The sequence below is a fragment of the Novosphingobium malaysiense genome (assembly GCF_000802225.1).
Classification (GTDB): Bacteria; Pseudomonadota; Alphaproteobacteria; order Sphingomonadales; family Sphingomonadaceae; genus Novosphingobium; species Novosphingobium malaysiense.
The window spans coordinates 565,132-680,474 of sequence record NZ_JTDI01000003.1; the positions used below are offsets into that span (position 1 = coordinate 565,132).

Genomic DNA, 115,343 nt, shown 5'->3' on the forward strand with positions numbered 1-115,343 from the left:
TGTCGAGAAACAGGGCCAGCACGGCGTGACGATCGCGTGCGAGCATGTCTGCATAGGCGCCGCGTACCGCGCCGACCAGCAGACGGTCCTTCACCGGCCGGCCATTGACGAAAAGGTACTGGTGATCGGCAACGCCGCGGTTGAATGTCGGCAGACCCGCCACGCCGGTTAGGCGCGCCGAGCCTCGCTCCGCCTCGATGACGACTCCGTCCTCGGCCAGTTCGCGCGCGACGAGTCGGGCCACGCGCGCTGCCAGTTCCTCGCGCGGCTGCACGGCAATGACCCGGCGGCCATCGTGTTCGAGAACGAAACCCAAGTCCGGCCGCGCCATGGCGAGGCGCCGAACCACGTCCTGACAGGCGGCATATTCGGACCGTGGTGTGCGCAGGAACTTGCGACGGGCGGGGACCTTGCCGAAGAGCTGTTCCACCCGGATCCGGGTCCCCGGCGGCAGTGCCGCTGGGCCGTCGGCTATCACCTCGCCATGGTCTACGGTCCGCTTCCATCCTTCGCTGGCGTCGTGCCTACGGCTTTCGATGGTCAGCCTCGCGACCGATCCGATCGAAGGGAGCGCCTCGCCGCGAAAGCCGAGCGTTGCCACCTGCTCGATATGCTCGTCCGGCAACTTGGAGGTGGCGTGCCGCTCCAGCGCCAGCGCGATCTCGTCGGCGGTCATGCCGCATCCGTCGTCGGTCACCTCGATCAGGTCGAGCCCGCCCGAAGCGATACGAATGCTGATCTGCGTCGCCCCGGCGTCGATGGCATTCTCGACGAGTTCCTTGAGAGCCGATGCCGGGCGCTCGACCACTTCACCCGCAGCAATGCGGTTGACGAGATGTTCCGGAAGGCGGCGAATTGTCGGCATCGAGATCCTGTTGTCTCCATTCCCGGCGGAATGGTCTGGCGCGGGGGCGGCCCGCACCGGCATGTTTGCGGTCCTGGCGGTGACGCGAAGGACTCTAGCGATGAAACGGCACCGATTCGAGACGGATGCCTGCAGAAACCCACCAGAAATCGACACAAAATTTTGGCGTTTCGCGAATCGATGGGCTAAGGGGGCCCTTTCCTTGCCAACCTGCCTGTCGACGAGTCCGAGTTTCATCGGACAAGAGACTGGAAAAACAACGGATTTTAGATGGCCGGCCCCTTTTCGCGATTCTTCAAACTCGGCTCCCAGAACATGGCGATCGACCTCGGGACCGCCAATACACTTGTCTACGTTCAGGATCGGGGCATCGTGCTCAACGAACCGTCCGTCGTGGCCATCGAGACGCTGAACGGCATCAAGAAGGTCAAGGCCGTGGGCGATGACGCCAAGATGATGATGGGCAAGACGCCCGACAACATCGAGGCGATTCGACCGCTGCGTGACGGTGTGATCGCCGACATCGAAATCGCGGAAGAAATGATCAAGCACTTCATCCGCAAGGTGCATGGTAAGAAGAACCTGTTCCGCTATCCGGAAATCGTGATCTGCGTGCCTTCGGGTTCCACGTCGGTCGAGCGCCGCGCCATCCGCGACGCCGCCAGCAATGCCGGCGCGAGCCAGGTCTATCTCATTCTCGAACCGATGGCCGCCGCGATCGGTGCCGATATGCCGGTGACCGAACCGGTCGGCTCGATGGTCGTCGACATCGGCGGCGGCACCACCGAGGTTGCCGTCCTTTCGCTGCGCGGCCTTGCCTACACCACGTCCGTACGTGTCGGCGGCGACAAGATGGACGAGGCCATCGTCTCGTACGTTCGCCGTCACCACAACCTGCTGATCGGCGACGCCACCGCTGAGCGGATCAAGAAGGATTACGGCATTGCCGTGGTGCCGGAAGATGGCGTGGGCGAAATCATCCACATCAAGGGGCGCGACCTCGTGAACGGCGTGCCCAAGGAAATCACGATCAATCAGGCGAACGTGGCCGAAGCGCTGGCCGAACCCATCGGCGCGATCATCGAGGGTGTGCGCATCGCGCTCGAAAACACCGCTCCGGAACTGGCCGCCGACATCGTCGACCAGGGCATAGTGCTGACCGGCGGCGGCGCGCTGATCCAGGGGCTCGACGATTACTTGCGCGAGGAAACCGGCCTGCCCGTCAGCGTGGCAGAGGATCCGCTGTCCTGCGTGGCGCTCGGAACCGGCCGGGCGATGGAGGATCCGATCTATCGCGGCGTGCTGATGTCCGCCTGATACAGGTCGCCAAGGGGCGGCGCCGGCCTCCAGGAGGAGCGCCGCCAGGAAGACAGGAGTGCATGGCGCATGGCTCCGCCTGCTAATAGGCGCTCCGGCTTTTCCCGCAGAGCGCAATATTCGACGTTCCTGAGTTACACTGCCGGCGTGGTGGGCGTCGTGGTGGGACTCGGCCTCGTCGTGACCTCGCTGGCGCGTCCGGAAGCCTTCGCCGGCGTGCGCAGCGTAGCCACCGACGCCACCGAGCCGGTGGGACAGGCTACAGCTGCCGGCCGCAGCTACGGCAGAGACGTCTTCGCCAGCGTCGCCGGCTTCTTCACGTCGGGTCGCGAACACGCCCGCCTCAAGCGTGAACTGGCCGAAGCCAAGGTGCGCCTTGTCGAGGCGCAGGCCATCGAAGCCGAAAACCGGCGGTTGAAGCGCCTTCTCGCTCTCAAGGATGCGGAACCCGACGCCGTCGCCTTTGCCCGCCTCACGCGCTCGACCAGTGCCAGTTCGCGCCGCTTCGCCATTGTCGATGCGGGACGGGACGAAGGCGTGACCAAGGGCATGCCGGTGCGCTCGGCGACCGGGCTGGTCGGCCGTATTCTGGAAGTCGGCGCCACCAGTGCGCGCGTACTGCTGATCACCGACACCGAGAGCCTCGTGCCTGTACGTCGGGCCACCGACGGCGTGCCTGCCTTCGCCCAAGGACACGGTGACGGCACGATCCGCGTGAGGCTGATCAATCTCGGCATCAATCCGCTCAAGAAGGGCGACGTGATGGTCTCCTCCGGCTCGGGCGGGCTCTACCGCCCCGGCACGCCGATGGCGGTCGTGACGGAGATCCTGCGCGACGGAGCGATCGCGCGGGTGCTGAGCAACCCGTCGAACACCGATTTCGTCATGGTCGAACCGGTCTGGGGGCCCAGCGAGCCGCCTCCGTCCGCCAAACCGGACGACGACGAGGGCGACTGATCATGCCCATTACCCGCAGCGACCCCCCGGTCAGGCGGCGTATCAACCGCGCCCCTTCCCCGCTGCTTGCGCATAGTCTGCCGTGGCTGACAATCCTTCTCGGATCGCTGGTTCCGGGCTGGCTGCTGATCGCCTCCGCGCCCGTCCTGCCGCCTGTCGGCTTTCTGCTGTTTATCGCATGGCGCCAGCTTCGCCCCGGGCTTCTGCCGATCTGGTCGGGGCTGCCGCTCGGGCTATTCGACGACCTTTACTCTGGCCAGCCTTTCGGGTCGGCCGTGCTGTTGTGGTCGCTCGCCGCAATCGTGCTCGAATTCGTAGAGGCGCGAGTGCCGTGGCGAAATTTTCTCACCGAATGGCTCCTAGCGATCGGGCTCATCGTAACCTATATCGTGTTGTGTCTGGGCCTTAACAATCTGGCTGGTGCCGGTGCCCCCTTGCGAATAATTTTGCCGCAGATCGTGATATCAATTCTTTCCTACCCCCTCGTCGGCCGTTTCGTTGCAGTCGTGGACCGAATCCGGCTCACGCCCATCGTGGTTTTGCGATGAAGATAAATTTCCGGCGTTTTTTTCCGCAGCGCCACACGACCACGGGGACGCTCCGCAACAGTTTCGACCGGCGGACCATGGTCGTCGGCACCGTCCAGGGTGGCATTGGCATCCTGCTGGCCTCTCGCATGGGCTATCTCGCAGTCTTCGAGAACGAGAAGTACAAGCTCGAGGCGGAGAGCAACCGCGTCAATCTTTCCCTGATCCCGCCGCGTCGCGGCTGGATCCTCGATCGCCATGGCACGCCCCTCGCTTCCAACCGGGCGGATTTTCGCGTCGACATCATTCCCGACCGGATGACCGATCCCGAGCGCACGATAAACCGGCTCGGGCGGCTGCTGTCGCTGTCCCCGATCGAGATGCAGGACCTGCACGACAAACTGGACAAGGCGCGCGGCTTTGCCCCCGTTGAGGTGTCTTCCGGACTCGACTGGGAGCGGTTTGCCGCGGTCAGCGTGCGTCTGCCCGACCTTCCCGGCGTGGTGACGCAGCGCGGCTTCTCGCGGCATTATCCGGCGGGCCCCTGCGTCGGTCACCTGCTGGGCTATGTCGGCACGGCATCGGCCGAAGACTATGAGAAGGATCGCGATCCGTTGCTCATCACGCCGGGCTACAAGGTCGGCAAGGACGGGCTCGAGAAGGTCTTCGAGCAACAGTTGCGCGGCAAGCCTGGCGCGCGGCGTGTCGAGGTAACCGCGTCGGGCCGCATCGTTCGTGACCTCAATACCCGCGAGGACGTGCAGGGCCAGACGGTCAAGCTCACCATCGACGCGGGATTGCAGGAATATGCTGCACGCCGTCTGGGACCGGAATCGGGTGCGGTCGTGGTGATGGACTGCCGCACCGGCGACGTCCTCACCATGGCCTCGATGCCCAGCTTCGATCCCAACAGCTTTTCCGATGGCATCGGCCGTCTCGAGTGGAAGATGCTTTCCGACGACGACCATGTGCCCTTGCGCAACAAGGTCCTGCGCGGGCTCTATCCGCCGGGATCCACGGTCAAGCCGATGGTGGCGCTATCCTTTCTGGAATCCGGGCTCGATCCGGACGAATCGGTCGTCTGCACCGGCGGCCTGCGCGTGGGCAACCGCGTGTTCCACTGCTGGAACCGGCGCGGTCACGGCCGCGTCAACATGGCCAAGGGCATCTACCAGAGCTGCGACGTCTACTTCTATTACTTCGCGCAGAAAGTGGGCATGGACGCGATCGCGGCCATGGCACGCCGGCTCGGACTGGGGCAGGAATTCGATCTGCCGGTGGTCGGGCAATCCTACGGGACTGTCCCCGATCCGGCCTGGAAGCTCAAGAAGTACGGGCGCGAGTGGCAGACTTTCGACACCGTCAATGCCACCATCGGCCAGGGGTACTTCCTGGTGAACCCGCTTCAGCAGGCGGTCATGGCATCGCGCATTGCCAGCGGGCATCGCCTGTTGCCCAGCCTGCAATTTTCCGACAGGCCCGGGGGCGCTCCGTCGCTCGGGATACCCCAGGAGCATCTCGACTACGTGCATCAGGCCATGTCCGACGTGGTCAACGGCCCGGGCACGGCCCACCGCGCGGCCCTGCCGATTCCGGACGTGCTGCTGGCCGGCAAGACCGGCACTGCGCAAGTGGTCAGCCTCAATGTCAGCAGCGGCAAGGGCGGTCTGTGGAAATACCGCGATCACGGCCACTTCATATGCTTCGCGCCGTTCAACAACCCGCGCTATGCCTGTGCCGTGGTCATCGAGCACGGCGGCGGGTCGAGCGCGGCCTACCCCGTTGCGCGTGACGTGATGACCTATCTGTGGGACAAGCAGAAGGCGATGGACGTACTGCTCGAGATGGAGAAGCAGTGGGGCGGCACACCCAGCGAACGCCTCGATGCGCGCTACCGCGCCTATGCGGCGCAGTATGGCGTGAACGTGCCCGCCGTCTCGCCCGAGGAAGCAAAGGAAAAGGTGCGCGAGGCGGAAGACACCCAGGACGAGGTGCAACCGATCGTGAGCGAAGCCGCCTCGCCCGCGCCCGAACCAGTGGCCAATGCGTCCACGACGCCCTCGCCTGCGGCAACGCCGGACAGCGGCAGCGCCGGAGCCACGCCTGAATGAGCCGGTCCGTCGTTCCCGACGTCGTTGCGCGTCAGCCATGGCAGATGCTGATTCCCCTGTTCGGGCTGGTGGCCCTGGGCGGTGCCGTGCTCTACTCGGCGGCCGGGGGGCATCTGCAGCCCTATGCGCTCAGTCACGTGGTCCGGTTCCTGGTGTTTCTGGTCATGGCCATCGTGATTTCGCGCATGAGCCGCAATCTTTTCCGCATGGCCGCCTATCCGATCTACGGCGGGATCGTCGCCCTGCTGGTGCTTGTGGAGGCGATCGGTGCGGTCGGGGGCGGCAGCCAGCGTTGGCTGAACCTCGGGTTCATGACGCTGCAGCCTTCCGAGCTGATGAAGCCGGCGATCGTCCTGGTCCTCGCCAAGTTCTACGAATCGCTGCCACCGCCGATGACAGCCAGCTTGCGCGGGTTGATACCTGCGGGCGTCCTGATCGGCATTCCCGCAGGGCTCGTCGTCCTGCAGCCCGACCTCGGTACGGCACTGGCGATCTGTTTCGGTGGAGCGGTCACGATGTTCCTTGCCGGACTGCCACTAGCCTGGTTCCTCTCAGCGGGAGGCGCGGCCATAATTGCCGCGCCGATCGCGTTCTTCACGCTCTTGCATGGCTACCAGCGCAACCGCGTGCTGACCTTTCTCAATCCCGAAAGCGATCCGCTGGGTACCGGCTACCACATAACACAGTCCAAGATCGCGATTGGATCGGGCGGAATCTTCGGCAAGGGGTTCGGCAACGGCACCCAGAGCCACCTGCAGTACCTGCCAGAGGCGCATACCGACTTCGTCTTTGCCACCATGGCAGAGGAGTGGGGCTTTCTGGGCGGGCTATTCGTGCTTTTCGTGTTCGGCGTGCTGATGGCGTGGGGCCTGCGCGTCTCCCGGCGTGCGCCGGACCGCTTCTCCAGCCTCCTCGCAGCCGGCATGACGGCGACGATTTTCTTCTACGTGGCGATCAACCTGATGATGGTCATGGGACTGGCTCCGGTCGTGGGCATTCCCCTTCCCTTCATGAGCCACGGCGGCACCTCGATGCTTACCAACATGATCTGCCTGGGCTCGATCATGGCGGTAAACCGCTGGAATCAGAGGCCGAGCACGTTCTCCTGAATTTCCGGCAAGTTTCCCCTTTTAATGCCGGAAACATGCGTTATAGGAGCCCCTCCGCCGCCGAATCGGCGCAAGGCCGAACGGCCTTCCGGCAAGGCAGCGTGGACGCATAGCTCAGTTGGTAGAGCAGCTGACTCTTAATCAGCGGGTCCTAGGTTCGAGCCCTAGTGCGTCCACCAAGCCTTCCCTCCGCGGTAATCGTGGGGACGCATAGCTCAGTTGGTAGAGCAGCTGACTCTTAATCAGCGGGTCCTAGGTTCGAGCCCTAGTGCGTCCACCACTTCCCCATCCTCGACCAGCGGCATTTCCGGGTCACGGCGCCGTCCCGCTCGCTTCCGGCTGCGGCGCTTCCGTGGCGCCCAGGCGGGCATCGATTTCCTCTTCGGTCTGGCTGATCTTGGTCTGCGCCGCCTCGTAGCGCTCGTCGAACGTGGGCTCGCGCTTGCACGCGGCCAGCAACGTCGCCAGCGCCACGGCGACCACGACGGCCCGCGTTCCCATCAGTAGTCCTTCTTGATCTGCACGTTGACGCTGTTGACGCCCGAACCGCCGGCCTGGCTCAGCACCGAAAGCCACTTGGTGATGCTGACCTCGAGCTGCGTTGCAGTGAACCCCCGGGCGTCGGTGATCAGTTCGACGTAGATGTCGTCGGTCAGGTACTGGCCCGCCGCGAGCGACGTGCCGCGACCGGTGGTCTCGTCCGCGCCCAGAATGCGCAGGCGATCGATGCCGGCCGCCGAGCGAAGCTTGCCCAGCGGATTCAGGCCGCCTCCCGATCCGCGCAGGGAATTGAGCGAACTGGCCAGTTGCACGGCCTGGATTGCAGACAGGTTGGCGATCGAACTGCCGAAGAGAATACGTGACAGCACTTCATCGTCCGGCAGAGCCGGCGAGGAGCTGAAATCGATCTGCGGGTTCTCCGCTCTGCCCGAGACGTTCACGCTCACGTCCACGTCGTCGATTGAATCCGTGGCGGTAATCGCGACGGTGGGATTGATCGGCTGCGCGCCAGTAAAGGAGATCAGGCCTTCTTCGAGGTCGAACGACCTGCCGGCAAACCCCAAGGTTCCGCGCACGAGTTCCACCTGCCCGGTGAGGCTCGGCGCCGCGCTCGTGCCGCCAAGATGGAACCGCGCGCTCCATTCGGATTCCAGCCCCATTCCCGACACGTAAAGCTTTTCGGGCGCGCGCAGGTTGAGGTCGAGCCGGATTTTCGCAAAGGCACTGGACAGCGGCGGGGCCGGCTCGTTGCCGGTCACGCGTGTGGGGCCCTTGCGTTCCTTGAAGCGCACGCCCGTCAGGTGCGGCACCTGCGCCGCGCCTTCGCGCACGATCTGGTAGCGGGTTTCCGGCAGCCTGAGGTCGCCGCTCAGCTGCGCCGTCTCGCCTGCAGCCTTGGTCAGATTCAGGGTACCGGTGGCGGTTGCCGACAAACCGTCGCTCTTTGCCAGGCGCGCATCGTCGAGCTTGACCGTGATGTCCATCGGATAGCCGGCGTCTGCTGCCAGGCTGACCTTGCCGTTGGCGCTGACGGTGCCGCCACCTGCCTTCGCGGTGAGCGAATCCAGGCTCAGCGCATTGCCGCCGAACGTGCCGGACAGGTTCATGTCGGTAAGTTTGGTGCCGTAGGTCTGGTTCTCGTAGGTCAGGTTCTGTCCCTTGACGACGCCGTTGAGGCACGGGTTCGAGACACGGCAGGAGAAGTCGGCCGCAAGACCCATCGATCCCGTCAGGGTCTGGCCGGCCAGACCCGCGAAGGAGAACAGCGTATCGGCCGGACCGTTGTAGCGGATACCACCACCGAGCGGCGCTTCCAGCAGGCGGGTTGTCCAGGCACCGCCTCCGGGTGGCAATGGCCGCAAGCTGGCCACCAGCCGGCCGATCACCGATCCGCGCCGCCGGATCACCGCCCGCGCTTCGCCCCCGTCAGGCAGCAGCTTGCCGACGAAGTTGACGTCCACCGGCTGGCTGACGGTGGCCGCGCTGGTGCGGGTGAAATCGTCGAAGGTCAGGCGGGCATCCGCGCGCGGGAAAGCGGACGGGTTCTTCTGCTCGAAATCGAGGCTGCCGTTGGCCTTGCCGCCGATGCCGTATCCCGGCACGAAGGCATTGATGAGCGCCATGTCGACGCTTTCGAGGCGGCTCTGCAGCTTGATGCCGGGGCCATAGTTTCCGGCCAGCTTCACGGTGCCGCCGCCGACGGAGATGGCTGTCGGCAGGAGCTCGTATCCTGTGTCTCCGGGAATGATCCGCGCCGGACTGAGAGTCTTGATCGTCTGGCCACGGACCCTGCCGTTCAAGGCCACGCGCCAGACCTTCGGCGTCAGGTCGGCGTTGATGCCAAGCCGGAACGGTACCCCGCTCGCTCCTTCGATCACGGCCTTGGCCTTGCCGCGCCCATCGCGATAGTCGACTTGCACCCGGCCGGCCGCAAGATCGAACGAGCCGAGATGGGTGTCGGAAAGCTGGGCATCCGCAACGACCAGCGGTTGGTCATAGAGCACCGCGCGACCATCGATGATGGCAGCGCCGATCGAGAGATTGGCGGGCCCATCGAACACTGCATTCTTGGCGCGCAGGTTGAAATCCACCGCCTGGTATTGGCCTTGGGCATCGAGCTTGAGGATACCGCCTACGCCGTTCCCGTTTGCGGTGAGTTCGCCCGCGAAGGGACCGGCGGGCGTCTGCACGAGATTGCCTTCGAAATCGACGCCGGAAAGGTTGGCGCTGTTGATCTGCAGCGAGGTCCTCGCGCCCGTGCCCAACGTGACGTCGGCCTTGAGCGGCCCATAGTCGGTATCGCCGGTGGCAACGAGATTGTAGCCGCCCCGTGCTCCAGTCACCCGCGCATCGAGGTTGGCAAGTCCGATGCCCAGATCCAGGCGCTCCGCAGTGAGATGCGCATTCGGATCTGAAATCGTCCCGGTCACGCGTACCCCGATGGCCCCGTAACGGTCCGAAGTGCCGTCCGCAGCCAGTGCGATTCGACCATCGGGCGACCAGCTTCCCCGCCCGTCGACAACGCGCAGGTCCGGTGCCGTCAGTTGCAGGCCTGAGAAATGGACCACTCCGTCCGATCCGTAACGGATATTCGAGGAGGCAGCGAAATTGCCGCCCAGATAGCTTTTCAGGCTGTCGTTGAGCAGCTTTGTCGATTGCGCCTTTACACTGCCCTGAAGCGCGAAGCCTTGGCTATCGCTGCGCAAGTCCATGTCGGTGCTGATATTGAAGATGCCGACGCTGGAAACACGGTAGTTGTCGATCCGGCCGTCGATCGCGCCGGTGTAGAAACCCCGGCTCATGTCTGCGACGAGCGTGACGCCCGCGTTTATCCGGTCCGACTTCAGCCGCATGTTGTCCGATAGAAGCCGCGAACCGTCGACGGCGATATCGCCATTGAGCGTGACGTTCGCCAGCGTTCCGCCGGCGACACTGTCGAGGCCGGTAATGCGGTCGACCCTTGCCGAGACAGGTATGAGGATCTGGGCGGAATTGACCTTGGCAGCGCCGCTGGCGGCAAGGTTGACCAGCCCCATGCCGTTCATCACCAGTCGGTTGGCATTGAGCCGGTAGTCCACGGACGGCGTCGTGAAGGCGCCGTCTAGCGCGAGATGCGCGCGCAGCCCCGAGCCGCTGAGATTGTCTGCCAGCGCAGAGGGCTTGAGAAGCACGAATTCGAGTTCGAAATCCTCGAAGCTGTTGTCGGACAGATCGACCAGACCGCTGGGCGTCAGGTTGAACGCGTCACTCGACACCATGCCGGAAACCATCGCGCGACGCTGGTCGAGGGCCGCAGTGACGTCGAAGTTCGTGACCGGTCCCAGCAGATTGGCGGTGGGCCCGCTGACCAGCCGGGCGATGCGGGTCGGTCCCTTGATGGCGAAGGTCCCGTCCCGGGCCTTGAGGTCCAGCCTCGCCAGTTCGTTCTGCCCGAGATCGGCGTTGAGGACACCGTTCCAGGCCGTCCAGTCGCCCTTGCCCTTGATCGTCAGATCGAGCGGCTGAGTGAATCCGGCCAGCGAAGCAATGACACCGCGCGTGGGAGCGTGAAGATCGAGATCGATATCCAGCCGGTTTTTCTCCGGCACGGCGTCGAGCGAGAGGTCGAACCGGTCGCCGCCTTCCGCGCCCTTGACGGCAAGCGTGCCGCCCTTGGCCTCCACCTGAGCCCGGCCGTCGGCGATGTGGGCGCTGCCATCGATGGTGACGACGCGCAGATTGCCGGTGACGGGAGGCTCCACGATGAAGCGGTCGATGCGCAGCGTGCCCACGTCGATATCGAGATCGGGCAGCAACGGTCCCTCACTCGGCGGCGTTTCCTTGAAAACCGGAGACCGGCGCAGGATCATCCGCTGTGCCGTCGCGCTGCGCACGTCCACGTGGTTGTTGAGATAGGCAAACGGCCGCCAGTCGATGTGGATCTCGGGCGAGAACAGGAATTCGCCCTTGGTGTCCCGCACAGAAAGGTCGTGCAGGGTCATCTCCCCGTACAGCGAGCCCTCTATCCGCCCCACGGATATCCGCATGCCGTTTTCGAACTTCAGCCCGGCGATCTGGTTGGCGACGAAGCGATGCCCCGGACCGGTATCGATGCCGATTATTACGGCGAGGACGAGGGCGACAAGGCCGAGGAAGACGAGCAGGACCGTCTTGAGTATACGCTTGCGAACGCGCTGCCACAGCGACGGCTTGGCCTCGCTCTCGTCGACGACTTGGGCTTCTGCGCCGGATTCGATGTCCGCCTCCTCAGCCATCAGAAAGCCTGCCCGATGGAGACATAGACATTGATGCGCGCTTCGCCGGGCTGCCGGTTGATCGGCGTTGCGACGTCGAGGCGGATCGGGCCGAAGTTCGTATAGAAGCGTCCCCCAAGGCCGACGCCATACCGCAGGTCGGAGAACTGCGGCATGGTTTCCCGATAGGCCTGCCCGGCATCGACGAAGGCGACCACGCCGTAGTTGCCGAAACGATAGCGCGCTTCCACGGACGCCTCGTTCAGGCTGCGGCCGCCGATCGGCTTGCCGTCAGGTGCCTGTTCGCCGAGGCCCTGGTACGCATAGCCGCGGACCGAACCGCCGCCACCGGCATAGAGCCGCCGCGAAGGCGCGATGTCGTAAAGACCGACCCCCTGGATGGTGCCAAGTCTCACGCGACCGGCCAACACCAGGCTGTCGCTGACGGAAAAATAGGTTGAGCCGTCGATCCGGGCGCGAACGTAAGGGTTGAATCCCTTGTTCACCGTTGCTTCCGGCTGCACGAGCGCAGTCAGGCGATAGCCCTCCGTGGGGTTCAGCAGATCGTCGGTGGTGTCGAATCCCAGCTGACCGTTTACGCCGGCGATGTAGTAGGTGCGCCGCTTGCGGTCGCCGGTTTCGGCATTGTAGTCGGTTTCGGCCGTGGCGAGCAGTTCCACCCCGTAGGCGTAGGTATATCGCTTTTGCCAGATCGGCGTCGAATCGCGGCTGATGCGGGCGGCAAGGCGGCCGGTATAGGCGCTGTAGGCATCGTAGTTGTTGTGGAAGGCCTCCGCCTTCACTTCGAAGGTGCGGTCGCGCTTGCCCGCGTTGGACCGGCGGAACGTGACGCCCGCCCCCTGTTGCTGCGTACCGGCGATGGCATGGCCGATCAGCGCACCTTCGGGGGGGAACAGGTTGCGGTGGGTCCAGGACGCTTCTGCGGTGAACCCCTCGCCCGCGGCATAGCCGAGGGACCCTGCAATGGTACGAGGCGGTCCGGCTTCCTGGTGGACGTGCAGAGTCACGTATTCGCTGTCGTTCCCTGCCGGTTCCCCGGTTTGCACCGGCTCGACCGAGACGGCCTTGAAAAGATTCGTGGCGACCAGCGCCTTGCGCAGGTCGTCGACCTTGCGGCTGTCGTAGAGTTCCCCGCGCTTGAAGCGGGAGAGGACGCGGATGTGCTCGGCATTGAAAGCGAGATCGCCGTCCGTGGTAAATCCGTCGAAGCGACCGCGCGGCCCTGTCTTGACCGGCAGGGTATAGACGCCATCGCCGGTATCGCGATCGAGGAGGATGTCGCGATCCCCGACTTCGGCGAAGGGATAGCCGTTCTCCGGAAGCGCCACGGCAATCTGCGCTTCCGCTCCCTGAACGCGCTCGGCGATGATCGGTTGTCCCACTTCCAGCGCCAGGTTATCCTTGATCAGGTCGGGGGGCTCGGTGGGATCTGCATCGATGACAATGTCGGAAAAGACATAACGCTTGCCCGGCGTCACCGACAGCCTCGCGGTCAGTTCCTTGTTGCTTTCATCACGGGAGGGAACAATGCGTCCCCTTATCTCCGGCGAGAACCAACCCTCGGATTCGAGGATCGTCTGCAGCAACTGCTGATCCTCGTTCAGCCGCGCGCGGATCATGGCCGCATTCGCCGCCTTGCCATCGCCCTTCTTGAGGGCGGAGAGCGAATTGAATTCGCCCTTCATGTCGGTGTCCGATTCCTTGTCCGCCGTCGCGAGACCTTCGACATCGACCTTGTAGGCGACCTCCACCTGTTCCTGGTCCGCGGCGTCCTTCGCAAACTCCACAGGCGTAACTTCGAACTGATCGAGCGGCGGTAGCGGTGCGACGAGCTCAGTATCGCGCACCGGCGCATCGCCGATTTCCTCGGTGGCGTCTTCGTCGGATAGCGCGGGCGTGGCGAGCGGGGGAGCCTGGCCTTCCGAAGGCTCGGCGTCTGATTGCTGTTCGGCCAGCCTGCGCTCGAACGCCTCGATGGTTTCCAGGGGCTTGTCCAGTTCGGGATCGTCCTCGGCGTCCAGCGGCGGAACGAGAGTCTCGAACTCGTTGTCCGGTATCACCGGTTCGACTTCTGGCAATGTCACGTCCGAAGGAGGCTGAGGCGGTCGCACGTCGTCGCCCGCGTCCGGGACCTGTTCACCCATCGCGGGCTGCTGTGCACGAGTATCGCCGGTATCCTGCGCAGAGGCAGGTGCGCTCGTTAGTGCCAGCGCCATAGAAATTGCAAGAAGTCCTCCCCCGCACCACAGATTCGGGGAACAAGTCCGCGGGTGATTCATTAGCCAGACCATGAGCAACGCGACGAATCACCCCTTCTACTTCGACTGCGGGACACAGAAAGCTTCCCCAGCTTTGCTATCGCATTGCAACAAAGAATGTTCCCGCGCAGACTTGATCGCATGACGAAAAACGATCCCCAGGCTTCCGATCTTCCTCCCGGTGCCACGGCGACCACGCCCTGGTCCATGCCGAAAGCCGCTTGGTACAAGGTGTTCAAACGCGTCTGGGTTATGACGGGTTTTCACGAACTCGGGCTACTTTCGGCAGGTCTCGCGTTCTATACATTCCTAGCCATTACGCCCCTGATCGCCAGCACGGTGATGATCTACGGCCTGGTGGGCAACGTTCATACCGTTAGCAAGCAGATGGAAAAACTGGCGCAAGTGCTGCCGCCCGATGCCGCCCATGTGCTCGAAACGCAGTTGATGCAGATCGTGTCGACCAGTTCCAGCGTCACCGGCATTGCCCTGGCAATCGCCCTGTTGTTCGCCATATTCGGCGGGATGCGTGCCGCGAGCGGGATGATCAGTGCCCTCAACATCATCAATGACGAGCGAGAGACGCGCAGCATTGTCGCCCTCTACGCGCGGGCCGCATCCCTGACGCTCGCGGCGATTCTCATCGCGCTGACCGGTGTCCTGGCCGGCGGTGTGTTCGCGTGGCTCCAGACGCAGACAAGTGTCTATCTGGGGGGAGCAACACAGACATTGTTCAAGCTCCTGACCTGGATCGCCGCGATCGCCCTTGGCAGCGCCGGGTTTGCCATCATCATGCGCTATGGCCCCGACCGACGCCCCGCCAAATGGCGTTGGCTGACGCCGGGGTCGGTGGTGGCCACGCTGCTATGGATCGTCATCTCGTTCGGGTTCTCGCTCTATGTCGCGTACATCAGCGACTACAACGCGATGTACGGGTCGTTGTCGGCAATCGTCGTGTTCCTGATGTGGTTGTTTCTCTCGGCCTATGGCGTCCTGGTCGGCGCCTTGCTCAATGCGGAGATAGAAAGGCAGACCTACTGCGACACGACGGCAGGTCCTGCGCGGCCGCCGGGTGAGCGTGGCGCGGTTCTGGCAGACGTGGTCGATGATGCCGTGCCCTCGCTTCGCGACCTGCAAAAACGAAAGGCGCGGCGCGCCGACGTCGAACGCAAACATGCCACGCCGGACTGACCTCAGCGCTTGTGTACGATCTCCAGAGGTTGCCGAAGGGAATCGAGCCTGATCAACAGGTCGGCGCGCTGGGGCATCTCTGACAGTATATGGCGCGTCAGCCGCTCGTAATGGGCAATGAAGCGGGCAACTGCCGCCGCATCCATTATCCGCGCGCCAGGATCTGCAAGCGCCGCGAGATCGCGTTCCTGTTCCAGCCGCCAGTCGTGGACAACCTCGAAACCCGGAGCGGCCAGCAGCACCAGTCGGTCCATGCGCGCAAACAGCTCCTGGTATGGCCCGGCCAGAGCGTCGTTGACGTAGGCGCGCCAGATGCCCTCGCTATCCTCGCGCGCCTCCAGGGAATTGACGGGCAGCAGCAGGTCTTCCGGAGGCTGGGGCTGCGCACCGACGCACCACCCCTCGAACAGCAGCACTTCGCAACCGGCCGGGGCACGGCCCCACAGGTCCATGGAGACGCGGTCGTCCCTGCCCTTGTCGAAACGCGGCAGACGAGCGCCCTTGCCTTGCCGCAATGCGTCGATCACGGACAGGCCAAGGGCGATGTCGTGCGTGCCCGGGACGCCGCGCGTGGCAAGCAATGGGTGTACCTCGCGGGCCAATGCCTGCCGGTCCGCATGGGTGAGATAGAGATCGTCGATGGAAAGCGCAGCTGCCCGCAAACCTTCACCCGTGCAGGCATCCAGAACGCCGCTGGCCAGCGTGGTCTTTCCCGAGCCCTGCGCCCCGCACAGTCCCATGACCACCGGTCGGTGCGAGCACGCGTCCAGCGCCGCTTTCATTTGCGCCGTGACGGCTTCGACAACGCGAGGATGGGCCGCGCTCATGGCGCGAAGCAGGCGGCCTGGCCGTGTACCTTGCCGTGAGCGTCGGTCAGTTCCCAGACGACTGCCGGCCCGATCCGGAAGCGGCGCCCCTTCGCACTGATGCGGATACCCGCATAGTCGTCGATGAAGCCATTCTCCCGCACCCGGTCGAGCAGTTCCTGGCGTTCCTCGCGCAAGGGTGCCTCGGCCGAGAGCCGCGAAGGCATGCGGGTAAACATTTCGACGTCGACTTCGAAGGCTGCAAGCGCGGCGGCGTTTCCGAAGAAGAAGATCGGATCCGCCTCCGTCCCGTGCGCGACGATGGCCTGCGGAGCGGCCCAGAGCGCAGCGACCGGGTCCTCGGAGGCCGAGACCAGCGGACGTCCGAGGAGCCGGAAATGGCTTTCGGCGATCAGACGGATGCGGGCCGCCCTTTCGGGCGTGCGATAGATATCCGGAACCGGCGCTGTCACGCCACCTCGACCGCAGAGGGAACCGGCTCGGCGGCCCGCTCTGCAGAGCGTACCGAGCGCAGCACGAAGCCGGTATAGAACTCGGTCAGGGCTTCGAGCGAATAGTCCGCCATGGCATCGAGCGGCGATCCGTCCTCGTGGCGATACCAGTCGGCCCCGGTATTGAGCATGCGCATGATGGTCGAGATCATCAGGTAACTGTCGATACCGGCATGGAACAGGCCCTCGCGCACACCCTGCTCCAGCACGTCGCGCCACGCATCGAAGGTTTCCTTGCGCGCCTTGATCAGGTCGAGGAAATCGGGGTTGCGCCGAAACACCTTGCGCTCGTTGAAGATGACCGCATAGGCCTCGATCCGTTCGGCCAGCGCGGCCAGCTCCTCGCGGATGAGAGTGACGAACTTGGTCTCTGCATCGTGACCGGATCCCGCGATGCGCAGGGCCCTTTCGCGCTGGTCCAGCACCGCGTCGCGGACGACTTCGGCAAGCATTTCCTCCTTCGTCGCGAAGTGATGGTAGAGGCTGCCCGAGAGGATGTTCACGTCATCGGCGATCTGGCGCACGGTCGTCGCTTCGAAGCCGTGTTCGGCGAAGCGCCGTGCCGCTGCGTCGAGGATTACCTGGCGGCGATCCGCATTCCTCCTGCGCACGCCTGTCTGCCGTTCCGCCACCTGAGAACCTTCCTCCGTTGTGTTCCAGTATCCGCCCTAGCAAGCGCGCGCCGGCAATGCGAGCCGGATGAGATACGATTTACAAAGGCTCAAAACGCCTTAGACAAGGGACAAAACACGTGGGAAGGGAAGCGGGATGAAGCGCAAGTTCGGGTCGGTCATGGCAGCCACGGCGCTGGTTCTGGCCAGCACGCTCAGTGGATGCACGGCCCAGGCCGACGGCAACGGGGGATCGGGTGTCGATGTCGGGGGCGACGCGGACTGGACGGCCGTGGGCGGCGGCTTCGATGAAACCAGTTATTCTCGCCTCGACCAGATCGGCACCGGCAATATCGACAAATTGGGGCTGGCCTGGTCGCTCGATCTTCCGGGTGAAGTCACGCTCGAAGCCACACCGCTCGAAGTGGACGGTACGCTCTATTTCACCGGCAGCTATGCCAAGGCCTACGCGGTCGATGCAAAGACCGGGAAGATCCTGTGGACCTACGATCCGGAGACGTGGAAGCACGATCCGATGGCCATGCATTTCTCGTTCGGCGCCAACCGCGGCATGGCCTACGAGGACGGCAAGGTCTTCGCGGCCTCGCTCGATGGCCGCGTCTTCGCGTTAGATGCCAAGACAGGCAAGGAATTGTGGGTTTCGGAATCGATCCCCGAAGGCGCTCTCAACATCTCCACCGGCGCGCCGCGGGTGATGAACGGCAAGGTCATCATCGGCAACGGCGGCGCCGACTTCGGGGCACGCGGCTTCGTGACCGCCTTCGATTCCAATACCGGCAAGCTGCTCTGGCGCTTCTACACCACGCCCGGCACCGACGAGGACAACGCGGGCAAGCCGGCAATGGAGCTGGCCGCCAAGACCTGGGGGCCAGACCACCTCAAGGCCGGCGGCGGCGGCGGCACTGTCTGGAACGGCATGACCTACGATCCGGAACTCAACCGGATCTACATCGGCGTCGGCAATGCCGGCCCCTACGATCCCGACATCCGCGACCCCGGCAGCAAGGGCGACAACCTCTTCACCACCTCGATCGTGGCGCTGGACGCCGATACCGGCAAATACATCTGGCACTACCAGGAAAACCAACGCGATTCCTGGGACTACAAGTCCACGCCCAATATCCAGATGGCGACGCTGACGATAGACGGAAAGCCGCGCAAGGTGCTGATGCACGCACCTACCAACGGGTTCTTCTACGTGCTCGACCGCCAGACCGGAAAGCTGGTGAACGAGCCGGGCAAGACCACGCTCATCACCTGGGCCAAAGGCATCGACATGAAGACCGGCCGTCCGGTCGAAGAGCCTAATATCCGTTACGAAACGGGGCTCACCAAGATGTGGCCCGGCACTATCGGCGGGCATAACTGGCAGGCGATGAGCTACAGCCCGAAGACCGGGCTCGTTTACATTCCGCAGCAGCAGATCGGCGCCCGCTTCTCACGCAAGGGTGGCTCGGAAAATGCCTTCAACGTCATGGGCCTGATGTTGGAGCCGATCACCGAAAAACCGGGTGACGGCCACGGCTATCTCGTGGCGTGGGATCCGGTGGCGCAAAAGGAAGTCTGGCGCGTCAAGCACAAGGGCCTGTGGAACGGCGGTACCCTTGCGACGGCCGGCGGGCTCGTATTCCAGGGCACGGCGACGGGCCATTTCAAGGCCTACGATGCGAAGAGCGGCAAGGAACTCTGGAGTTTCAACGCCGGGCTTGGCATCGTCGGTGCTCCGATGAGCTACAGCGTCGACGGCAAACAGTACGTTTCCGTGCTGGTCGGTTACGGCGGCACGACGGCAGCCTACGGCCACTTCATGGACATGGGTTACAAGTACGGCGTTCAACCCCGCCGCTTGCTGACTTTCGCCATCGGCGGCGACAAGTCGCTACCGCCCTCCCCGCCGCCGGACTTCACCGTCCATGCTCTCGATGATCCCGCGCTCACGCTTAACGAGGACGATGTCCTCGCCGGCCGGGCGCTCTCGGTCCAGTGTGCCGCTTGCCACGGCGTCGGCCTGCAGGCGACCGGAACCCCCGGCCCCGACTTGCGGGAATCGGCCATTGCCCTGGACCTCGACAACTTCAAAGCCTTGCTGCAATCGGGAGCCCTGATGTCGCGCGGGATGCCGAGGTTCGAGAACCTGACGGATGACCAGATTCGCCAGCTGCACGCCTATATCCGCGCGAAGGCACGCGAAGCGCTGGGCAAGCGGGAGAAGGACGATACGGCCCCTTCGGCCAAGCTTTGAAATCGTTCATCGTGCCAGCGATCAGCCCGCAACGCGGTTGAAGAGAACGCCAGTCCCAGCCTAGCTAACGCAGCATGAATTTGGGTCCGGTCGCCCTGCGCCGCGCCCCGAGAGAGGAAGGACCGAAAAATGAGTGATGTTCTGGGCTACAAGGGCAAGCGCGTTATCGTCAGCGGCTGCTTCTCGGGCATGGGCGAAGCCACGGCCAAGATGCTCGTGGACCTCGGTGCCGAAGTGCACGGCTTCGACTTCAAGGAAAGCGCGGTGCCGATGGCGTCCTTCACCCAGATCGACCTGCGCGATCCGGCGACGATCGAAGCGGCCGTGGCCAAGGTTGGCGGCAAGGTCGATGCGCTGTTCAACTGCGCCGGCCTTCCCGGCGGTGGCGGCTTCCCGCCGATGGACGTGATGAAGGTCAACTTCCTCGGCACCCGTCACCTTACCGAGCAGGTCGTTCCGCTGATGGGCGACAAGGGCGCGATCGTCTCGATCGCATCGACCGGCGGCCTCGGCTGGAGCCGCCGCATTCCCACCCACATGCAGCTCATGATGACCAAGGGCTTCCAGGGCGGCCTTGAATGGTGCGAAGCCAACATGGATCAGGTCTCGGAAGGCTATGCCTTCTCGAAGGAAGCCGTGATCTTGTGGACCCAGTTCATGGGCGCCCAGCTGATCAAGAAGGGCATTCGCATCAACTGCTCGCTGCCGTCGCCGACGCAGACGCCGATGATGAAGACCTTCCACGAGACCTCGGGCAAGGAAGTGGTCGATGCCGCTGCCGAACCGCTTGGCCGCTACACCACGCCGGAAGAACAGGCCGGTCCTCTGGTGCTGATCAACTCGGACCTCGCCAGCGTCGTCAACGGCATCGTCATGCCGGTCGATGGCGGCTTCATGGGCGGTCTTGCCACCGGCCAGGTCGACATCAGCAAGATGATGGGCGGCCAGAAGCAAGGCGCCTGAGCCTCGCTTTGCAAGACGGGAAAGGGCCGGATCTGCGGATCTGGCCCTTCGCTTTTCCACACGCGGACAGACAATGGTTGCGTTACGATGTGATTATCCCATATGGATTTCACATTTTGATGTGAGCGAGTCATCCCTATGTCCAGCAATGTGATCGAAAAAGTCCGCCAGCTCGTATCCGAGGGTGGCATGAGCAAAGCCGGCCTCGCCCGCGCTGCAGGACTGCACGCCAACACCCTGCGCGACTGCACCGAGCCGGACTGGAACCCGACGGCCGAAACGCTCGGCAAGCTCGAGCGCGTGCTGTTCTCGAACGACGACCGCGAGGTGCTCGTCCCGATCGAGGAAATTATCGACGAGGCCCGCAACGGCCGCATGTTCATCCTGGTCGATGACGAGGACCGCGAGAACGAAGGCGACCTTGTCATTCCCGCGCAGATGGCCACGCCGGCCGCCGTCAACTTCATGGCGACCCATGGCCGCGGCCTGATTTGCCTCACACTGACCGGCGAGCGGGTCGACCAACTTGGTCTCAACCTGATGAGCCAGCACAACGGCACGCGGCACGAGACTGCCTTCACGACCTCGATCGAGGCACGCGAAGGCGTAACCACAGGCATTTCCGCCGCCGACCGCGCCCGCACGATCTCGGTGGCCATCGACGGCAGCAAGTCGAAGGACGACATCGTCACGCCCGGCCACGTCTTCCCGCTGCGCGCGCGCGACGGCGGCGTGCTGGTCCGCGCCGGACACACCGAAGCCGCAGTGGACATCTCGCGCCTTGCCGGGCTCAATCCCTCGGGCGTGATCTGCGAGATCATGCGCGACGACGGCACGATGGCACGCATGGACGACCTGATCAGCTTCGCGCGCATGCATGACCTGAAGATCGGCACCATCCGCGACCTCATCGCCTATCGCCGCAAGAACGACCGCATGGTCGAGAAAAAGGCGGAACTCAGTTTCGTGAGCCGCTACGGGGGCCGATGGACAGCATGCACCTACTTCAACCGTGCGACCGGCGATGAGACGATGGCGCTTATCAAGGGGCGCGTCGATCCCGCAAAGCCGACGCTGGTACGCATGCACACCCTCTCGATCTTCTCCGACATTCTCGGCGAGGAACAGGGCGACCGGGCGGACCTGCTACAGCAGGCCATGGAGATCATCGCCAAGGAAGGCTCCGGTGCGATTGTCTTGATCAACCGGCCTATGGGACGGCTGATGTCGCGCACGATCGATATCAAGCAGCAATACCAGGACGGCGGAGCGCCCGACCTGGAAGAACTGCGCGATTACGGCGTGGGTGCTCAGATCCTGGCCGAGCTGGGCATTCACGACATGATCCTGCTCACCAACACCCATCACTCGCTCGTGGCGCTGGAAGGCTATGGCCTCAATATCGTGGGCGAGCGCAGGATTGCCGCGGTCGAGGGAGCGAACTGAGATGGCCCGTTTCCTGATTGTCGAAGCCCGATTCTACGACCACCTCAACGACATGCTTGTCAGCGGGGCCAAGGCCGCCCTTACGGGTGCCGGTCACAAGGTGGATGTCCTGACTGTCCCGGGCGCGCTGGAAATCCCCGGCGCGATCTCGCTGGCAGATGCCTCGGGCGAGTACGACGGCTACGTCGCCATCGGCGTCGTCATCCGCGGCGAGACCTACCACTTCGAAATCGTCGCCGGTGAGAGTGCCCGTGGGATCATGGCGCTGACCATGGACGGCATTGCCATCGGCAACGGCATCCTTACCGTGGAGAACGAGGATCAGGCGCTCGTGCGCGCCGATCCGGCGCAGAAGGACAAAGGCGGCGAAGCGGCCAAGGCGGCCATCGCCCTGCTTGAACTGAAGGAAAGATTTGGTGGCTGACATTTCTGGAGATCATCCGGCCCTTTCAGGCATTCCGCTGGTACTGGGCGGCAACGTTTTCGGCTGGACGATCGACAGGGATGGAAGTTTCGCCGTGCTCGATGCCTTCTACGAGGCAGGCGGACGCATGATCGATACGGCCGAGGGCTATTCAAGCTGGGTGCCGGGCAACAAGGGCGGCGAATCCGAATCCATCATCGGCGAGTGGCTGGAAACCCGCGGCGTACGTGCCGACATGCGGATCGGGACCAAGACCGGCCAGGGTGGGCCTCCGGGCGCGCTCAAGCCCGAAGCGGTGGCCGCGGCGCTCGAAGGTTCTCTCGACCGTCTGCGGACCGATTACGTCGACCTCTATTACGCGCACCGTGACGATCTGACGACGCCGCTCGACGAGGTCGTGAGCGCTTTTGACGATGCCTATCGCGCCGGCAAGGCGCGGGAATTGGGCGCGTCGAACTACACCGCGGAGCGGCTAGGCGAAGTGATTGCCATGGCCGACCGCATGCAGGCTCGCGGCTTCACGGTGATGCAGCCGCTCTACAACCTCGTCGACCGGCTGGATTACGAAGGTCCGCTGCAGGACCTGTGCGTGGCCAGCGGCGTGGCCGTTCTGCCCTATTACGGGCTCGCATCCGGGTTCCTCACCGGCAAATATCGCAGCGAGGCCGACTGGGCCGATTCGAGCCGTGCACATGCTCTGAACAATGCCGTCGCAAATGGTGGCTGCGCTGTGCTCGAGGCGCTGCGAGACGTGGCGCGGGAACTCGATGCGGCCTGTGCACAGGTCGCGCTAGCATGGCTGGTAAACCAGCCCGGCATCGCTGCACCGCTTGCCAGCGCCACCACCCCATCGCAGGTGGCGGATCTCGCGGGCGCCACGCGACTGCAGTTGACTGCCGAGCAGAGTGCTCTCCTCGACAGTGCTAAGTGAATAAGCGTATCTACTTAGGTATCATTACTGTTTTGAAATGTGCGGATACGCGCGGAAATCGAATTTCAATTCTTTGTCGTCACTACGCCCTTGCAAATTGTTCATATATTGGACAGTTGTGATAAATCGATTTCATTTGATCTGAGATCATTTAATCGAGTGTCTTCCGCACCGGGGCAACACGGATGTTTGCTCCATAGCGGATATTATTCGTGGCTTCCAAGAGCCTTGGGATCGGTCGCAAATCTGGCACGGGAACTTGTTCAGCCGCGCCTTTTGGAGAACATGCGTGGACAAGATCGCTATTGCGAAGTCGCTGGCGAATGACCTCGAAAAGCACCTTTGCACGCTAGAGACGATCGGTGCCCTTGTCGCCGCGGCTCACCTCGACGCCGCTGTCGCGTCCTTGCGCCAGACGTTCGACATCCCCGTCGATAAATCCGAACCGGAATAACCTCACCGAGACGACTGCCCCGACCGCTGTCAATACTCGTAAATGTTGGTGGGCATACAGGGCGACAACTTCCGCCTGATTGAACAGTAATCAGGTGTGCCGTCCGTTCTTGCTCCCGACGGTCTAGTAATTGCAGCAGGATTGTCTTTCGCACAATTTTGCGCACTGGCGTGGGTGGGCCCGGACGATGAACAATACGGACCATTCGGTAAGAAACAGGGCGAAGGCTGTCCGGCTGATCGGAGTGGCGAACGAACTTCTTGCCATGGCCCGTGAACTGGAGATCGGAGAGCCCTTGGCGCCCTGCCCCAGTGAAGTCGGTGCATCGCAAGGCGCTGTCTCGCATGCCGGCAGGAGCTCGGTCATGCGGGACCACCCGATGTGGTGCGAACTGGCGCGTCAGACATACGATGATCGTCGGCGCCGGACCAAGATCTTCCAGTCGGAGGATCTGTTCGGAGAGCCCGGATGGGATATCCTGCTAGACCTTTTCATTGCCGCGAAGGAGCGCCGCCGGGTTTCGGTAACGAGTGCCTGCATCGGCGCGGCCGTCCCGTCGACCACGGCCCTGCGCTGGATCGCCGTATTGGAGCGGCACCATCTGCTGGTCCGTGAAGCCGACCCCGGCGATGCCCGGCGTGTCTACGTCAAGCTGAGCACGCGCGGCTATGACGCCATGCTCGAATATTTCGCCTCCGCCTCCCGGTCTGTCGTGCTGGTGGACGATGTGCCCCCGCATGTTGCAGCAGCCCGATAGATTGGCTGCGACCTACCGCGCCCCCGATGTAGCAGGTGGGCTCGTCGCCGGGAGGTGCGCGGGTGGCCGATATTCCCCGGTATCGGTCACCCGCAAGACATCAGAGGAAAGCCTTTACCTTATCGAGCACCATGTCGGCATGTTCCTTCCGGCAGATCAGCAGGTCGGGCATGTAGACGTCTTCCTGATTGTAGACGAGCGGGCTGCCATCGATGCGCGAGGCATGCAGTCCCCAGCCCAGCGCCACGGCGGCGGGTGCCATACTGTCCCACTCGTACTGTCCGCCCGAGTGTAGATAGATGTCCGCCTCGCCGCGCAGGATCGCCATGGCCTTGGCGCCGGCCGATCCCATGGGGACCAGTTCGCCGCCGATCGCTTCGCATACGCCCGTCGCCTCCTTGGCCGGGCGGGTGCGGCTGACGACCATGCGCAGCTTTTCGGGTGCAGCCGGAATTTCTCCCGGCTGATCTGATCGCAGCACCACGTCGAGCCCGGGCAGCGCCACGGCGCCGAGAGACGGCGCGCCGTTCACCGCCATGCCGACGTGGACGGCCCAGTCGGAGCGCTCTTCGCCGTACTCGCGCGTACCGTCCACAGGGTCGACGATCCAGACGCGTTCCTTGGCGAGACGCTCCGGATTGTCCTTCTCTTCCTCGGAAAGAAGCCCATCGTCGGGCCGCTGCTGGCGCAGGGCATGGACGAGGAACTGGTTCGCGGTCTGGTCCCCGGCCTTGCCCAGGGACTTGCCTTCAAACATGCCCGAGGCGCGGACCTGGAGCAGGATCTTGCCGGCCTGGTCCGCGAGATGGGCTGCGAGATCTCCATCCGACATGCTCATCAAGCGTCTCCCAGCAGGGTGTCGACGATGAGATTGGCCGCTTCTTCCGGCGACAGCTTGGTCGTGTCGATCCGGATCTCCGGGCTGCGCGGCGCTTCATAGGGGCTGTCGATGCCGGTGAAGTTCTTCAGTTCGCCCGCACGCGCCTTTTTGTAGAGGCCCTTGACGTCGCGCGCCTCGGCCACCTTCAGCGGCGTGTCGATGAACACCTCGAAGAACTCGCCTTCGGGCAGCATCGAGCGAACCATTTCACGGTCGGCCTGGAACGGCGAGATGAAGGCGGTGATCACGATCAGGCCTGCATCCGCCATCAGCTTCGAGACTTCGCCGACGCGGCGGATGTTCTCGATGCGATCGGCTTCCGTGAAGCCCAGGTCCTTGTTGAGGCCGTGGCGCACGTTGTCGCCATCGAGCAGGAAGGTGTGCCGGTTCATCCGGTGCAGCTTCTTCTCTACGAGGTTGGCGATGGTCGACTTGCCCGAGCCCGAAAGCCCGGTGAACCACAGTACGGCCGGCTGCTGGTTCTTGAGCGCGGCGTGCTGCTTGCGGCCGATGTCCAGCGCCTGCCAGTGGACGTTCTGAGACCGGCGCAGCGAGAAGTTGAGCATGCCCGCCGCCACAGTGGCATTGGTCATCTTGTCGATCAGGATAAACCCGCCCAGCGCGCGGTTTTCAACATAGGGCTCGAACACGACCTGCTTGTCCGTAGTGATCTCGGCCACGCCGATGGCATTGAGTTCCAGCGTCTTGGCCGCCAGCTCGTCCATCGTGTTGACGTTGATCTCGTACTTCGGCTCGGCCACCGTCGCCGACACCATCTGCGTGCCGAGCTTGAGCCAATAGGCACGTCCCGGCACCATGGCTTCATCGGCCATCCACACCAGCGTCGCTTCGAACTGGTCGGCAGTCTGCGGCGGGTTGTCCGCAACCGAGATCACCGAACCGCGCGAGCAGTCGATTTCATCATCGAAGCAGATGGTAACGGACTGGCCGGCACCGGCCTCCTCGAGCTCGCCATCGAACGTGACGATCTTGCTGACCGTGCTGGTCTTGCCCGAGGGCAGCACGCGCACCTTGTCGCCCGGCCTCACTTCGCCGGTGGCGATGAGCCCTGAAAAACCGCGGAAGTCGAGATTGGGACGGTTCACCCACTGCACCGGCATGCGGAACGGCTTTTCGGCATCGACCGAGCTGAGCACTTCCACCGTCTCGAGGTGATCGACCAGCGTCGGCCCCTCGTACCAGGGCGTGTTCTCCGAATGCTTGGTGATGTTGTCGCCCTTGAAACCGGAAATCGGCATCGCCGTGAAGCTCTCGATCCCGATCGAGTTCGCGAACTCGGTGTAATCGGCAACGATCTTGTCGAAGACGTCCTGCTGGTAGTCGACCAGGTCCATCTTGTTCACGGCGAGGACGATGTTCTTCACGCCCAAAAGGTGGCAGATGTAGCTGTGACGGCGCGTCTGGACGAGCACGCCCTTGCGCGCGTCGATCAGGATCACCGCGAGATCGGCGGTCGAGGCGCCGGTCACCATGTTGCGGGTATACTGCTCGTGGCCCGGGCAGTCGGCGACGATGAATTTACGCTTCTCGGTGTTGAAGAAGCGATAGGCCACGTCGATGGTGATGCCCTGCTCGCGCTCGGCGGCGAGGCCGTCGACCAGCAGCGCGAAGTCGATTTCCTGACCCTGCGTGCCGACTTTCTTGGAATCGGCGCTGAGCGCGTCGAGCTGGTCTTCGAAGATCATCTTCGAATCGTAGAGCAGACGGCCGATCAGCGTGGACTTGCCGTCATCGACACTGCCGCAGGTGATGAAGCGCAGCATCGTCTTGTGTTCGTGCTGCTTCAGGTATTCGTCGATATCCTCGGAAATGAGGCTGTCGACGACGTACTTCGGTTCGGTGGTTTCGGTATCGGCCATCAGAAGTACCCCTGCTGCTTCTTGACTTCCATCCCGGCGCCGCCGGAATCCTTGTCGATTGCGCGGCCCTGCCGCTCGGAGGTGGTGGTGAGCAGGGTTTCCTGGATCACCTCGGGGAGTGTCTTGGCGGTGCTTTCGACCGCGCCGGTCAGCGGGTAGCAGCCCAGCGTACGGAAGCGGACCGAACGCATGACCGGCTTTTCGCCTTCCTTGAGCGGGAAGCGATCGTCATCGACCATGACCAGCATGCCGTCGCGCTCCACGGTAGGGCGCTCCTCGGCGAAGTAGAGCGGCACGATCGGAATGTCGTTGAGGTGGATGTATTGCCACACGTCGAGCTCGGTCCAGTTCGAGATCGGGAAGACGCGGATCGATTCACCCTTGGCCTTCTTGGCGTTGTAGATGTTCCACAGCTCGGGACGCTGGTTCTTCGGGTCCCAGCCATGCGACTGGGTGCGGAACGAGAAGATGCGCTCCTTGGCGCGGCTCTTTTCCTCGTCGCGGCGCGCGCCCCCGAATGCGGCATCGAAACCGTACTTGTCGAGCGCCTGCTTCAGGCCTTCGGTCTTCCACATGTCGGTGTGAAGCGAGCCGTGGTCGAACGGGTTGATCCCTTTCTCCTGCGCTTCCGGGTTGTGGTAAACGAGCAGGTCCATGCCCGACATCTCGGCCATCTTGTCGCGCAGTTCGTACATCGCCTGGAACTTCCACGTGGTATCGACGTGGAGCAGCGGAAACGGCGGCGGCGAAGGATAGAATGCCTTGCGGGCAAGGTGCAGCATGACGGCGCTGTCCTTGCCGACCGAGTAGAGCATCACCGGCCGTTCGGCCTCGGCTACGACTTCCCGGATGATGTGGATGCTTTCAGCTTCCAGCCTCTCGAGGTGCGTCAGGGTTTTCATGGAACATCCCTTGTTGGTTGGTCCCTTTTCGGGTCGCGAATCTTCATTGCAGGGATGACTTTCGGAAAAACCTCCCATATGGGAGGGTCATGGCTTTGACGAGTGGAGACGAGACCGATCTGCTGCTGCCGCTCTTCCGCGGATTGTCCGGGGATGAGCGGTTTTCGACGTTTCTCGAGAGGGTTAGGCGCCGTACCGAATCCGAATACGTTGGGCTTATTCAGCGCGTGGGCGTCGGTCCGCACGCCGAAGTGAACGAATTTCACGCCGGAATCGACCTGCGAACCCAGGCGCAGGAAAGCGATGCGCTCGACGCCCATGCCCTCGATCGCTTCCACTACGACAGCCTGCGGCCGGGCCGGGTCTATGCCATTTCCGAATTCTTCGACCACGATCCCGTCTACCGCGCAGATCGCCAGCGGCGCATGCAACGCCTCGGCATCGCCGACGAGCGGGTCGTGCGCATCCCCGACATCGACGACGTCAGCACCTGGCTCGTCATGGCCCGTGCGCGTCCCTGCACGGCGGCCGACAGTGCCTTGCTTTCGAACCTGACCCCCTATCTCGAACAGGCGCTGCGTGCGCACGTCGAACTGGAGCGCAATCGCATCCGCGCCAGCGTCAGCGTACAGGGTCTTGCCCGATCGGCCACGGCCTGGATGGTGATGGACCGCGAGGCGCGATTGCTCTCGATCGATCCGAGGCTGGAGACATGGATGCAGGGAACGCTCGGCTACAGTCCCCGCATCGGCGAACGTTTGCGTGATCTCGGTGTGCAGACCGAGCGCGATCTCATGGCCGCCGCCGCCCACTTCGCCGGCGACGAACCGGGACCGCCCCGCCCTCTCCTGCTCAACGAACACCCGCGCCTCGAAGCCCTGCTCTCCGCGACGACCGAGATGCCGCGCCGTTCGATGCTGGTGCTTTGTCGCCTGCCGAATGCCCGCACGTCGGAAAGCGTGGATCGCTTGGCGCGTCTTTTCGACCTGCCCAAGCGCGAAGCCGAACTGGCAGTCGCGCTCAACGAAGGCCTGTCCATCGCCGAGGCGGCCGAGCGCATGGGCCTGACACTGGAAACCGCGCGCAATTATTCAAAGCGGCTCTACGCCAAGCTGGGGGTACGCGGCCAAGCGGAACTGGTGCGGCTCGTGAGCGACAGCGTGGCGGTGATGGCTTAGATTTCCTCGATGATGCAGACTTCATTCAGCCGAGGTCGTCGATACCGGGAACAGATTTAGCCCCCTTCCCCCAGCAGCTTCTCACATTCGGCAATTTCCGAGCGCAGCCACATGGTCTCGCTCAGGTTCTTGCCGCCGCAGTCCTTCAGCAGCGCCTCGTTCGCGGCCTTGCGCACCTTGAGCGCGGGCACGTTGCCCGGCTCGGCGCCCAGCGCGATATCGATGAGGTGGATGGCCTCGAGCGGCTTGCTCGCATCGAGCTTGGCTTGCGCCCGTTCGGCGAGCTTGTCGGCGCCGCCCGCCAGTTCGGCCAGGTCTGCATTCACGCTGGAGCGCGGCACGCCGTAGAGGGCGGTGGTGCCGTCCTCGTAATGCAGCCAGCCGGCATATTCGCGCCAGATCGACTTGACCGCCCAGCTTGCCTTGCCGTGGAACTCACCGATTTCCAGCCCCTCGGGCCAGGCGAATTCGCGCATCAGGGTGTGGACGTCCTTGCCGGCGTTCATGCCCTCGAGCGTGTAATCGCGCACGTAGCTGACCGCCGCGTGCATCTTGTCGAGATCGGCCTTGATGCGATGCTTGCCGACGATGGCATCGCCGTGCCCGGTGACGACGATCTCGGCGCCCAGGTCGCGGATCGTCTCCAGCGACTTGAGGAAATTGCGCACCAGACGCGGCTTGTCTCCGCGCAGGGTGTTGAGGAACGGCATCGACAGCCAGACCGGGCCGAACACGTTGCCGGTAAAGGCCACCTTCTCCTTCGGCATCCACACCGTCAGCGCGTCGACCGTCTCGCCTTCGGGCGTCGAGATGATCTCGAAGGTGCGTCCACCCAGATCCAGCGTCAGCTTGCGATCGACGAGGATGTCCGGCTTTACGTCCGGCGGCGGCTTGGGCGTGCCGCCGCGCTTGAGCGTCGAGCCCCAGAGCTTCCCGCTGCGCGGCCCGAAGAAGGGCTGCAGCCGCATCATGTCATCCAGCGCTTCGTTGAAGCCGGGCCCGCCGATGACCTGCGTGCCCTCCTCGACGAAATCAGGCACCGCGCCGTAGTGATCGGCGTGGCTCTGCGTGAGGACGATGAACGCCAGCGGGCCGGTGCGATGCGGTGCCAGCAGGCGCTTGGTGCGCTCGGCATTGTCCATGAAGCCGGTGTTGATCATCACGTCGCCTTCGCTCGTGGTCACGAGATAGGCGTTGGAGATGTCGTTGGCCTGGAAGATAAAGTCCGTGATCGCGATGGCTTCGGTCTGTTCGTCGCCCGAGTGCACGAGGCCGGCCAGCTTTGGACCGTCGTCTTTCGCCGGCGCTTCCTTGGTTTCCGCCATGGTCAGTCCTCCATCTCGATCATGACCTTGGCCGAAGACGGCGTAGCCGCGATTTCGAGGCCTTTCATCACGTCTCTGAACGGCAGCTTGTGGCTGATCATGGCCGCGATCTTGTCCTTGAGGCGCGGCATGGCGGCGATCACCTCGGGCATTTCGGTGGGATAGCCGACAGCCGTGGTGATCGTCATTTCGCTCGTCAGCATGCGGCCGACCGGGAATTCGAGCGGCTTCATGTAGGCCGCGGTGATAACCATGCGGGCATGGAACTTGGCCATCATGATCACGTCGGTCAGGATGTTCGGTGCGCCCGCCGCATCGATATAGGCATCGGTGCCGACGCCGACGCGGCCGTAGCTCGGCACTTCGCCATGCAGCTTCGCCAGTTCGGCGCGCAGATCCACCTTGGTGGGGTCAAGCGCGGCCTGCACGCCGAGCGCACGGGCCCGTTCGAGGCGTTCTTCCGAGAGGTCGAGCGCGACGACATCGGTAATCCCGCGATCGATCAGCCACAGCAGCATGCCGAGGCCGATTGGGCCGCAACCGAAGACCACGACCTTGTCGCCTGGCTTGACCTCGGCGCGATTGACGCCGTGCATCGCGACGGCGAGCGGTTCGCACATCGCAGCGACGTCGTAGGAAATGCCCTCGGGGATCGGCAGGATGGAATCGCCCAGGCGGGCCTCGCGCACCAGCAGTTCCTGCGTGAAGGCCCCTTCCGGACCGCCCGAACCGATGTTGCTTGGCGTCATCATCGGATTGACGATGACCGGAGAGCCGACGGAAATGCCCTCGACCTCGGCGCCGACTTCCATGACCTCGCCAGCACCTTCATGGCCCAGTGCGGTCTCGACGCCCGGCGGAATGCCGCCCATCTTGATGTAGGACAGGTCCGATCCGCAGATGCCGACCGACTTCATCTTGACCACGACATCCTTCGGCCCTGCCGCCGGACGCTGGTAGGCATCGAGCCGGACATCGCCGGCACCGTGAATCTTGAGCAGTTCCATCGCTTTTCTCCTCGCCCCGTTTATGTCGTGATTACGGGCGGACCATGTAGCCGCCGTCGATCGTGACCGTTTCGCCGGTCATGAAAGAACTGGCGTCAGAGCACAGGTAGGCGCCGATGCCCTCGAAGTCCTCGGGGCGGCCGCAGCGCTGCATCGGAATGGTCGGCGCGAAGTGGCCGGCGACCGCCTCGGCCTGCGCGCCCTCGCCCATCATCGGCGTGATGATCAGGCCCGGCGCCACCACGTTCGCGCGAATCCCCAGCGGCGCCAGTTCGATGGCGAGGCAGCGGATGGTGGCCGCGACCGCGCACTTGGAAGCTGCATATTCCATCTTGCCCGGCAGGCCCTGGAACAGCGAGAGCGAACCGCAGGCGACCAGGCTGCCGCCCTTTTCGCCTGCCTCTGCACGCTCCTTCATCAACCGCGCGCCTTCGCGCAGGGTGAAGAAAGCGCCGTGCAGCGCGGTCTTCTGGAAATCGTACCAATGCTCGGTCGGCATATCGAAGACCGAGTTGTAGCGCGGCGAAGCGCCCGAGTTGGCGAAGACGCAGTCGACCCGGCCGAAGTCTTCCATCACCTTCTTGTAGCCCTCGGCGATGTTCTCTTCCTCGGAAACGTCGACCTGGTAGGCGATCACCTTGCCCGCGCCTGCGGCTTCCAGTTCGGCCCTGGCCTTCGCGCTCTTTTCCGCATTGCGCGCCCAGATTGCCACGTCGCCGCCCATCTTGGCCGTGCCCATGGCAAAGCCGAAACCGATGCCGCCGTTGCCGCCGGTCACCACCGTTACCTTGCCCGTGCAGTCGAAAAGGCCATTGGCCATCGTCGTATCTCCTCGATCCCGAAACATGCGCCATGTCCGGCGCGGTTTATGGTCATGAGGTTTCGGCGGCGGCGGGTTGCCTAGCAAGAGGAGCGGGAATAGAAATCGGGCCCTAATGTGCCATCAGGGACATAAATCCGGCCAAGTGCCAATCACGGGAGCCGCCCCTTGCCAGTCATCGACGCGCAGCAGCCGACGATAACCGTCGATGCCGAACTCAAGGCGCCGGGAATCGTCGCCCAGATCGTCCGCTTCGCCATTCCCGAACCGACGGCCACCCACCACGAGGTATCCGATTTCTACCATGTGAACATGTGCCTGACTCCACGCCCTCTCCATTCACGCGGAGGCTTTCGCAACCGCTGGGGCCCGCACCGGCTCGAGCGTCTCGGCGACATTTTCATGCTGCCTCCCGGCGAGGAGCTTTATGTCCGGGGTGGCAGCGGCCGGCAGGCCTCACTGATCTGCACGATCGATCCGGGCCTGGTTCACGAAGTGGTGGGACGTGATCTCGAATGGGACGACCAGCACCTTGCCGCCACGCTGGATATTTCCAGCGCGCAGGTCCGCGCCCTCCTCTTTCGCATCACGGCCGAAATTCGACATCCCGGACTGGCCGCCGGCAAGATGCTTGAACTGCTCGGAGCGGAACTCGCCATCGAACTCGGCCGCTACTGCTACGAAGTGGCGGAACGCCCGGTTACCGGCGGGCTGGCCGGATGGCGGCTGCGGCTGATCGACGAGCGGCTGGAAGAAAGCCTTGAAGCCCCCACGCTCAAGGAACTGGCGGACCTGTGTTCGCTATCGGTACGCCAGCTTACGCGCGGGTTTCGCGTCAGCCGTGCCTGTTCGATCGGCGACTACATGGAACAACGGCGAATGGAAGCCGCCAAGCGACTGTTAATGGAGGGCGAACGCGTCAAGTCCATTGCCTTTGCCATGGGATTCGCGTCGCCTTCCAGCTTCACGTTCGCGTTCCGGCGGGCCGTGGGCACAAGCCCCAGCTCGTTCCGACAACGCCAGCTCCGCGTCCTCGACTAGCCGGTGTCAGGGGCCGGGAATTGACCTGATTTCGACAATACGGCCTGAAATATCAGGACAGGTGCATTGCCAATGCACCGTTCGGCAGCCTTATCTCATGACCAACGCGGCGCTGCCGATGGAGCCCGCCACCACAACGCAACGGGAAGAGGATACGCAAGCTCATGGCCGAACAACTGGTCGCCGATGCCTTCATCGAACAGGCGATGAAGGCCACCGGTCTCGATACCTTCGACAGCGACAGCTACCGCGAGGGCCTCACCGTCTTCGTCGACGATTTCAACCGCGGGATCGCGCAAGGTATCTATACCGAGGCGGGAATTGCGCGAGCGGGGGCCGACTGCGTCACCTACCTCGGCAACCGGCTGCGCGTGGCCGACTATCTGCGGAAGAACCCGGAGCTCACCCAGCGCAAGATCGAGCGTCCCGTCTTCGTCTTCGGCATCCCGCGCACCGGCACGACGCTGCTCTCCAATCTGTTGGCAGCCGATCCGGCCCGCCGTTCGCCGCTTGAATGGGAAATCGACGAACCTATCCCGCCCGCCCCTGCCGGAATGCTGAAAACCGACCCGCGCGCCCTCGCCAAGCTGGCACAGCACAAGGCCATGCTCGAGGCGCATCCCGAAATGGGAAAGATCTACCGTTCCTCGCCGATCTATCCGCACGAGTGCGTCTGGTTCCTAGCGCACGACTTCAAGACCCTGATGATCGAATCAAAGGGCAAGCTTCCGGGATACAAGGACTTCATCTTCTCGGCGGACATGACCTCTGCCTACTCCTACCACCGCAAGTTCCTTCAGGCGTTGCAGCACCACAACGGCGGCATCTGGAACCTGAAGATGCCCAGCCACGCACTGCACCTTGAATACCTTATCAAGGAATATCCCGATGCCCGGCTGGTCTGGACGCATCGCGATCCGTTCACCGCGACCGGTTCGCTGTGCTCGATCATTTCGATGAGCCACCGCATGTTTCTTGGCGCACCCGATACGGAGTGGCTTGCCGAGGACTATCCATGGCAGGCGCAGCAGCATGCCGAACGGATCATGGATTTCCGCGACAAGTACGGGGAAGACCGCATCATCGACGTCCACTACGACCGTCTCGTGAACAATCCCGTCGACGAAATGAAGCAGCTCTATGCCTCGCTCGGCGACGAGTGGACTGCCGAAGCCGAAGCGGGCATCCAGCAGTGGGTGGACGAGAACCCGCAGGGCAAGTTCGGCAAGCACGAATACAAGCTGGACCAGTACGGTCTGACCAAGGCGGATCTGGAACCGCTCTTCGAGCGCTATCTCTCGCGCTACGACGTCGCGCGCGAAGGCTGACATAAAACGGGGGCAAGGCCGCCGGCGCCTGTTCCCAATTCACTCGGGAGAGACCCATGCTCGAAGGCATGCACTACCAGAACGCCTATGTCTGCGACGACCTGGAAGCCGCGATCGCGCTGTTCCGCGGGCGCGGGATGACAAAGGAACCGATCGTCATTCCCGTCGACCAGACAGTCCAGACCCCGGAAGGTCCGAAACGGCAGAAGAGCCGCATCTGCTTCATCTGGATCGGCGATCTGCAATACGAGCTTATCGAGAACGAGATCGACGAAGTGGGCATCTACGGCAACTGTTTGTCGAACGGTGGCCCGCTGCGCTTCCACCACATCTGCTTTCGCATCGACGACTGGGACGATTTCCGCGCCCGGGTCGATGATCAGGAATTCCCGATCGCCATGGAACGCGACCTGACCGGCGAGGACCCCAACGGCCTCAAGTTCCTCTATCTCGATGCCCGCAAGGTCTTCGGGCACTACCTCGAATATACCTGGATGCCCGAGGCCATGTGGCAACAGATCCGGGCGATGTGAGGCCCCATCTCTGGTCGAAAATAAAAAAGGCCTGTCAGCCCTACCCCAGGACTGACAGGCCGGTTTCAGGCACTGTGGCCATGTGACCGTGCACAGCTCCTGGTGCGACCCGAGAGAGCTCACGGCATGCAGAAACGGCGCCGGAGGGAGGAGAGTACAGCGCGCGTTTCGATGCGATGCCGGTTAGATAGGTTCTTGGGTCATTCCAGACGAGTCACGCACTCACGGGACAGATTTCAGGCCTGTGCGTGCAGAGTGGCACACACGCCGCCGCGGCAAAGTTGCCGTCTGATCAAACTAAATAAAAAATCGGCACTACCGGCATGATGTAATCGGAGTATGATCCTTGGCTTGTTGAAGGGGAGCTGGATCGAGTCTTGTCGGTTTCGACGTTTTCTCTCAAGCCTGTCCGGCTGGGTCACGATGACACGCGAGATCGAATTCGCGCCGTGTTTCGCAGGACTTTGTCATGCCGGCCATAATCGATAAGATATTGAGGAGTGAAAGCCTTTCGGATCTTCTTGCGCTGATGCCGAAGTATTACGAGCGCAACGGCTTCACGGCCTGCTTCTACTTTTCGGTCTCTCCGCGACCGCAGGGTCATGCGCCGGCTGCGGTCATGAGCCCGCTGCACCATGGCGTGAGTCGAGAGCTCGTAGACGCCTATCTGTCCGCCGATTTCCAGCGTCTCGATATCGTGCCGCGAACCGCGATGGCGCTTGGCGTGCCGGTGCGCTGGAAGGAAGCCTGGGCATCGGTGGACATCACGCCGGAGGAACGCGAATTCCTCGAATTCATGCGCAGTCTCGAGATCGGAGACGGCTTCACCCTGCCCTGTTTCGGACCCAACGGCCGCGACGGCTACGTCAGCATAGGCAAGATGACGGCCGACGCGCGGACGGACAGGGATTCCCTGCGCGAAATGCATGTCGCTTCGCAGGCCGCGCATTTGCGCATATGCGAGTTTAAGGCCGCCAGTCAGTTTGAAGACAAGCCGCTTTCGGGGCGCGAGCGTGAAGTCCTGGACTGGGTCGCCAGGGGAAAGAGCAACAGCGTGATCGCTGAAATTCTTGGGATTTCAGTCGGCACGGTGGATACCTACCTGCGCCGCATTTACGAAAAGCTCGACGTCTCCGATCGGACTTCGGCCGCCGTCCGCGGGATCGGCATGGGCCTGATCGCCGCCTGAGGCGCGGCTTCAGGCCATTTCATTCCTTGCCAGTTGATCGCCCACATCCGCGTAAAGGGTCGTGCGCTGCTTCAATCGGCGCCCGACACTCCCGGCGGCCTGCCGCAATTCGTCGACGCCCACTTCCTGCCCGTGCAAGGCCCCGGCCGCGCGGCTGATGCTCTCGTTCATCAGCACCCCGCCAAGGTCGTTGGCGCCTGCCGCGAGTACCGCCGCCGCGCCATCCATGCCGAGCTTCACCCACGAGCACTGGATTGAATCGATGGCACCGTTGAGCGCCAGACGCGCCACCGCGTGCATCAGCACCGCCTCGCGCCAGGTCGGGCCCTTGCGGCTTTGCCCGCGCCGGTAGAACGGCGCTTCCATGTGGACCAACGGCAGCGGCACGAACTCGGTGATGCCGCCGGTATCGAGCTGCAGGTTGCGCAGCGCCAGCAGGTGCCGCGCCCAGTGCTCGGTGCCTTCGAGGTGGCCGAACATGATCGTCGAGGTGGTGGGCAGCCCGACGCGGTGCGCGCTACCCACGACATCGAGCCATTCCTGCGTCGTCAGCTTGTCCGGGCAGATCTGCGCGCGGATATCGTCGCACAGGATCTCCGCCGCCGTGCCCGGCAGCGAGCCCAGCCCGGCATCGCGCAGCCTTGCGAGATAGTCGGACACCGGCATGTCGAGCGTGCGCGCGCCCTGGCTCACTTCCAGCGGCGAAAAGGCATGGACGTGCAGGTCCGGGCATTCGTCCTTCACTGCACGCAGGATCGAAAGATAGGTTTCGCCGGTATAGCTCGGGTGGATACCGCCCTGCAGGCACACTTCGGTTGCCCCGCGCGCTACGGCTTCACGAGCGCGCGCCGCGATCTCATCGAGATCGAGATTGTAGGGCTTGTCGCGGAAGCCCGCCTTGATGCTGGTCTTCGAAAAGGCGCAGAACGAGCAGGCGTGGGTGCAGATGTTGGTGTAGTTGATGTTGCGGTTGACGACGTAGGTAACATCGTCGCCGCTGACCTCTGCGCGCAAGGCATCCGCTGCTTCCACAACCGCCTGCGCCGCCGCACCCCGCGTGGCGAAGAGCGAGACGATCTCCTCTTCGCTCAGCGATACACCGTCGCCAGCGCGGTCGAGCATGCGATGGATGCGCGAGGCGACCGGCCCCTCGTAGCGGCGCCCGAGCGGCGTGCGGACGGACCCCGGCGCGCCATCGGCCACGCCCGGACACCAGCGGCTGTCGCGGCCCAGCCCTTCGGCGTCGGCCAGCTTGAGCACGGCCGGGCGGATCTCCGGATCGAGCCATTCGCTGCCGGCACCGCCGATGTAGCGCGGATAGATGGTGAGCCGCTCGACCAGCGGCAGGCCGGCGCGGGCGCAGACGGCCTCAAGCTGTTCGACTTCGGGCCAAGGCGCTTCCGGGTTCACATGATCGAGCGTGACGGGAGAAATCCCGCCCCAATCATCGATCCCGGCATCGATGAGTTCGGCAAGCCGCTCGTCGTTGAGATTGGGCGGCGCCTGCACTGAGACTTCACCGGGCAGGATGATCCGGGCCGCGGCAATGGTGCGCAGGAAGTCGGCTTCGCTCGCTTCCGCCGCGCCGGACATTTTGGTTCCGGGCTTGGGGCAGAAGTTCTGGACGATCACTTCCTGAAGATGGCCGTGCCGCTCATGCAAATCGCGCAACGCGAGCAGCGCCTCGATGCGCTCCTCGGGTGCTTCGCCGATGCCGATCAGCACGCCGCTGGTGGTCGGCACGCGGGCGCGGCCCGCGGCATCGAGCGATGCGAGGCGAACCGCCGGAACCTTGTCGGGCGAACCGTGATGGCACATGCCCTTTTCGAGCAGCCGCTCCGACGTGCTTTCGAGCATCAGCCCCACCGATGCCGCGACCGGGCGCAGCATGCGATAGTCCTCTTCGTCGAGGATGCCCGCGTTCACGTGCGGCAGCAGGCCGGTTTCCTTCAGCACCAGTTCGGCGCAGTGGCGCACGTAGTCGATCGTGCGCGCAAAGCCGTGATCCGCCAGCCACTCGCGCGCGGCAGCATAACGGCGTTCGGGCGCATCGCCGAGCGTGAACAGGGCTTCCTTGCAGCCCGCCGCCGCACCCGCGCGGGCAACGTCCAGCACTTCCGGCTCGGACATGTACGGCGCTTCGAGCCGCGAGGGAGTCGTGGCGAAGGTGCAGTAGTGACACACATCGGTGCATAGCCGCGTGAGGGGAATGAAAACCTTGGGCGAATAGGTCATCCGCGCCGGCGTGCCTCGTCCGAAACGCCCGTCGCGCCGCGCGCGGGCTTCGGCAAGCAGGTCTTCAACTGGTGTAGATAAGATTCGAGTAATCAATGCGCCGTCGTCGCGAGCCATGGTCATCCTGTTTCGATACGGGCTGCCGACAGTGCTACGCGCGCAAGCCGCTCCCGAACCTCGGCATCGCACATGACTGTTCCCGTAATCGTGACCGAAAGGCCGCCGGCGCGCAACCCCTCGGCATCGGCGGCATCGGCCTCGTCGATGATCAGGTGATCGAGCAAATCGCCGTAGTGATCGGCAATCGCCCGGTTCGATACGGGCTGCCCGAGCTCACCCAGCAGCTTCGCAAGCGGACCTTTCAGGGCCGTGCCGCCTACCAGCGGGGATACCGCAACGAGCGGCACCTTGCGCGCTTCCAGCGCCTCGCGGATGCCATCGACGGCAAGGATCGGATCGACGCTGAGGTACGGATTCGAGGGACATATGACGATAGCCCCAAGGTCCTCACGCGCCAACGCCGCAGCGAATGCCGGTGACGGCATCGCGCTAGGGACGCCATCGAACCGGATGCCCGTCGCTACCGGACGGCACTGTTCGGCGACGAAATAGCGCTGGAAGTCCAGCCAGCCCTCCTGCGTGCGGACCTGCGTACGAACGGGCGCATCGCTCATCGGAACTATCGCATGCGCGATCCCGAGCGATCGGGTCAGCCGCGTGGTGACGTCGGACAGGCTCTCCCCCGCGCGCAAGCGCCAGGAACGAGCAAGGTGTATGCCCAGATCGCGGTCGCCGAGATTGAACCAGTCCGCCTCTCCCAGTGCCTTGAGCATGGCCATGGCCTGCCACGTCTCGTCCTTCACACCCCATCCGCGCTCGGTGTCGTTGAGCCCGGCAAGCGCATAGGTCACGGAGTCGATGTCCGGGCAGATTGTCAGGTCGAGATGCTCGAAGTCGTCGCCCGTGTTGACGATAATGGTCAAGTCCTCCGGCGGCAGGACAGCGGCGAGACCTGCTGCCAGTTTTGCCCCGCCGACGCCGCCCGAAAGGGCCAGAACGTGCTTTCCACTCATCGAAACATATCCTGTTCCACCGGGCGCAATCCGCTCACCGCGCCTGCCCCGTCTTCGTCGCCAACCCAGCGCTCGGCCCCGCGCACCAGAGCGACCGGGGTGCCTTCCGCGCCCTCGCCCATCGCCAGCGCCCCCATTGCGGCGATCGAATCCGCCACGGCAATCACGGTGGCCTGCAAGGTCCGTCCGTAGAGGTCCTGCGCCTTTCCGCGCCTGTCCTCGAGAACGGTTAATCCTGCGCATCCAATCGCCGCGCCGACCGTGCCGATCCGCCAGGCCCGGCCCATCGAATCCGCGATCACAACACCGATTCTTGCCCCGCTTGCCGACTGAAGGCCCGACCGGATCGTGCGAGCGGACGCATCGGGATCCAGCGGCCATAGCAGCACAGTCCCTTCGTCACCGCCGGCAATGTTCGAGGCATCGATCCCGGCATTGGCGAGCACATGCCCGGTACGGTGCCGGGCGATTATCGCAGCCGGCATGGCGCGCAGGATCTCGGCGCTTTCATCGAGGATTGCCTGCGCCATGGCGGGCTCGCGCTCGGTACGCGCGGCCAGATCATGCGCTGCATCGCCGGGCGTGATCGCGCCCAGGTTGACCGCCCTGCCCTCGACCTTCGAGACGATCTTCTGCGCGATCACGCAGATATCGCCGTCGCGTAAGCCATCGCCTTCCTCGGCAAGCCTTCTGCAAATCGCTTGCACAATCGACATTCCGGGGGCGAACATGGGCAATCCGGCAAGCGGCCGCACGGTGATCGCGGGGGTGCTGTTCATTCAGGGCCCTTCTTTCGGCGGATGTGCCGCCGGTCTCCTCACGGGGACTTCCTCTAAGGCGACCGCAATGCCAACGACAACCGTAACGAAAAAGAATTCGCAGGAGAGAAGATCAAATGGCATCGATAGCGGTCATCGGCGGAACCGGCGCGCTGGGCAAGGGCATTGCCCGCCGTCTCGTAAAGGCCGGCCACGACGTGACGATCGGCTCACGTTCGGCGGAAAAGGCGCAGGCCACGGCCGAGGAGCTGGGCGCCGCCGGATATGCGGCCAATGCCGACGCGGCCAGCGACAAGGATGTGGTGATCGTGACCGTTCCCCATTCCTCGCAGGGCGATACGCTGGCGCTTATCAGGGACAAGGTGGGCGATGCTATTGTGGTCGATACGACCGTGCCGCTCGTCCCGCCCAAGGTCATGCGCGTGCAACTCCCCGCCGAAGGCAGTGCGGCGATGCAGGCCCGCGCGCATCTGGGGCCTGATGTGAAGCTGGTCACGGCGTTCCACAATGTCTCGGCCCATCACCTCGACAGCGATCATGCTATCGAGTGCGACGTACTGGTATTCAGTGACGACATCGAAGCGCGCAAGGCGGTGGTCGACCTTTGCCCTGGCATGGGACTGCGAGGGCTTTCCGGCGGCTCGCTCGGCAATTCGGCAGCGGCCGAGGCACTGACGTCGATCCTCATCTACATGAACAAGACCTACAAGGCCGACGGCGCCGGCATCCGGTTCACCAACCTGACGGAAGCACCCGCCATTCCATGAGCGGCGCGCCGACCATCTGGGCCCTGATCCCGATCAAGGCTAGCGGTCAGGGCAAGTCCCGCCTTGCCGACAAACTGTCCGAGCCGGAGCGGGACGCGCTCGTCGATGCGATGTTGCACCATGTCGTGAACGCTGCCGGTAAGGCTACAAAGCTGGCACGCACGATACTTGTCGGCCCCTCGCGTCATGGATTGGATGCGGACATCCCGCTGATCGGCGATCGTGGCTACGGTCTGAACGACGCGCTCGAAAACGCGCTGGGCGAGATCGCATGCGCTAAGGAGCGGCCCGACCGGTTGATCGTGATTGCTGCAGACTTGCCCTGTGTGACCTCGCTCGATCTCGATCTGTTGGCCGAAGCCCCGGCAAAAGCGGTAGCCATTGCTCCGGACAGGCATGGAACGGGTACGAACGCCCTGTCCCTGCCCTTGCCCGAGGCGGCAGGCTTTCGCTTCTACTACGGCACCGACAGCGCGGCGCATCACCGCGAAGAAGCGGAAAGACTGGGCCTGAACGTGGAGACGATCCTCAGCGCGGGGCTGGAGAAAGATATAGACGAGCCTTCCGATCTGGTTGATGCTGGACAGGTGTATACAATCGAACGCTAGCAGCCCATGCTGCAAACGAAGCCGAAAACGGCACGAAACGGTGGAGAGAGCATTTGCAGGCAAGCGATATCGACCTGACGGGCCAGGTGGCCTTCGTGACCGGCGGTGGTGGCGGCATCGGTCGCGCGACCGCGCTGTGCATGGCCGACATGGGGGCAGACATCGCCATTATCGAGGCGATCCCCGAGCGCTGCGATCAGGTGAAAGAGATGGTTGAGGCGCGCGGGCGCAAGGCCCTGTGCATTCCCGGCAATGTGATGGACGTGGAAGTCCTGCAGAATGCCGTCGCAACCGCAGCGGACACATTCGGTCGGCTCGACATTCTCGTGAACAACGCAGGCGGAGTGACCCGTCGCAACTTCCTCGATCTCAAGGAAAAGAACTGGCGCCGCCACATCGACATCAACCTCGTCAGCAATATCGTCGCGACGCAAGCCGCGGTGCCGGTGATGATCGAGGGTGGCCGCGGCGGCTCGATCATCAATGTGACGAGCATCGAGGGGTCACGCGCCGCGCCAGGTTACGCCGTCTATGCAGCGTGCAAGGCGGGCATCAACAACATGACCCGCACGCTGGCACTCGAATTCGGCGAATACGGTATCCGCGTGAACACGATCGCTCCCGACTACACCGTCACCCCCGGCACACGCGGGCAATGGACGGGCCCGGTCGACGAAAGCACGTGGTACCAGCCTACCGAAGCGCAGATCGATTCCGTGCGCCGCCGCATCCCCGCCGGCCGTGCCGGGATCGACGAGGAATGCGGCCGTGTCGCCGTGTTCCTCGCCTCCCCGATGGCCAGCTATGTCAACGGCACGATTATTCCGGTCGATGGCGGCTCCTGGGCTTCCAGCGGCTGGGTGCGCGATCGCAATGAAACCTGGATCCTTCCCCCCGAAGTGATCGACTGACTTCCCCCGGATCAAGACAGAGCAGAACCATGACTTTCACACTCAGTACCAGCCTGCCCTTCGACCATGTCCATCAGGCCGAAGAATTCGTCTCCATGCAGGCGCTCCACGAGATCGCCCGCGCCGTCGAGGACGCCGGTTTCTACGCCGGTTCGGTAACCGATCACCCGGTCCCTTCCGCGCGCTGGCTCGATAACGGCGGCCACTACGCGCAGGATCCTTTCGTGATGCTCTCGATGCTGGGTGCGGTAACGACGAAGCTGCGGCTGCAGACCAACATCATCGTCCTGCCCTATCGCAACCCGTTCATCACCGCGCGTGCCGTCTCCTCGCTCGACCACTTCACCAATGGCCGCGTGATCCTGGGCATGGGCGCGGGCTACCTGAAGGCCGAGTACAAGGCGCTGGGCGTCGACTTCGATACGCGCAACGACCTGATGGACGAATACATCAAGGCAATGAAGCTGGCCTGGACCGGCGAGGACTTCACCTTCGAAGGCACCGGCTACACCGCGCTCGGCAACCGGGTGCGCCCGACCCCGGCACAGAAGCCCCATCCGCCGCTGCTGGTCGGCGGCAATTCCAAGCGGGCGCTGCGCCGAACGGTGGAACTGGGCGATGCTTGGCACCCCTTCTTCGTGCCCAAGATGATCACCGACACGGCCCGCACCGCCAGCATGGAGGACGACGAGGACGTGAAGGGCGCGATTGCCTACATGCAGGATCACTGCGCCAAGGTCGGCCGCGAAGTCCCCCCCAAGGTGATCGCATCCTCGACCTACTCGGTGAAGAAGGGCTGGAGCGCACAGGAAGCGCTGGATCACTTCGCGCATCTCAAGTCGATCGGCATCGATGCTTCCGGGGCGACGGTCTATGCCGATACCCGGGCCGAATACTGCGACCTCGCCCGCCAGTTCGGTGAAGAGGTGATCTCCAAGATCGACTTCTGACCCGCTGAAAGTCTTGGGAGGGGGCTGCCACATGAACGAACCCGCTACTGCGCGCGAGGAATGGCGCAGGTATTGGCCCACTGTCCTCGCCGCAATGGTCGGGATGTCGTTCTACACGGTCATCACCTATTCGCTGAGCACCTTCATCGGGCCGCTGGAGGCGGAATTCGGGTGGAGCCGCACGGCCCTGTCTTCCGGGCTGACGGTTTTTGCCGGCATCTCCATGCTCGGCGGCCCTTTCGTGGGCATGGCGCTGGACCGGTTCGGCACGCGCAAACTGGCGATAACCGGCATGGTGCTGGCCGGACTCGCCTTCGCCTCCTTCAGCTTCCTCAATGGATCGATGACGCAGTGGATCGCGCTCTACGTGGTCTACGGCGTCTTCGCGCTCGCCATCAAATCGACGGTCTGGAGCGCAGGCATTTCCAGCATCTTCACCCACGCGCGCAGCCTTGCGCTTGCCGTGGTGCTGAGCGGATCGGCCATCGGACAGACACTCGCGCCGCTCGCTGCCAACGCCCTGATCAAGAGCTTCGGCTGGCGAGAGGCCTATATCTGGCTTGGCCTCGGCTGGGCCGGGCTGGCGCTCATTCTGCTCATTCCGTTCTACTACGACGCTCATGCCCGCAAGGCCCGGCAGGCAAGCAATGCCGCGGCAAGGCCGGCTATTGTCCTGCCGGGCCTCACCATCAAGGAAGCGACACGCGACAGCCGCGTCATCCGCATCGCCGTTGCCAACCTGCTGATGTCGATGGTCGGTTCCGGTGTGTCGGTCCACCTCGTGCGGATCGTATCCGAAAGCGGAATTTCGATGGACTCTGCGGTCGAGATCGCCGCGACGGCTGGCCTGGCCGGCCTGGTCGGCAAGCTCGGCGTGGGCTGGCTGCTGGACAGGGTGCAGGGCAGCCTTATTCCGTTCACCGGCTTTGCCATCGGCGCCTTCGGGCATTTTTTGCTGATCGGGCTGATTGGAGGCCCGACGCCGCTGCTGATCGGCGCCATGTGCATAGGCTTTGCTTCCGGTGCCGGGCTTCAGATTTCAACCTATCTCATTTCGCGGTATGCGGGCTTGCGGAATTTCGGGGCGATTTTCGGCACCATCAGTTCGATGATGATGGCCGGCACCGCGGTCGGCCCGTTGTTCGCCGGGGCCGTGCATGACGTGACCGGCAGCTACGACGCACTCGAAATGATCGCCGCGCCGGTCATGCTGCTGTGCGCGATGCTTTTCGTGGGTCTGGGCCCCTATCCGAAGTTCGCGCGCGCCGAAAACGACTAAAGGACCAACCGTCAAACCGGGGCCAGCGGCGGAGACACGTGGCGGCCCCGCCATTGGGGAGAGAGCATGACCGACAGAACGGCACCGGTGCCGGGATCCGCCGCGGGCGAATGGCGCGCCAACTGGGGCCTCGCCCTGTCGAGCTTCCTCGGCATGTCGGTCATCGCGGTGCCGGCGGTGACGCTGGGCATCTATATGGAGCCGCTGGAGAACGCCTTCGGTTGGACGCGGGCGGAAATCTCGCTCGGCATGACCGTCTTCGCGCTCATCACGACTCCCCTCGCCCCTTTTGCCGGGGCGCTCGCCGACCGCTTCGGCTCGCGCCGCCTGGTGCTTCCCGGACTGGTGCTCAACGGCCTCGCGTTCGCCGCTTTCTCGCTGATGACCGGCTGGTTCGCGCTCTACATCGCCTGTTGGGTCGCCTACTCGTTCTCGCAGCTGTTGATCCGCACGACCGTGTGGAACCGCGCGCTTTCTGCGAGCTTCCACGTCAGTCGCGGTCTTGCGCTGGCCGTTGTCATGCTCGGCCTGTCCTTCACCCAGACCGCCGCCCCCGTACTCACCCAGAAGCTCATCGCGGCGTTCGACTGGCGCACGGCCTTCGCCGCCATCGGCATCGGCTGGCCCGGCATTGCCTTTCTCGCCGCGCTGTTTCTTTTCCGCGAGCGCAGGTACGCGTCGAAGGCAGCCGATGGCGCGGGGGCGGACGAAAAGCCTGCCGAATTCGGCCTGACCTTCAGCGAGGCCATCCGCAGCGTGCCCGTCTGGCGCATCATTCTGGCGATGACGCTCTACAGCCTAGTGATGAGCGGCCTTTCGATGCACCTCTTCCCGTTCCTGACCGATTCCGGAGTCGCCCGCTCGTCCGCAGCAGGGATCATTGCCTTGATCGGCGTTTCTGCGCTGGCCGGACAGATCGTCACGGGCTTCCTCGCCGACCGCACATCGAGCGCGCTCTTGCCCTTCGGCTGCTTCGTGCTTCAGTCGCTGGCGCTGATCGTGTTGCTGCAAGCCACCGGTTCTCAGGGCGGCCTGACGCTCGGCGTCGTTCTGGCCGGGCTGAGCAGCAGCGCCTGTGTGACCATCGGGACCTACCTCATCACCCGCTATGCCGGCGTGCGGCACTTCGGCAAGGTCTACGGCATCGCCTCGAGCGGCATGGGCCTCGGCTCGGGCATCGGGCCGATCCTCGCCGGTCACATTCGCGATGCGAACGGCAGCTATGGCCTGTTCCTCATGATCGGCCTTGCCCTTTCCCTGATCGCCACCCTGCTGGTGACGCGACTAGGCCCCTACCCGGTCTTTCTCCCGCCCGCCGACACACCCGAGGAAACCTAGGTCGTCTTCATGCGAACCACGCCAGACAGGCTCGCCATCGAATTCATCTGCGTGCTCGGCATGCCGCCAACGGAGTTCGTGCGTCTCACCGCGGACCTCGGCGTTTCCGCCATCAGCCTCGCCCCGCAACCGATCACCGCCAATCCGCATGGCTACCCGGTATGGAACCTGCTGGAAGACAAGGCTCTCGTACGCGAGACCAAGGCCGCCCTCGCGGACACAGGCGTCCGCATCGCTCTTGGCGAAGGCTTCCTCGTTCGCGACGACATGGACCTGACCACGTTCGCGCCCATGCTCAATCTCTTCGCTGACCTGGGCGCGCCTGTGGTCAATGCCGTGAGCATGGCCGCGTCGCCGGAGACTTTCGGTACCTTCGCCAGGATGGCGGGAGAACGCGGTCTGCGCGCGACGGTGGAATTCCTGCCGCTGATGCCGCCCGCCTCGTTCGCCGAGGCGCTCGCCTACGTCGACGCCTGTGGTGCCGACAAAGCACAAGTGCTGGTCGATGCCATGCACTTCTTCCGGGGCGGCAGCACCCTTACGGAGCTTGCCGCAGCCGATCCGGCGAAGATCGGCCATGTCCAGATCTGTGACGTGCCGATGCCGCCCAGGACTGCCGACTATGGCCTGGAAGCGCGCGAGGAGCGTCTTGCGCCCGGCACGGGCGATCTGCCGCTGGCAGACTTCATTAAGGCGCTTCCCCCGGAAATAACGATTGGTCTGGAAGTCCCCGAAACGGCAAAGGCCCACGCGGGCATCGGACCCGCCGATCGCCTTGCGTCGGTTGTCAGCGCAGCTCGAAAGCTGCTGGCAGAGAGCTAAAGCGCAGCTTCCATGGCCGCATGGAACGCCTTGACCGCTTCGGCCTCATCTCCGTTCCAAACAGCACCGCTTACGGCGAGGAAGTCCGCGCCCGCCTTCACCAGCTCCGCGCAGTTATCCGGCGTGATGCCGCCGATGGCAACGCAGGGGATCTCGAACAGCGCCTGCCACCATTCGAGCAGGTCGAGCCCGGCGGTGTACTTCACTTCCTTGGTCGTCGTCGGGAAGAAGGCGCCGAACGCCACATAGTCAGCCCCGGCCTCGCCCGCATCCATGGCAAGGTGGCGGCTGTTGTGACAGGTCACGCCGATCTGCGCATCGCGGCCCAGCGCCTTGCGCGCTTCCTCCACAGTGCCGTCTTCCTGACCCAGGTGTACGCCATCCGCACCGAGGCGCTTGGCCAGACTGATCGAATCGTTGACGATGAAGGCGACCTCACGCTCGGCGCAAATGACCTGCAGCGGCTCGGCCAGACGTGCCGCTTGGTGCTGGTCCATGTCCTTGACGCGAAACTGGAAGGCCGCAACCGGCCCGGCGTCCAGCGCGCGGGCAAGCCGCTGCGGAAAGTCGCCGCCCACGTCGAGCGGAGAAATCAGGTAGAGCGCAGTCGGTTCGCGCGCTATTTCGGTATCGGCGGTCTCATCGGTCATGGCCGCGCTTTAGTGCGCAATCGGGCCGGTTGGAAGCGCCTCTGTCGCGCCAGGCATTCCGGAGCCGTTCAAGCGCGACCGGGTAAGGAAGGGACATGAAAATTCGCGCATCACTTGCCATTCTCGTCGTGGCCGGTCTTGCCGGCTGCACGGTCATCCCGGCCGAAACGGCTCCGACTGCTCCTCCGCCCCCTTCATCAACACCGCCGCCCAAAGCGCCGCCTCCGCCAGTATCGAACGCCCCACTGACCTTTGCAGCGCTCAACGAGACGGTGTCGGTCGACGGCCTGCAGGTCACCCCGAAGGAACTGCTGGAAGACAGCCGCTGTCCGATGAATGCCCGCTGCATCTGGGCCGGACAGGTCCGCCTGCGGATCAGCGTCCACGGCGGACTGCGGCGCAAGTCGATGGAGATCACGTCGGGCAAACCGTTACAGGTCGCCGACGGCACGCTGGAACTTGTCGAAGTGCGCCCGGACAAGGTCACGACACGGAACGACGGCGCCATCGAGTCTGATAGCTACCGTTTCGGGTTCCGGTTCATGGGCGGGTTTTAGCGGAACGAAGGTATGTTCGCCGGGGCTCGGACCCTGTAAACTTCATTCAAATGCAAATGTCGCACACTCGCCAATAGTTGCGAATGTAATTTTCCGGTCGTAACGATAAGCATGTGATCTCACGGCAACTTGTGAGCACTTGGGGAGGAATTATGAAGCGCGCATTGATCGCCTTGTTTCTCGCGTGCACGGCCCAATCGGCTTCAGCCCAGGACCTCTTATCTCAGGAAATCGTCGTGACTGCGATGCGAGTCGAGCAGGACGACTACCAACGCGACATGCCTGCTGTAGGTCTACGAAGAACAGCCGATTTTCTGGTTCAGGAAGTCATAATTCGTGGCGACACGCGAGACCCCAAGCAGCGGAGCGCCGAAATTCGCCAAATGCTCCAAAAGGCCGTGCAAATGGCCCCGAAGCATGGAGTGCAGCTTGCATTCGGGGACTACATATTGACGCCTTTGACAATGCAGAACCTCGACGATGTAACGCTGACCAATGACAACAGGCCGGACAGTCAAAGGTTGGCGTTTCTGATCAAGGCGCCCCTTGGAGGAGCCGAATCCGGCGCCACTGCGCAAAAGCGGATAGAAGACTACATCGAAGCTGTCCCGGAGGTCGGCCGAGCACAGATGGATGAATCCGGCGATCCTTCCTTGTCCATAGTCGGTCCGGATCAATATCGTACGCAGATCGCGGATAAAGTGATGGAAGACGCCCGCGCTCTGGCCGCCAGGATGGGAACCGATTACGCGGTAACGATTGAAGGTCTGAACATGCCCGTGCTTTGGACGCGCGCCGGCTCGTCAGAGGTCATGCTGTACATCCCGTACAAACTGGTCGTGCTGCCAAGGCCCTGATCGTTGCGCTACGGGCAGACGTTCATCTAAACTCCAAGTTCTGCAAGGCAAGCCTCCACCGCAGAGCGATAGCCCCCGCCGAACAGGCGCAAATGCACCAGCCACGGCCATAAGCGGTAAAGCGGCTGCCGTTCCTGCCACCCTGGTTCGAGGTCCAGCATCTCAAAGAACCATCCGGGCGGATGATCGAAAAGCGTCAGCATCGCAAGGTCGACTTCGCGATGGCCATAGTAGCAGGCCGGGTCGATCAATCCGGAAATCGCGTCGCCATACGCCAGAATGTTTCCACCCCACAAATCACCATGGAGCAAGGATGGTGCGGGACTGGCTGGCAATCTCTCCGACACCGTCCGGCTCAACACCTCGATCCGCCGGGCCAGTGCTGCGGGCAGAAGCGGTAGATGGCAAAGCAGGCGCCGTTCGGCCCAGAATTCCGGCCAGTCGTCATGCGGAGTGTTGACGATCTGCACATCGCCGAAGGCATAATCCTCCGGCCAGCCATAGGTCTCGCCGGGCGTGCCATGAAGTCGATCCAGGACATGGGCGAGGTCTGGCCAAGCTGATGCCAGGCGGCCGCCCGTTGCCACGTACTCAATCACCATCAGGTCGGGTTCTATGGCCAGTACTTCGGGCGCGGGTGCACTGGAGGCGCGGATGGCTAGCAACATTGCGGCTTCCGCCCGCGCCCGACTGCTTTGCTTGGCGACCACGGCCGTGCCGTCCATCAAGGTCACTCGATAGACCGTCGAGAGATCACCGCCATGCAAGCGCGATAACGTCGATATCGGTTGTCCGAACAAGGCTGCAATTCTGGTTTCGATGGCCATGAAAGCTCCCGTGCAGCCGAAACAGAATGACTTGAAGGCGACTTGCCACACCGACGCCTGACAGCCGTCCGAAGCCTCGCCGAATTTTCTTCACCGGCAACGAAACCTAGTTTCTGACGGCACAGCGATGACGCCAAGATTGACATGCGGCGATGATCGTGTGCTCGCTGTCCGCAACGCTGCAGGCGACCGCACGGTCGCACATAAAGACCGGCGGGAGAGGACATACCTATTCTCAAGACCAAATCCTATTGTCGCCTGTGCCAAGGCTTCTGCGGCATGGATGTGACGCTCGACGACCACGGCCGCGTCACGCAAGTTCGAGGCGACCACGCCAATCCGGCTACGCAGGGCTATGCCTGCATCAAGGGCCTGGACGCACCCGCAGGCATGTATGGCCCGCACCGCATCCTGAGGCCGCGCAAGAAAGTCGGCGACACCTACATCGAGATCCCCCTCGAGCAGGCCCTCGACGAGATTGCGGCCAAGATCGGTACGATTATTGACGAGGACGGCGCCCGAAGCATGGCCTTCATGCGCGGAACGGGGACATTCGGTTCGACGATCGCAGTGTTCATGTTTCCCGGGCTGGCCGACGCGCTTGGCAGCCCGCGCTTTTCCACGATGACCATCGACCAGTCGGCCAAATGGGTCCGCGATGACCGTTTCGGAACATGGAAGGCTGGAAAACACGCTTTCTCCCAGTCCGATGTCTGGCTCTTTGCCGGCGCCAATCCGCTCGTCTCGGTCTATTCGTGGCACACACCGGTCCAGAACCCGACCAAGAAGATGAAGGAAGCCCGCGAGCGGGGCATGAAGATCATCGTGGTCGATCCGCGCGCGACCGAGTTGACGCAATACGCCGACGTGCATCTGCAACTCTATCCCGGCGAGGATGCCGCCGTTGCCGCCGGAATGATCCATCTCGTCCTGGCCAATGGGTGGGAAGACAAGGCATTCAGCGAACAGCACCTGCGCAATTTCGACCGGTTGCGAGACGCCGTGGCGCCCTTCACGCCGGACATGGTTGCCGCACGGGCCGGGATCGACGTGAAGGATCTTGGAAAGGCAGCCCGGATATTTGCCAACGAGGCAAAGCGCGGCAGTGTCACAACCGGAACCGGCACGAGCATGTCGCGCTTTCCGAACCTTACCGAGCATCTCTACGAGGCACTGGGGGCGATTTGCGGGCGGTACAACCGCGAGGGCGACATCCTGCCGAACCCGGGCGTCATCAACGCCAAGAAACCACCCAGAGCCGAAGCAATCGATCCGAAACGCGGTTTCGAGAAGACCCCACCGACGCGTGTACGCGGTGCGGCACAGCTCATGGGGGAATCGGCGACGCCGACGCTGGCCGAAGAGATTCTAACGCCGGGCAAAGGACGCATCCGCGGTCTGATGATCTCGGGCGCCAATCCCGCCAGCGCCATTCCCGACAGCGAAAAGGTCGTCGAAGCCTTTCGCGCGCTCGATCTGCTGGTTGCCATCGAGCCGTTCGAGAACGAGACGACAGCCTTGGCCCACTACGTGCTGCCACCTCGCATCCTCTACGAACACATCGACTTCACCTTCGCGCTTGAGATGGTCAATCTCGACTATCCCTATGCGCAATTCACAGAGGCGGTCGCGGCGCCGCCCGAAGACTCGGAGCTTGCCGACGAAGGCTACATCTCGTGGGCAATTGCCAAGAGGCTCGGCAAGGCGATCACCTTCTTCGGCACCGAACTGGAAACGGATCAGGCGCCGACAGACGAAGACTATCTGCGCATCCTGTCGGCGAACGCGCGCGTCCCCTTCGACCAGCTTCGTAGTGAGGCGGTTGGCGGGAAGGTTTATGAAGACCTGCCTGACGTGATCGTACGTGGCCCCGGCGAGAATGCGGGCCGACTGGACGTCATGCCGGAAGATGTCGCCAGCGAACTCGAAGGCTTCCTCAATAGTGCCCCCGAAGCGGCCCATGTCCGCTCTGGCGAATTCCCGTTGCGCCTTATCGCGCGCCGCGTGCGCGAGGTCTCGAATACATCGTGCCGAACTTTCCCAACGGCGCGCAAGCGCATGCCGTTCAACCCGCTATTCCTCCATCCTGATGACCTGCACCAGAGCGGGCTCGACGCGGATACAGAGTGCTGGGTGGTATCCCGCCACGGCAGAATACCGTCGGTCGTGCGCGCGGACAAAACGCTCAAGCCCGGAACTGTCAGCATGGCGCATGGCTTCGGCTGGGTTGCCGGAGAGGACACGGAGTTCCGCGACCGAGGCTCCTCCGTATCTCTCCTCGTCAGCCTGGATGAGGACACCGAAGCGCTGCAGGCCATGCCGCGCATGTCGGGCATTCCGGTCCGGATAGAAGCGCGATAGCACCTACATAGACGAAAAGGCGGCGCCCGCAGGGGCACCGCCTTTTCGTCTTGAACAAGAGGTCGGGAAGATCAGGCCGTTGCGGCAGCCGCAACCTTCTGGGTCGACCCCTTGTAGATATCGTCGATCGCCTCGCCAAGCGCAGCATTGAATTCCGCGTCGCTCATCGGCGCGCGCAGGTCTTCCAGCAGCGCGCGGCTGAAGCTGGCGATAATGCCCTTGTTCTTCGCCAGTTCGGCGCAGGCCTCGGGGCGCTTGTACCCGCCCGAGAGCGCCACGACGCGCAGCACCTTCGGGTGCGAGACGAGCGGATCGAACGTGCCCGGCACCACCGGAAGCGAAAGCTTGAGCATCACGCGCTGGCCTTCGGGCAGCGCATCGAGGTTCTTGAGGATTTCCGCGAGCAGGATCTTGTCGCACTCGGCGCGGGTTTCGCTCTTGATGTTCACCTCGGGCTCGATGATCGGCATCATGCCGTGGCCGAGCACCTGCTGGCCGATCTCGAACTGCTGCTTGACGACGGCGGCGATGCCTTCGGCATTGGCAGAGTGGATCACCGAGCGTTCCTTGGTGCCGAACACACCGAGCGCCTTCGAACGCTCCAGCAGGGCGTCGAGCGTCGGCATCGGCTTCATGAGCTGCACGCCATTGGCTTCGTCTTCGAGGCCCTTGTCGATCTTGATGAAGGGTACGACGCCCTTGCTGATCAACGCCGTCGGGGTCGGCACGCCGTCGACCTTGCCGTCCATGGTGCGCTCGAACAGGATCGCACCGATGACCTTGTCGCCGGTGAAGGCCGGGGAGGAAATGATGCGGCTGCGCATCTCGTGGATCAGGCCGAACATTTCTTCTTCGGTCGACCAGGCATCGTCTTCGATGCCGTAACCCTTGAGCGCCTTCGGCGTGGAACCGCCGCTCTGGTCGAGAGCCGCGATAAAGCCGTTACCTTCGGCCATCTTCGCCGCCATATCCGTGTACTGCATCTTGCTCCTCCTGAACGTCGAAAAACTTTGTGTCATCGTTACCGCTGGTCCGTGTATTTCGCAACTGCGGTAAAGGCTATGCCGCCCCTCTGGTCATGCCGAACTTGCCGACAACGCGGGCTTGCGTTTCTGACGAAAAAGGGCGGAAAGCCGCCGTCGCACCGGTTCATCGAACCACTTTACCGCGCACCATGACAGGACCAGGGCCGTCCCGATATAAAGCACTGCACTGAAAAACGCCGGCACGCCGAGATCGTCCTTAAGCCATTTGAACGGGTCGATCAGCGCCCAGTGCACGGCATAGAGCGCGAATGACACGTCCCCCAGGAACCGGGCCGCGGGCACGAGTATCGCCGGAACCTCGAAACGCGATCCCAGTACCAGCAGGATCGGCCACAGCAGCAGGATACAGGCAAGATCATACTGGCCCACCTCGGGGGTCTTGACCGGAATGCTGATGCCAAGCCCAAAGCCCACGAAAAGACCAAGCAGGTAGGCGGCCACGAGGAGAAGCAGCCCCCCTATCCAGCCCGCCGGCCGGTCGTGGGGTTGCGGCAGGCGGGCAATCATCGTCCCCAGCGAGAAAGAAAACATTGTCCGGGCGAGCGCGGTCGGCCATTCCCCCCGCAGCGCACCGATGTTGGCATTATGGCGTTCGAGAATAACCGGGACGAGCAGCCAGGCGCTGAGCAGGCAAATCACGAGCAGGCCCCATTGCGGCAGCCGGAACATGACCGTTACCATCAGCAGGCTGGCAATCAGTTCGAAGAACAGTGTCCAAGCCGGCAGGTTGATCGGAAACAGCGCCTGCGTGACCGGCGACGGAAGCATCAGCAGGTTGGTGGGCAGGCTGTACAATATCTTCTGTGCGGCCCCGGCATTCCATCCCCCGCCCGCCAGCTTGCCCAGCGCCGTGATCGTGCACAGGACCATGCCCAGCAGGAACAGGGGATAGAGCCGGATCGCGCGCTGCCGCATGAAGGCGATCGTGCCGTAACTCCGTTCCTTCCAGCGCACGTAGTAGGCCTGCCACAGCACGAAGCCCGACAGCGCGAAGAAGAAATCGACGGCGATGTAGCCGTGCGGCGCCCGGATGAAGTCGAAGTGAAAAAGGGCAACCGCGAGCGCGGCAATCCCGCGCATCCCGTCGAGCGTGACATAGCGACCGGACACCGCCGGCGCAGACGTAGTAACGCCCGCGCCGTGCGTGGCTGTCCCGGTTTCGCTCATGCCCTTGATCCTTCTCGCCCGGCGGCGCGCAGATCGGGCCGCTTAGACGAGAAGCGCCGCCACGCCCGGAAGTTCCTTGCCTTCCATCCATTCGAGGAAGGCGCCGCCGGCCGTGGAGATGTAGGTGAAGTCCTTGGCCACACCGGCATGGTTGAGCGCCGCCACGGTATCGCCGCCGCCGGCAACCGACGTGAGCGTGCCCTCTATGGTGAGCGCGGCAGCCGTCTTCGCGAGCGCTACGGTAGCCGCGTCAAAAGGCGCCATTTCGAAGGCGCCGAGCGGACCGTTCCACACCAGTGTGCGGCAGGTCTTGAGCACATCGCCCAGCGCTTCGGCTGCGGCCGGGCCAGCATCGAGGATCATCTCGTCGGCCGCGACTTCATGCACGTTGCAGGTCCGCAGCGACGGCGGATTGGCCGCAAATTCCTTGGAGACCACCACGTCGTAGGGCAGGTGCACGGTGCAACCAGAACTGTCAGCCGCAGCGAGGATCTCGTTGGCCGTGCCGGTCAGGTCGTGCTCGCACAGCGACTTGCCGACATCCACGCCCTTCGCGGCAAGGAAGGTGTTGGCCATGCCGCCGCCGATGATCAGGTGATCGACCTGCGTCACCAGGTGCTTGAGCACGTCGAGCTTTGAGGAAACCTTGGCGCCGCCGACGACGGCCGCCACCGGCTTCACCGGATTGCCCAGCGCCTTGTCGAGCGCCTCGAGTTCGGCCTGCATGGAGCGCCCCGCATAGGCCGGCAGGGCCTTGGCCAGCCCGTCGGTCGTTGCATGGGCGCGGTGGGCGGCAGAGAAGGCGTCGTTGACGTAGAAATCGCCATTGGCGGCAATCGCCTTGATCAGGTCGGGGTCGTTCTTTTCCTCGCCCTTCCAGAACCGCGTGTTCTCGAGAATGGCGACGTCGCCGGGACGCAGGATACCGACCGACTGCTCAACAACAGGACCGGCAATCTCGGGAACGAACATCACTTCCTTGCCGAGAACCTTCTCGACTGCGCCGACCACCATGGACAGCGACATCGTCGAGACCCGTTCGCCATTGGGACGGCCGAAGTGGGCCAGCAGCAGGACCTTGGCGCCCTTTTCGCACAAGTCATTGATGGTGGGGACAGCCGCACGGATGCGGGTGTCGTCGGTGACTGCACCGTCCTGCATCGGCAGGTTGAGGTCGACGCGCACCAGCGCCACCTTGCCAGTCACATCACCCAGATCATCAAGGGTCTTGAACGTGCTCATCTCTCGATCCTCACTTCGTCACCGACGGCAATCTCGCCATCGTCCAGCACCCGGCCGAGAACGCCACCCCGCCAATCGGGAACGAGCGCGGTCATCAGGCCGGGTTTGATTTCATCCATGCGGCTGCACGGATCGCATTCCATGGTTACTTCGATACGACAGGATGGGCCGATCGCGACGACGGCACCCGGTGCGCGTGGCAAGCGCACGCCTGCAACGCACAGGTTGGCGCGCCGCAGGAACCACGGGAGAGCCTCGTCATCGGCAATGTCCAGTTCGCGCAGCGCAGCCTGCCAGCTTTCGGCCTCGATCAGCGAGACCTGCCGGCGTGGCGGCTTCGCGGCCCCCTGACGCACGACGCCGCGAAAGTCCCCCTGGACTCCCGCGGCGGCAGTGACGGCGACGGATTGCAGCTCCTCCATTTCAGCGCGCGATTCCGATCGCCGCGCGATGCCCTGGAGTGTGCCCGTCGCCGAGTTCACTTTCAGAGGAACTTCGCCATCGCGCCCGCAGTGTCGATCATGCGGTTGGAGAAGCCCCACTCGTTGTCGTACCAGGAGACGACACGGACGAATTTGCCTTCCATGACAGCCGTTTCGAGGCTGTCGACAGTCGAGCTCGCCGGGTAGTGGTTGAAGTCCGAGGAGACCAGCGGCTCTTCGGTGTAGGCCAGAACGCCCTTCATGGCGCCTTCCGAGGCAGCCTTGAGCGCGGCGTTGATCTCTTCCTTGGTCGTGTCGCGCTTCGGCACGAAGCACAGATCGACCAGGCTGACGTTCGGGGTCGGCACGCGAACCGACGAACCGTCCAGCTTGCCCTTCAGTTCGGGCAGGACGAGACCGACCGCGCGGGCGGCGCCGGTGGTGGTCGGGATCATGTTGGCGGCACCGGCACGGGCGCGGCGCAGGTCCTTGTGAATCTGGTCGAGCATGCGCTGGTCGTTGGTGTACGAGTGGATCGTGGTCATGAAGCCACGCTCGATGCCGACGGTGTCGTTGCAGACCTTGGCGATCGGCGCGAGGCAGTTGGTGGTGCACGACGCGTTCGAAACGACGATCTGGTCGGCAGTCAGCGAGTCATGGTTCACGCCGAAGACGACGGTGTTGTCGACGCCGGTGGCCGGGGCCGAGATCAGCACGCGCTTGGCGCCGGCGGCCAGATGCGGCTCGGACGCTTCCTTGGACTGGAAGAAACCGGTGCACTCGAGCACGATGTCGATGCCCAGATCCTTGTGCGGCAGCTTGCCCGGATCACGCTCGGCGGTGACGATGATGTCCTTGCCGTTGACCGTCATCTTGCCTTCGCCGGCCTCGACGGTGCCCGGGAAACGGCCGTGGGTGCTGTCGTAGGAGAAGAGAAGCGCGTTCGACTTGGTGTCGGCAAGGTCGTTGATCGAAACCAGTTCGAGACCGCAGTCGGGGCGTTCGAGAATGGCGCGAGCGACAAGCCGCCCGATACGTCCGAAACCGTTGATCGCAACCTTGGTCGCCATAAAATCTCCTCCTTAGGCGCTTAGCTTGTCCAAAATCTTGGGCACAATTACTTCGGTAGTAAAGCCGAAGCGGGCAAAAAGGTCTTTCGCCGGAGCCGATGCCCCAAAACGATCCAGACCGATATTCAAACCGCCATTGCGGCTGAGTGCAGTGTAGCGTTCCCAGCCCATCGTCGCACCAGCCTCGATCGAGACGCGCAGGATAGACGGATCGTGCGGCAGTACTTCGTGCCTGTAGGCCTCGTCCTGCGCCTCGAACAGCTCCATGCAGGGCATGGAAACGACGTCAGCACCGATGCCCTGCCCTTCCAGTTCTTCGCGAACCTTGCAGGCCAGTTCGACTTCCGAACCAGTGGCGATGAGGATGACCTTGCGATCTGCCTCGGCGCTACGCAGCACATAGGCGCCGCGGGCCGAGAGCATGTCGCCCGACTTGCGAAGCTGGGGCAAGTTCTGGCGCGTCAGCGCGAGAACCGAAGGGGTCTCCGACGATTCCAGCGCCAGGTTCCAGCACTCGGCCGTCTCGACCGCATCGGCCGGGCGGAACACGTTGAGGTTCGGGATCAGGCGCAGGCTCATGACCTGCTCGACAGGCTGGTGGGTCGGACCGTCTTCGCCAAGACCGATCGAATCGTGCGTCATGACATAGATCGAACGCGTCTGCTGCAGCGCGGCCATGCGGATCGCGTTGCGGCAATAGTCCGAGAAGATCAGGAACGTGCCGCCGTAGGGGATTACGCCGCCGTGCAGCGCCATGCCGTTCATCGCGGCGGCCATGCCGAATTCGCGGATGCCGTAATAGACGTAGCGGCCCGAGTAGTCATCAGCCGTGAAAGGGGCCTGGCACTTGGCCTTGGTGTTGTTCGAGCCGGTAAGGTCGGCCGAACCGCCGATCATCTCGGGCACCACAGGCGCAATGACGTTCAGCCAGTTCTCGGAGGCCTTGCGGGTCGCAACAGTGGCATCGCCCTCGACCCACTCGGCCAGTGCCTTGCGGATGGCATCGCCGTTAGGCAGTTCGCCGGCCATGCGGCGCTTGAACTCGGCAGCGTGCGCACTGACGGCCAGGCGCTCGTCCCAGGCCGCATGCAGCTTCGCGCCGGTCTGGCCGAGCGAACGCCAGTCGGCGAGCACGGCGGAAGGGAGTTCGAACGGCTCGGACGTCCAGCCCAGGTTCTCGCGGGTAGCCGCAACTTCATCCATTCCCAGCGCAGCGCCGTGGACTTCATGGCCGCCCTGCTTGTTCGGCGAGCCCTTGCCGATGATGGTGCGGCAGGCGACAAGCGACGGCTTGTCCGAAGCAGAAGCTTCTGTAAGCGCACGTTCGATGTCGGCGTAGTCGTGACCGTCGCAGGAGAACACGTCCCAACCGGCAGCGCGGTAGCGTGCGGGAATGTCCTCGGACGTCGACAGCGACGTATCACCGTCGATAGTGATCTTGTTGTCGTCCCACAGGACCTTGAGCTTGCCCAGCTTCAGATTGCCGGCAAGACCGATCGCCTCGTGGTTGATGCCTTCCATGAGGCAGCCGTCACCGGCGACGACCCAGGTGTTGTGATCCACCAGGTCGTTGCCGAAGGTGGCATTCAGCTGGCGCTCCGCCATCGCCATACCGACGGCCATCGCCAGGCCCTGACCGAGCGGTCCGGTGGTGCACTCCACGCCGGGAATCAGAAAGTTTTCAGGATGACCGGCGCAAGGGCTTCCGAGCTGGCGGAAGTTGCGGATGTCGTCCATCGTCGGGCTTTCATAGCCGGTGAGATAGAGCAGCGAATAGATCAGCATCGAGCCGTGGCCGGCGGACAGAACGAAGCGGTCGCGGTCGGCCCAGTAAGGGTCTGCGGGGTCGAACTTGAGGAACTTGGCGAAAAGAACGGTCGCCACGTCGGCCATGCCCATCGGCATGCCGGGGTGGCCGCTGTTGGCCGCCTGAACCGCATCCATCGACAGCGCCCGGATGGCATTGGCCATCGGCGCGAAACGGTCGGGGGCAAGGGTCATTGGATAGCTCCGGAAAACGGAAAATTGCAGGGCGATTCGAAGATTTGCGCCCCCCTTTAGGGAGAGGGGGGCTCTCGTCAAGTTTGGCACCGGCATTCCCGTCAATACTGATAGCGGCCGCTCGCCGCCGCGCTCCTGACGAGATTGTGAACAACCTGCTCCAAATACTTGCCTCGCACCGATAAAGGCTTAGCCATGGTGCAATGGAGGATGTGTCGATCGTGAACACGATTGAAAGGATCGAGGCCGCCCTTGCACGCGCCGAAGCCGCTTCACGCGAAGCAGCCGATCTTCGCGCGCGGCACGAGCAACTCAAGTCATCCGTTTCCCACTCGCTCGACAACCTCGACACCCTGATCGAAAGCTTGCGGCGATGAGCAACGTCACGCTTTCGATCGGCGGCCGCAGCTTCCTGGTAGCCTGTGCCGATGGCGAGGAAGCCCATGTCAGCAAGCTGGGCCAGTTGATCGACGATAAGGTCGCCGCAGCAGGCATGGCCGGACAGACCGAGACGCGCATGCTGCTCTACGCTTCGCTCCTGCTTGCCGACGAAGTCCACGAATTGCAGACCGATTCCGGCCCTGCCCTGCCCGCGGACGTCAAGGATCGGCTGGGTAGAATTGCCGAGCGCATCGAAAATCTCGCAGACCTTCTTGAGGGACGCCCCGTGAACGCCTAGATAGCGCGGGACGGGATCTGCCCGGCACGAGCCGTTCGAACATCCCTGAGGCTATAAGCAATCCAAGGGGGCTGTCCCTGCCCGGACCGTGGTCCGACGTACATGGCTCCCACCTGACGTGAAGGCGTCAGAGGATTTCTAGGAAAACGACCCAAGGTGGACCCGTCACCCCCAAATCTTCCCGCCGATGACAAGAAGGCCCTCCGCAAGGCTTTCCGCAAGACACGGGCGGAACACGTCGCCGCGTTGCCGGGCGGGTTGCGCGCGCTGGTGCTCAATCGCCCGCCGGCGCCGGTCGTCGAGATGTTTCCCGCCAGCGCGACGGTCGGCATCTACCATGCAGTCGGATCGGAAGCGCCTACGCATGGCTGGGCGCGCTGGTTGACCGAGAACGGGTTCAAAACCGCGCTGCCATGGTTTGCCGGGCGTGATGCGGACATGGAATTCCGGTGCTGGGACAATCCGTGGGACGATGAAGCCTTGCTGTCCGGCCCCTGGGGCGCATTGCAGCCGCCTGCCGGCAACGCCTTGGTCGTGCCGGAAGTCCTCGTCGTGCCGCTGCTGGCCTTTACCGCGTCAGGGCTGAGGCTGGGCCAGGGCGGCGGGCACTACGACCGTTGGCTGGACGCGCACCCACAGGTTCCCGCAATCGGGCTTGCATGGGATTGCCAGATCGCCGAGGAGCTGCCGCACGAACCCCATGATCGCCATCTTGCGGCCGTGGTGACACCGACGCGGATATACGAAGGACGGATGTAACATGCGCGAGGCCCCGACATGGCGGATACCGATCGGCGTCCTGCTGTTGGTCGTCGCGCTTGGCTTTTACGGTGTCGTCGTAGCCACGTTCGTCCCGCCGCTGATCGGCGAGTGGAATGCGCTTGCCCAGACGCCCGTCTACGTGGTGCTCGGTGTGATCTGGATCCTGCCCTTGCGGCGGTTCCTGATCTGGATGGAAACGGGCCGCTGGGGCTGAATTCCGCGGGCATGAAAAAAGCCGGGTCGCCCCGGCTTCGCTTTTCATTTGCTGCGGGAACCACTTCGAAGGAAGTGGCGCGAGTGACGGGGCTCGAACCCGCGACCTTCGGCGTGACAGGCCGACACTCTAACCAACTGAGCTACACCCGCGCAGCTATGTAAATGATCAAGCCAGGCCTGACCGTCCGCAACCCTGCCGGTTTCCCGGTAGAGATCCCAAGTGGCGCGAGTGACGGGGCTCGAACCCGCGACCTTCGGCGTGACAGGCCGACACTCTAACCAACTGAGCTACACCCGCGTACTTTTGCGGTGCGTCCGCTTGGGAGCCGCGCCACTAAGACAGCCATGGGGGCCTGTCAACTGCCTTGCCGGGGACGGGTCGATTTTTTGTGCCATCGCGTTCGTGAGCCACGGCAAATGCTCGGCATTAACCATATTTTGGCGAATGCTGCGGCATGTTCCTCGGGCCTGCAACCGGGCAGACAGGAACCAGATATCGTGCCTTGGAACCGCAAAGCCCTTTTCAGCTTGGCCATTGCGCCGGCAGTCGGCCTGACCGCTCCGGCACAGGCCGCTCCGGTCGTCGCTACCGACAGCGCCGTCTACGTCGAACGAATCGCGCCCGACACGAGCCGCCGTCTCGAACCGGCCATTCGGCTTGCCCGAGGAGACCGCGTGGTGACGGTCGTGCGCTGGTACCGGGTGGGCGGCGATGGCGGTTTCGTGATCACCAACCCCTTGCCTGCCTCCGTGGCCTATGAGGAAAGCGCCGCGGACTTCCAGGACGTATCAGTAGACGGCGGCCGAACTTGGGGCCATCTGGAAAATCTTCGCGTCGGCACACGCAATGCGACGCCCGAAGACGTTACCCACGTGCGCTGGCGCATCCCCGCCAGCAGCGCTGCACGGGGACGCGGTGAAATCGTCTACGCTGGAACCGTCCGCTAGAACGCGTGCTCAGCTCGCTAGGATCAGCGCGGGCGCTTCGATCAGCTTTCTGAGGTCCTGCGCAAAACTGGCAGCATCCCATCCGTCGACGACGCGGTGGTCGCAGCTCATCGAGATGTTCATCAGCTTGCGCTTTTCGACGCGTTCCACGCCGCTCGCATCGCGCACGAACATCGGGCGTTCGACGATACGGTTGGGACCGATGATCGCCACTTCCGGACGATTGATGACCGGTGTGGTCGCCACGCCACCCATCGGACCGAGCGAAGTCACGGTAATCGTCGAGCCCGAAAGCTCTGCCGACTTCGCCGATCCGTCGCGCGCGGCACTGGCCAGACGCGAGATTTCAGTGGCAAGCTGCCACAGGTTGCGGTCCTGGGCATCGCGGATCACCGGAACCATCAGCCCCGCCGGCGTCTGAGCCGCCATGCCCAGATGGACCGAGCCATAGCGCGTCACGACACCGGCCTCGTCGTCGTAGTGCGCGTTGAGCATCGGATACTTCGGCATGAGCTTGCAGATCGCCGAAATCAGGAACGGCAGCATCGTCAGCTTGGGCCGGTCGCCACGCCCTTCGTTAAGCTGCGCGCGCAGTCCTTCCAGCGCCGTGACGTCGTATTCCTCGACATAGGCGAAGTGCGGAATGTTCCGCTTCGATGCCGCCATGTTCTCGGCGATGCGTCGACGCAGGCCGATGACGCGAACCTGCTCGTCCTGCCCCTTCTGCCCGGAAGGCTGGAAGCCGCCGGCGGAGTTGTAGGACAGGAAGGCGTCCAGATCGGCGTGACGGATACGGCCATCCTCGGCGGGACGGACTTCACCGAGATCGATACCCAGGTCCTGCGCACGCTTGCGCACCGCCGGACTGGCCATGACCTTCGACTGTCCGGCAGCAGCGCGGGCAGCCGGAGCCTTCATGCCGGTCGCTGCCGGAGCAGGCTCGGCCTTCGGCTTCGGCGCCGGTTCGGGCGATGGCTCCGTTGCAGGTGCAGGCTCGGGAGCCGGGGTCGGTTCCGGCGCTGCGGCTTCGACGCGATCGACGTCTCCGGCATCGGGCGTTTCCGCCTCGATGCGCTCCTCGACCTCTTCGGCCTTGGGAGCGGGGCCACCGGCATCCTTCTCGTTGCCGGCACCTTCGACTTCGATCACCACCAACGGCGAGCCGATGGCGATGACGTCGCCGACATCACCGCCGACTTCGATCACCTTGCCGGCGACCGGGCTTTCCATCTCCACGGTCGCCTTGTCGGTCATCATGTCGGCCAAGCGGCCGTCTTCCTCGACGGTATCCCCGACCTTCACGTGCCAGGCGACGATCTCGGCCTCGGCAATGCCTTCGCCGATGTCGGGCAGGCGGAATGTGTAGCGACCCATTGGATCAATCCTTCATCAGCCGGTCGACCGCCTCGCCAATGCGGACGGGACCGGGGAAATAAGCCCATTCAAGGCTGTGCGGGTACGGGGTATCGAAGCCGGTCACGCGCTCGATCGGCGCTTCGAGATGATAGAAGCAGCGTTCCTGCACGAGCGAAACCAGCTCCGCGCCAAAGCCCGAGGTCTTGGTCGCCTCGTGTATCACCAGACATTTCCCGGTCTTTTCCACGGACTTTTCCACAGCCTCGATGTCGAGCGGGACAAGCGTGCGCAGATCGATGATCTCGGCGTCGACGCCCTTCTGCGCCAGCACCGCCTCGGCCACGTGCACCATCGTGCCGTAGACCAGCACGGTCATCGCCGAGCCCTCGCGTACAGTGCGGGCCTTGCCGAGCGGGATCGAATAGTATCCCTCCGGCACCTTGCCGCCCGGATGCGATTTCCACGTCTTGGACGGGCTGTCGTAGTTGCCGTCGAAGGGGCCGTTGTAGATGCGCTTGGGCTCGAAGAAGATCACCGGATCGTTGTCTTCGATTGCGGCGATCAGCAGGCCCTTGGCATCGTGCGGGGTCGACGGGATCACCGTCTTGAGACCGGCGACATGCGTGAACAGCGCTTCGGGGCTCTGGCTGTGCGTCTGGCCACCGAAGATGCCGCCACCGAAAGGCGAACGCACGGTCAGCGGGGACGTGAACTGCCCTGCCGAGCGATACCGCATGCGCGCTGCTTCGGAGATCAGCTGGTCGAGCCCGGGATAGATATAGTCGGCGAACTGGATTTCGGGCACCGGGCGCAAACCATAAGCCGCCATCCCAACCGCAGCGCCGATGATGCCGCATTCGTTGATCGGGGTGTCGAACACACGGTTCTTCCCGTACTTCTTCTGCAGCCCGGCAGTGGCGCGGAACACGCCGCCAAAATAGCCCACGTCCTCGCCGAGCACGACGACGTCGGGATCATGCCCCATCATCACATCGAGCGCGTCGTTGATCGCCTCGATCATGTTCATCTGCCGGGTCGGGGCCTCGTGGAGGCTGACGGCGTCCTCTTCCAGCATGTCCCCTACTCCTTCCACTCTGGAAACTTGGTTCGGCGTTCGCTGATCGCCTGATCGGCCTGTTCGCGCAGGTTCCAGGGCAGCTCTTCGAAAACATCCTCGAACATGGTGTGGAACGGATGGTGCAGGCCATGGCCCAGAATACCGTTCTTCTCGGCATCCTTGGTAGCGGCGCGCACTTCCTCGGCCAGCGCCTTGTCCATTTCCGCATGCTGCTCGTCCGACCATTCGCCGAGCGCGATGAGGTGGTTCTTCAGCCGCATGACCGGATCGCCCAGCGGCCAATCCTCCGCCTCGCGCGCCGAGCGGTATGCGCTCGGGTCGTCGGAAGTCGAATGGCCTTCCGCACGGTAAGTGAAGTGCTCGATGAGCGTCGGCCCCTTGTTGGCCCGCGCCCGGTTGGCGGCCCAGTCCATCGCCGCATAGACGGCAAGCGCGTCATTCCCGTCCACGCGCAGACCGGCAATGCCATAGCCGTTGGCGCGCGCCGCAAAAGTCGTGCGCTCCGATCCGGCAAAACCCGAAAAGCTCGAAATCGCCCACTGGTTGTTGACGATGTTAAGCACCACCGGCGCGTTGTAGACGGCGGCAAAGGTCATCGCGGCGTGGAAGTCGCCTTCCGCGCTCGATCCTTCACCGATGAAGCTGGTGGCGATGCGGGTATCGCCCTTGATCGCACTAGCCATCGACCAGCCCACGGCCTGCGGGAATTGCGTGGCGAGATTGCCCGAGATCGTGAAGAAGCCGTAGTCCTTTGCCGAATACATGATCGGAAGCTGGCGGCCTTTCAGGCGGTCGGCACGGTTCGAATAGATCTGGTTGATCATCTCGACCAGCGGATAGCCGCGCGAGATAAGGATGCCCTGCTGACGATAGCTGGGAAAGACCATGTCGTCGTCAGCCAGTGCGAAGGCACAGGCGACCGAGATAGCCTCTTCCCCGGTGGACTTCATGTAGAAGCTGGTCTTGCCCTGCCGCTGCCCACGATACATGCGGTCGTCGAAGGCGCGCGTCAGCGCCATTGTGCGCAGCATGCCGCGCAGCGTCTCGGGATCGAGCTTGGGATCCCACGGGCCGACGGCCTGGTCGTTCTCGTCCAGAACCCGAATCAGATCGGTCGTGAGCGGCCAGGTCTCCTTGGCGTCGCACGCCTCATCCGGACGGCGCGCAGCGCCGGCTTCCGGTATCTCGAGATGCGAATAGTCCACGACATCGCCCGGCCGATACCGGGGTTCGGGGACATAGAATTCCAGCGGCGGCAGATTGCCGCGCGGCTTACCTGATCGTGCCGGACCTTCGGCCATTTTCATGCTCTCCCGCCATGGTCGGGCCGCAAGAACCTTGAGCATCAAAATTCTACGGTTAGGTCATTTTATTACTCACTCCCGCAATGTCAATCGCTCATGCGCTTTGGCGAAAGCGGTCCCCCGCCCATCCAACTCCTAGCTCCCGGTAAAGTTCGCCGGGCGCCTTTCGAATACGGCAGCAACGCCTTCCGCGTAGTCGGACGTGCCTTTCAGGGCGGTCTGTTCCGCATGCTCATGTTCCATCGCCTCGACCACCTCGGCGGCGAGATCCGAGGTCAGCGTGGAACGGATGGAAACAAGCGCAAGCGGGGCATTGCAGGCAATCTCTTCCGCCATGGCCAAGGCTTCACCCAGGAGGTCTTCGGGCTCGGCCATGCGATCTGCCAGCCCCCACTGCAAGGCCTCGTCACCCTTTATGCGGTTGCCGCTCAGCATCATCCAAGCCGCCTTCTGTTCTCCGACTACGCGTGGCAGTACATGGGTAATGGCAAATCCCGGATGAAATCCCAACTTCACGAAGTTGGCGGAAAACCGGGCCAGCGGCGACACGATGCGAAAGTCGGCTGCGAGCGCCAGTCCCAAGCCGGCTCCGATCGCCGCGCCCTGCACGACCGCGATCATCGGCTTCCTGCGCTTCATGATCCGCGCTGCGTTTTGGTAGAACAGCGCGATTTCGTTCATGCCCTCGGCGCCCTGAACCTCGTCGGCCCCGGCAAGATTGGCGCCGCCGCAAAAGACCTTGCCCTCGGCCGTGAGCAGAATGCAGCGAACGCCCATGTCTTCGTCCATCGCGTCGATCGCATCGGCCAGGGCGCAGAGCATTCCGGACGAAGCGAAGTTGTGGGGCGGAGCGGAGAAGTGGATCTCACCGACATGGCCATGGTGGCGGGTGGTTATTTCGAATGTCACGGGCATGCCCCTTTGCTGCGCAAATCTACGCTCGGGCTGTAGCCGCTATCGTTTGTTGTCAAGCCACCGGCACCGCCATGTCGCGGCGCTGTGGGATCAGACTGCTACCGGCGCGGAAATATGCGGGTGGGGATCGTATTCGTGCACTTCGAAGTCATCGATCCGATAATCGAAGATCGAGGCCGGTCGGCGATTTAGCTTCAGCACCGGACGTCCGCGCGGTTCTCGTGCGAGTTGTTCGTGCACCAGGTGCTCATGATTGAGGTATACGTGCGCATCGCCGGCGCTCCACACGAGTTCACCGGGCGCCAGGTCGCACTGCTGCGCCAGCATCCGCAAAAGCATCGCGGCCGAAAAGGCGTTGAAGGCAAACCCCAACCCCAGGTCGCACGATCGCTGCCAGAGCATGCCCGACAATCGCCCGCCCGCAACGTGATACTGGTAGGTCATGTGACACGGCGGCAGAGCCATTCCGCTCAGTTCGGCCACGTTCCATCCGGTGAACAGAAGCCGTCGTGACGTGGGATTGGTCCGGATGTCACTCACAAGCTGCGCGATCTGGTTGATGGGCTCACCCTGACGGAATAGCCCCTCGCCGGCCGGTACATAGGTATCCCAACTGACCCATTGCTTGCCGTAGACCGGTCCGAGATCTCCCCACCTGGCTGCAAAGGCATCGTCGTCGAGGATGCGTGCCTCGAACGCGTTGCGATCGATGTCGTCACCGGTCTCGCGGCGATAGCGATCGAGCGGCCAGTCGGTCCAGATGTGCACTTTCTGGCGCACGAGTTCCCGGATGTTGGTATCGCCCGTTAGAAACCAGAGCATTTCGCGCGCCGCGGTCTTCCACGCCACGCGCTTGGTTGTAAGCAATGGCACCGCATCGCCCGACAGGTCGAACCGCATGCTCGGTCCGAACAGCGATCGAGTACCGACACCTGTGCGGTCGCGCCGTTCATCGCCCTGTTCCCAGACCCGGCGAAGCAGATCGAGATACTGGTGTTCGAAATGCACGGGAGATTCGGACGGCATCGGGTTCCTCTAGGCTCTGTCCAAGGACCTAGCCTTGGCGCCACGCAAGGAAAAGAACCTTGCCCAATTTCGTCCACGGCCTTCGTGATGTTCCCTAGTGGCAACTTTGTCCGCTCGAAGCAGGTCGCCGGCTATCGTGTCCCCATGACCGTCCAATTCTCAGCTGCCGTAAAACGCGTGTCGCCCAGTCCGCTGGCCTTGCAGGGCATCATCGCCGTGATTGCGCTGGCCTTTGCATTATCTCCAGCACGCGGCGGCACCGCCCTTTTTCTGCCTTTTGGCGGCGGGACTGCAAATGCGATCGCATGGTCGCGTGAGAACGACGCACGCCTGCTTGCTCCCGGTCCCTACCGGGGAGCGTTCATTATCCGCGTCAACGGCGGAAGCGATACACTTGCCGCTTTTTCGAGCGGCGCCTTGCTCATCTCGGTACCTGAATTCCTTTGTGGTCGCCCCGAAACAGAAACGGCAAAAACGTCATGAACGACTTGAATGAACTGCGCCGCAAAGGCGCCCTTGTCCTCATCTATGTAAACTGGCTGTGTGTAGCGGTAATCGGCCTGTGTGCCTTTTTTGCCGGAACGGGCTTCATGCCTGTCGCGGTGGCCGCACTGATCACCGTGGTTCCGACTGTCCAGGTCGCCCGCGGTGGGCACGATTCGCATACCCGCATGGCTATCGGGTTGGCCCTGCCGCTTTATCCCGCAATTCTGCTCTGGCAGTGGGCTGGTGCACACTGGATGCTCGACATCCACATGATATTCTTCGCGGCGATTGCCGTGCTGACGATCATGGCCGACTGGCGCCCGATACTGGTCGCTGCCGGCGTTACCGCCGTCCATCACCTGACAACCAATTTCGCCGCACCTTCGATCGTATTTCCCAACGGTTCCGACTTCGAACGCGTGGTGTTCCATGCCGTCGTCGTCGTCGTGGAAACGGCAGTGCTCATTATCATAGCTCGCAACGTCGAAACGCTGGTGGTGGAGCAGGCAGAAGCGCAGGAGGCCCGACAGCAGATCGAGGCGGAGGCGGCGCAGGAACGCAATCGCACTGCAGAACAGCAGAACATGGTGATCGAAAAGATCGGGACTGCACTCGCATCGCTCGCCAGGGGCGACCTCTCGCTGCGTCTCGCGGAGGCCTTTCCCACGAGCTATGAAAAGCTGCGTCATCACTTCAATTCCGCAGCATCCGATCTCGAGAGCATTGTCCGCAACGTTACGGGCTCGGCACGACAGATAGAAAATGGATCCAGTGAGATTCGCAGCTCCACGGAAGACCTGGCGCTGCGTACGGAGCAGCAGGCTGCCACACTGGAGGATATTGCCACTACGTTGAGCCATCTCAATACGAAGGTTCAGGCCAATGCCGCGAGCGCCCAGGACCTCCAGGGCAATGTTGCGCGGGCACGGCAGGATGCCCTCAGCGGGAGCTCCGTCGTCGAGACTGCAGTCAAGGCGATGGGTGAGATCGAACAGTCTGCAGACCAGATCAGCCAGATCATCACCATGATCGACGGCATCGCCTTCCAGACCAACCTGCTTGCCCTCAATGCGGGCGTCGAAGCCGCGCGCGCAGGCGAGGCCGGCAAGGGATTTGCCGTCGTCGCGACCGAGGTTCGCGCGCTCGCCCAAAGGTCCGCAGACGCCGCCAACGAGATCAAGGCGCTGATCGAAACCTCGACCGACCAGGTTTCCCGCGGCGTCAAGCTCGTCGGCGAATCCGGAGATTCGTTGTCGACAATCGTCTCGGGCATTGCGCAGATCGACGAAACGATCGAGACGATAGCACGGGTTTCGCGCGAACAAGCCGAGGAAATCGGTCGCGTGAATGAGCGCATCTCCCGTCTGGATTCGGCAACCCAGCAAAACGCGGCAATGGTTGAGGAAGGCACCGCAGCTGCGCGCCATCTGTCCAACGAAGCGGAAAATCTGGGACAGATTGTCGCCCATTTCCATCTGTCGGATGATCGGACAGAATCGCAAAAGCGCGGGCCGGCTTCCTCTTCCAGACGCGCCGCATGATTTGCACAATCGGCCCTTGCCACCACCGGAATCGCTCTCTATAGGCGCGCTCCTGCCTCGGGCCGCTTTGACGCGGCACGATCGGTCGGGGAGTAGCTCAGCCTGGTAGAGCACTGTCTTCGGGAGGCAGGGGCCGGAGGTTCGAATCCTCTCTCCCCGACCAAATTTCTCAATTGGAAGCGAAGTCCCTCAACGCAGGTCCAGTCGGGCGTCGCGGTTTATGGCGCCTGCTCATCGCAGGCCGACACCCTGCGTGTGTACAGGGGGCATCTCAAGCCCGTCCATGTTCCCCGAATCGCTGGACGGTTGAACGCCACCTCCGCGATCCAAGTGCCAGCGCCCGGTCGATCAGCCAGTCGCACGTCCCGATGGTCGCCGTCCGGCGGAGTGCGGGATTTCCGCGCATCTCGCCTTTTTCACGGTGCATTTATTTTGGCGGGCGTTGCCGTGATGTCACAGTCTATCGCTCCTACGTAATCTTTGCGGGGTCACGTTGACTTAAAACTGAACCGGTTTCAGTTCCCGCAGCCAAGAAGCTTACCCGCACCACTTCTTGGGAGAGATTATGCGCCTTGTTTCCAGTCTTCTGCTGTGCTCCGCCAGCGTGGTCGGTCTGACATCGCCTGCCCTGGCACAGGACAGCGAGACCGAAGTCAGTACCGACACGTCCTTCTCCGACAACGTCATCATCGTCCAGACCCGTCGCCGCGCCGAGGACGTGCAGGACGTTCCCGCCGTCATCGACACGGTTTCGGCCGACGACGTCAACAAGCTCAACATCCGTAACTTCAAGGAAGTGGAAACGCTCGTCCCGGGCCTGACCATGGAGACTGACGCCAACGGTGTCGGTGGCGGTGCGAAGTTGCGCGGGGTCAACTTCGACATCAACGCCAGCGGCAACAATCCGACGGTCGAATTCTATTTCAACGATGCACCGATCACGGCGGGTGTCATCATGCAACAGATGTACGACATCGGCCAAATCGAGGTGCAACGTGGCCCACAGGGGACACTGCGCGGTCGCGCTTCTCCGTCGGGCTCCATCACGGTCACCGCCAAGAAGCCGGACCTCTATTCCTATGGCGGCGTCGTGGACATGACCGCCAACGACATCGGCACTCTCAACTTCAAGGGCGCCGTCAACATTCCGATCATCGAAGGCGTCGCCGCGATCCGTGCCGCCGGGGTGTGGGACGAGAATGAAGGCGATCGCGTCCGGTCGATCTATTCGACCAAGGATCCGTTCAGCCGCACCAAGAGCGGTCGCATCTCCGCCCTCGTGCAGCCGACCTACTGGCTCAAGCTCGAGGGTCTCTACCAGCGCCTCGACCGCAAGGCCCGCACTTACGATCAGGTAGCCTCGTTCAGCGAGGTAAATCCCGATGCTCCCGAGAGCCCGCTCTACATCAGTTCGAAGGATCGTCTCTCCAACATGGAGGATGGCCTCGACATTCGTCAGATCTACGACATCTACAACTGGCGTTCCGAAGTGACGGCCCTAGGGCAGGTCCTGATCTACCAGGGCCAGCACTACACCCAGAAGATCTCTGGCGCCGAGAACGAGGACAAGGGGAACTATTTCCCGGGCCAGTTCAATCGTACAAATTTCTCGCACACCTCGGCAACGTCGCACGAAATCCGTCTGCAGAACGATGCGCGCATTCTTGATATTTTCGACTACGTCGTCGGCTTTTTCGACTACAAGAATTCCACGCCGACCTCATTGAGCCGCCCTACGATCATTGGCGCGCCCAACCCGCTGAATCCGTCGACGGGGCTTCTTGGGTCGGCCTTCTCGCCGCTTCTTCCCAACGCTTCGTACATTCCGATCGAGCGCACCGGCCATTCGCATGAACAGTCGTTTTTCGGGAACCTCACTGCGCACATCGGCGAAGACACCGAGATTTCTGGCGGCGTACGCCACATCGACTATGAGGACGAAAACAGCCTGATCGTCGACGGGACTGCGATCCCCGGGGCACAGAGCGGGCAAAGTGCGAAGAAGTGGATCTACTCCGCTTCCATCAAGCACAATTTCTCGCCGGACCTCATGGTCTATGCAAGCACCGGCAGTTCCTGGCGTCCGGGCATCAACGTCGTGGGCGACTTCAGCGTCAATCCCTCGGCGCTCGAGCTCGGCTTCCTGAACCTTCCGGCGGAAACGTCGAAGTCCTACGAAATCGGCATGAAGAGCACGCTGCTCGGCGGTCGTGCACGCTTGAACGTCACGGCCTACCACCAGAAGTTCAAGAACTACCCGTACCGGACGCCGGGCCAGGGCGTGTACTACGTCAACTACGGCTATGACCGTGCGACCCAGACCGCTTTCCCCGAAGTGGCGCAGTTCAACTTCGTCGGGGCGGTGCCGGTCGAGGTCAATGGCATCGAGGGCAACCTCTCTCTCGACGTGACTGACAACTGGAGCATGAGCCTTGTCGCCAGCTATTCCCTGGGCAAGATCAAGGGCGGAACGGTCCCGTGCAACGACCTGAACGGCGACGGCGTGCCTGACCAGAATGTTGCAGCACCGACCCTGCCGGAGCTGCTTGCGGTCGTCGGCAGCGACAACCTCTCGGCGTGTGAGGTTTCGCAGCGCGCCGGTTTCAGTTCGCCGTTCGGTGCGACCGTTACCTCGGAGTATCGCTTCCCCGTGTCCGGCAACGTGGATGCCTACGTTCGCGGCCTGTTCAACTTCAACGGCGCGTCGCGGGTCGATCCGGTCAACCGCTTCGACGACGTGAATTCGTACGGACTGTTGAACGTGTTTACCGGCATTCGGGACCCCGAAGGGGCTTGGGAAGTCTCGCTCTTCGCCAAGAACCTGTTCGACACGACCAAGACGCTGACTCGCACCGATCCGCTGTTCACGTCGTATCGTAACCCGCTCACCGGTTTCTCTTCGGAGACCTACACGAGCACCTACACCGGCGTGACCACCACCGCGCCGCGCGAGTTCGGTATCAACGTGCGTTACGCATTCGGCTCGCGCTGATCGCAAAACACGGTATTTGCCAGATAGGATGGGCGGGGGGCCGAAAGGTCCTCCGCCCTTTCTCTTTGCAGGCGTTCAGCCGCCGCGAAGCAGTTGCACGCCCCAGTCTCGCTCGAAGAGATAGAGCAATTGCCGCGCCGCTTCGCCACGGGTGCCGGACAGACCACCGTCGCGGTCCATCAGCAGGCGCGCATCGTCGTGCGCCAGCGGCAGCAGCTTCTGAATTTGTTCGAGACTGGCAATCCGGAACGGCGTGTCCCCCGACTGTCGCGTGCCGAGTAGTTCGCCGCCTCCGCGCAACTCGAGGTCCTCTTCGGCAAGACGGAAACCATCCTGCGTCTCGCGCATCAGCGCGAGCCGTTGGCGCGCGGTTTCCGACAGCGTGTTCCCGCGCAACAGCAGACAGGTAGATTTCTCGCTTCCACGGCCCACGCGCCCCCTGAGCTGGTGCAACTGGGCCAGACCGAAACGTTCGGCCTGTTCGATGACCATCAGCGTCGCATTGGGAACGTCGACACCGACTTCGATCACCGTAGTGGCGACCAGAAGCCGCGCCTTGCCCGCTGCGAAAAGTTCCATTGCCGCGTCTTTGGCCTCTGGCCGCAACTGGCCGTGGACCAGCACCACATCCTCTCCAAAGCGCTCCTTGAGCGTGGCGAAACGGGCCTCGGCCGCGGCAATGTCGTCCGTCTCGCTGTCGCGCACCATCGGGCAGACCCAATAGGCCTGTTGCCCAGTCTCGAAATGCCGGGCCAAGGCACCGACCACGTCGGCGATACGCTCGACGGAAACGACGCGCGTGTCGATGGCCTGCCTACCCGGCGGCAGTTCGTCGAGCCGGGAAACGTCCATCTCGCCATATTGCGCCAGCGTCAGAGTACGCGGGATCGGCGTGGCGGTCATCGCCAGCGTATGCGGCGTCCGTCTGCCCTTGCGGGCCAGCATCAGTCGCTGACCGACCCCGAAACGATGCTGCTCATCGATCACGACGAGTGCCAGATTCCGGTATTCCACGGCGTCCTGAAAGATCGCATGCGTGCCGACGACGATGTCGATCGAGCCATCAAGCAACCCCATCAGGATCGATTCGCGCGCCCTGCCCTTGTCACGCCCGGTGAGCAGCGCGATTTCGACGCCGGTACCTTCGAGCATCTTGCGCAGGGTTTCGAAATGCTGGCGCGCGAGGATCTCGGTCGGAGCGAGCAATGCCGCCTGGGCCCCGGCCTCGACCGCGATCAGCATGGCCGAGAGCGCAACAACCGTCTTGCCCGCCCCGACATCGCCCTGAAGCAGGCGCAGCATCGGTGAAGGTTGGGCAAGATCGCCCTCGATTTCCGCGATCGACCGCTTCTGGGCTCCCGTCAACGCAAATGGCAGGCGCAGCTTCGCCCGCAGCGAACCATCGCCCGCGAGGGGAGCACCGCGCTGCGACCGGTTGCTCTGGCGTACCAGCATGAGCGCCAGCGCATTGGCCAGCAGTTCATCGTACGCTAGCCGGTCGCGCGCGGCCGCATGGGGGCCTCTGTGGGCCTCGCGCAGGGCCTCCTGCCAGTCAGGCCATTGCATGCGGTCCAGGAGGCCCGGTTCGATCCATTCGGGCAGTTCGGGCAAGGCCTTGAGAGCCTGCTGGACCAGCCCCGTTATCCGCCCCTGCGTCAGTCCTTCCGACAGTGGATAGACGGCCTCGCGCAGCTGGCCGAGCGGCGCCGAGGTACTTTCCGAAACGTGTTCGGGGTGCACGATCTGCAGGGACTGCCCATACTGGTCGAGCCGCCCCGCCACCCAGCGCCTTTCACCCACCGGCAGTTGCTTCTTCGCCGTGTATGACGCCCGGCCGAAGTATGTGAGGGCGCAGTGATTGCCGAGCACATCTTCCGTGATGACCCGGAAAGGCCCCCTCCCCCCGGATGCCCTGTGTTCGCGGACGGTCAGCGACACGATGATGTTCTCACCCACGCCAGCCTCGTCGAGGTTGGCTACGGCGCGCCGCTCCACGAAACGGTCAGGCAGGTGATAGGCCACGTCCTTGATCCTGGTGAGCCCCAGTTTTTCCAGTGGACGCCGCAATTTGGGCCCGACACCGTCAAGCACGTCGACTTCGACGAACAGCGAATTGAGGGCTTCCGGCCGCATGTCCGGCCTCTTAGCGCGAGAAGGCATCAATTCGCCAGAGCGGCCGGAACTAGCGCACACAAAGTTTCGTTGGCATTATGCATGTATCAAAAGAGGAGAAGTCCATGCTCTTGCCGCACGGAACGGTGTTCGCGATCGTCGATGGAGAAAACTTCGAACTCTATCGCAATTCGGGAATGGAGGCCTCGCCGCAGTTGACCGCGATGGATGTCCCCGATCTCGACGGCACCAACTTCAGTGCCGGAGCCAAGGATCACGACAAGATATCGCGCTTCCAGGCCGGGGCTCCCAAGGATCGCCTCGACAAACTGGAGGAGGCTGCGCACGTCACTGCTGTCGCGCAGTGGCTCAATGGAGAAGTCCTGGGGCACAGGATCGACAAGCTGGTGATCGTGGCCGACCCGCGGTCGCTGGGCGAGATGCGCAAGCACTATCACAAGCAGCTCGAAAATGTGCTGTTGGCCGAGATTCCCAAGACGCTGACGGGCCGGCCGGCGCCGGAGATCGTGCAGGTTCTTCACACCTGATCCATTCGACGCCACCTTGCCGAGGCCGGCGCCGTAGCGTAACGGCGCCGGCATGACCGAACTCTCGCCCCGCCTCGCTCGACTCAAGTTTCGTGCATGGCATCGCGGTACGCGCGAGGCCGACTACATGATCGGCTGCTTTTTCGACCGCTTCCATGCCGAATGGTCCGAAGCCGACATCGACCTGTTCGAGAAGATGATTGAGGAAGAAGACGTCGACATCATGGCCTGGGCGCTGGGCACCCAAGCCATTCCCGCGGAATATCGCGGGCCGCTGATCGATCGTATGATGAAGCTCGATTACGTCGAGATCCCACGCTGAGGGTCTGGCTCAGAGCGGACTCAGCAAATGCCCGCCGTCGACCGGCACGATCACCCCGGTCATGTACCGGCCTGAATCGGCGCTGAGCAGGAGCAAAGGCCCGTCCAGGTCCTCGAACCTGCCGAAACGGCGCTGCGGAATTCGCCGTAGCATGGCATCGCCTGCAGGGCTCTCCAGAAACTCGCGATTGATATCGGTCTCGAAGTACCCTGGTGCCAGAGCATTCACCCGAATGTTGTACCGGGCCAGTTCCAGAGCCAGTTGCTTGGTCATCTGCACGATGCCTGCCTTGCTGACAGCATAGGCGGTGAGTTGCGATCCCTGCCGCAAGCCGAGGATCGAGGCTACGTTCACAATGGCACCGCCCTCCCCCCTGTCCCTCATCGAACGGGCGGTCGCAGTGGCGACAAGAAATGCACCGCGCAAGTTGGCGTCCATCACAAAATCGAAGTCGTCGGCATCGAACGCGAGCACGTCTTTTGCACGGGCAACGCCGGCATTGTTGATCAGAATGTCCACAGGCCCCGCCGCCGCCACCCCGTCCCGTATGCTTTCCGGATCCGTGACATCAAGCGAGACGCAAGTGGCCTTCGAGCCGTATTGGGCCGATATCTCTTCGGCGAGGCTGGCCAGTCTGTCCTGTCGACGTGCCGCGAGCACTACATCGGCGCCGGCAGAGGCTAGCACCTTCGCAAAGTGTCTACCCAAACCGCTGGATGCGCCAGTGATCAATGCGCGCTTGCCGCCGAGATATGTCGCTGTCATTTCAACCGCCTTGTCTGCATGTCATCCTGATGGCCCAGACGCAGCGGTGCGTGCAACTCGCAAGATGATTGAAATTCGCGTCCGAGCCGTTATCTCGCGCCCATCCTGACATGGCAGACTTTCAACGCATTCTCTCGGCCACAGCGCCGCTGACCCTGGCTTCGGTGACGCGCGGGGCACAACCGCTCGTCATGGCCGACCTCGCCCGCGCCGCCAAAGGCCGCGCTGTCTTCATCGCCGACAACGACTCGGCGATGAGCGCGATAGCCGAGGCGGCAAAGTTCTTCGCGCCCGAGCTGGACGTGCTGGAATTTCCCGCATGGGACTGCCTGCCCTACGACCGCGCCAGTCCAGCGCTTTCCGTCAGCGGACGCCGCCTCGCCGCGCTTTACCGGTTGCAGGCCAAGCGGAAGGGACCACAACTGCTGGTCACCACTGCCAATGCAGTGCTCCAACGGGTGCTGACGCCATTCCGCATTCGTGAATCGGTCCGCCTGATCAAGCCGGGCATGGAAATCGGCCACGAAAGCCTGATCGCCTTGCTGCGCCGCCAGGGGTATCAGCGCTCGGACACCGCCATCGACGCGGGCGAGTTTGCCGTTCGCGGGTCGATTTTCGACATTGTTCCCGCGGGCCTGGATGCCGGTTTGCGGCTCGACTTCTTTGGAGACGAGCTTGAGACGCTGCGCCTGTTCGACACCAGCACGCAGCGCTCGACCGGGACCATCGACGAATATCTGCTGCTGCCTGCAGGCGAAGCCCTGCTCGACGACGACACGATCAAGCGGTTCCGCACGCGCTACCGCGAGATGTTCGGTGCCAACGCCACCGGGGACCCGCTCTACCAAGCGGTAAGCGACGGCCGACGCCTTGCGGGGATGGAACATTGGCTACCGCTGTTCGAAGACCGCCTTGTCACCCTTTTCGATCACTTGTCGGACGATGACCTGATCGTCGCGGACACCGCCGCGATCGCCGCGACGGACGAGCGGCTCGGCGACGTTGCCGATTACCACAAGGCCCGCCTCGACACTTCGGGCCAGAAGGCTGGAAGCTACCGCCCGCTCGCGACCGATGCGCTCTATCTGAGCGCGGAAGAACTCACGCAGGCGCTGTCCGGCTTCCCCGTTCATCGAGCCGATCCCTTTGTGCAGCCGGAGAGCGGCAAGGTCATCGACTTCGGCTTCGGTAACGCCCGCGACTTCGCGCCCGAGCGCGCGCGCGGAGACAATGCCTACGAAGCCGCCGCCAAGCACCTTCATGAGATCGGCAAGTCTGGTCGCAAGGCAATCCTCGCGGCCTATTCCGCCGGGAGCCGCGCGCGCCTCGCCTCCATTCTCGGCGAGGCCAGCCAGTCCCACAAATGGGGAGCGGAACCGCGCCTGGCGGAGACCTGGCAGGAAGCCCTCGGACTTGCCGTGCAGGGGCGCTCCGCCGCGCTGGTACTACCGCTCGAAACCGGCTTTAGCAACGATGCGCTGGAAGTCGTCACCGAGCAGGACATCCTCGGCGACCGCCTCGTGCGGCGCAAGAAGAAGCGCAAGGATTCCGACGCTTTCCTGGCCGAACTCTCGGCCCTGACGCCCGGCGACCTGATCGTCCATATGGATCACGGCATCGGCCGCTACGAAGGGCTGCAGTCGATCCCGGTCGGCAAGTCCCCGCACGACTGCGTGATGCTGACCTATGCCGGCGGCGACAAACTCTACATCCCGGTCGAGAACCTCGACGTCCTCTCGCGCTACGGCAGCGAGAGTGAGGGTGTCATGCTCGACAAGCTGGGCGGAGAGGCGTGGCAGAAGCGCCGCGCGCGCCTGAAGGAGCGCATCCGGGAAATTGCCGGAGAACTGATGAAGACTGCCGCCGAGCGCGCGTTGCGCAAGGCGCCGGTCATGGTCCCCGAAGGCTCCGCATACGACCAGTTCGTGGATCGCTTTCCCTGGCAGGAAACCGACGACCAGGACCGCGCCATCGAGGACGTGCTGGGCGATCTGTCCGAAGGAAAGCCGATGGACCGCCTGGTGTGCGGGGATGTCGGCTTCGGCAAGACCGAGGTGGCCTTGCGCGCCGCATTCGTTGCGGCGATGGCTGGACAGCAAGTCGCCGTCGTGGCGCCGACCACGCTGCTCGCCCGCCAGCACTATTCCAGCTTCGCAGAGCGCTTTGCGGGATTTCCGCTAAACGTCGGCCGTCTATCGCGCCTCGTTTCCGAGAAGGAAGCGCGCACGACGCGCGAAGGTCTGGCCAGCGGGACCGTCGACATTGTCTGCGGCACGCACGCGATCCTCTCGAAATCGGTACAGTTCAAGCGTCTCGGTCTCGTCATCGTCGACGAAGAGCAGCGTTTCGGCGTCAATCACAAGGAAAAGCTGAAGCAGCTTCGCACCGACGTCCATGTCCTGACGCTTACCGCCACGCCGATTCCCCGCACGCTGCAGATGGCGATGAGCGGCCTGCGGGAACTCTCCACCATCCAGACTCCGCCGGTCGACCGTCTCGCGGTGCGCACCTACGTGATGGAGTGGGACGACATGGTTATGCGCGAGGCCCTGCTGCGCGAACACCATCGCGGCGGCCAGAGCTTCATTGTCGTGCCCCGCATTTCCGACATGCCGGAAATCGAGGAATGGCTGCGCACGCATGTCCCTGAGATCAAGAGTATCACTGCCCATGGGCAGATGAGCGCAGGCGAAGTGGAAGAGCGCATGAGCGCTTTCTACGAGGGGAAGTACGAGGTTCTGCTTTCCACCACCATTGTCGAATCCGGCCTCGATATTCCCCGCGCGAACACGATCATCATCCACCGTGCCGACCGATTCGGTCTCGCCCAGCTCTATCAGCTGCGCGGGCGTGTGGGTCGTTCCAAACTGCGCGCCTACGCCTATCTGACGACACCTGCGGACGCGGCGTTGTCGGAAGTGGCTGAAAAGCGCCTGAAGGTGCTGGGCGATCTCGACAGTCTCGGTGCGGGGTTCCAGCTTGCCAGCCACGACCTGGACATTCGAGGCGCCGGCAACCTGTTGGGTGACGAACAGTCAGGTCATATTCGCGAAGTGGGTTTCGAACTCTATCAGTCCATGCTGGAGGACGCGATCATGGCCGCGCGTGCGGGTGGCGCCGGGCTGGAGAAGGACACGTCCGGTCTTTCGCCCCAGATCACGGTCGACGCTCCGATCATGATTCCGGACGACTACGTCCCCGACCTGGCCGTGCGCATGGCGTTATACCGGCGCCTCAACGATGCCGACAGTCAGCAGGAAATCGAGTCCCTATCGGCCGAGATGATCGACCGGTTCGGCGACTTGCCCGCGCCGACCGCCAACCTGATCCAGCTCATCCAGATCAAGCGGCAGGCGATCGAGGCGCACATCGCCAAGATCGACGTCGGGCCTCGTGGAACGCTCGTGAGCTTTCACAACGACAGCTTTCCCAACCCGGCGGGCCTCATCGCCTATGCCGAACGGCTGCAGGGTACGGTCAAGCTGCGTCCCGACAACAAGCTGGTTCTATCGCGCGCATGGGGCGATCCCAAGGCCCGCCTCAACGGCCTTATCCAGCTTACGAAGGGCTTGGCTTCGGTCGCTCGCAAGGCTGGTAATCGGGACTGATCAGCCAGTGCCGGCATCGGCAGACGCCAGTTTACGGAACGCCGCTGCACTCATCGGCTGCGCCTTCAGGAAGCCCTGATAGTAGGTGCAGCCTTCACGGGCCGCGACGGCTCTTTGCTCTTCTTCCTCGATACCCTCCGCGATGACCTTCAGGTCCAGCGCCTCGGCCATGGCGACGATAGCCCGCAACACGGCGACATCGCGCTTGTCGCTGGTTACGCCTTCGATCATCGAGCGATCCAGCTTGAGGTAGTGCATCGGCAAAACCTTGAGGTAGCGGAAGTTGCAGAACCCGGCACCGAAGTCGTCAAGCGCGATACGGATGCCCTGCGCGGAGAATTCTGCCATCATGTCCGCCGCCAGGGTGACGTCGCTGATCAACGCCTGCTCGGTGACTTCCAGCGTCAGGCGGCGAAGCGGAAAGCCGCTCTCGCGCACCAGGTCGAGCATCTGACGCACGTAGCTTCCGAAGGACAGATCGGCTGGCGTGACGTTGATGGATAGGCGCAGTTCGCCCGGCCATTCGCACGCTGCCGAAAGTGCCTTGCCGGCAATGTGGCGGGATAGTGGACCGATATGATCGGCCCGCTCGGCAATGGCGAAGAGCGCTCCGGCCCCGATGCGCCCCAGCTGCGGGTGGTTCCAGCGCGCCAGAGCCTCCGCGCCGGTAAGCCCGTCGTTGGCGAGGCTGAACTGTGGCTGGAAGAGGACCTCGATCTCGTCGCCGTCGATAGCACCCAGCAGGTCCGCCTCGAGCTGCGCGCTCGAGCGTCCCGGAGGCGTCGTTTCCCCGTCGGCCCATGCCAGCCTGCCGCCCTGCTGCTCGCTTGCCTCCTGCAGCGCATGACCGAGCCGATCGAGCATCGACTCCACGCTCTCGTCGACCAGTGCCCTGATCAGGGCGACGCGAGGGGAAAGCCTCAATATTCCTGTCGGCACTGCAATCGGACGGGCGATGAGATCGGCTAGCTGGTCTGCCACGAGCTGCCAACGCTCGCGGCTGCAGGCCTCGTTGGCGACCAAGAGGAAACTGCCGCCACCGGCCCGGGCCAGTTGCCAGGGGCCATCGAGTTCCTCTGCAGCAAAATGATGGATCCGGCTGGCGACTTCCTCCAGCGCACCGTCGCCGGCCGCCGCGCCGTAGGCAATGTTGATCGCTTCGAGCCGCCGCAGGCCCAGCAACATCGCATGAACGTGGGCATGGCGCGGTGCAATTGACGGATCGGAGCGCCAGGATGCAACGCGTTCGTGCACGGCCTCGATACCGGGTATACCGGTCAGCCGGTCTTCGAGCCGCTTGGTCTGGCTCTGCATTCGATCCTTTGGTGATGCGCCCATGCCCTTGCCTTTACCCCAAAGCCCTTGCCAAACCGTTCAAAATTCGACAGCCCAATCGAATGTGGTCCAGGTGACCGGGGGGAATTGATGAGCGACGATCCGAAGCTTGCGCTAATAGTATCGGACAGCGCCAAGGCACAAGCCGGCGCCCGCTCATTGCGGGAATCCCAATCGTGGGTATCCCCACAGGAGGCAGACATTCTCGTCGTGCTGGGAGGCGACGGGTTCCTGCTGCATGTCCTGCACGAAATGCTCGACTGGAAATTCCTGAAGCCCGTCTACGGTATGAACCTGGGCACTGTCGGCTTCCTGATGAACGGTCCGCACGATCACGTTTCCATCACGCAGCGCATTGCCGAAGCGCATCGCGTGCCCGTGCGCCCCTTGTGCATGTACGCCACCAACCAGAATGGCGATGAGTTCAGCTTTTACGCGATCAACGAGGTTTCGTTGCTGCGTGAAACACGCCAGACAGCGAAACTGGAAGTACGCATCAATGGCCGCGTCCGCATGGAAGAACTCGCCGGCGATGGCGTGTTGGTCGCGACGCCGGTGGGATCGACGGCCTATAATCTCTCCGCCAACGGTCCGATACTGCCGCTCGGCTCCCGCATGCTTGCGCTTACGCCGATCAGCCCTTTTCGCCCCCGGCGCTGGAAAGGCGCCATCCTGCCGGAAAGCGCGGAAGTGGAATTTCGAATTCGCGAGCCCGGCAAACGCCCCGTGGCGGCGGTGGCGGACCAGAAGGAAGTGCGCGATGTCGCCACCGTGCGCATAGCCGCCAGGGCGGAACGCGAGCTTACCCTGCTCTTCGACCCCGGTTTCACTCTGGAAGAGCGCATCTTCGCCGAGCAATTCCAGGTCTGACCCGAGCCTGCAGCATGGCCGGATGAATTTGTTCGAAAATTCCTCTTCGACGGGCTTGCCAAGCCGGAAACAGCCGCTTATAGGCGCACCCCTGCCCAGCGGTGGAGACACTGCCGGGCTGCTCCCCGATAGCTCAGCGGTAGAGCATTCGACTGTTAATCGAATGGCCGTAGGTTCGAATCCTACTCGGGGAGCCACTTTCCTTTCCAGGGACGTTTACGAACATCCGGGTAAACCCCAGAAAACTTAGAGCTTTTGCCGCCGGAGCGTCCGCTCGAGTCCTCTGCTGTTCGCCCCTTTTGGCGCTATGAGTGGGGGACGAAATGAGGGAACAAATTTCAAGCCCGATCACGCGCGGGTAAACCTCCAGCGATCAGCCTCGCTTTCGCTCGCATCGAAGCGATATCCGTCGGTGTCGAATCCGCGCATGGCATCGATGTCCGTGACATGGTTTTCGCAAAGCCAGCGCGCCATCATGCCGCGCGCTCGCTTGGCATTGAAGCTCACAAAGCGCGGACCGTTCGGACCGGGTTCGCGAAACTCCACCTCGATGACCCGAACACCAGCGAGCTTGTCTTTGACCGCCGCGAAATATTCTTGGCTCGCGAGATTTAGTACGGTGCCGGATCCCTCTTCGGCGACCTCGGCGAGCAGTAGCTCGGCGATACGTTCGCCCCACCAGTCGGTCAGGCTTTTGCGGCGCGGTGCCCAGCGAGTCCCCATTTCGAGCCGGTGGGGCCGGATGGTGTCTAACGGGCGCAGAAGGCCATACAGCCCCGATAATATCCGCACGTGATCCTGCGCAAAAACGACGCCAGCGTCGTGCAGTGTATGTGCTTCGAAGCCGGTGTAGACGTCGCCGGCAAACGCGAATAACGCTGGTCGCTCGGGCAGCCTCTCGAAGTCGCGAAATCTATCGGCATTGAGCTTTGCCAGCCGTGGCGAGATATGCATTAGTTCGCTCAATCGCTTCTGCGACAAATTTGCCGCCGATTTGGCGAGGCCGCTTGCTTCCTCGGCAAAATGCGGTTCTGTGGTGGTCAGCGGCGGCAGCGCGCGCTCAAAATCGAGTGTCTTGGCAGGGGAGAGTAAAGCGATCATGTAGCCGTCCGTAGCGGGGGCAGGTGCATGCGTCAAAACGCCGCCAGAGCGGACATCTCCAGGCCGAACTCGCTCCATCGAAAACTGCCTTTCCTTCACCGCCGGTCATTTTTGATTCTCGGGTAAGGGAATGAACTCCTGTTCGTCGCCAACGGGCAGCGTCATTCGCTGCTGTCGCCAATCCTCGGCGGCCTGTTCCAGTCGCTCGCGCGACGAGGATACGAAATTCCACATCAGGAAGCGTTCGCCGATGGGCTCGCCGCCCAATACCATCAGCGTGGCCGACACCTCGGCGCGAACGAGCACGTCTCTCCCCGTTTCGAGCAAGGCCATCTGCCCGGCACGCAGCCGATGCCCGGCAATCTCGGCCGATCCTGCCGCAAGATAGATCGCGCGTTCCGAATATTCGGCGGACAGCACGCGCGCGGCCCCAGAGGCCATTTCCCAGTGCATGTAAAACTGCGGCGAATGGACCTTGACCGCCGCCCTCATTCCCTCGGCCGCGCCAGCAATCAGCCGACCACGCACACCTTGCTCCTCCCACGTTGGCAGGTCCGCGCCCTCGTGGTGGTAGAAAGCCGGGTCGGTCTCTTCATCTTCGACCGGCAAGGCGACCCAGGCCTGAATGCCATGCATGCGTGCGCCATGGGCACGTGCGTATTCCAAGCGTTCTGAATGGGTGATGCCGCTGCCAGCAACCATCCAGTTGACTTCGCCCGGCCGGATCTCCTGATGGAAACCCAGGCTGTCGCGGTGGGTCAACGCGCCGTCATAGAGGTAGGTAACGGTAGAAAGACCTATGTGCGGGTGCGGCCGCACATCGAGTGCGCGGGGAATGCCGGGGGCAAAATCCACCGGCCCCATATGATCGAAGAAGACGAAAGGGCCAACCATCCGTAGGGAGTGGAAGGGCAACAGTCGTCCCACAGTGAAACCGCCGCCGAGATCATGGCTGCGCTTGTCGATAACACGTTCGATCATTGGGGCATCTCCCTTGCGGGCAGTCTATCCTGAGCGCGATGATTCCCCAATTTGTCTTTGAGCTCACACGCTCGGCGTCCATCTCCGGAGCGTGGACGCAGAACGCGCGTGGCCGCGGCTCGGTCGAGCGCATGCTAAATAGAGCCCGGACGCGCGTCGGCGCGGGGCAGCCTCAAGCCTCCCACCGTAAGGCTATGGCTGAAGCATTTTTTCAACGCGACCCAGCCGCCCCCAACTTTTTCAAGCAGCTTGCCGATCCAACACCCGAACGACTTACCGGCGGTGGAAGGTCATTCGGCAATCCTTTTGTCATTACATTGCGAGACTGCTAGTTTTCTTCCGAGGGGAGGACGAACAGGTGGGAGGAAAACAGGGCAAATCGCTGGAAGCCCTTTACCGCGACCACGGGGCGTCGCTTGTCTCTTATATCCGTTACAGTTTCGGTGCCGGTCCCCCCGAGCCCGAAGACATCGTGCACGAAGCTTTCGCACGGCTTGCCAACAGGGGTGGCAACTTGCAGCTTGTCGAGCCGAGGGCGTTCCTCAAACGTGCGGCCCGCAACATCGCGATTGATGCCCATCGCAGCGCGGTTCGGGGCGGAGCTGTGATGAAGAGCGTGGCGGTCCTGAAAGAAAGTGATCGCGAAATCGATGCTCTGGACGTCTTGTCGTCAAGAGACGAACTCGAAAGGCTTGCTGTAATCATCGACACTCTGAAGCCCAAGCAGCGCGTCGCGCTGTTGCTCCACCGGCTGGACGGTCTGTCGTTCGCGGAGATCGGCCGGCGCATGGGCATTTCCCCGTCGGGCGCGCGACTGCTGGTGAAAGAAGCGGTGGCGATCTGTGCCCGGCGCATGAAGCGGCAGGGGGACCGGCCTTGACCATTCTGTCCTTCTTCCGCGCCCGCGAAGCGCGCCGTGAACAGGCCATCGAGGACGAGGCACTGGAGCGGGCACTCGATTTATCCGAACGCCGCGATCCGCAAACCCTGACCGAATACGATGCTTGGCGCGAAGCCGACCCCGACCATGCCGCCGCGTTCGATCACATATCCTCGGTGATGGAATCGAGTGCCCGGCTCGGCGCGCTGGGGCGAGACGACTGGCGTGCCGAAATCGATGCCTTCACTGACGGGAACCGCCGCCGGCGAATGCCCTATCCGGCGATGGCCGCCGCAGCCTGCCTGCTTGTTGCCGTGTCGCTCGGGTGGTGGATCGCGCAGCGCCCGGACGCGGTCTATGCGACCACAACCGGGCAGATGCGCACGGTCGCCCTGACCGACGGGAGCCGCCTCGCGGTGGGCGCACAGTCCAATGTCGAAGTGCGCTTTGCTCGCGGTACGCGCCGAGCCATGCTGAAGTCCGGCGAGGTATTTTTCAACGTCGCGCACGATGCCGGAAGGCCGTTTACAGTGCTGGCGGGCGATGCCGAAATCCGGGTAACGGGCACCAAGTTCGATGTACGCCGGCAGGGAGACAGTGTCCGCGTCTCGGTCCTGGAAGGCCGGGTAGAAGTCCGCCGCAAGGCGTCCCTGCCCCTCATCGGCACTGAAAGCCCCAAGGTCGTGCTTACGGCCGGTCTGCAATCCAGTCTTGCGCCCGGTGCAGAGACTTTCTCCCCGCCGCAAAGCGGCACTGTACAGGCGGGCGATTGGCGTACCGGACGCTTCTTCTATCGCGATACGCCGCTTTCGGATATTGTCTGGGACCTGCAGCGCTACAGCAAGACGCCCATTGCGCTCGGCGATACACACGCAGGAAATCTGAAGGTGACGACGTCTTTCCGTATCGGCGAAACCGATGCGTTTCTGGATAATCTGACGACGATATTGCCCCTAACGGAACACCGGGCTGCCGATGGGACCATCGTTCTGGAAACCAGCCTGAACGCGCCATAAAACCACCGCCAACAAGGCGAACGATAAAATGCGACGGCCGCCGTCAGGCGAGACCGGGAGGGGGTCGGCACAAAAGCCGGCACGAAAAGCGATGGGAAAACGTCCCTTTACGCCAGGAGAATCCGGGTCTGCCGGGAGGACGCAGGCTTGCGCGCGGCACTGATCCCGGTTGCCGTTTGCGCCGTGCTGGCAAGTCCTGGCGCCCGTGCCGAGAATGCCTCCCCGCTCGCCTTCGACGTTCCAGCGCAACCGCTGGCGGGCGCCCTGCTCGAAATTGCCCGACAGGGAGATGCCGATATTCTCGCATCCGAACGCATTACGCGTGGACGCAAAGCCCCAGCCATAAAGGGCCGGATGAGCGTGGAGCAGGCCGTCGCACGGGCTCTTGCCGGCACAGGTCTCGGCTATCGCCGCGCTCGGGGCGGAACCATCGTGATTGTGCCCGCACGTGCCAGCAAGGCAAACCGGAAGGCACACAGTTCACGAGCAGCCTCGCCCTCCCCGGCGGCGGCAGTTCCGCGCGGCCCCACCAGGCCAGCTCCGCCTCCACCGGCGCCCGAGATTGTCGTCAATGCGCAGCGCCGCGCCGAATATGTGCAAGACATACCGCTGTCGGTCACCGTCTTCGATCAGGCCGCGCTCGATCTCGCCGGTGTGCACAACGCCATGGACCTGCCGCAACTCGATCCGTCGCTGCTGATGTCGGCCCAGTCGGGCGTGGTCATTCCCTTTCTGCGCGGAATCGGCAATCCGGCCAGTTCGACACCCGGCAATGAATCCAGCGTGCCGGTCTATATCGATGACGTCTACGTGTCCCGTCTCTACCCGGCCTATCTGCCGCTCGACCACATCGATCGCGTGGAAATCCTCAAAGGACCGCAGGGCACGCTGTTCGGACGCAACGCCACGGGCGGCCTGATCCAGATATTCACTCGTGATCCCGGCGAGACTTTGGAATTCGATGGCGAACTGGGACTATCCAACTACCGCACCGCTACCGGCAAGGCTTACCTGTCGGCCCCATTGGGCGATACGCTTGCCGCCAGTCTTGCGGTCACCAGCCGCAATCAGGGCGAAGGCTGGGGCCGCAACGTCACGACCGGCAAAGACGCCTATTATGCCGATCACACATCGGTCCGCACCAAACTGGTGTGGAAGCCTTCCACCGACACGCAAGTGCGGCTCAACGGGTTCTATGTACATGAAAACTCATCCATCGGAACCGTTCAGGGCGGGACACTGAAGGGCCTCCCACGAGGATTGCCGCCCGACTATACGGAGCCGCTCGAGACACCGGGCGGTTTCTACGATATCGCCACGAACTACGACACCGCGCGCCGGCATCGCAGCTGGAGCCTGGCCTTGAGGGTAGACCACGCATTCAGCTTCGCCGATGCCAGCTCGATCACGTCGTACCGGCATTCGAACGACCCCTGGACGTCGGAAGGGGACCACACACCGTATCGCTGGCTGCAATACGCGCTTTCCGCCGGGGACCGGCAGTTCTCGCAGGAATTCCAGCTCAAGTCGAAACCGGGCAGCAAGGCCGATTGGCTGCTCGGCCTGTACTATATGGATGCGCAGGCCCGAATCGAGCCGACGACCGTCACCGGCGAGGCCATCGAGCGCGGCGGCTTTGAACGGATCGACCTTGTCGCGCGCCAGACCATCGTTTCCCGCGCCGCCTATGCGCAAGCCACGATCCCGCTCGGCGACGGCAAGACCCGCGCCACCGGAGGTATCCGCTACACGTCCGACCGGGTTCGCGGCGTCGGCGATCAATATGCCACGCCGCTGGATGGCGGCGATCGCGTGTCCATCGCCCCGCACATAGACGACGTTTCCAGATTTCGCCGGGCGACGTTCCGTCTGGCACTCGACCGCCAACTGACCGACGATGTCATGGCCTATGCCTCCTACAGCCGGGGGTTCAAGTCGGGCACATACAATCTGATCCCGTTGGAGCTGCCCGCCCTTAATCCGGAGAAAGTGGGGGCTTTCGAAGTCGGTGCCAAAGCCGTCCTGGCACAAGGGCGCGTGCGCCTGTCACTCTCGGCCTTCCGCAACACGATCCGCGATCCGCAGGTGCAGGTCATCAGACGCGTGGGCGAAGTGGCGATCAACCAGTTCGTCAATGCCCAGCGCGCGCGCAGCCGGGGCGTCGAGGCCTATGGCACCTACGAACCTGTTCCGGACGTACAACTGCGCATCTCCGGGCAATGGCTCGATTCCCGCTTTCTGCGTTTCGAAGGCGCCCCGTTCAACACGCCGCGCTTCACGCCGCCCTTTGGCGTGGAATCGGTCTCGGGGGACGCCAGCGGCAATGCCACGCCGCTCTCCCCCCGCCTGAAACTGAACATGGGCGTGACCTGGCAGTTTCACCCGAAGAACTTCGATCTCACCGTCAATGCCGATGCCGCCTATCGCTCCAGCTTCAAGTGGGAACCGGACAACCGGATCACCGAACCGGCGCTGACGCTGATCAACGCCAGCCTCACCATAAAGCCGCACGCGATGCCGCACTGGAGCCTGCGCCTGTGGGCCAACAACGTGACCGGCGAGCAGTATTTCTCGAATGTCCTGACCCAGTCGGGACCGGTCGGCTACATGTCCTCTCCCGCCGAACCGCGCACCTTCGGCGTAGCCGTCCGCTATAAAAACTGAACCCGCCTGAAAATTTTCCTGCCGATTTGCTCGTCCCGAACGTCTGGGGGAACGAGGCTGCCAGCAACGCGCAGCCTGCGACCAGAATGGTTGGGAGGGAAACATGGAAAACACCGGACGTTCGCCGCGTGCCGCAAAAACGCGTCGTTACTACTGGCTGGCAAACAGCGCACTTGCGGCGCTGGGGCTTGCCGCCGTCAGCCCCGCATACGCACAGGATGCGGAAAGCGAGGCCGCCGCGACGGGCGGCAACACCATCATCGTCACCGCCCAGCGCCGTGCGCAGAGCATCCAGGAAGTTCCGGTTTCCGTTGCCGCCTTTTCCAGCGAAACGCTGGAAACCGCCCGCGTGGAGAATGTGCAGGACCTGCAGCAGATCGATCCTTCGCTGTCGATCTCCGCGCAGTCGGGCGCGGTAATCCCGTTCATCCGCGGCATCGGCAATCTAGCCTCGCAGACGCCGGGCAATGAATCGAGCGTACCGGTCTATATCGACGATGCCTATTACTCGCGCCTGTTTGTTCCCTACCTCTCGTTCGCCGGGAATATCGAGCGGGTGGAAGTGCTCAAGGGACCGCAAGGAACGCTGTTCGGCCGCAACGCGACCGGCGGTCTGGTGCACATCGTCACCAAGGATCCCGGCCAGACCACGGAGTTTCACGCCAAGGTCGGCTATGGCAGCCAGCAGACGCTACGCGGCGAACTCTACGTCGCCACACCCTTGAGCGAGACGCTGGCGATCGACTTCTCCGCATCCGGCCAGAAGATGGGCGAAGGCTTCGGCAAGAACCTGTTCAACGGCAAACGCACCTATTTCCGGGACTTCTTCAATCTGCGGTCAAAACTGGTGTGGGAACCGAGCGTCAACACCAAGGTGCGCCTCAGCGCCATGTACGTCTACGACAACTCCTCGATCGGAACGGTCGGCGGCGGCGGCGTGCCGGGCTTTACGCGCGGCCTTCCGCCCGGTTTCACCCAGCCGTTCGATCAGCCCGATGGCTTCTGGGACGTGAACGTCAACTTCGACACCGAACGCCACCACCGGGGCTATGCACTCACCGGTCGTCTCGACCAGGCCCTGGGCTTCGCGGACTTCACCAGCATCACCTTCTACCGCCATTCGCGCGAACCCTGGACGTCCGAGGGCGATCACACCGACGCCCGTTTCCTGCAGTACGAACTTGCCGTGAAAGACCGCCAGTTCACGCAGGAATTCCAGCTCAAGTCCAAGGAAGAAAGCGCGATCAACTGGATCCTGGGCCTCTATTACATGGACGCCTATGCCGCCTATGACCCTACCGACATCACCGGCAGCTCCATCGAAGCAGGCGGGCTCGACGTCTATACGCTGATCGGCAAGCAGTGGATCGATTCCAAGGCCGCCTTCGGTCAGGTAACCGTGCCGCTGGGATCGGACGACACGCACATTACCGGCGGCCTGCGCTATACCATCGACAAGGTGCGCGGGCGCGGCATTACTAAGATCACGCCCACCGGCGGCGAGCAGATTTCTGCCGGCCCGGACTACAACGACAAGGCCAAGTTCGAAAAGCTCACCTGGCGGCTCTCGCTCGATCACAACTTCACGCCCGACGTGCTGGGCTACGCCACGTATAGCCGCGGCTACAAGTCGGGCGTGTTCAACCTGCTGCCGCTGGCGGCTCCGGCGGTTCCGCCCGAAGTCGTCGATGCCTATGAAGTGGGGCTTAAAACGACGCTTGCCGGGGGGATGATCACGCTCAACGGCGCTGCCTTCTGGAACGACATCAAGGGCCTGCAAACCAACATCGTCATCTTCGACGAAGCCAGCCAGGTCGCCACGGTGGCACTGGCCAGCGCCGGCAAGGCCCGCACCCGCGGCTTCGAAGTCAGCCTGGATGCGCGGCCTTCGCGCGACCTGTCGCTCTATGCCGGCGCGCAATACGTCGATGCGACGTTCAGGGACTTTCCCAATGCCCCCTCGATCATGCAGCTCGACGAAGCGCCCTACGGCGTGGTTTCCAGCGTCGTCGATGCCAGCGGGTTCCGGCTGCCGCAGGTTCCCAAGTTCCGGTTGAATGCGGGTTTCAGCTACGACATCCCGACCGAGAGCGGTGAGTGGAGCCTGGGCGCCAACATCTCCTACCGCGGCGGTTTTCCGTGGGAGGCCGACGGTGTGGTCCGCGCACCGGATCTTACGCTTATCAATGCCGACCTGAGCTGGAAGCCCGAATTCGCTCCGGGCGCCAGCATCGGCATCTGGGCCAAGAACCTGACCAACGAGAAGTACTACTCCAACGTCCTGACCCAGACCGGCCCGGCCGGCGTCCTCGCCTCACCGGCCGAGGGCAGAACCTGGGGTGTCGAGCTCGGCTACACGTTCTGATCCTGCACGTGTCGCCGGCTGCGTGTCGCTCCTTGACCGGAGCGGCCCGCATTTCCGCATTTGCCAACTACGCCGAAAAAGGATGAAGCCATGATCCGAGGCATCCACCACGTCACCGTCCACGTTCGCGACCTAGAACACATGTCTCGCTTCTATCAGGAGGCTTTCGGCTTCGAGGACATCGGCTTTGCCGGCGGGTGGTCGGACAGCCCGGAGCTCGACGAGATCGTCGGTTATTCTGATTCCGCCGCTAAAAGCGCGATGCTCTGCGCGGGCAATTGCTACCTCGAACTGTTCCAGTACGCAAACCCCGCGCCAGATGACAGCGCGCCCCCCAAGGAAGCCCATCAGCACGGCTACACCCACTTCTGCGTCGATGTGACGGACATTGATGCGGAAGTAGAGCGACTGGCCTCGATCGGCATGACCTTCGACCGCCCGCACGGTCGAGGCCGCCCGGTCGATGTCGAAATCGTCAAAGCCATCTACGGGCGCGATCCGGAAGGCAATCTCATCGAACTGCAGGAAACCGCACCAGGCTGCCCCTTCGAAGCGCGCCGCCTGCCCAAGGCGAGCATTGCCGCATGAAGGCTTCCGATACCCGCAAACTCGGCCGGACCGGGCTCGACGTTACCGTGGCCAGCTACGGCGGCGGCAGCCTCGGCAACTTCTTTCGCGTGCTGTCCAACGCTGATGCCAACGCCATTCTCCACGCGGCATGGGAAGGTGGACTGCGCTATTTCGATACCGCGCCCTACTATGGCCGCGGGAAAAGCGAGCGAAGGACGGGCGCCTTCCTGAGCGAAAAACCGCGCGATCAGTTCGTGCTCTCGACCAAGGTCGGACGCCTACTCGATCCCGCCGGCGATGCGCTGGAAGAGGATGGCATTTTCCTCGATCCATCCCCCTTCAACGCGCGCTGGGACTACTCCTACGACGCCGTAATGCGTTCGCACGAAGCCAGTCTGCAGCGCCTGGGGCTAGACCGTGTAGACATACTCTATGTCCACGACATCGGCGCGCGCCTGCATGGCGATGCTGCCGGCGCGCAACTGCGCACGCTGCAGAACGGAGGCCTGAAAGCGCTTGAAGAGCTGCGCGCATCGGGCGCGATCAGGGGCTATGGTCTCGGCGTCACCGAAGTGAGCGTGTGCCTCGATTGCCTCGACTATGGCGATCCCGATGCCTTTCTGCTGGCCGGTCGCTATTCGCTGCTGGACCGGGATGAGGCGAAGCCGCTGCTCGATGCCTGCCTCGACAGGCAGGTCGCCCTGGTGATCGGCGGCGTCTTTGCCTCCGGCATTCTGGCGACCGGCGCCGTGCCCGATGCCCGCTACGACTATGCCCCGGCGCCGCCGGAAGTACTCGACCGAGTCCGGGCGATGGAAGCCGTCTGCCAGCGCCACGGGATATCGCTGGCCGCCGCCGCGCTGCAATTCCCGCTGGCCCATCCCGCCGTCGCCTCGGTGCTGATCGGCGCGGGCACGCTGCGCAGCCTGGAGGCGGGCATAGCCGGCATCGAAACCGAAATACCCCCGGCTTTCTGGGACGAGCTTGAGAATGCGGGCGGCTGACGACCCGCTGCAAGAAGACCGCGCATTGCGGGAGTGAGGACAGCGGCATCCGGACGGAAAACCGGAGCCGCACAAGGGAGTGAAACAATGAACACCGTACGAAACATGCCGGGCAAGCTGTCCGGCCGGACTGCCAGCATTCTGGCCCTGACCGCCGCGCTGGCCTTCACGCCGCGCGGCGCGCTGGCAGCCGAGGAGGAACCTGCCGCCGGCTCCAACGTCATCGTCGTGACGGCGCAGCGCCGGTCGGAAGGTATCGAGAAGGTCCCGATCTCGGTCGCCGCCTTCGGGCAGGACACGCTGGACAACCTGCAGATCCAGTCCACCGCAGACCTGCAGTTCGCCACCCCTGGCATCACCAACACCCAGACGGCAGGCGACGGTATCTCCGCCCTGTTCATCCGCGGCGTCGGCACCGGCTATTCCGGTCCGGGCCTTGAAGGATCGGTCGCCTTCTATCTCGACGATGTCTATCTGCAGACGCAGACGGCATCGGCGCAGAACATCATCGACGTCGATCAGGTGCAGGTGCTCAAAGGCCCGCAAGGCACGCTTTACGGCCGCAACGCCACGGGCGGTGCCGTCGTCGTCACCACGAACAATCCCGAATTCGATGCCGTCTCCGGCTATATGCAGGCCGGTTACGGCAATCTCGACTGGGCGCGGGGCGAAGCCGTGCTCAACGTGCCGCTGGGCCAGACATTCGCCATCCGCGCTGCCGGCTTCTACGACAGGCGCGATGGCTACGTAGAGAACACAGCCTTCCCGTCGGAAAAGAAAAGCGGCGTCGGCGCAGGCCAGACCTGGGGCGGCCGGATCAAGGCACGCTGGCAGCCGGTGCCCGAACTCGATGTGATCGGCACGTTCGCCTACGACCGGCGCAACGGCAACGGCGCGATCCACTCGCTGCGCTTCGACCCGGCGGGCGAGCCGACCGGGCTTGGCTGGTACCAAACCATGCAATCGCCCGCACGCGAAGGCGGTGGCGGTGACGATACCGACGGCCTGATGGCTTCGCTGCTGGTATCCTACACCGCCGGTGACTGGACCGTGTCCAACACTTTCGCCTACCGTCGCACCCGCGCCTTCGGCTGCACCGACAACGATGGCGTGCCGGCTGAACTGCTCTATTTCTGCACGGTATCGCAGCGCAGCCCCAACCCCGGCACGGCCGACGGCAAGCGCGACGATACCTTCACCAACGAACTGCGCGTGGTTTCGGACGGCGCCGGCCCTCTGAACGTCACGGCGGGCCTGTTTTACGAGCACAACAAGTCCCGCTTCGTCGGCCGGATCGGCGGCGGCTTCTTCGGCACGCTGCTGCCGACCTTCGATAACCGTGACAAGCTGGAGGCATGGTCCGGCTATCTGGAACTCTACTACAACCTCACCGACCGGCTGAAAGTCACGCTGGGCGGACGCTACACGCACGAGAAGAAGTACCACTCGGTGCTGCTGGACGACGATGCACTGGCGCTCGTCGGCTTTACCCTTCCTACGTTTGACGAGGCCTCAAAGAGCTTCGACAACTTCTCGCCCCGCTTCGTGCTCGCCTACGACGCGGACGACTGGAACTTCTACGCCAGCCTCTCGCGCGGCTTCAAATCCGGCGGCTTCAACAGCCCTGATTTCGCGATCACGCCGCCGCTCGATCCCGAAACGATCACAGCCGGTGAAGTCGGCGCCAAGTACCGGTCTCCGGACGGGTCTCTGCGCTTCTCGACTGCGGCCTTCTACTATGACTGGAACGGCGTGCAGGTTGCCTTCATTACCGGCGGCGGCACCGGCATCATGCAGCAGAACGCAGCCGGCGCGCATATCTACGGCGTCGAGGCAGACCTCACCTACTCGCCCAACAGTTCGTGGACCCTGCGGGCCGGGGCGGCGGGAACCCATGCCCGCTATTCCAGCTTCACGAATGCCGCGGTCTACGATCTCATCGGCGGCTTCCTCACTGCAACGGCGGAGGATCTGTCGGGCGACCCGGTGCAGCACGCGCCGGACTTCACCGCCAACGGCAGCGTGACGTACAACTTCCCGCTCGGCGACTGGACTGGACACGTCACTGCGGCCGGATACTACACCAGCAAGTACGACTTCACGGCAGGCGCCGGGGGCGAATTGCGAGCGAGCCGGCAGCGGGCCCATGCGCTCGTCAATCTGACCGGAAGCTTCGTGACACCTGCGGAAAATCTGGAACTGGGCTGGTTCGTGGAGAACCTGTTCGACGTGAAGCGCATCTCGCTGATCAACACTGGCAGCAACGGCGTCTACATGACGCCCGATACGCCGCGAACCTATGGCGCCACGGTACGCTATTCGTTCTGATGGACACAGCCTGCCGGAGCGATACCCGATCGCTCCGGCAGGACACCGCGAGAAAGGCCCCAGCAATGGCCGGCAGTTATCTGCAACTCGGCTACGTCACCAACGATCTCGACGTAGCCGTTGCCGCGATCCGCGAAGGCCACGGCATGGGGCCCTTCAAGGAAATGCGCACCCTGACCATCGGCGCTCGCGACGACCGTGAGGTAACCGCGCACTTCGCTCTCGCCTTCAAGGACAACACGCAGTTCGAGATCATCCAGCCCACGGCTGGGGACCGCGGCTTCTACGAGGCGGCTCTTCCAGCCGAGGGCTTTGGAATGGGGCTCCATCACATGGGCCGCTACTTCCCCCATCCGGCCGAATACGCCGCTGCAAAGGCTGCGGCTCGGGCGAAGTGGGCAATGCCGATCGATCATGCCATCTTCGACGGCGGCTATTGCTATTTCGATGCACGCGTCTGCTTCGGCCACTATCTCGAGATGTACCATTTTCCCGAGGAAACGCATTTCGAGGGCGTTCCCCGATACTAAGTCGCGTTGAAAAATGCTTCAGCCATAGCCTTGCGGCGGCGAGGTTGAGGAAGCGAGCCTACGCTCGATGCGGTTGTGATCACGATAGCAACGATAGTCACGATGCTCTGCAGCCTTGCTGTTCGACCGCAGTTCTATCGACACGGACAATCCGGGGGATTCCACCAGCATCCACACCTCTCTGGGGGATGTTTGGGGGGAATTCGCTAGAAATGGCGCCCTAAAAACTGATATTTATTTATATATATCACGTATTTGATAAGGGTCAGTAATATTCCTGCTCGGAGCCACTTCCTTTCCGAAATCGCTGCTTGAATGGCCGACCCGAACATCCGTGCGAATGTGCCGCCGCGGCTGGCGAAGCACTCCGGGAGCCAAGCTACAGGCTTGATCTAGTTTTCAGCGGATTCAGGAGGCGAGTACAGGCATGGCAATGGCCTCGCCTGACAGCCGCACTGCAGGCTTTCTGCCAAGCAGGTCCGCGACCGTCGGAACGACATCGAACGAACTGCGGGTTCCGAATTGCCCCGCTGCAATGCCCTCTCCCGAAACATAGAGGACGCCGAACGGACCGGTATGTCCACCGGTCCTGCGATACGGTACGGGGCCGACTGTGCCGGTATTTGGATGCTCGAGCGCCTGCGGGGCACCGTTAAAGGTGACGATAATGTCGGCTTGCGTAGGATGCGCTGCGAGTGGATCATCTGCGACCGGAAGAAGGATATCCTTCACAGCGGGCGTTCCGGTTCGCGGATCCACGATTTCCCTCAGCCATTGCGAATACTCGCCTATGATGTCGTCATAGCTGGAAAGAGGAACCAGCCCCTGCGCTTCGCGGCCCACGAGGTTGAACCGTACTCTTGCATCATAGAACGCCGGAAATCCAAACGCACGCATTTGCGGCCATTTTCCGGCATAGCGCGCCGCCGGCATCTTCAACGGAAAACTGTTTTGCCGCTCGGGGCCAACTTCGGTTTTGCCAGCCGCCGCAAACTTTCCTACCGTCCGTTCGATCTTGTCCTTGACGCGCATGAACTCGCCGCCGCGCATCGCTTTCAGGATCGGACGGTCCCAAGGCGTGTTGGCAGGCAATACCGGTACGCCATCCGAGGTTTGGCGCCATTCCTCCGGCTCCGAGAAGAATTCCTTTCCGGTCTCGTAGCGATAGATCATTTCCGGCAGCAACAGCATGCCGGGCAGATCTGCATCGTTGTGGCCCATACCGTGCATTGCGAAGCAGACGACGGTTGCGTCGGGCGCTGACTCCTGTAGCGTCCCGATATGCCGGTCGAGCGCCTGGTATACTGCCTCGAGTCCCTCCCTAGCCGGCTTCGCGCTGGGAATGTTGTGCAAGGCATGGCCCTCGTCCATTCCGTGCCACATCGGCTCAATCGCCGAATGGAGTTCGGAAACGACCGAGATGGCAAGATCCCAATCGTCGAAGCGCTCGCTGATCAGCCAGCGCATAACGTCCGTTCTCTGGTCGAGGGCCTCGACCAGCAGGCGCCCGGCTTCCCGGGTCTTGGCCTCGTCCGGCCACAGGAAGCCGTAGATGTAGTCGGTCGCCTTGTAGGGACCGACCCGGCTCTCGATTTCGTCGGCTAGGCTCGCTGGCCGGCTCTGTTTCTTGACGCCCGGATCGTGCGCGCCCCAATTAACGATACCGAAACTGCCGCCGTCTTTAGACAGATCGTAATATGGCGCGTCAAACACCACCGTCTTCACGTCGAGATGGGCCGGAAACGGCGGGTGGACGGCCCCCGACTGCCAGACCGTGTACGTCCGCGTATCGAGTTCCACGGCCGACCAGCGCTGCGATATATCGGGAGCAAGTCCGCAGGCAAGCTGCTCGAACGCGAGGCCCGTGTTGCGGTGAAGCCCGTGTTCGAGACGCCATCGGGCACTTCTATCCCTGAGCGCACGCAAATGCGGCATGCGTCCTTCGGCCATCATCCGGTCGCCAATGCTTGGCTCGTACCCGTCAAGTCCGATCATCAATACACGGCTTTGCATGTCTCGGTCCCCGTCAGCGCGCCTCAGAGGTGCCCCGGGGCGAGTCAGTGGTCAATTATTCAGAAGGCTTACTGCATTGCGCGATCTTGGCGCCTTGGGGCTATCTGCTCCAAAGATAGTCCTGGCGCAGCAAATTCATTGCGCGGATCAACGCGCACCAAGGCATTAGGCACCGGTATTTTGCACAAGCGGAAATCGCGAGGGGATTATCTCGCAGTTTTGCTGAAAATACATGACGACAAGTGTTTACTCGGTTTTGCGGTGACGGTACCATCCTGATGTGCTGAATAAGCATCGGGGGATTAGCTTCGTCTTTTGGGATAAGACGAAGTCGTGGGGGAAAAAGTGGGCCTGAAGGTCGATCCGGACATCCTTGCGTGGACGCAATGGCAACGCATTCCGTTGTTTGCTGTTCTGATGGCACTCGTTCTGGGCGCATGGTCGACCATTGCGCCCGCTGGAAGTTTTGAAGGCGTTGCAAGTTGTGCCGGCTCAACATGCCACGGGCGCAACGAGGGAGACGGCAAGGTCGTCCGGCAGGACGAACTTAGACTCTGGCAGGATCCCTCAAGCGCTGCCGGGGTGCACAGCCGGGCATCAGCCGTTCTGGCCACGCCGCGCGGGGAGCGCATTGCCGCCGCCCTCGGGCTGGGGAAGGCGGAAAGCGCAGGCGCCTGCCTCGGATGCCATTCCACCAATGCTCCCAATGCCGCTCGCGGAGGCCGCTATCTTGCCTCCGATGGCGTGGGCTGCGAGTCCTGCCATGGCGCCGCTTCGGACTGGATCGCCACCCATTATACCTTGCGGGCCAGCCATGCAGGCAATGTCGCCGCCGGAATGATACCGCTGGAGCGGCCGCAAGTCCGGGCCGAAGTCTGTCTCGATTGCCACTTCGGCAGTGACAGGCCGGGCCAGTTCGTGACCCATTCGATGATGGCCGCCGGCCATCCCCGCGTCTCCTTCGAACTCGACCTGTTTTCGTCGCTTCAGGCTCACTACGACGTCGACGACGACTACATTCGGCGCAAGGGGCGCCCCGATAGCGTGCGACTGTGGGCCGTGGGCCAAGCAGAAGCGGTGCGCCGTTCGACCCGCCTGTTCACCAAACCGGACCTGGCGACAGCGGGCCTTTTTCCGCAATTCTATTTCTACGACTGCCATAGCTGCCATCGCCAGATCACGGACAAGCCCAATGCGGCGCGGACGTTCGAAGCCAATCCCGGCCGACCGATCCCCTTCGGCAACCCGCCCTACAACGACGAAAACATGATCATGCTCTCTGCGATCGCGCAGGTACTGGTCCCCGGCGAGGCCGCGCGCTTCAATACGGCCGCTCGCGATTTCCATGCTGCCATGGCCAAGGATCGACAGCAGACCGTCGCGGCGGCTCAAAAATTGAATGCCGCGGCAACCAACCTGTCCAATGTCCTGGCGGCTCGCAGCTATTCGGCAGATGCGGCTTTCCAGGTCATCTCGGCGATTACCAGCAAGGCGATATCGCCGCGCTTCACCGACTACACCGGCTCGGCCCAGGCGGTCATGGCCGTAGACACGCTGCTCAATGCCATGGTGCGCGAAGGCCGCGTAACCGTCGGTGCGGCGGCAGGCATCCGCGCGCAGATAAACCGCGCCTATGCCGCGGTGGCGGCGCCGGAACATTACGATCCCCGGGCATTTCGCGCTGCCCTTGGCAAGGCTGCCCAATCGATAGAGGCGCTTCACTGATGCGCAGGCCAACCCGATTCCTCGGAGTCATGGCAGCCGCGTTGCTGCTTGCATCATGCGGCGGTGACGACAGCTCGTCGTCCGGAACGCCGACCTCTTCGGGATCGAGTGGAGGAGGCTCCTCGGGCGGCGGTAGCGGCGGTTCGACCGGGGGCACGACTAGCGGTGATTATGCCGTCCCCGCGCAGGAATCGCTGACGTCCGCCCAGGTCGGCAAGATCGTCGCACAGGCCGCCGCGCAGGCAAACCAGTCCGGCCACCCCGCAACGATCGCCGTGGTCGATCGCGTCGGCAATGTTCTCGCGGTTTTCCGCATGAGCGGTGCCCCTGCCACCGCCAAGATCCCCGATGCGCCGAACGGCAACAACATCGACATCCAGGGCCTTTCCGTTCCGGCCGATGCCGCAGCGATCGCCAAGGCCATTACGGGCGCCTATCTTTCCAGTTCGGGCAACGCGTTTTCCACGCGCACGGCCAGCATGATCGTGCAGGAGCACTTCCCGCCCGCTTCCAGTACGGCGGGACTGGAAAGCGGTCCGCTGTTCGGGGTCCAGTTCAGCCAACTGCCCTGCTCGGATTTCTCCTCGCGTTTCCAGGCCGCCGGCCCTTCCGCCCTGATCGGGCCCAAACGCTCTCCGCTGGGCCTTTCAGCCGATCCCGGCGGCTTTCCACTCTACAAGAACGGGGTGCTGGTCGGCGGTATCGGGGTCCTGTCCGACGGATCCTATTCGCTCGACACCAACGTGCTCGATACCGATACCGATTTCGACGAACGGATCGCGTTGGCAGGCACTGTCGGATTCGAGGCACCCGAGGCAGTCCGGGCGAACCGCATCTATGTTGACGGGACACAGCTCCGCTATTCGGATTCTCTTTATGCAAGCCTGTTCGATGTGGCCGGAGCAACCTATGCGCAGGCGGCCCCGGCGCTCGGCTCTCTCGTCCCGGTAAAGGGGTATTTCGAGACAGCAGTCCTGCGTGCCGGCACTGCCTACGGCGCCGAGGCGTCAGGCATTCGCGCCTCGAACACGGGCGAATTTTCGGACAGCGACGCGTTCGTTCTCACCAACGGCAGCGGCGCGAACCGTTTTCCGATCCGGGCGGGGACGGACGGAGCGGACGTTGCACAACCGATCACCGAGAACGAGGCGCGCACCCTGCTGGAGCAGGCCTTCGCGGTCATGACCCGGGCCCGTGCGCAGATCCGCCAGCCACTCGACAGCCGTGCGCAAGTGTCGATTTCCCTGGTGGATACCCATGGCCAGGTGCTCGGCATCGTACGTTCGCCGGATGCCCCCATCTTCGGCACCGACGTGTCGCTGCAAAAGGCCCGTACCGCGACGTTTTTCTCGGGCGCCAATGCCGGGGCCGAGTTGCTTGCCGATCCCAGTAGCGACGTTCAGGCTTTCGTCGGCAAGGTGCGCACTTTCCTTGGCGATTCCCAAGCCTTGACGGGCACGTACGCCTTCGCCGATCGGTCAGGAGGCAATCTCTCGCGTCCCTATTTCCCGGATGGCCAGGTGGGCAATCCCAATGGGCCGCTGTCCCGCCCGATCGCGCAGTGGAATCCTTTCTCGACAGGTCTGCAATCGGCGCTGGTGCTGACCAACCTCGCCCAGCACCTTCAGTATGTAACCGGTGCTGCAGCGAGCGACACGCGCCACCGCTGCACCTTCATCCCCGATGTCGCGTCCGGGAAGAACCGCCTTCAGAACGGAATCCAGATCTTTCCCGGATCGGTACCCGTCTATCGCGGCAATACGCTGGTCGGTGGCATCGGCGTGTCGGGAGACGGCATCGACCAGGACGACATGATCAGCTTTCTCGGCACGAACAACGCGGGCGAGAAGCTGGGCACGCTGGGCAATGCTCCCAAGGACATCAGGGCCGACCGGATACTGATCAACGTCAACGGGGCGAGCGTGCGGCTTCGTTTCGTGAATTGTCCCTTTGCGCCTTTCCTGGACACGTCGGAACAGAACGTGTGCGAGGGCTTGTAGCATGTCGTCTACGGCGCTTCTGCTTCCACTGTTGCTATCGCAGGCTCCTGCCCGGAGCGACCAGGAGCAGGCGAAGGCCCCTGCCAGGAAGACCGGCGCAGAAAATCCGGCGGCACCCACATCCGAACAGGACCTGCCCCCCGTCATGTTTCCTCCTGGCCAGACGACAGCGCCAGAGGACGTCGACCCCGGGGTGATCGAAGGCCGTCGCAGGCCGGGCTATCGCGAGCCGTTGCCCGAACCGGTGACGCAGGACAATCCCGGAGCCGTACGCGCGCCACCGCCCCAGGCCTTCCCCACGGACGAATATCCCATTCCAGACCGCTGGCGCCTGATCGAAACTCTGGGCGTCGTGAAGGAACGTTGGTGGGATCCGTATCACCAGAACACCTACAAGGGCGACCGTCCAATCAACCCGGACAAGGTGCCATGGCTACCGATCACGGGGGACGACTGGTTCTTCACCGCCGGCCTCACATCGGACACGGTAATCGAACCGCGCACCTTCCCGATCCCTGTCGGCGTCCAGACCACCGAGCGACTCGACAGCATCGACGTGTTCGGCAAGGATGCGAGCTTCGTCTTCTCGCAGACCTTTATTGCGTCGGCGTCGCTGGTGAAGGGGCAGACCGCCTTCAAACCGCCCGAGGTCGAGTACAAGATCGCCCTCGCCTTCAACTACAACTACGTCAACGTGCCGGAAAAGCGCGTGCTGTTCGTGGAACCGTCGAAGCCGTCGCATCGCTCCGACCACTTCCTCGGCGTGCAGGAAGCCTTCATCGATTATCACCTGCGCAACGTTTCCGACCGTTATGATTTCGATTCGATCCGCGTGGGCATTCAGCCGTTTCAGGCAGACTTTCGCGGCTTTCTATTCAACGACCAGCAGTTGGGCATTCGCCTGTTCGGAAATCGCGACAACAACCGGTTCCAGTACAACATCGCGGCATTCTGGCGGCTCGAGAAGGATACCAATTCAGGCCTGAATAGCGTCGTTCAGCGCCCCCGTGACGACTTCCTGTTCATCGCCAACCTCTATCGCCAGGACTTCCTGATCCCGGCACTGACCAGCCAGATCACGCTCGCCTACAACCGCAACCGCGAAGGCGACGAAATCGAGATCGACGACAACGGCTTCCCGGTGCGCCCTGCCCTGCTTGGAACCTTGCGGGGGCGCGATTACGACGTTTTCTACCTTGGGTACAACGCCGATGGCCACGTCGGCCGGGTCAACGTGACGGCCTCCGCCTATGCCGCACTGGGGCAGGATCGCAACAGCTTCTTCACCGACGAGAAGGCGGATATCCGCGCCTTCTTCGGCGCTGCTGAACTCAGCTACGACCACGACTGGATGCGATTTCGCCTTTCCGGACTCTTCGCCAGTGGCGACCACGATCCCTACGACGGCAAGGAAACCGGTTTCGACGCCGTATTCGAGAACCCCATCTTTGCCGGCGCCGACACCAGCTACTGGATCCGCCAGACGATACCCTTCGCCGGCGGTGGCCGCGTGATCGGCGTCAACGGCCGCAACGGGATCCTCAACTCCCTGCGCTCGTCGAAGGAGCAGGGCCAATCCAATTTCAACAACCCCGGCACCATGCTGCTGGGCGCCGGCGCCGACTTCGACCTGACGCCTGAACTGCGCGTTTCCTCCAACGCGAACCATCTGTGGTTCGAGAACACCGCCACGCTGCAGACGCTGCGCAACGAAGGCTCGATTCCGAACGACATCGGGTGGGACCTCTCCATGGCCGCGATCTGGCGCCCCAAGGCGACCCAGAACATCGTCATGCGGCTTTCGGCTGCGGCCCTGCTTCCGGGCAGGGGCTTCCGCGACCTCTTCGACAACTACGAGGACCACCGGAACTACTATTCGGTCCTCGCCAACGTGATCGTGACTTACTGATGCGCCGGCCCGTACTCGTGCTAGCCCTCTGGGCCCTGTTCCTCGCCATCGCCGTTCCTTCGGGACGGCTGATCGCAAGCGACGAGGAAAAGCCGGTCGAACGCGATTACTCCCTGGTGCGCGCCGCTCCCGCCCCGGCGGGGCAGAGCCTTGCGGATGTGACCGCCAAGTCGTCGGGCTGCCTCACCTGTCACACCCAGTCCGATGCCCCGTCGATGCACATGACGCCGGCCGTGCAGTTGGGCTGCACCGACTGCCATGGCGGCAATGCCTCTGTGAAAGGCCGCCCGGAACTGGGCTTCGACGCACCGGAATACGCCGCGGCGCGCGATCGTGCCCACGTGCTGCCGAAATATCCGAAGGCGTGGCATTATCCGAGTTCGGCCAATCCCAAGCGCAGTTATACGTTGCTCAACAAGGAAGCGCCCGAGTACATCCGCTTCGTCAATCCGGGCGATTATCGCGTGGCCCGCGATGCCTGCGGCGCCTGCCACCTGCCGGTCATCGAAGCGGCGGAGCGCTCGCTGATGGCCACCGGCGCGATGCTGTGGGGCGGCGGCGCCTATAACAACGGCATCATCCCCTACAAGAACTACATCTTCGGCGAAGCCTATACGAAAGAAGGCGAGCCGGCGAAGATCGTCTCGCCCGGCAATCCGCCCGGGAAAGTCACCAAGGAGGAAGAAGCCCGCGGCGCCCTGGCTGCTCTCTATCCGCTGCCGCGCTGGAATGTGGTCCCCCCTTCGGACGTGTTCCGCGTGTTCGAACGAGGCGGTCGTACGATCAACTCAAACTTTGCAGAAGTCGGCCTGCCCAATTCCACGGGATCGATCCAGCGGTTGGATGAGCCGGGTCGGCCCGACATCAAACAGTCGAACCGCGGCCCCGGCACCGGTCTTCGCGTCGCGATCGCGGTGCTCAACATCCACAAGACCCGCCTCAACGACCCGTTCATGTGGTTCATGGGCACCAACGACCAGCCTGGCGACTACCGCAGTTCCGGTTGTACCGGCTGCCACGTCGTCTATGCCAACGACCGCGAACCGCGCCACAGCCTTATCTATGCGAAGTTCGGTCGCGATGGACAGACGATCACGCGCGACCCCACCATCGCCGCGCTCACCGAAAAGGGTGCCCACGGCGCTCTGAAAACCGGTCACGAGAGCGAAGATGCGCTGCCTCCCAGATCAGAACGCGAGCATGGGCATCCGCTGCAGCACGTGTTCACGCGTGCGATCCCGACAGCGCAGTGCATGAACTGCCACATGCACCAGCCCAACATCTTCCTGAACTCCTATCTCGGCTACACGATGTGGGACTACGAATCCGACGCGCCGAAGATGTGGCCGAAGAAGCAGAAGTATCCGGACGCCGCGGAAATGCACAAGGTGCTGGAACGCAATCCGGAAGGCGCCGCGCCCAAGGGCAAGTGGGCGGACATCGACTTCCTGCGCAACGTCTACGACCTCAATCCCGAGCTCAAGGATACCCAGTTCGCCGATTACCACAGCCATGGCTGGAACTTCCGCGCCATCTTCAAGCGCGACCGGGAAGGCAATCTGCTCGACGCTGAAGGCAACCAGGCCACCTGGGGCACGGACAAGGAACATATCGTTTCCCCCGACGATCCGGAGAAATGGCGCAAGGACGGCGAGGGCAAGTTCGTCGAGCCCGGCGTAAATCCGGGCAAGACAGTGCACATGATGGATATCCATGCCGAAAAAGGCATGCAGTGCGCCGATTGCCACTTCTCGCAGGATGCGCACGGCAACGGACTCATCTACGGCGAGGTCGCGAATGCCGTCGAGATCGGCTGCAAGGATTGCCATGGCACTGCCGACGCCTATCCAACGCTGCTGACGTCCGGCCCCGCAGCGCCCCCGAAGGGCAACGACCTCTCGCTACTGCGCAATCCGGACGGCAAGCGGCGCTTCGAATGGCAGACCGACGCCACTGGCCGCCGCCATCTGATCCAGCGTTCTATCGTCGATCCCGAGCTTTCATGGGACGTCAACCTCGTGAAGGACGCCATGGATCCGGCCTCCCCCACCTTCAACGCCAAGTCGGCCCGCGCCAAGCTGATGAGCAAGTCGGGTGCGGATGACGCCTCGTTCCGGTTCGGCCTCGGCGTTCCGATGGGGGACCGCGCGCACAAGGATGGGGAGATGGCGTGCTTCACCTGCCACCTTTCCTGGACCACGAGTTGCGGCGGGTGCCACCTGCCCATCGAGGCCAACTGGAAGACCAAGCTCCATCACTACGAAGGTGAGGAGACGCGTAACTTCGCGACATACAATCCGCAGGTCGCGCGCGACCAGATGTTCCAGCTTGGCAAGCACATGACAACCAAGGGCGCGGAAGTTGCTCCCATCCGCTCGAGTTCGGCACTGGTGCTCTCGTCCACCAACGTCAACCGCGAGCGAATTTACGTGCAGCAGCCGCCGATCAGTGCAGCCGGCTTTTCAAGCCAGGCCTTTGCGCCGCATTTCCCGCACACGGTTCGCCTCAACGAGACCAAGACCTGCAGCGATTGCCACGTCTCGGCTAAAGAGGACAACAACGCAATCATGGCGCAAACACTGCTGCTGGGCACGAATTTCGTGAACTTTGTCGGCATCAACTCCTGGGTCGGCCTGGACGGTGGCTTCGAAGCTGTCCGCGTGACCGAGTGGGATGAACCGCAGGCCGTGATCGGCTCGTATCTCCAGAAGTACGCCTATCCCGATTACTACAAGCTCCACGTCGAGCGGAACCAGCGCGAACTCAAGAACTGGGTTCGCGGCAAGACCTTCGACAAGAAGCTGTCGGGCGAAACGCATGCGATGGAGCAGTTCCGCAACGTCGTACAAGGCACGCGCGACCAGGTCGGATGTCTGCAACTGCGCGGCGAGTACATGTTCGTTGCCGAAGGGAGCGGAGGCTTCAAGGTCTACGACGTCGCGTCGATTGCCAACAAGGCATTCTCGGACGCGGTAGTCTCGGCCCCGTTCTCGTCCCTCGGCCAAGACAACGGCGTCAAGACCAGGAATGCCACCTGCATGGCCCTGCCCACAGATCAGCCGATCGCTCCGAACCGCAATCGGGCGATGGAAGCGACGATCATCAAGGACGAGAAGGGACAGCCGATCCTGAACGCCGACGGCACGCAGATGACGCTGCGCGATGCCAACCAGGAACAGGCTTTCGAGCCCATCTACAGCTACGCCGCGATAACCGACAGCGAGGAAGGTCTGATCCTCGTCAACGTCGAGACTTTCGGCGACGGAGAATTCCGCAACAACGATCTCAAGCGCGCGGTGACGTGGAACCCGGATCACGTACTGGACGGCGCGCGGCACATCGTCCTCGCCGGTGAAGTGGCGTACATCACCGCCAAGGTCGGCCTCGTCGTCGTCGATCTCCACGATCCGCTTCATCCCCGGCTGGCGGCGGTTCGGCCAATGGACGATGCCCGGGCCAGCGCGATCCAGTTCCGCTATCTCTGGGTTACCGATCGCGAGGGGCTCAAGCTGTTCGACGTGACGGATCTGAGGAATCCGGTCGCCGTGCCATCAGGCACCGTTCCCCTGGCGGACGCCCGGCGGGTCTATGTCGCGCGGACCTATGCCTACGTGGCGGCGAAGCAGGACGGGCTCGTTATCGTCAATGTCGTGCGGCCGAGATCGCCCGTGGTCTACAAGAAGGTGACCTTCGACGGACGGCTCAACGATGCCGAGGACGTCATCGTCGGATCGACAAACGCCTCGCTGTTCGCCTATGTCGCGGACGGCAGGAACGGGTTCAAGGTCATCCAGCTCACCTCGCCTTCGACGCAGCCGAACTTCTACGGCTTCTCGCCTGCGCCGAAGCCCGAACTCATTGCCTGGGCCAGCACCCCTTCGCCCGCACGCGCGCTGTCCAAAGGACTGGATCGCGATCGGGCCGTGGACGAAACCGGCGGTCAGATTGCGGTTTTCGGCCGCCTGGGCGCGCGCCCGTTCACCAGGCCCGAAATGGAAAGGCTGTTCCTGAACCGAAGGGGCGTGCCCTACAAGGTGCGCGACGACGTCGACATGACGGCGTGGTGGCCGGAAGACTAGGCTACCCTCGTTCCCAGTCCTGCGCCTCTCCCCGTTCAGCCCGGGGTGCGCTCGCCATTGATGACCTGGACTACGGGATGCAGGTCGTCGTCGTAGCGCGCGAATACGCGATGACTGCCCACCCCTTCCACGTGGCTGACGATCCTGTTTCCATCCCAGCGGTGAAGAGCGAAGACCGGCAACTCGTCGGTAATCATCTCTCGCCCGTCGGGACTGTCCGGATCGACCGGGCTGAGGTCGAGCGCCACAAGCGGCGCGGTCGAAGCGCAGACCATGACGGGGAACCCTTCCCATGATGTTTGGATGGTGCGGTGCAAGTGACCCGATATCAGACCGCAAACCTGCTTCTGCCCCATCAGAACCTGCGCAAGTCGCGCGATCCACGGTTCGCGCGCATCGCAGTCCAGCCAGCCGATACCGCTCTCGAACGGGGGGTGGTGTAGCGCAATGAGAGTGGGCGTGTCCGGATGGGCCGCGAGTTCGCGAGCTAACCAATCGGCGCGCACATCGCAGAAGCTCCCGCCGTGGCGTCCCGGTTCCAGCGTATCGAGTGCGATCAGGCGCAGACTGCCTAGATCGCGTGCATACTGAACGAACCCATCATGGGTCGGCGTGCCGGGAAAAGCCGCAAGCAACGGCTCGCGTGCATCGTGGTTGCCCGCCATCACCATCACAGGAAAGGGGCAAGCCTTCACGGCGACGGCAAGCCTTTTGTAACTGTCCAAGTCTCCGAATTCCGTCAGGTCTCCGGTCATCAGCAGCAGGTCGGGGTGGTTGGGACCCGATACAAGACGCTCCAGCACGGCAACGAGGCGTTGCATGTTGTATTCGTTGGGATTGCCCTGATCGAACCCGATGTGAACATCCGTGATCTGCGCAATCAACAATGGCGCGTTTCCCAAGGTCGCGATCCCCTTTCCCCCGGCATTCAATCCGGTATTAGCGCGAATTGCTTGTTAACCGGTTTCCGCGTCTCCGACCCGATTGCTGTGGTATGATAGCCGTGGCACATCGCGCAACTCGACGCGACCTGGTCCTGCGCGGCCGATTCACCGCCATGGCAAGTGCGGCAATCCTTGATACCGGGCAGAAGCAAGTCAGCCGAGCTCGTGGACTTGCTTGCGGCATGACAACTTTCGCATTTTTCCTGCTTGTGGGCGTCGTGATCGAACCAGCCATGCGCAAAATAGCGCGTTGTCTGGGTCACCGGAACCACTCCGAGCTTGCCATTGATCGTCGTCGGTCGGTGGCATTCACCGCATATGCCGTCCTTTGATAAGGCACCGCGCAATTGCAGGCCGTGCCATGCCGGGGCTGAATAGTTGAAGCTGTACAGCCCGCCGGGCGCATATCGACCCGGACGGTGGCGTCCCTTCGCCGCCGGCGAACTCGGATGATAATCGCGGGCAGAGAGATCGGCGATCAACTGGTCCACGTCACCATGGTGAAGCCGCCGGAAGATGCCACCCACCTTGTCGTAGGCGAGACTGTGACAACTTTCGCAATCACGCTCCATCTCTACCGGCTTGAAGCGCACGCCATCCTCGGTCTTGTGATGACAGTCCTTGCACTGGAGCCCGCTCCGTCCATAGCCGTGCTCGGCACCGATGTTCGCAGCCATGCGGGCCACGCCGCCCGTCGGGTCGAGGTGCAGCTTGTGCGGGAATGTCAGTCCGTCATCCTGCTTCGGCGATCCATCCAGAGAAACCTCGGTGCGCTCGCGGGTCATCGCGTCCGTGACTACGGCGGCCGTGAACTGCGGGTGCAGCTTGCCGAAATCGGACGCATTGCCAAGCACGGTATCCGGCAGGTTGGCCTGCAGCCGGGCGTGGCAATCACTACAGAACTGCTGGCTCGGCGTATCGAGACGCGTCGGGCCCTGGTGTTCGACATGGCAGTCCTGGCAGGCTCCCGGGCCTTCCTTTCCGAAAGCATGAGCAACTGACCACAGAATCGCTTGACCGAACGGCAACTGCCCTCTCGCTGCTGCGATCCGCTGCGGCTCGGCATGATCGTGCACGTCCTTGTGGCAGGAACGGCATGTGGCATCGCGTACCGACACGAAAGCGTCGACGTGGCAGGCTTCACATCGGTCGGTCAGTGAATGGTGGGCCAGGGAAAGCTCGCCGGGATTCCAGCTGGCATCACCGATTACGCCCCGTTTCGATACGGGGTCGCGTGTCATGTGACTGACGATGGGCACGGCGAGGAATGCAAGCAGGATGACCACGGCAAGCACCCAGGACATCCAGCGTTTGCCTGGCAGGACGCCCTGCAGCGAGAACCTGCGTTTCTCCTCGAGATCGCCGGAACGGGTGGCTGCCGTCTCCACTTGGCGAATCGTCAGCAGAACGGCACCGTCGTCGTCGCGGGAAATCGTGATGCGATAGGTGCCGAATCCGAGTTCGGCACCCCCTGCGCTGTCGATCAGTGCCGAGCGGGTATCGCTCCCGTCGTGCACGAATCCCAGCGTGCCGGCCGATGCCACTTCGAGCCTGTCGCCGTCGCGCCGGGTAATCGTGGCATGATGCAACTCGACTGCGAGATCGGGTAGCCTGATGTCGTTTTCGGCCGCACGACCAATCGTGATGGTATCTGCATCGAGATCGCGATCGCGAACGATTTCTCGCCCGGTTGCGGTAAGATCAATCTGACGGATCCTGAACGCCATGACGCCCTACCAGTAATAAAAAACAGAGACGATGTGGGCGATCAGCGCAGCCAGCAGGGCCATCGTCGCGGGCACATGAACGTAGAGCCACACCTCCAGCATGGCCTTCAGCTTCATGTGTCGGCGCAGACGCTCCAGTTGGGCCTTGCGACGGACGAGCAGCTTCTCGACGCGTTCGCTGGCTGCGGCGTTGTCATCAGCGAACCCCAGAATCGCCTTTTGCGTCGCACAATCGGGATAGTGGCCGGAAAGACGACGGAACAACCCCGGTGCGAACGGGTCCTCTTCCAGGGCCTTCAGAACCAGGTCAGACTGATGTCTTGCCAATGGCTGGGCGGCGTCATCGAGTTGGCGGTCGAGGGCACGGATAGCATCGATCATCTGCCCCTGGGTCATTTCCTCACGGTTGCTGCTGAGCGCGGATGGCAACGTAGAGTAGGCCCAGATGCCGAAGATTCCCGACAGGATCACGACCATCATCAGCACATAGGCCAGAGTATGGACGTTCCAACCGAGCTGGAAACCGGTGTGCAGGGTGGCCACGACAATCAGCGAGAGACCCAGATAGACGTGTGCCGAGGTCCACGCCTTGAGTGACCAACGGCCTTCGGTCATGGCCCGCTTGCGAATACCCAGCAGCGATAGCCAGACAATCAGAAGCGCTCCGACGGTGCCGAGCGTATAGCCGATCCAGGTGCTTCCACTCGGCCGCGGCGTTGGATCGGTAAGGAAGTAGGCCGCGATGACGATCACGCAAAGGCAGGTGGCAATCTTCAGCCATCGGAAACCGCGGTGGCGCAGAAATCCTTCATGGCTGGTTCGGTATTCGCGACTGGCCTGCCCCGGTACGCTCGCCATCATTCGTCCTCGCCCAGCTTGGCTACCGTGAGGAATGCCTCCGGCGAAACGCGGATCGCCGCTCCGGTCGGGCACGCCCGCACGCAAGAAGGACCGCCTTCGATGCCGGCGCACATGTCACACTTGATCGCTTTCTTGGGCTGCTCCGTGCCCTCTGCGTGCTTCTTGCGCCACGACTTGGAAGGCTCGCCCGGCCCCGGTCCTTTGCCGATGAACAACCAGGACAGCAGCGACGGCTTGCGCGGGGGGACTGAGTCCATGCGGATGACCCCGTAGGGGCAGTTTCTCTGGCAGTTACCGCAGCCGATGCAGGTCTCGTCGATGAAGACCTCGCCGTCGACTCCGCGCTGGATCGCATTGGGCGGGCAATCCGCCATGCAGTGGGGATGTTCGCAGTGGCGGCAAGAGGTCGGCACATGCAGGTGGGCGTACGTGGTGCCGGCTTCGCGATCGAGACGGGAAAGCCCGTCATGGCTGTCCGCGCAGGCCTTCTCGCAATTGTCGCAGCCCACGCACAGAGTCTCGTCGATAAGCAGCACATCGGTCGCCTCGCCGATGCCATTGTCGACGAGGAACTGCGCAGTCTGCGAATACATGTCGACGACGCTGGAAAAGTTCTCCTTGCGGCCCTCGATGAAGGAATTGACTTCCTTTCGGCGCTCCATTTCCACGCGGGCCTTCTTCAAAAGCTCAGGCTTCTTGTCGAGTACGCGAAGGAATGCCTCTCCCGGCAGACGCACGACTTCCGAACGAATGGCGGCGCGCACCGTCGCCGAACGCCGCGATCCATCGATGACTGCCATTTCGCCGACATAGGAGCCGGCAGGAAGATAGCTCAGGAACACGGGCTTGCCGCCGATCTTGCGCTCCACGATCATCGAGCCGCGACGAACGATATAGATGTCGTTTCCTTCGTCGCCTTCCTCGAGCACGATCTGACCGGCACGGACTTCCTGCACCTCGGCGCCATCGACCAGTTCCGCGACGTCCCGGCCGGTGAGGCCCGAACCGAACATCTGGAGCAATTGTCGTTCGATCGAAATGCGGTTTACGGCCTTGGCTGCTGCTGGCGCAGTCGCCATCATCTTCAATGCAGCCGAACGTGAAAGTTCGACGACAATCAGGTCTTCTGCCGCGCGGATGGTGGCGCCGCGACGACGCCCTGATATCAGCCCGACTTCGCCGAATATCGACCCCTCGCCGATAGGTACGGTTTTGCTGGGATCGTCCTTGTCGATCTCCACCAGCACCGAGCCCTGGGCAATCGCGAAAAGCGAGGAACCCGGCTCGTTGCGCTCGAACACGTTTTCGCCGGCCGTAAAGAAACGTACGCCCGAATCGAGCATCAATTCCCGCAGCTGCAGTGCGGAAATGCCCTTGAATATCTCTATGTTGGATCCGAACAGATCGAGCCATTCCTCGACGTTACGCTTGCCGGGAAGTGTAGCGAATTTTTCCGCCAGGATCGGCTCGTCTGCAGGCTTGAGTTCGGTGTTGCCGTTCAGGAACTCGACGACATCGTAACCCTGATTCATGCAGTGCTTGATGAGCGGATATCCTGCCAGTGCACCGATCACGTGGATGCCGGGTCGCGTCGTCTCGAACGCCGGGGTCAGGACAGGGAAAGCTTCGCGATCGGGGCTGGTGAATTCGACCCCGCAAGATTCGACGAATTTGCGCGGCGGTGCCGAGCCGGTGCGGGCGATGATCCGGTCGCAGCGTATCGTTTCCTGCCCATCGCGCGTGTCTAGGACCAACTCGCCGGGCCTCACTTCGGCCGGAGTGGTCTCGTAGCGTATGGCGATGCGCCCGGCGGCTTCGGCCTCTTGCAGCAACTTCACGTTCGCGCCCTTGGCACGAGCGAATTCCGTACCCCGATTGAGGATGGTCACCACGTTTCGCTGGGCCGGGTCGGCAGCGAGACCGAGGGCATTCTCGATACCCGCATCGCCAGTGCCCACCACGGTTATATGCTCATCGATGAATTCCGTTGGGTCATCGAGTTGGTACTGGACATGAGGCATTTCTGCGCCGGCGCAGCGTAGCCGGTTGGGATTGCCCTGCGTTCCTATGGCGAGAACGACAGCCTCTGCGCGAACCTTGGCGCCATCCTTGAGCGTGAGCGTGAAATCACCTTTCGCGCCCTCAATGGCCACCACCTCGCTGCTGTAGCGAACGTTGACACCCATCTTGCCGGTCTGTTCGTCCCAGATGCCGAGAATGGCCTCGCGCTTGCCGGCATCGAAATCGAGATCCGAACGCAACACCAGTGCATTGGGCGACGCCATGACGTGCTTGCCCTTCTGGTACTTGAAGATCGTATCGGAAAGGTGATCTGTCTTTTCCAGGAGCAGGTGACTGACACCGAGCTGAGCGGCGCGGCCGGCGGCGCTCAGCCCAGCGGGCCCGGAGCCGACGATTGCGACACGCACGGTCTCTTCCACCATTTCCCCCCACTCGTCTGCACCGCTCAGGCGGACGATTGCATTACCCCGAGAAAGTCCGCATTTGGTTCAGGCGTTTAAACCCGGCTGATGCCGAACATATGTACAGTAATGAACGGGAATTGCCTATGATACAACAGGCAGCTAGAGGATTCCGGCTCGGCCGCATCATGTTGATTTCGGCTGCATTGCTTGTGATCGGCATTCTGATTTACCGATCGACAAGTGACGGAGGGGGAGCCGAGACTGCCGAACTGGCTTCGGCGACAGGCGGACAGAAATCCGTTTCCGAACTCGAAGCGCTCACTTCCGAGAATCCGGATGATGCCAACGCCTGGCAACAACTGGGCGCGGCCTATTTCGATGAAGGCCATTTCGCCAAGGCAGCCGACGCCTATGACCGGGCAACCTCGCTTACGCCGGGCTCCGCCGCCTTGTGGTCAGCTCTGGGCGAGGCACGGGTCATGGCCAGCGATCGCGACCCGATGCCCAGCGAAGCGGCCTTCGCGTTCGAGAAAGCTCTTACGATCGATCCCAAGGATCCCCGCGCCCGCTACTTCCGCGCCGTAAAGCGAGACCTGACCGGCGACCACGAAGCGGCGATATCGCAGTGGCTGTCTCTGCTCTCTGACACCCCGGCCGACGCCCCCTGGCATGACGATCTCGTTCGCACGATCGAACAGGTCGGGAAGATCAACAAGATCGACGTGGCCTCACGGATAGACGCCGCGCAAAAGCAGGCTCCTCCTGCCGCAGCGCCATCGGCATCGCTACCCCGGGCGGCGCAGGCCATTCCGGGGCCTTCGCAGCAGGACCTGGCACGCGCTTCCGCCATGCGCCCCGACGATCAGCGCACGATGGCAGAAGGCATGGTCGAACGGCTTGAAAACAGGCTGGCGGGAGACACCTCAAATCTCGATGGCTGGATAATGCTCATGCGCAGCCGCATGGCACTGGAACAACCGGATCGGGCTGCCAAGGCGCTCAAGGATGCCGTTGCCGCCAATCCTTCCAAGGCGAGCTATCTGCGGCAACAGGCGGCGCTGCTGGGAATCCGTTGACGTTTGGTCAGAGCAGCGACGCGATGTCGCGTCCGCCGAAAAGCAGATAGGTGATCAGCGTCAGGGTCAGGCCGGCCAGGAACAGGCGATAGGCAAAGCCGAGGTAACGGTACTTCTTGTTCCGCAGGACTTGCCCGTTCTGGTAGACATCCCGCAACATCGTGCGGAACATGCCCTCCTCGGTAGCGAGCCGCTCGACAACGATGTCCGTAAATTCGTCTTCGGGCATCTGCGTGAATACACCGAAAAAAAGAATGTTCGACTTCGCAAGGTCCAGAGGCGGCGAACGCGTAGCCGGCATCACCACCATCACAGCGCAAACCGCCGACAGAAATGCGAAACAGGCAAGCACGAGCAGTGGCAGTGGCAGACTGCCATTGCTCACCTGCCCGACCGTGATGGAAATAACAATGAAAGTCGCACCCATAAGGATGCTGGCCTTCTGGTCGGCCATCTGGCTGAGGACCAGATGCGTCTGGATGGCCGTGCGGACAAGCTGCACGGCCTGAGCAGGATAGGCATTCTGCACCTTGGGTGCGTTATCACCCTTGTCCATGCCGCCTCATACCACCCCGAAGGCCAACATGGCATCGGCGACCTTCTTGAAGCCGGCGATATTGGCCCCTTTCACGTAGTCGACGTAGCCGCCGCCCTTGTCGCCATAGGTTAGGCACCGCTCGTGAATGCCCTGCATGATGTCCTTGAGCATCTGCTGCAGTTCGGCCTCGCTCCACGCACGGCGAGCGGAGTTCTGGCTCATTTCCAGGCCCGACACCGCGACACCGCCGGCGTTGGCGGCCTTGCCGGGCGCGAACATGGTCCTGGCCGCCTTGAACACGTGCACGGCCTCCAGATTGCAGGGCATGTTGGCCCCTTCCGACACGGCAATGCACCCGTTCGCGACAAGAGCCTTGGCATCGTCGCCAAGCAATTCGTTCTGGGTCGCGCAAGGGACGGCAACGTCACACGGGACGTGCCAA

At 63.0% G+C, this 115,343-nt stretch carries 94 protein-coding genes and 6 tRNA genes (2 of these 100 only partly in view); 57 read left to right on the forward strand and 43 right to left on the reverse strand.

The features are described 5' to 3' along the window. Positions 1 to 865: the beginning of a DNA mismatch repair endonuclease MutL gene (gene mutL / locus LK12_RS10640; RefSeq protein ID WP_039283273.1), read on the reverse strand. 956 nt of this gene lie to the left of the window's left edge; only the first 865 of its 1,821 coding nucleotides appear in the window; it begins with the start codon at positions 863 to 865; the stop codon falls past the left edge of the window. Between the two features lie 270 nt (positions 866 to 1,135). On the opposite strand from mutL, the gene LK12_RS10645 reads away from it, so the two are divergent. The 7 genes from LK12_RS10645 (at position 1,136) to LK12_RS10675 (ending at position 7,166) form a co-directional block, all read left to right on the forward strand. Next, entirely contained in the window at positions 1,136 to 2,182 is a 1,047-nt protein-coding gene (locus LK12_RS10645; protein ID WP_039283275.1) for a rod shape-determining protein, read from the forward strand. Between the two features lie 69 nt (positions 2,183 to 2,251). Further along, positions 2,252 to 3,139, forward strand: coding sequence for a rod shape-determining protein MreC (gene mreC / locus LK12_RS10650; protein WP_039283278.1), 888 nt, complete (start codon positions 2,252 to 2,254; stop codon positions 3,137 to 3,139). A 2-nt stretch (positions 3,140 to 3,141) separates the two neighbouring features. Further along, entirely contained in the window at positions 3,142 to 3,687 is a 546-nt protein-coding gene (locus tag LK12_RS10655) for a hypothetical protein (RefSeq protein WP_039283279.1), read from the forward strand. Continuing rightward, positions 3,684 to 5,777 carry a penicillin-binding protein 2 gene (mrdA, locus tag LK12_RS10660; protein ID WP_039283282.1) on the forward strand — a complete coding sequence of 698 codons (2,094 nt, stop codon included), beginning with the start codon at positions 3,684 to 3,686 and terminating at the stop codon, positions 5,775 to 5,777. The genes LK12_RS10655 and mrdA overlap by 4 nt, the downstream gene beginning before the upstream one ends. After that, positions 5,774 to 6,886, forward strand: coding sequence for a rod shape-determining protein RodA (gene rodA / locus LK12_RS10665; RefSeq protein ID WP_039283285.1), 1,113 nt, complete (start codon positions 5,774 to 5,776; stop codon positions 6,884 to 6,886). Before mrdA ends, rodA begins: the two co-directional genes overlap by 4 nt. Positions 6,887 to 6,989: 103 nt before the next feature. Further along, positions 6,990 to 7,065, forward strand: a tRNA-Lys gene (locus LK12_RS10670). A gap of 25 nt (positions 7,066 to 7,090) precedes the next feature. Continuing rightward, positions 7,091 to 7,166, forward strand: a tRNA-Lys gene (locus LK12_RS10675). Between the two features lie 32 nt (positions 7,167 to 7,198). On the opposite strand, the gene LK12_RS10680 is transcribed toward LK12_RS10675, so the two are convergent. From LK12_RS10680 to LK12_RS10690, 3 genes are read right to left on the reverse strand one after another with little or no spacing between them, the layout of a single operon-like run. Next, the gene (locus LK12_RS10680; protein ID WP_039283287.1) at positions 7,199 to 7,387 is read right to left on the reverse strand and encodes a hypothetical protein; all 189 of its coding nucleotides are present in this window, start codon (positions 7,385 to 7,387) and stop codon (positions 7,199 to 7,201) included. Beyond that, positions 7,387 to 11,640, reverse strand: coding sequence for a translocation/assembly module TamB domain-containing protein (locus LK12_RS10685; RefSeq protein ID WP_039283290.1), 4,254 nt, complete (start codon positions 11,638 to 11,640; stop codon positions 7,387 to 7,389). The genes LK12_RS10680 and LK12_RS10685 overlap by 1 nt, the downstream gene beginning before the upstream one ends. Then, a complete protein-coding gene (locus tag LK12_RS10690; protein ID WP_156135449.1) occupies positions 11,640 to 13,856 on the reverse strand; it encodes an autotransporter assembly complex protein TamA in 2,217 nt (738 codons plus the stop codon). The genes LK12_RS10685 and LK12_RS10690 overlap by 1 nt, the downstream gene beginning before the upstream one ends. Positions 13,857 to 14,039: 183 nt before the next feature. Here LK12_RS10690 and LK12_RS10695 point away from each other — a divergent pair, with 183 nt between their 5' ends. Continuing rightward, entirely contained in the window at positions 14,040 to 15,089 is a 1,050-nt protein-coding gene (locus LK12_RS10695) for a YihY/virulence factor BrkB family protein (protein ID WP_052223417.1), read from the forward strand. Positions 15,090 to 15,091: 2 nt separating this feature from the next. On the opposite strand, the gene LK12_RS10700 is transcribed toward LK12_RS10695, so the two are convergent. The 3 genes from LK12_RS10700 to LK12_RS23805 are packed head-to-tail and all read right to left on the reverse strand — an operon-like array spanning position 15,092 to position 17,039. After that, entirely contained in the window at positions 15,092 to 15,916 is an 825-nt protein-coding gene (locus LK12_RS10700) for a kinase (RefSeq protein ID WP_039283297.1), read from the reverse strand. Beyond that, positions 15,913 to 16,368, reverse strand: coding sequence for an MEKHLA domain-containing protein (locus LK12_RS10705; protein ID WP_052223320.1), 456 nt, complete (start codon positions 16,366 to 16,368; stop codon positions 15,913 to 15,915). The genes LK12_RS10700 and LK12_RS10705 overlap by 4 nt, the downstream gene beginning before the upstream one ends. After that, on the reverse strand, positions 16,365 to 17,039 hold the full coding sequence (locus tag LK12_RS23805; RefSeq protein WP_052223321.1) for a TetR/AcrR family transcriptional regulator: 675 nt from the start codon (positions 17,037 to 17,039) through the stop codon (positions 16,365 to 16,367). Before LK12_RS23805 ends, LK12_RS10705 begins: the two co-directional genes overlap by 4 nt. Before the next feature lie 136 nt (positions 17,040 to 17,175). On the opposite strand from LK12_RS23805, the gene LK12_RS10715 reads away from it, so the two are divergent. The 7 genes from LK12_RS10715 to LK12_RS23810 all read left to right on the forward strand — a co-directional run bounded on the left by LK12_RS10715 (position 17,176) and on the right by LK12_RS23810 (position 24,256). Continuing rightward, positions 17,176 to 19,281, forward strand: a complete 2,106-nt coding sequence (locus LK12_RS10715; protein WP_039283300.1) for a PQQ-dependent dehydrogenase, methanol/ethanol family — start codon at positions 17,176 to 17,178, stop codon at positions 19,279 to 19,281. Positions 19,282 to 19,410: 129 nt separating this feature from the next. Continuing rightward, positions 19,411 to 20,244: a coniferyl-alcohol dehydrogenase gene (locus LK12_RS10720; protein ID WP_039283303.1), complete on the forward strand. Its 834-nt coding sequence runs from the start codon at positions 19,411 to 19,413 to the stop codon at positions 20,242 to 20,244. A gap of 138 nt (positions 20,245 to 20,382) precedes the next feature. After that, positions 20,383 to 21,690, forward strand: a complete 1,308-nt coding sequence (gene ribB / locus LK12_RS10725) for a 3,4-dihydroxy-2-butanone-4-phosphate synthase (protein WP_039283306.1) — start codon at positions 20,383 to 20,385, stop codon at positions 21,688 to 21,690. 1 nt (position 21,691) lies between these two features. Beyond that, positions 21,692 to 22,114: a 6,7-dimethyl-8-ribityllumazine synthase gene (gene ribH, locus LK12_RS10730; RefSeq protein ID WP_039283308.1), complete on the forward strand. Its 423-nt coding sequence runs from the start codon at positions 21,692 to 21,694 to the stop codon at positions 22,112 to 22,114. Beyond that, entirely contained in the window at positions 22,107 to 23,045 is a 939-nt protein-coding gene (locus LK12_RS10735; RefSeq protein ID WP_052223322.1) for an aldo/keto reductase, read from the forward strand. The genes ribH and LK12_RS10735 overlap by 8 nt, the downstream gene beginning before the upstream one ends. A gap of 289 nt (positions 23,046 to 23,334) precedes the next feature. Continuing rightward, entirely contained in the window at positions 23,335 to 23,499 is a 165-nt protein-coding gene (locus LK12_RS24925) for a hypothetical protein (protein WP_197063511.1), read from the forward strand. A gap of 187 nt (positions 23,500 to 23,686) precedes the next feature. Next, on the forward strand, positions 23,687 to 24,256 hold the full coding sequence (locus LK12_RS23810; RefSeq protein ID WP_052223323.1) for a helix-turn-helix domain-containing protein: 570 nt from the start codon (positions 23,687 to 23,689) through the stop codon (positions 24,254 to 24,256). 100 nt (positions 24,257 to 24,356) lie between these two features. Here LK12_RS23810 and LK12_RS10750 read toward each other — a convergent pair whose 3' ends face one another. The 3 genes from LK12_RS10750 to cysD are packed head-to-tail and all read right to left on the reverse strand — an operon-like array spanning position 24,357 to position 27,996. Beyond that, positions 24,357 to 25,094 carry a 3'(2'),5'-bisphosphate nucleotidase CysQ gene (locus LK12_RS10750; protein WP_039283314.1) on the reverse strand — a complete coding sequence of 246 codons (738 nt, stop codon included), beginning with the start codon at positions 25,092 to 25,094 and terminating at the stop codon, positions 24,357 to 24,359. Next, complete coding sequence (cysN, locus tag LK12_RS10755) at positions 25,094 to 27,016, reverse strand: sulfate adenylyltransferase subunit CysN (RefSeq protein WP_039283316.1); 1,923 nt, start codon at positions 27,014 to 27,016, stop codon at positions 25,094 to 25,096. Before cysN ends, LK12_RS10750 begins: the two co-directional genes overlap by 1 nt. Beyond that, complete coding sequence (cysD, locus tag LK12_RS10760) at positions 27,016 to 27,996, reverse strand: sulfate adenylyltransferase subunit CysD (RefSeq protein WP_269430662.1); 981 nt, start codon at positions 27,994 to 27,996, stop codon at positions 27,016 to 27,018. The genes cysN and cysD overlap by 1 nt, the downstream gene beginning before the upstream one ends. Positions 27,997 to 28,007: 11 nt before the next feature. On the opposite strand from cysD, the gene LK12_RS10765 reads away from it, so the two are divergent. Further along, positions 28,008 to 29,096, forward strand: coding sequence for a helix-turn-helix transcriptional regulator (locus tag LK12_RS10765; protein ID WP_039283321.1), 1,089 nt, complete (start codon positions 28,008 to 28,010; stop codon positions 29,094 to 29,096). 56 nt (positions 29,097 to 29,152) lie between these two features. Here LK12_RS10765 and LK12_RS10770 read toward each other — a convergent pair whose 3' ends face one another. Genes LK12_RS10770 through LK12_RS10780 form a run of 3 tightly spaced genes read right to left on the reverse strand, consistent with a single transcriptional unit; the run spans position 29,153 to position 32,248 of the window. Next, positions 29,153 to 30,421 (reverse strand): MBL fold metallo-hydrolase, encoded by a 1,269-nt coding sequence (locus tag LK12_RS10770; RefSeq protein WP_039283323.1) that lies wholly within the window; start codon positions 30,419 to 30,421, stop codon positions 29,153 to 29,155. 2 nt (positions 30,422 to 30,423) lie between these two features. Further along, on the reverse strand, positions 30,424 to 31,428 hold the full coding sequence (locus LK12_RS10775) for a zinc-dependent alcohol dehydrogenase (protein ID WP_039283326.1): 1,005 nt from the start codon (positions 31,426 to 31,428) through the stop codon (positions 30,424 to 30,426). A 31-nt stretch (positions 31,429 to 31,459) separates the two neighbouring features. Next, positions 31,460 to 32,248 carry an SDR family NAD(P)-dependent oxidoreductase gene (locus LK12_RS10780; protein WP_039283329.1) on the reverse strand — a complete coding sequence of 263 codons (789 nt, stop codon included), beginning with the start codon at positions 32,246 to 32,248 and terminating at the stop codon, positions 31,460 to 31,462. A 168-nt stretch (positions 32,249 to 32,416) separates the two neighbouring features. Here LK12_RS10780 and LK12_RS10785 point away from each other — a divergent pair, with 168 nt between their 5' ends. The 4 genes from LK12_RS10785 (at position 32,417) to LK12_RS10800 (ending at position 36,339) form a co-directional block, all read left to right on the forward strand. After that, a complete protein-coding gene (locus LK12_RS10785) occupies positions 32,417 to 33,289 on the forward strand; it encodes a helix-turn-helix domain-containing protein (RefSeq protein ID WP_197063512.1) in 873 nt (290 codons plus the stop codon). Between the two features lie 164 nt (positions 33,290 to 33,453). Continuing rightward, positions 33,454 to 34,617: a sulfotransferase family protein gene (locus LK12_RS10790; RefSeq protein ID WP_039283332.1), complete on the forward strand. Its 1,164-nt coding sequence runs from the start codon at positions 33,454 to 33,456 to the stop codon at positions 34,615 to 34,617. Between the two features lie 56 nt (positions 34,618 to 34,673). Next, positions 34,674 to 35,150 carry a VOC family protein gene (locus tag LK12_RS10795; protein WP_039283334.1) on the forward strand — a complete coding sequence of 159 codons (477 nt, stop codon included), beginning with the start codon at positions 34,674 to 34,676 and terminating at the stop codon, positions 35,148 to 35,150. A 469-nt stretch (positions 35,151 to 35,619) separates the two neighbouring features. Beyond that, entirely contained in the window at positions 35,620 to 36,339 is a 720-nt protein-coding gene (locus LK12_RS10800; RefSeq protein ID WP_052223324.1) for a helix-turn-helix transcriptional regulator, read from the forward strand. A gap of 9 nt (positions 36,340 to 36,348) precedes the next feature. Here the strand turns inward: LK12_RS10800 and cofH are convergent, their stop codons facing one another. The 3 genes from cofH to cofE are packed head-to-tail and all read right to left on the reverse strand — an operon-like array spanning position 36,349 to position 40,426. Next, positions 36,349 to 38,691 carry a 5-amino-6-(D-ribitylamino)uracil--L-tyrosine 4-hydroxyphenyl transferase CofH gene (cofH, locus tag LK12_RS10805; protein WP_156135450.1) on the reverse strand — a complete coding sequence of 781 codons (2,343 nt, stop codon included), beginning with the start codon at positions 38,689 to 38,691 and terminating at the stop codon, positions 36,349 to 36,351. A 2-nt stretch (positions 38,692 to 38,693) separates the two neighbouring features. Next, complete coding sequence (cofD, locus tag LK12_RS10810) at positions 38,694 to 39,647, reverse strand: 2-phospho-L-lactate transferase (protein WP_039283337.1); 954 nt, start codon at positions 39,645 to 39,647, stop codon at positions 38,694 to 38,696. Further along, positions 39,644 to 40,426 (reverse strand): coenzyme F420-0:L-glutamate ligase, encoded by a 783-nt coding sequence (gene cofE, locus LK12_RS10815; RefSeq protein WP_039283339.1) that lies wholly within the window; start codon positions 40,424 to 40,426, stop codon positions 39,644 to 39,646. The genes cofD and cofE overlap by 4 nt, the downstream gene beginning before the upstream one ends. A gap of 116 nt (positions 40,427 to 40,542) precedes the next feature. Between cofE and npdG the strand changes: the two genes are divergently transcribed. From npdG to LK12_RS10850, 7 genes are all read left to right on the forward strand, one after another. Next, positions 40,543 to 41,193, forward strand: a complete 651-nt coding sequence (gene npdG / locus LK12_RS10820; RefSeq protein WP_039283341.1) for an NADPH-dependent F420 reductase — start codon at positions 40,543 to 40,545, stop codon at positions 41,191 to 41,193. Then, positions 41,190 to 41,801: a 2-phospho-L-lactate guanylyltransferase gene (cofC, locus tag LK12_RS10825; RefSeq protein ID WP_039283343.1), complete on the forward strand. Its 612-nt coding sequence runs from the start codon at positions 41,190 to 41,192 to the stop codon at positions 41,799 to 41,801. Before npdG ends, cofC begins: the two co-directional genes overlap by 4 nt. A gap of 53 nt (positions 41,802 to 41,854) precedes the next feature. Beyond that, on the forward strand, positions 41,855 to 42,712 hold the full coding sequence (locus LK12_RS10830) for an SDR family NAD(P)-dependent oxidoreductase (protein WP_039283345.1): 858 nt from the start codon (positions 41,855 to 41,857) through the stop codon (positions 42,710 to 42,712). A 29-nt stretch (positions 42,713 to 42,741) separates the two neighbouring features. Further along, the gene (locus LK12_RS10835; RefSeq protein WP_039283348.1) at positions 42,742 to 43,662 is read left to right on the forward strand and encodes an LLM class F420-dependent oxidoreductase; all 921 of its coding nucleotides are present in this window, start codon (positions 42,742 to 42,744) and stop codon (positions 43,660 to 43,662) included. Between the two features lie 31 nt (positions 43,663 to 43,693). Next, entirely contained in the window at positions 43,694 to 44,941 is a 1,248-nt protein-coding gene (locus tag LK12_RS10840) for an MFS transporter (RefSeq protein WP_039283350.1), read from the forward strand. A gap of 66 nt (positions 44,942 to 45,007) precedes the next feature. Beyond that, positions 45,008 to 46,279 carry an MFS transporter gene (locus tag LK12_RS10845; protein WP_039283352.1) on the forward strand — a complete coding sequence of 424 codons (1,272 nt, stop codon included), beginning with the start codon at positions 45,008 to 45,010 and terminating at the stop codon, positions 46,277 to 46,279. A 9-nt stretch (positions 46,280 to 46,288) separates the two neighbouring features. After that, on the forward strand, positions 46,289 to 47,101 hold the full coding sequence (locus LK12_RS10850) for a sugar phosphate isomerase/epimerase family protein (protein ID WP_039283355.1): 813 nt from the start codon (positions 46,289 to 46,291) through the stop codon (positions 47,099 to 47,101). Here LK12_RS10850 and thiE read toward each other — a convergent pair. Next, positions 47,098 to 47,751: a thiamine phosphate synthase gene (thiE, locus tag LK12_RS10855; protein WP_039283357.1), complete on the reverse strand. Its 654-nt coding sequence runs from the start codon at positions 47,749 to 47,751 to the stop codon at positions 47,098 to 47,100. The genes LK12_RS10850 and thiE overlap by 4 nt on opposite strands. A 95-nt stretch (positions 47,752 to 47,846) precedes the next feature. On the opposite strand from thiE, the gene LK12_RS10860 reads away from it, so the two are divergent. After that, entirely contained in the window at positions 47,847 to 48,308 is a 462-nt protein-coding gene (locus tag LK12_RS10860; RefSeq protein WP_039283360.1) for a hypothetical protein, read from the forward strand. 152 nt (positions 48,309 to 48,460) lie between these two features. Next, positions 48,461 to 49,165, forward strand: a complete 705-nt coding sequence (locus tag LK12_RS10865) for a hypothetical protein (protein WP_039283363.1) — start codon at positions 48,461 to 48,463, stop codon at positions 49,163 to 49,165. A gap of 26 nt (positions 49,166 to 49,191) precedes the next feature. Here LK12_RS10865 and LK12_RS10870 read toward each other — a convergent pair whose 3' ends face one another. Further along, positions 49,192 to 49,992, reverse strand: a complete 801-nt coding sequence (locus tag LK12_RS10870; RefSeq protein ID WP_039285151.1) for a fructosamine kinase family protein — start codon at positions 49,990 to 49,992, stop codon at positions 49,192 to 49,194. 231 nt (positions 49,993 to 50,223) lie between these two features. Between LK12_RS10870 and LK12_RS10875 the strand changes: the two genes are divergently transcribed. After that, entirely contained in the window at positions 50,224 to 52,353 is a 2,130-nt protein-coding gene (locus LK12_RS10875; protein ID WP_269430666.1) for a molybdopterin-containing oxidoreductase family protein, read from the forward strand. 71 nt (positions 52,354 to 52,424) lie between these two features. Here LK12_RS10875 and LK12_RS10880 read toward each other — a convergent pair whose 3' ends face one another. The 6 genes from LK12_RS10880 to tkt form a co-directional block, all read right to left on the reverse strand. After that, positions 52,425 to 53,336, reverse strand: coding sequence for a fructose bisphosphate aldolase (locus tag LK12_RS10880; RefSeq protein WP_039283369.1), 912 nt, complete (start codon positions 53,334 to 53,336; stop codon positions 52,425 to 52,427). Positions 53,337 to 53,429: 93 nt separating this feature from the next. Further along, on the reverse strand, positions 53,430 to 54,566 hold the full coding sequence (locus LK12_RS10885; RefSeq protein WP_052223327.1) for an acyltransferase family protein: 1,137 nt from the start codon (positions 54,564 to 54,566) through the stop codon (positions 53,430 to 53,432). Between the two features lie 42 nt (positions 54,567 to 54,608). Further along, positions 54,609 to 55,808 carry a phosphoglycerate kinase gene (locus LK12_RS10890; RefSeq protein WP_039283370.1) on the reverse strand — a complete coding sequence of 400 codons (1,200 nt, stop codon included), beginning with the start codon at positions 55,806 to 55,808 and terminating at the stop codon, positions 54,609 to 54,611. After that, positions 55,805 to 56,230, reverse strand: a complete 426-nt coding sequence (locus tag LK12_RS10895; protein WP_052223418.1) for an MOSC domain-containing protein — start codon at positions 56,228 to 56,230, stop codon at positions 55,805 to 55,807. The genes LK12_RS10890 and LK12_RS10895 overlap by 4 nt, the downstream gene beginning before the upstream one ends. Before the next feature lie 62 nt (positions 56,231 to 56,292). Then, on the reverse strand, positions 56,293 to 57,300 hold the full coding sequence (gene gap / locus LK12_RS10900; protein WP_039283375.1) for a type I glyceraldehyde-3-phosphate dehydrogenase: 1,008 nt from the start codon (positions 57,298 to 57,300) through the stop codon (positions 56,293 to 56,295). 12 nt (positions 57,301 to 57,312) lie between these two features. Continuing rightward, the gene (gene tkt, locus LK12_RS10905) at positions 57,313 to 59,301 is read right to left on the reverse strand and encodes a transketolase (RefSeq protein ID WP_039283378.1); all 1,989 of its coding nucleotides are present in this window, start codon (positions 59,299 to 59,301) and stop codon (positions 57,313 to 57,315) included. Positions 59,302 to 59,504: 203 nt separating this feature from the next. Between tkt and LK12_RS24630 the strand changes: the two genes are divergently transcribed. The 4 genes from LK12_RS24630 (at position 59,505) to LK12_RS10920 (ending at position 60,956) form a co-directional block, all read left to right on the forward strand. Then, positions 59,505 to 59,678, forward strand: a complete 174-nt coding sequence (locus LK12_RS24630; protein ID WP_197063514.1) for a hypothetical protein — start codon at positions 59,505 to 59,507, stop codon at positions 59,676 to 59,678. Next, a complete protein-coding gene (locus LK12_RS10910) occupies positions 59,675 to 59,980 on the forward strand; it encodes a cell division protein ZapA (protein ID WP_039283381.1) in 306 nt (101 codons plus the stop codon). The genes LK12_RS24630 and LK12_RS10910 overlap by 4 nt, the downstream gene beginning before the upstream one ends. Before the next feature lie 156 nt (positions 59,981 to 60,136). Further along, positions 60,137 to 60,739 (forward strand): 5-formyltetrahydrofolate cyclo-ligase, encoded by a 603-nt coding sequence (locus LK12_RS10915; protein WP_039283386.1) that lies wholly within the window; start codon positions 60,137 to 60,139, stop codon positions 60,737 to 60,739. A 1-nt stretch (position 60,740) separates the two neighbouring features. Then, entirely contained in the window at positions 60,741 to 60,956 is a 216-nt protein-coding gene (locus tag LK12_RS10920) for a DUF2842 domain-containing protein (RefSeq protein ID WP_039283391.1), read from the forward strand. 75 nt (positions 60,957 to 61,031) lie between these two features. Here LK12_RS10920 and LK12_RS10925 read toward each other — a convergent pair. Both LK12_RS10925 and LK12_RS10930 read right to left on the reverse strand, forming a co-directional pair. Beyond that, positions 61,032 to 61,108, reverse strand: a tRNA-Asp gene (locus LK12_RS10925). A gap of 71 nt (positions 61,109 to 61,179) precedes the next feature. Further along, positions 61,180 to 61,256, reverse strand: a tRNA-Asp gene (locus LK12_RS10930). A gap of 200 nt (positions 61,257 to 61,456) precedes the next feature. Here LK12_RS10930 and LK12_RS10935 point away from each other — a divergent pair. Next, entirely contained in the window at positions 61,457 to 61,906 is a 450-nt protein-coding gene (locus tag LK12_RS10935; RefSeq protein WP_231568319.1) for a hypothetical protein, read from the forward strand. A 9-nt stretch (positions 61,907 to 61,915) separates the two neighbouring features. Here LK12_RS10935 and LK12_RS10940 read toward each other — a convergent pair whose 3' ends face one another. The 5 genes from LK12_RS10940 to thyA all read right to left on the reverse strand — a co-directional run bounded on the left by LK12_RS10940 (position 61,916) and on the right by thyA (position 67,585). Continuing rightward, positions 61,916 to 63,280 (reverse strand): dihydrolipoamide acetyltransferase family protein, encoded by a 1,365-nt coding sequence (locus tag LK12_RS10940; RefSeq protein ID WP_039283394.1) that lies wholly within the window; start codon positions 63,278 to 63,280, stop codon positions 61,916 to 61,918. A 4-nt stretch (positions 63,281 to 63,284) separates the two neighbouring features. Then, positions 63,285 to 64,337 (reverse strand): alpha-ketoacid dehydrogenase subunit beta, encoded by a 1,053-nt coding sequence (locus tag LK12_RS10945; RefSeq protein WP_039283398.1) that lies wholly within the window; start codon positions 64,335 to 64,337, stop codon positions 63,285 to 63,287. Positions 64,338 to 64,342: 5 nt separating this feature from the next. Then, positions 64,343 to 65,641 carry a 3-methyl-2-oxobutanoate dehydrogenase (2-methylpropanoyl-transferring) subunit alpha gene (locus tag LK12_RS10950; protein WP_039283401.1) on the reverse strand — a complete coding sequence of 433 codons (1,299 nt, stop codon included), beginning with the start codon at positions 65,639 to 65,641 and terminating at the stop codon, positions 64,343 to 64,345. A 138-nt stretch (positions 65,642 to 65,779) separates the two neighbouring features. Further along, complete coding sequence (locus tag LK12_RS10955; protein WP_039285158.1) at positions 65,780 to 66,553, reverse strand: enoyl-CoA hydratase/isomerase family protein; 774 nt, start codon at positions 66,551 to 66,553, stop codon at positions 65,780 to 65,782. A 96-nt stretch (positions 66,554 to 66,649) separates the two neighbouring features. Beyond that, positions 66,650 to 67,585 carry a thymidylate synthase gene (thyA, locus tag LK12_RS10960; protein WP_039283406.1) on the reverse strand — a complete coding sequence of 312 codons (936 nt, stop codon included), beginning with the start codon at positions 67,583 to 67,585 and terminating at the stop codon, positions 66,650 to 66,652. 144 nt (positions 67,586 to 67,729) lie between these two features. On the opposite strand from thyA, the gene LK12_RS10965 reads away from it, so the two are divergent. From LK12_RS10965 to LK12_RS10980, 4 genes are all read left to right on the forward strand, one after another. Continuing rightward, on the forward strand, positions 67,730 to 68,068 hold the full coding sequence (locus tag LK12_RS10965; RefSeq protein WP_156135452.1) for a hypothetical protein: 339 nt from the start codon (positions 67,730 to 67,732) through the stop codon (positions 68,066 to 68,068). Further along, the gene (locus LK12_RS10970) at positions 68,065 to 69,612 is read left to right on the forward strand and encodes a methyl-accepting chemotaxis protein (RefSeq protein ID WP_052223328.1); all 1,548 of its coding nucleotides are present in this window, start codon (positions 68,065 to 68,067) and stop codon (positions 69,610 to 69,612) included. The genes LK12_RS10965 and LK12_RS10970 overlap by 4 nt, the downstream gene beginning before the upstream one ends. Before the next feature lie 86 nt (positions 69,613 to 69,698). After that, positions 69,699 to 69,775: transfer RNA gene (locus LK12_RS10975), tRNA-Pro, on the forward strand. Positions 69,776 to 70,177: 402 nt separating this feature from the next. After that, positions 70,178 to 72,604, forward strand: coding sequence for a TonB-dependent receptor (locus LK12_RS10980; protein ID WP_039283414.1), 2,427 nt, complete (start codon positions 70,178 to 70,180; stop codon positions 72,602 to 72,604). Between the two features lie 75 nt (positions 72,605 to 72,679). On the opposite strand, the gene recG is transcribed toward LK12_RS10980, so the two are convergent. After that, positions 72,680 to 74,737 (reverse strand): ATP-dependent DNA helicase RecG, encoded by a 2,058-nt coding sequence (gene recG / locus LK12_RS10985; protein ID WP_039283416.1) that lies wholly within the window; start codon positions 74,735 to 74,737, stop codon positions 72,680 to 72,682. Positions 74,738 to 74,841: 104 nt separating this feature from the next. Between recG and LK12_RS10990 the strand changes: the two genes are divergently transcribed. Beyond that, the gene (locus LK12_RS10990) at positions 74,842 to 75,264 is read left to right on the forward strand and encodes a baeRF12 domain-containing protein (protein WP_039283418.1); all 423 of its coding nucleotides are present in this window, start codon (positions 74,842 to 74,844) and stop codon (positions 75,262 to 75,264) included. A gap of 52 nt (positions 75,265 to 75,316) precedes the next feature. Then, positions 75,317 to 75,586: an FAD assembly factor SdhE gene (locus tag LK12_RS10995; RefSeq protein ID WP_039283421.1), complete on the forward strand. Its 270-nt coding sequence runs from the start codon at positions 75,317 to 75,319 to the stop codon at positions 75,584 to 75,586. 9 nt (positions 75,587 to 75,595) lie between these two features. Here the strand turns inward: LK12_RS10995 and LK12_RS11000 are convergent, their stop codons facing one another. Then, on the reverse strand, positions 75,596 to 76,351 hold the full coding sequence (locus LK12_RS11000; RefSeq protein ID WP_039283424.1) for an SDR family NAD(P)-dependent oxidoreductase: 756 nt from the start codon (positions 76,349 to 76,351) through the stop codon (positions 75,596 to 75,598). 110 nt (positions 76,352 to 76,461) lie between these two features. Between LK12_RS11000 and mfd the strand changes: the two genes are divergently transcribed. Further along, positions 76,462 to 79,959, forward strand: a complete 3,498-nt coding sequence (gene mfd, locus LK12_RS11005) for a transcription-repair coupling factor (protein WP_039283427.1) — start codon at positions 76,462 to 76,464, stop codon at positions 79,957 to 79,959. On the opposite strand, the gene LK12_RS11010 is transcribed toward mfd, so the two are convergent. After that, on the reverse strand, positions 79,960 to 81,273 hold the full coding sequence (locus LK12_RS11010) for an EAL domain-containing protein (protein ID WP_231568320.1): 1,314 nt from the start codon (positions 81,271 to 81,273) through the stop codon (positions 79,960 to 79,962). A 111-nt stretch (positions 81,274 to 81,384) separates the two neighbouring features. On the opposite strand from LK12_RS11010, the gene LK12_RS11015 reads away from it, so the two are divergent. Together LK12_RS11015 and LK12_RS11020 are read left to right on the forward strand one after the other, a co-directional pair. After that, complete coding sequence (locus LK12_RS11015; RefSeq protein ID WP_039283433.1) at positions 81,385 to 82,164, forward strand: NAD kinase; 780 nt, start codon at positions 81,385 to 81,387, stop codon at positions 82,162 to 82,164. 122 nt (positions 82,165 to 82,286) lie between these two features. Next, positions 82,287 to 82,361: transfer RNA gene (locus tag LK12_RS11020), tRNA-Asn, on the forward strand. 151 nt (positions 82,362 to 82,512) lie between these two features. On the opposite strand, the gene yaaA is transcribed toward LK12_RS11020, so the two are convergent. Together yaaA and LK12_RS11030 are read right to left on the reverse strand one after the other, a co-directional pair. Then, positions 82,513 to 83,265: a peroxide stress protein YaaA gene (gene yaaA, locus LK12_RS11025; RefSeq protein WP_039285163.1), complete on the reverse strand. Its 753-nt coding sequence runs from the start codon at positions 83,263 to 83,265 to the stop codon at positions 82,513 to 82,515. Positions 83,266 to 83,370: 105 nt separating this feature from the next. Further along, a complete protein-coding gene (locus LK12_RS11030) occupies positions 83,371 to 84,246 on the reverse strand; it encodes a pirin family protein (RefSeq protein WP_039283436.1) in 876 nt (291 codons plus the stop codon). Between the two features lie 358 nt (positions 84,247 to 84,604). Here LK12_RS11030 and LK12_RS11035 point away from each other — a divergent pair, with 358 nt between their 5' ends. The 8 genes from LK12_RS11035 to LK12_RS11070 all read left to right on the forward strand — a co-directional run bounded on the left by LK12_RS11035 (position 84,605) and on the right by LK12_RS11070 (position 95,603). Next, positions 84,605 to 85,126 carry an RNA polymerase sigma factor gene (locus LK12_RS11035; protein ID WP_039283439.1) on the forward strand — a complete coding sequence of 174 codons (522 nt, stop codon included), beginning with the start codon at positions 84,605 to 84,607 and terminating at the stop codon, positions 85,124 to 85,126. After that, positions 85,123 to 86,142: a FecR family protein gene (locus LK12_RS11040; protein ID WP_039283444.1), complete on the forward strand. Its 1,020-nt coding sequence runs from the start codon at positions 85,123 to 85,125 to the stop codon at positions 86,140 to 86,142. The genes LK12_RS11035 and LK12_RS11040 overlap by 4 nt, the downstream gene beginning before the upstream one ends. Positions 86,143 to 86,325: 183 nt before the next feature. After that, positions 86,326 to 88,806 carry a TonB-dependent receptor domain-containing protein gene (locus LK12_RS11045; protein ID WP_156135453.1) on the forward strand — a complete coding sequence of 827 codons (2,481 nt, stop codon included), beginning with the start codon at positions 86,326 to 86,328 and terminating at the stop codon, positions 88,804 to 88,806. A gap of 103 nt (positions 88,807 to 88,909) precedes the next feature. Continuing rightward, a complete protein-coding gene (locus tag LK12_RS11050) occupies positions 88,910 to 91,171 on the forward strand; it encodes a TonB-dependent receptor (RefSeq protein WP_039283449.1) in 2,262 nt (753 codons plus the stop codon). A gap of 90 nt (positions 91,172 to 91,261) precedes the next feature. After that, the gene (locus LK12_RS11055; protein WP_052223329.1) at positions 91,262 to 91,759 is read left to right on the forward strand and encodes a VOC family protein; all 498 of its coding nucleotides are present in this window, start codon (positions 91,262 to 91,264) and stop codon (positions 91,757 to 91,759) included. Further along, positions 91,756 to 92,745, forward strand: coding sequence for an aldo/keto reductase (locus tag LK12_RS11060; RefSeq protein ID WP_039283453.1), 990 nt, complete (start codon positions 91,756 to 91,758; stop codon positions 92,743 to 92,745). The genes LK12_RS11055 and LK12_RS11060 overlap by 4 nt, the downstream gene beginning before the upstream one ends. An 87-nt stretch (positions 92,746 to 92,832) precedes the next feature. Beyond that, the gene (locus LK12_RS11065) at positions 92,833 to 95,073 is read left to right on the forward strand and encodes a TonB-dependent receptor (RefSeq protein ID WP_039283456.1); all 2,241 of its coding nucleotides are present in this window, start codon (positions 92,833 to 92,835) and stop codon (positions 95,071 to 95,073) included. 65 nt (positions 95,074 to 95,138) lie between these two features. After that, entirely contained in the window at positions 95,139 to 95,603 is a 465-nt protein-coding gene (locus LK12_RS11070; protein ID WP_039283458.1) for a VOC family protein, read from the forward strand. Positions 95,604 to 96,011: 408 nt separating this feature from the next. On the opposite strand, the gene LK12_RS11075 is transcribed toward LK12_RS11070, so the two are convergent. Beyond that, entirely contained in the window at positions 96,012 to 97,598 is a 1,587-nt protein-coding gene (locus LK12_RS11075) for an alkaline phosphatase family protein (protein WP_052223330.1), read from the reverse strand. Positions 97,599 to 98,033: 435 nt separating this feature from the next. Here LK12_RS11075 and LK12_RS11080 point away from each other — a divergent pair, with 435 nt between their 5' ends. The 4 genes from LK12_RS11080 (at position 98,034) to LK12_RS11095 (ending at position 107,329) form a co-directional block, all read left to right on the forward strand. After that, the gene (locus LK12_RS11080; RefSeq protein ID WP_039285168.1) at positions 98,034 to 99,341 is read left to right on the forward strand and encodes a multiheme c-type cytochrome; all 1,308 of its coding nucleotides are present in this window, start codon (positions 98,034 to 98,036) and stop codon (positions 99,339 to 99,341) included. 29 nt (positions 99,342 to 99,370) lie between these two features. Further along, positions 99,371 to 101,341: a heme-binding protein gene (locus tag LK12_RS11085; RefSeq protein ID WP_156135455.1), complete on the forward strand. Its 1,971-nt coding sequence runs from the start codon at positions 99,371 to 99,373 to the stop codon at positions 101,339 to 101,341. A 145-nt stretch (positions 101,342 to 101,486) separates the two neighbouring features. Further along, positions 101,487 to 103,250, forward strand: coding sequence for a hypothetical protein (locus LK12_RS11090; RefSeq protein WP_231568321.1), 1,764 nt, complete (start codon positions 101,487 to 101,489; stop codon positions 103,248 to 103,250). Then, the gene (locus LK12_RS11095) at positions 103,250 to 107,329 is read left to right on the forward strand and encodes an LVIVD repeat-containing protein (protein ID WP_039283467.1); all 4,080 of its coding nucleotides are present in this window, start codon (positions 103,250 to 103,252) and stop codon (positions 107,327 to 107,329) included. The genes LK12_RS11090 and LK12_RS11095 overlap by 1 nt, the downstream gene beginning before the upstream one ends. 35 nt (positions 107,330 to 107,364) lie before the next feature. Here the strand turns inward: LK12_RS11095 and LK12_RS11100 are convergent, their stop codons facing one another. Genes LK12_RS11100 through LK12_RS11115 form a run of 4 tightly spaced genes read right to left on the reverse strand, consistent with a single transcriptional unit; the run spans position 107,365 to position 113,305 of the window. Further along, positions 107,365 to 108,216 (reverse strand): phosphodiesterase, encoded by an 852-nt coding sequence (locus tag LK12_RS11100; protein WP_039283471.1) that lies wholly within the window; start codon positions 108,214 to 108,216, stop codon positions 107,365 to 107,367. Positions 108,217 to 108,257: 41 nt separating this feature from the next. Then, positions 108,258 to 110,000, reverse strand: a complete 1,743-nt coding sequence (locus LK12_RS11105; protein ID WP_039283474.1) for a cytochrome c3 family protein — start codon at positions 109,998 to 110,000, stop codon at positions 108,258 to 108,260. Positions 110,001 to 110,006: 6 nt separating this feature from the next. Next, the gene (locus LK12_RS11110) at positions 110,007 to 110,861 is read right to left on the reverse strand and encodes a type II secretion system protein (RefSeq protein ID WP_156135456.1); all 855 of its coding nucleotides are present in this window, start codon (positions 110,859 to 110,861) and stop codon (positions 110,007 to 110,009) included. After that, entirely contained in the window at positions 110,858 to 113,305 is a 2,448-nt protein-coding gene (locus tag LK12_RS11115) for a cyclic nucleotide-binding domain-containing protein (protein ID WP_156135457.1), read from the reverse strand. Before LK12_RS11115 ends, LK12_RS11110 begins: the two co-directional genes overlap by 4 nt. 191 nt (positions 113,306 to 113,496) lie before the next feature. Here LK12_RS11115 and LK12_RS11120 point away from each other — a divergent pair, with 191 nt between their 5' ends. Further along, complete coding sequence (locus LK12_RS11120) at positions 113,497 to 114,363, forward strand: tetratricopeptide repeat protein (RefSeq protein WP_231568322.1); 867 nt, start codon at positions 113,497 to 113,499, stop codon at positions 114,361 to 114,363. Positions 114,364 to 114,370: 7 nt separating this feature from the next. Here LK12_RS11120 and LK12_RS11125 read toward each other — a convergent pair whose 3' ends face one another. Beyond that, positions 114,371 to 114,919 (reverse strand): Pycsar system effector family protein, encoded by a 549-nt coding sequence (locus LK12_RS11125; protein WP_052223331.1) that lies wholly within the window; start codon positions 114,917 to 114,919, stop codon positions 114,371 to 114,373. A 6-nt stretch (positions 114,920 to 114,925) separates the two neighbouring features. Continuing rightward, positions 114,926 to 115,343: the 3' portion of an NADP-specific glutamate dehydrogenase gene (gdhA, locus tag LK12_RS11130; protein WP_039283483.1), read on the reverse strand. 938 nt of this gene lie beyond the right edge of the window; the window shows 418 of its 1,356 coding nt (coding positions 939–1,356); its start codon lies off the right edge, out of view; it ends in the stop codon at positions 114,926 to 114,928.

Excerpts from the sequence above, each read along its gene's own strand:
- LK12_RS10965 (WP_156135452.1), top strand. The coding sequence starts at position 67,730 with ATGACCGTCCAATTCTCAGCTGCCGTAAAACGCGTGTCGCCCAGTCCG.
- LK12_RS11105 (WP_039283474.1), bottom strand. The coding sequence starts at position 110,000 with ATGGCGTTCAGGATCCGTCAGATTGATCTTACCGCAACCGGGCGAGAA.
- LK12_RS11115 (WP_156135457.1), bottom strand. The coding sequence starts at position 113,305 with ATGGTGGAAGAGACCGTGCGTGTCGCAATCGTCGGCTCCGGGCCCGCT.
- LK12_RS10910 (WP_039283381.1), top strand. The coding sequence starts at position 59,675 with ATGAGCAACGTCACGCTTTCGATCGGCGGCCGCAGCTTCCTGGTAGCC.
- rodA (WP_039283285.1), top strand. The coding sequence starts at position 5,774 with ATGAGCCGGTCCGTCGTTCCCGACGTCGTTGCGCGTCAGCCATGGCAG.
- LK12_RS11125 (WP_052223331.1), bottom strand. The coding sequence starts at position 114,919 with ATGGACAAGGGTGATAACGCACCCAAGGTGCAGAATGCCTATCCTGCT.
- LK12_RS11050 (WP_039283449.1), top strand. The coding sequence starts at position 88,910 with ATGGAAAACACCGGACGTTCGCCGCGTGCCGCAAAAACGCGTCGTTAC.
- LK12_RS10645 (WP_039283275.1), top strand. The coding sequence starts at position 1,136 with ATGGCCGGCCCCTTTTCGCGATTCTTCAAACTCGGCTCCCAGAACATG.
- LK12_RS11090 (WP_231568321.1), top strand. The coding sequence starts at position 101,487 with ATGTTTCCTCCTGGCCAGACGACAGCGCCAGAGGACGTCGACCCCGGG.
- LK12_RS10895 (WP_052223418.1), bottom strand. The coding sequence starts at position 56,230 with ATGGAGGAGCTGCAATCCGTCGCCGTCACTGCCGCCGCGGGAGTCCAG.
- thyA (WP_039283406.1), bottom strand. The coding sequence starts at position 67,585 with ATGCCGTCCGAATCTCCCGTGCATTTCGAACACCAGTATCTCGATCTG.
- LK12_RS11000 (WP_039283424.1), bottom strand. The coding sequence starts at position 76,351 with ATGACAGCGACATATCTCGGCGGCAAGCGCGCATTGATCACTGGCGCA.
- tkt (WP_039283378.1), bottom strand. The coding sequence starts at position 59,301 with ATGACCCTTGCCCCCGACCGTTTCGCGCCGATGGCCAATGCCATCCGG.
- cofE (WP_039283339.1), bottom strand. The coding sequence starts at position 40,426 with ATGAACAGCACCCCCGCGATCACCGTGCGGCCGCTTGCCGGATTGCCC.
- LK12_RS11030 (WP_039283436.1), bottom strand. The coding sequence starts at position 84,246 with ATGATCGAACGTGTTATCGACAAGCGCAGCCATGATCTCGGCGGCGGT.
- LK12_RS10800 (WP_052223324.1), top strand. The coding sequence starts at position 35,620 with ATGCCGGCCATAATCGATAAGATATTGAGGAGTGAAAGCCTTTCGGAT.
- LK12_RS10700 (WP_039283297.1), bottom strand. The coding sequence starts at position 15,916 with ATGAGCGCGGCCCATCCTCGCGTTGTCGAAGCCGTCACGGCGCAAATG.
- LK12_RS10940 (WP_039283394.1), bottom strand. The coding sequence starts at position 63,280 with ATGGGTCGCTACACATTCCGCCTGCCCGACATCGGCGAAGGCATTGCC.
- LK12_RS10840 (WP_039283350.1), top strand. The coding sequence starts at position 43,694 with ATGAACGAACCCGCTACTGCGCGCGAGGAATGGCGCAGGTATTGGCCC.
- npdG (WP_039283341.1), top strand. The coding sequence starts at position 40,543 with ATGGCATCGATAGCGGTCATCGGCGGAACCGGCGCGCTGGGCAAGGGC.
- LK12_RS10790 (WP_039283332.1), top strand. The coding sequence starts at position 33,454 with ATGGCCGAACAACTGGTCGCCGATGCCTTCATCGAACAGGCGATGAAG.
- LK12_RS10680 (WP_039283287.1), bottom strand. The coding sequence starts at position 7,387 with ATGGGAACGCGGGCCGTCGTGGTCGCCGTGGCGCTGGCGACGTTGCTG.
- LK12_RS11010 (WP_231568320.1), bottom strand. The coding sequence starts at position 81,273 with ATGCAGAGCCAGACCAAGCGGCTCGAAGACCGGCTGACCGGTATACCC.
- LK12_RS10885 (WP_052223327.1), bottom strand. The coding sequence starts at position 54,566 with ATGAGCGAAACCGGGACAGCCACGCACGGCGCGGGCGTTACTACGTCT.
- cofC (WP_039283343.1), top strand. The coding sequence starts at position 41,190 with ATGAGCGGCGCGCCGACCATCTGGGCCCTGATCCCGATCAAGGCTAGC.
- LK12_RS11085 (WP_156135455.1), top strand. The coding sequence starts at position 99,371 with ATGGCAGCCGCGTTGCTGCTTGCATCATGCGGCGGTGACGACAGCTCG.
- LK12_RS10750 (WP_039283314.1), bottom strand. The coding sequence starts at position 25,094 with ATGAGCATGTCGGATGGAGATCTCGCAGCCCATCTCGCGGACCAGGCC.
- LK12_RS10695 (WP_052223417.1), top strand. The coding sequence starts at position 14,040 with ATGACGAAAAACGATCCCCAGGCTTCCGATCTTCCTCCCGGTGCCACG.
- LK12_RS10835 (WP_039283348.1), top strand. The coding sequence starts at position 42,742 with ATGACTTTCACACTCAGTACCAGCCTGCCCTTCGACCATGTCCATCAG.
- LK12_RS10990 (WP_039283418.1), top strand. The coding sequence starts at position 74,842 with ATGCTCTTGCCGCACGGAACGGTGTTCGCGATCGTCGATGGAGAAAAC.
- cofH (WP_156135450.1), bottom strand. The coding sequence starts at position 38,691 with ATGGCTCGCGACGACGGCGCATTGATTACTCGAATCTTATCTACACCA.
- LK12_RS10715 (WP_039283300.1), top strand. The coding sequence starts at position 17,176 with ATGAAGCGCAAGTTCGGGTCGGTCATGGCAGCCACGGCGCTGGTTCTG.
- LK12_RS11075 (WP_052223330.1), bottom strand. The coding sequence starts at position 97,598 with ATGATCGGACTTGACGGGTACGAGCCAAGCATTGGCGACCGGATGATG.
- LK12_RS23810 (WP_052223323.1), top strand. The coding sequence starts at position 23,687 with ATGAACAATACGGACCATTCGGTAAGAAACAGGGCGAAGGCTGTCCGG.
- mfd (WP_039283427.1), top strand. The coding sequence starts at position 76,462 with ATGGCAGACTTTCAACGCATTCTCTCGGCCACAGCGCCGCTGACCCTG.
- thiE (WP_039283357.1), bottom strand. The coding sequence starts at position 47,751 with ATGACCGATGAGACCGCCGATACCGAAATAGCGCGCGAACCGACTGCG.
- LK12_RS10850 (WP_039283355.1), top strand. The coding sequence starts at position 46,289 with ATGCGAACCACGCCAGACAGGCTCGCCATCGAATTCATCTGCGTGCTC.
- LK12_RS10655 (WP_039283279.1), top strand. The coding sequence starts at position 3,142 with ATGCCCATTACCCGCAGCGACCCCCCGGTCAGGCGGCGTATCAACCGC.
- LK12_RS10795 (WP_039283334.1), top strand. The coding sequence starts at position 34,674 with ATGCTCGAAGGCATGCACTACCAGAACGCCTATGTCTGCGACGACCTG.
- cysD (WP_269430662.1), bottom strand. The coding sequence starts at position 27,996 with ATGGGAGGTTTTTCCGAAAGTCATCCCTGCAATGAAGATTCGCGACCC.
- LK12_RS10950 (WP_039283401.1), bottom strand. The coding sequence starts at position 65,641 with ATGGCCGAAGGTCCGGCACGATCAGGTAAGCCGCGCGGCAATCTGCCG.
- LK12_RS11060 (WP_039283453.1), top strand. The coding sequence starts at position 91,756 with ATGAAGGCTTCCGATACCCGCAAACTCGGCCGGACCGGGCTCGACGTT.
- LK12_RS10865 (WP_039283363.1), top strand. The coding sequence starts at position 48,461 with ATGAAGCGCGCATTGATCGCCTTGTTTCTCGCGTGCACGGCCCAATCG.
- LK12_RS10890 (WP_039283370.1), bottom strand. The coding sequence starts at position 55,808 with ATGAGCACGTTCAAGACCCTTGATGATCTGGGTGATGTGACTGGCAAG.
- yaaA (WP_039285163.1), bottom strand. The coding sequence starts at position 83,265 with ATGATCGCTTTACTCTCCCCTGCCAAGACACTCGATTTTGAGCGCGCG.
- recG (WP_039283416.1), bottom strand. The coding sequence starts at position 74,737 with ATGCGGCCGGAAGCCCTCAATTCGCTGTTCGTCGAAGTCGACGTGCTT.
- LK12_RS11055 (WP_052223329.1), top strand. The coding sequence starts at position 91,262 with ATGATCCGAGGCATCCACCACGTCACCGTCCACGTTCGCGACCTAGAA.
- LK12_RS10920 (WP_039283391.1), top strand. The coding sequence starts at position 60,741 with ATGCGCGAGGCCCCGACATGGCGGATACCGATCGGCGTCCTGCTGTTG.
- LK12_RS10720 (WP_039283303.1), top strand. The coding sequence starts at position 19,411 with ATGAGTGATGTTCTGGGCTACAAGGGCAAGCGCGTTATCGTCAGCGGC.
- LK12_RS24630 (WP_197063514.1), top strand. The coding sequence starts at position 59,505 with ATGGAGGATGTGTCGATCGTGAACACGATTGAAAGGATCGAGGCCGCC.
- LK12_RS10845 (WP_039283352.1), top strand. The coding sequence starts at position 45,008 with ATGACCGACAGAACGGCACCGGTGCCGGGATCCGCCGCGGGCGAATGG.
- LK12_RS11095 (WP_039283467.1), top strand. The coding sequence starts at position 103,250 with ATGCGCCGGCCCGTACTCGTGCTAGCCCTCTGGGCCCTGTTCCTCGCC.
- LK12_RS11110 (WP_156135456.1), bottom strand. The coding sequence starts at position 110,861 with ATGATGGCGAGCGTACCGGGGCAGGCCAGTCGCGAATACCGAACCAGC.
- LK12_RS10945 (WP_039283398.1), bottom strand. The coding sequence starts at position 64,337 with ATGCTGGAAGAGGACGCCGTCAGCCTCCACGAGGCCCCGACCCGGCAG.
- LK12_RS10690 (WP_156135449.1), bottom strand. The coding sequence starts at position 13,856 with ATGGCGCTGGCACTAACGAGCGCACCTGCCTCTGCGCAGGATACCGGC.
- LK12_RS11065 (WP_039283456.1), top strand. The coding sequence starts at position 92,833 with ATGAACACCGTACGAAACATGCCGGGCAAGCTGTCCGGCCGGACTGCC.
- ribB (WP_039283306.1), top strand. The coding sequence starts at position 20,383 with ATGTCCAGCAATGTGATCGAAAAAGTCCGCCAGCTCGTATCCGAGGGT.
- mrdA (WP_039283282.1), top strand. The coding sequence starts at position 3,684 with ATGAAGATAAATTTCCGGCGTTTTTTTCCGCAGCGCCACACGACCACG.
- LK12_RS10770 (WP_039283323.1), bottom strand. The coding sequence starts at position 30,421 with ATGGCGGAAACCAAGGAAGCGCCGGCGAAAGACGACGGTCCAAAGCTG.
- LK12_RS10860 (WP_039283360.1), top strand. The coding sequence starts at position 47,847 with ATGAAAATTCGCGCATCACTTGCCATTCTCGTCGTGGCCGGTCTTGCC.
- LK12_RS10995 (WP_039283421.1), top strand. The coding sequence starts at position 75,317 with ATGACCGAACTCTCGCCCCGCCTCGCTCGACTCAAGTTTCGTGCATGG.
- LK12_RS10980 (WP_039283414.1), top strand. The coding sequence starts at position 70,178 with ATGCGCCTTGTTTCCAGTCTTCTGCTGTGCTCCGCCAGCGTGGTCGGT.
- LK12_RS11070 (WP_039283458.1), top strand. The coding sequence starts at position 95,139 with ATGGCCGGCAGTTATCTGCAACTCGGCTACGTCACCAACGATCTCGAC.
- LK12_RS10880 (WP_039283369.1), bottom strand. The coding sequence starts at position 53,336 with ATGCAGTACACGGATATGGCGGCGAAGATGGCCGAAGGTAACGGCTTT.
- LK12_RS11015 (WP_039283433.1), top strand. The coding sequence starts at position 81,385 with ATGAGCGACGATCCGAAGCTTGCGCTAATAGTATCGGACAGCGCCAAG.
- LK12_RS10970 (WP_052223328.1), top strand. The coding sequence starts at position 68,065 with ATGAACGACTTGAATGAACTGCGCCGCAAAGGCGCCCTTGTCCTCATC.
- gap (WP_039283375.1), bottom strand. The coding sequence starts at position 57,300 with ATGGCGACCAAGGTTGCGATCAACGGTTTCGGACGTATCGGGCGGCTT.
- cofD (WP_039283337.1), bottom strand. The coding sequence starts at position 39,647 with ATGAGTGGAAAGCACGTTCTGGCCCTTTCGGGCGGCGTCGGCGGGGCA.
- LK12_RS10780 (WP_039283329.1), bottom strand. The coding sequence starts at position 32,248 with ATGGCCAATGGCCTTTTCGACTGCACGGGCAAGGTAACGGTGGTGACC.
- LK12_RS10775 (WP_039283326.1), bottom strand. The coding sequence starts at position 31,428 with ATGGAACTGCTCAAGATTCACGGTGCCGGCGATGTCCGGCTCGATGCC.
- LK12_RS10870 (WP_039285151.1), bottom strand. The coding sequence starts at position 49,992 with ATGGCCATCGAAACCAGAATTGCAGCCTTGTTCGGACAACCGATATCG.
- ribH (WP_039283308.1), top strand. The coding sequence starts at position 21,692 with ATGGCCCGTTTCCTGATTGTCGAAGCCCGATTCTACGACCACCTCAAC.
- cysN (WP_039283316.1), bottom strand. The coding sequence starts at position 27,016 with ATGGCCGATACCGAAACCACCGAACCGAAGTACGTCGTCGACAGCCTC.
- mreC (WP_039283278.1), top strand. The coding sequence starts at position 2,252 with ATGGCTCCGCCTGCTAATAGGCGCTCCGGCTTTTCCCGCAGAGCGCAA.
- LK12_RS10765 (WP_039283321.1), top strand. The coding sequence starts at position 28,008 with ATGGCTTTGACGAGTGGAGACGAGACCGATCTGCTGCTGCCGCTCTTC.
- LK12_RS11080 (WP_039285168.1), top strand. The coding sequence starts at position 98,034 with ATGGCACTCGTTCTGGGCGCATGGTCGACCATTGCGCCCGCTGGAAGT.
- LK12_RS10685 (WP_039283290.1), bottom strand. The coding sequence starts at position 11,640 with ATGGCTGAGGAGGCGGACATCGAATCCGGCGCAGAAGCCCAAGTCGTC.